The sequence below is a fragment of the Rhizobium sp. No.120 genome, assembly GCF_054558365.1.
In genome coordinates, this window is sequence record NZ_BAAJNQ010000001.1 from 1003517 (window position 1) to 1115625 (window position 112109).

Below are 112109 nucleotides of genomic sequence, written 5' to 3' on the forward strand. Positions count from 1 at the left end.
CGGTCGTCTTGCCAACAATAGCGAAATCCAAGCCCCATTTGACGAAGATCGCCTTTGCGATGGCTTCCTTTTCCGGCTGCAGCACCATGAGCATGCGCTCCTGGCTTTCCGACAGCATCATTTCATAGGCCGTCATTCGCTCTTCGCGCACAGGCACCTTGTCGAGATCGAGCTCGATGCCGAGGTCGCCCTTGGCGCCCATTTCGACGGCGGAGCAGGTGAGGCCGGCCGCACCCATATCCTGAATGGCGATGACGGCGCCCGTTTGCATCAGCTCCAGGCAGGCTTCGAGCAGGCACTTTTCGGTGAAGGGGTCGCCGACCTGAACGGTCGGACGCTTTTCCTCGATCGATTCATCGAATTCGGCCGACGCCATGGTTGCGCCGCCGACACCGTCACGGCCGGTCTTAGCGCCGAGATAGACGACCGGAAGGCCGACGCCCTTGGCTTCCGAGAGGAAGATCGCATTGGACTTGGCAAGGCCGGCAGCAAAGGCGTTGACCAAAATATTGCCGTTATAACGCGCATCGAATTCGACTTCGCCGCCGACCGTGGGAACACCGAAGGAATTGCCATAACCGCCCACACCGGCAACGACGCCGGAGACGAGATGGCGGGTCTTCGGATGATCCGGCTCACCGAAGCGCAGGGCGTTCATGGCAGCGATCGGGCGGGCACCCATGGTGAAGACATCGCGCAGGATGCCGCCGACGCCGGTCGCAGCGCCTTGATAGGGTTCGATATAGGAGGGGTGATTGTGGCTTTCCATCTTGAAGACGACACAGTCGCCATCGTCGATATCGACGACGCCGGCATTCTCGCCCGGGCCCTGGATAACGCGCGGTCCCTTGGTCGGCAGAGTGCGGAGCCACTTCTTGGAGGATTTGTAGGAGCAGTGCTCGTTCCACATGGCCGAAAATATGCCGAGTTCGGTGAACGTAGGCTCGCGGCCGATCAGATCCAGAATGCGCTGATATTCATCCGGCTTGAGGCCGTGGGCGGCAATCAGTTCGGGGGTGATCTGGATCGTATTGGAAATGGTCATGGGCGCTCGAGTGTCCTTGCCTGTAAAGGATTTGAAGACCGGTCAGGGATCGGGGTCTCTTTAGCGCAACTCTCCCTGTCGTGCGACAGGAAAATCACCGGCGTTCACAACACGCCGGTATGGATATAGCGAAAATCAAGCGCGCGGCCATTGGCGGCCGCTCAGCAAGGTCAGAATTTATAGCCGACCATTATGCCGGCGCGCGTCATGCCGCCGTTAGGCCCGTCACAAAGATTGGCATGCGACGAATGCGCGATCTGCGCCATCACGTTCCAGTGGTTGTCGAAATTGTAGCCGAGGCCGGCATATTCATGGAAGAGCAAGCGACAGCCGAGCATCGGGCCGTGCTCTCGCCAGTCGTCGAGGTTGCCCGTGTGCACCGTGCCGCCGAAGCCGAGTTCGGTGAAGATGCCGTTGCTATGCGTAAGCGTCCAGGAAAGGCCGCCATAGACCTGCGTTGCAGAGCCTGACGTGCCGATCGATGTGCCGACGTGAATACGCGGATGGGTCAACTGATCCTTCCAGTCGGCGGTTGGATTGTAGCCGAACGGATTGAAGAGGACCTGAACATCCGGGAAGACACCGCTTTCATGCTCATTGCCGCTCTGGATGGAGCCGCTGGCACCGAAACGAAGTTCGTCGAAGATCTTGACTTGAGGGGCGGGAGCCGCCGTCACCGTATCGGCGGCGATTGCGATCGATTGACCTGCGATGAATACCGAACCGACTGTCAGAAAACTCAAAACTAAACGCTTGCTCAAAAAGCTTGTAATAGCCATGCGCTCCCCCTGGTGTAGCGGGCGAATCCTCACTTTATATTGATAGAATGGTAGCGTGCTAAGTGTCGAGGCGACAAAAGCGCATTTACCCAATATGTCTGCCGATAAATTGATAAGGCTTGCTTAAATGTGACTATCGTAACCGGATGAGCCGTTTTCCAACAACCTGCGTAATGTCATGAACCCTGCCGCAACATCTTTTCGCTGTGGGGGCGACGAAAAGGCGATGCGAACACGGTGATAGACCCTGTCGATTCGGGCGGCCTTGAATTCATCCTCATCATCAATGAGCACTCCTTCGGAGAGCGCTGCATTCTTGAAGGTACCCGAAAGCCAGGGTTCCGGCAGCTTCAGCCATAGAAACGGCAGATGCGGATGCGAATGGAACTCGAAGCCCGATAATGCCTCGCGCGCCAATTGCTCACGGGCCTTGATCTCTTCGACGGATTTGCGGCGAAGTTCCAGGGCATGACCGCCCAATACGAGTCGGGCACAGGTTTCGGCCAATATGAAAGGCAGGCCGCCGGTCGTCATCTTGTGCGTGACTTTGATGCGCTGGGCGAAATGCGGCGGGCAGGCGACCCAGCCGCCGCGCACGCCGGCTGTCACCGATTTCGACAGGCTGCTGACCACGAAGGTGCGCTCCGGCGCGATGGCGGCCATCAGCGGGTTCTGATCGCCGGTCATGCCGCCGTAGAGGTCGTCTTCAATCAGCCATACGCTGTGGCGGCGGGCGATGGCTGCAATCGCCCGGCGTCTTGCCTCCGGCATTGTCACCAGCGTGGGATTATGAGCCGTGGGCATCAGGAAGGCGAGGCGCGGATGCTGCTGCTGGCAGAGACGTTCGAAATCCTCCGGGATCATCCCATGCTCGTCCGAATCCACCAAAATCGAGCGGCGTCCGAGTAGGCGGGCGGCGCGGCTTATCTGCGTATAGGTGAGGTTCTCGAAGACGATCTTGTCGCCCGGCGAGGTGACGGCCGAAATGACTGCTATGGCGGCGGCATGGGCGCCGAGCGTCGGCACGACCGTCTCGATTGCTGGCTGCCAGCCGTTGCGGGCGAGCCAGATCTGCCCGGCCTCAAACCAGTTTGCCGGGAAGTTCCTTGAATAGGAAGAGATCTCGGATTGATGCTCGCTGCTGATGTCGGCGAAAAGCTTGCCGATGATCGTGCCCTGGCCGATATCGGGAGCGGCTGTCGTGTCGAAGCGGATCTTGGCATCGGGCGTATTCAGGCCGCGCGTGCCGGCAAGTGCCTGGGTGATCGGATCGACGGGTTCGATCTGTTTGCCATTCGAGCGCTCCAGAACATAGGTGCCGCGGCCGACTTCGCCGGCCACGAGGCCGCGTTCATGCACAAGGGCATAGGCCCTGCTCACCGTGCCGATAGTCACGCCGATATCATAGGCAAGGTTGCGCTGCGGCGGCAGCTTCGTGCCTGGCGGCAAGACGCCATGCGTGATCGCATTCTCGATGCTGTCAGCGACGCGGATGTAAACCGGGCCGGTTCCGCTGGAAATGTCAGGAAGCCAATTTGTCATAATGACAATTTCCTAGATTGTCCCTGTCATCGAGTCAAGAGTATGAGTCAATTTGCATCGTTTGGCTCGATGCATCGAAATTGTCACCATCATGTGGAAATGAAGATGAGTACAATGGCTACAATCTGTTCGACCGAAGCGGGAGACCCCTGCGCGGCGCGCGTGGGAACTAGAGCGGCGCAGCCAAGGCCGCATATGTTGCGCCGGCTCTGGACGTCCTATTGGGATTGGCTGGAGAAGCGCGAGGGACGGCGTGTTTTAAGAGATCTGACCGATGATCAGTTACACGACATCGGCCTGACGCGTCGCGAGGCGGCAAAGGAAGTCAGTAAGTCATTCTTCTGGGATTGAGTGGGCTGAGCCGCATATCAGGCCAATGTGCCTCTTATCCGGCCCATTTCAAATCCTTGACATTGCCTAGCTTGTGAACGAGTTTGCAGTGGCTGCGCGACTGGCGGATTGTGATGGAGAACCATCGTGGAACGCAGCCCTGAATGCCGACCGCCTGGGCCTCACTGAGAAATGCGATGGAGGCTCATATGCGCTTGGATATCGATCGGATCGAAGCCGCTGCCACGACCATACACAAGGTCTTTCGCCATACACCACAATATGTCTGTGAAAGTTTGAGCCGGGCGCTGGGTTGCCGGGTCGTTCTGAAGATCGAAACGATGAATCCTGTGCGCTGCTTCAAGGGGCGTGGCACTGAGATGGTTTTGGCGAGACTCCAGTCACAGGGTGACAAGAAATCGGTTGTCTGTGCCAGCGCGGGCAATCTGGGCCAGGCACTTGCCTATGGCGGCCGGCTGAGAAACTTTGATGTCATGGTTACGGCGTCCGTCGCTGCCAATGCCATCAAAGTCGAAAAGATGCGGCTATTCGGAGCAAGAGTGGTGTTGGTCGAAGGGGAAATCGAAGCCGCGCTGCAGGCAGCCTCCGATCTCGCCGAGGAAACGGGTGCCTTCCTCGTGGAGGACAGCAAGAATCTCGATACTTGTGAAGGTGCCGCGACAATCGGGCTCGAGCTTTCCGAATTTCCCCAAGCGCTGGACACCGTCTTGGTTTCTCTAGGGGCCGGGGCAATGGCGACGGGTATCGGCTATGCTCTGAAGTGCCGGCGGCCGAATGTGGAGATCATCACAGTCCAGCCCCGAAATGCACCGGCTATGACTCTTTCCTTCAAGGCCGGGCGGATCGTGGAAGCGGGCACGCCGAACACCATTGCCGACGGTGTGGCCGGGCGCTATGTGATCCCGGAAGTTCTTGATGATCTATTGGTCGTCGCCGACGACGCTCTTTTGGTCGGTGAGGATACCATCAAGGAGGGAATGCGACTCCTATATCTGCATTCCGGACTTATCGTGGAGCCTGCCGCCGCCCTTGGCGTTGCCGCCATTCTTGAGAATCCACAGCGTTTCGCCGGCAAGACCGTGGCAACCGTTCTCTGCGGCGGCAATGTCGAACCGAAAGCGTTCGAAGCGTGGATTAGGAAACCCTAAAGGCGGGCTTCTTTTAAGTTGCGCGAGCCTGTTCGCTGGCAACAGAACCGCGACGGAGAAACGGTTATTGGCAACCCTTGGTGCCACCAGCCCAGCGATTGACGTCGCCCGTAATGCGGCCGCCGGAAGCGCCTGACATCATCGGACCGAAGGCCTGTAACTGCGCAGGATTGCCTTCCGCCTGCACAACGAGCGACGGCCGGCCGGTGGGATGTTTCTTGTCGACCACGAGGATGCGCGGGCGACCGGTGTAGGAATTGAGCTCCGGAGAGAGTTGATAACCGGCAAAGGCCGGGTCCGAGGATTTGAACCAGCAGGCGCTGGCATTGAGCATGACGCGCTCCATCGTCGACAAGGCGCTGTGATCGGTCGCCGTGATGGCCGGCGGGCGCGGGCCGCAAGAGGTAACCAACAGCCCAAGCATCGCGATGGCGGCAGCGGAATAAAGTCCTGTCAGGAGGCGAGGGCGCATCAATTTCTTTCCAATGAGGCGATTTAGGGCTGGTCTGCAGGGTCGCATTCCAGTGCTCTGCTGTTCGATCCTAAAACGCCGATTTTATGGTTCTAATAGCGGACTGGTCTATCAGGCCGCGATCACGCCGAGTGCGGATGCGAACAGACCGCGCCCATCGCTGCCGCCATGGGCCGCCTCAATCAGGTTTTCCGGATGCGGCATCATGCCCAGCACATTGCCCTTGGTATTGATCACGCCGGCAATGTCGTTGACGGAACCGTTCGGGTTGGTACCTTCGGCATAGCGGAAGACCACCTGGCCATTGCCTTCGATCGCCTTCAGCGTCTCGGCATCGGCAAAATAGTTGCCGTCGTGATGGGCGACCGGGCTGCGGATGATTTGGCCCTTGGCATAGGCAGTCGTGAAGTCCGTCTCGGCATTGACGACTTCCAATTTCACTTCACGGCAGACGAATTTCAGCGAGGCGTTGCGCATCAATGCGCCCGGCAGCATGCCGGCTTCGAGCAAGATTTGGAAACCGTTGCAAACGCCCAAGACCTTCACGCCCTGGTCGGCCTTGTCCTTGATTGCTTGCATGATCGGCATGCGGGCAGCGATCGCGCCGCAGCGCAGATAATCGCCATAAGAGAAGCCGCCGGGAATGACGATCAGGTCGACATCCGGGATCTCGGTCTCCGTCTGCCAGACCGTTACGGGCGCGTGGCCGGAAATCTTGGTCAGCGCCGCGATCATGTCGCGATCGCGATTGAGGCCGGGGAGTTGGACGACTGCTGATTTCATGGTGCTGGTCCCGCAAGAGGCTAGGGATGATCGCTGAAAGCGCTTTCAGAGCCATACTCTATTGCCTGAGACAAAGGAAGGAGGGCTCGCGAAAGAGGACAATCAGTCGATCGAAATGCTGAAGTTCTCGATGACCGTATTGGCGAGAAGCTTTTCGCACATGGCCTTGAGATCGGCTTCTGCCTTGTTCTTGTCGGTGCCTTCAAGCTCGAGATCGAAGACCTTGCCCTGGCGGACCTGATGGACGCCGTCAAAGCCGAGTGCGCCGAGCGCGCCTTCGATTGCCTTGCCTTGCGGATCGAGAACGCCGTTCTTCAGCGTGACGGTTACACGAGCCTTGATCACGATTGTCCTTTCTGAACTTACTTGACGAGAACCGGGCCCGTGCCGCGCACGGGTTCGTTTTCATTGATGATGCCGAGGCGGCGAGCCACTTCGGAATAGGCTTCGAGCAGGCCACCCATGTCGCGACGGAAGCGGTCCTTGTCCATCTTTTCCCGGGTTTCGATATCCCAGAGACGGCAAGAGTCCGGCGAGATTTCGTCGGCGAGGATGATGCGCATCATGTCGCCTTCGAACAGGCGGCCGCATTCGATCTTGAAATCGACGAGTTGGATGCCGACGCCGAGGAAGAGGCCAGTCATGAAGTCGTTGACTCGGATGGCGAGCGCCATGATGTCGTCCAGCTCGGCCGGATTGGCCCAGCCGAAGGCGGTGATATGCTCTTCGGAAACCATAGGGTCTTCGAGCGCGTCGGACTTGTAATAAAACTCGATGATCGAACGCGGCAGAACCACGCCTTCCTCGATGCCGAGGCGCTTGGCGAGCGAGCCGGCGGCAACGTTGCGCACGACGATCTCAAGCGGAATCATCTCCACTTCCTTGATCAGCTGCTCGCGCATGTTGAGGCGGCGGATGAAATGGGTGGGAATGCCGATCTTGTTCAGATGGCTGAAGATATACTCGCAGATGCGATTGTTCAGAACGCCCTTGCCATCGATGACTTCGTGCTTCTTCTTGTTGAAGGCGGTGGCGTCGTCCTTGAAGAACTGGATCAGCGTGCCCGGCTCAGGTCCCTCGTATAGGATCTTGGCCTTGCCCTCGTAAATACGGCGGCGACGGTTCATTGGTATTGTTCTCTGTCTTTGGCGCTCATGGGACAGCGCAAGTGGATCGTATGTGGGCGTCCCCATAACGGATAAGAAGCGAATTCACAATCCGCCTGCGCCTCCTTCCTCGGAATTCCGGCCTTGGCGGGGTGCCAATGCCAGATTCGGGTCCAGTCATGACCTGTTTTACAGGCTTTTATCTGTCGATGGAATGAAGGTGCCAGGTACTTCACAGGCTGGTGAGGCGAGGCATACCTCCATCCATCATCGTTTATGAATAATACTACGGCTTCAGCTGGCTGAGAAACTTCGAAAAGACCATAGTGCCCTCCGGCCAGGGACCATGACCGGATTCGGTATTGATATGGCCCGATTCGCCGGCATCGATCAGCAGCGAGCCCCAGCTGTTGGCAATATCATCGGCATGCTCATAGGTGCCGAAAGGATCGTTGCGGCTGGCGATAGTGATGGACGGGAACGGCAGGGGATCGCGCGGGTAGGGACCGAAGGTCATCAGATGCTTTGGCCGAATGCCGGGGTTGGCGACATCCGGAGGCGCGACCAGAAAGGCGCCGGCGACCTTGTTGCGGAAATGCGGTATCGCATGGATCACCGAGGGAACGCCGAGCGAATGCGCGACCAGGACCACGGGCTTGTCCGAGGCATTCACTTCTTCAGCAATGCGGGCCACCCAATCGTCGCGCACAGGCTTCGACCATTCCGCCTGTTCCACGCGCCGTGCGGTCGAGAGCTTCTGCTCCCAGCGCGTCTGCCAGTGGTCGGGGCCGGAATTCGTATAGCCGGGGATGATGAGAATGTTTGCGTCGGAGGCTTTCATGATTTCGCCGATTTGGAAAAGGGGAGCCCAACTGTCAAGGGAAAAGGCGACAATTGCGGCAAAATTTGATAGGATTGCTGCTGCCGGTAGCGAATGACGATGTCGGCGCCCCGTTTGCCGCCATCTCGTACCGCCAGCCGAGCACCACGGTTGAGGAGGAGAAGCATTATGACGGCCTTTCACGTCATGGCTGGAGCAGACCACACTTTCACGCGCCCCGCCATCCGTAAGATCGCTATCGCCGACCTCGTCGATGCCCTGAAGATGGGGCTGGACGATTTCAGCGAAAAGCCATCGCATTATGTCTTCCTGTGCCTGCTGTATCCGATTGCAGGCATCGCGCTGGCGATCTGGAGCACCGACCAGAATCTACTGCCATTGCTGTTTCCGCTGATGTCCGGCTTCGCTCTGCTGGGGCCTTTGGCTGCAATCGGTCTCTACGAGATCAGTAGGCGGCGGGAAAAGGGGCTGGATACGTCATGGAGCCATGCGTTCGACGTGCGCTTCTCGTCGGCCTTGCCGTCGATCATCGTTGCCGGCCTCATGCTGTTCGGCCTGTTCATTGTCTGGCTCTTCGTGGCGCGGAATATCTATTTCATCTACTTTGGCGATGGTGTCCCTCCGACGCTTTTATCTTTCGTCTCGAGCGTGCTGACGACCCGGGAAGGCATGGCGATGATGCTTTGGGGCGATTTGATCGGCTTCGTCTTTGCGCTCGTGGCCCTGGCGACGACCGTCGTTACGTTCCAGCTGCTGCTGGATCGTGACGTCGGTGTCGTCGCCGCGATCGACGCGAGTATCCGGGCGACGCTGACCAATCCGGTGCCGATCGCGGTCTGGGGGCTGATCGTCGCGGCGCTGCTCGTTGTCGGCACCATCCCGATCTTTGCCGGGCTGGCAGTCGTCATGCCGATCCTAGGCCATGCCTCCTGGCATCTCTACCGCAAGCTGATCGTAGCTGAAGGTTAGGACGACAGGCTCAGGCGGCAGGCCGCTATTGTTGGAACCGCGGCGCGGTTTTTGACGTTGATCCGCGTCACAAGGAGATGCGGATCATGGCGTGGCTTACCCATATTTTCACCCGTTTCGCAGTCGTGGTTTCGGAATGGACTGGCAAGCCGGTCATTTTCGTGCTGGCGCTGCTTTCGGTGGTTGTTTGGGGAGCCACCGGGCCGATCTTCGGTTATTCCGACACGTGGCAACTGGTCATCAACACCAGCACGACGATCGTCACCTTCCTGATGGTTTTTCTGCTTCAGAACGCGCAGACGCGCGATACGCGTGCCATTCAGGCCAAGCTCAACGAACTGATCCTGACGAGCGCGGCCGAGAACCGCTTTATCGGAATCGAGAATCTTGATGAAGAGGATCTGAAACACCTCGACCGGCTGGTCGAAAAGGCGGCAAAGCGCGACCATGGACAGCATCAAGGCACGGCTGGCGAGAGTGTCGAGGATGATCGCGTTATCGCCACCGAATCCACCAATAAAAGAAAGAGGCGGCGCGTTAACCGCACCGCCCCAAGTAAAGCAAAATCAGAGACGGGAAACCCTAGCCGAAAACCCGCTTGAAGATCGTGTCGACATGCTTGGTATGATAGCCAAGGTCGAATTTTTCGCGGATATCTGCTTCCGAAAGGGCGGCGCGCACTTCCTGATCGGCCAGCAGCTCCTCAAGGAAGTCCTTGCCTTCTTCCCAAACCTTCATGGCGTTGCGCTGGACGAGGCGATAGGAATCCTCGCGGGAGACGCCGGCCTGGGTCAGTGCCAGCAGCACGCGCTGTGAATGAACAAGCCCGCGGAACTTGTTCAAATTCTTCATCATATTGTCCGGGTAGACGAGAAGCTTGTCGATGACGCTGGTGATGCGGGCCAGCGCGAAATCGAGCGTGACGGTCGCGTCAGGGCCGATCATGCGTTCGACGGAGGAGTGCGAGATATCGCGCTCGTGCCAAAGGGCGACGTTCTCCATCGCCGGAATGGAATATGAGCGGACCATACGGGCGAGGCCCGTCAGGTTTTCCGTCAGCACCGGATTGCGCTTATGCGGCATGGCCGACGAACCCTTCTGGCCCGGCGAGAAATATTCTTCTGCTTCCAGAACTTCGGTGCGCTGCAGATGGCGGATTTCGGTGGCGAGACGCTCGATCGAGGAAGCGACGACACCAAGCGTGGCGAAGAACATCGCATGGCGATCGCGCGGGATGACCTGGGTGGAGACCGGTTCCGGCTTCAGGCCGAGGGCGGCTGCGACATGCTCCTCGACGCGGGGATCGATGTTGGCGAAGGTGCCGACGGCGCCGGAGATGGCGCAGGTGGCGACTTCCTCGCGAGCCGCGATCAGGCGCTGCTTGCAACGCTCGAATTCGGCATAGGCAAGGGCCAGCTTGACGCCGAACGTGGTGGGCTCGGCGTGGATGCCATGCGAACGGCCGATGGTGACGGTGTCCTTATGCTCGAAGGCGCGGCGCTTCAGGGCTTCGAGCAACTTGTCGATATCGGCGATGAGCAGGTCGCTGGCGCGCACGAGTTGAACATTGAAGCAGGTATCGAGCACGTCCGAGGAGGTCATGCCCTGATGCACGAAGCGAGCGTCCGGTCCGACGATTTCGGCCAGATGCGTCAGGAAGGCGATGACATCGTGCTTGGTGACGGCCTCGATCTCGTCGATGCGTGCGACGTCGAAAGTGGCCTTGCCACCCTTTTCCCAGATCGTATCCGCTGCAGACTTCGGAATGACGCCGAGCGCGGCCAGCGCGTCACAGGCATGGGCCTCGATCTCGAACCAGATACGGAACTTGGTTTCGGGAGACCAGATGGCGACCATTTCCGGTCGGGAGTAGCGCGGGATCATAGGCTCAAGGCTTTCTTGGCTGACGGAAAAGGAAAACTCGGCGCCCCCATAACAAAGACGGGCGGCAATCACAATGTTTCATGGGCACAATGTTTCAGCGCCTCAATCTCCCTGGCGCGCAAGATATGCCGAAACAACGATCAGGCATAGCAGGCCGAACGGCAAAAACAGGGTAAGGCCGAGGACGGCGAACTGGTAGACGGCGCTGGCGCTGGTGAACAGGAACTGGAATATCCAGATAAGCGAACCGAATGGCGCATGCCAGCGCGAATAGAACCAGCGATAGTCCATGGCGAAGAGGAAGGCCGTCATGGCCACAGTGCCGATGGAGAGGGCCAGAAAGAAGGCGGCAAAGCGCGCGCCGGTGGGCCGCCGGCGCGTAAAGCGTCGGATAAGCGGTATGAGAGCTGGCCAGGAGAGGGCAGCGCCGAAGAAATAGATGAACGTCAGGGCGGAGAAATGGTTGGTCAGGAGGCCGTTGCGCAAATATAGAGCGGCAAGTACCGAGACGACCATGGCCGCGCCCCAGCCGATTGCGCCGGCGAAAATTTCCAGGCAATGCGAGGCGACGGTCCGTGTTCGGCCCGTCGCGATAATGACATCGGTCGGATTAGTTTGATCCAACGCGGCCTCGTTCGGCGGCGGCCCGGAGATCGCCGACCGTCTGACGATAGGCGTCGACCGATTCACCCTTGAAGATCGCCGAACCGGCAACGAGGACATTGGCGCCGGACGCCGCGATGAGCGGAGCAGTCTCGACGGAGACGCCGCCATCGACTTCCAGTTCGATCGAGCGGTCACCGATCAGGGACTTGGCATTGCGGATTTTATCAGCCATGGCCGGAATGAACTTCTGGCCACCGAAGCCCGGATTGACCGACATGATCAAAATCAGGTCGATATCATCGAGCACGTTTTCCAGCACGGAAAGTGGCGTTGCCGGGTTGAGGGTGACGCCGACCTTCTTGCCGAGATGGCGGATCGTCTGCAGCGAACGATGCAGATGCACGCCGGCTTCGGCATGAACGGTGATGCGGTCGCAGCCGGCCTTGGCGAAGGCTTCCAGATAGGGATCGGCCGGCGAAATCATCAGGTGGCAGTCGAAGGTCGCGGTCGTATAGGGGCGCAGTGCCTTGATGACATCGGCGCCAAAGGAGATGTTCGGCACAAAATGGCCGTCCATGACGTCGAGATGGATCCAGTCGGCACCGGCTTCGGTCACATCCTTGACTTCCTGCCCGAGCTTGGCGAAGTCGGCGGCGAGAATGGAAGGGGCAATACGGATCGGCAAGGTCATGGGTAGCTGAGCTCCAACTGGTTATTTCGCGCCTGGATTACCACCGCTATCGCGGGCAAACAACCGCCAGAACGGCTTGTCTCAGTTCAAGGGCATCACCGGCACGAAGGCATTGCCGCGCCATTCCAGCAGGCGATAGGGATTTTCGGTCAATTCGTGCTTCTGTCCGAACGAGATCGGGCCGATCGTTGTTTGGAAAACCGTTCCGACGAGCTTTTCGGCGATGGGCTTATTCTCCGCCTTGGCGCTGTCGGCTGCCTGGCTGGCGATCTGAGCCGCCGCTGCGGCCGGCAGGGTATATCCGTCAGGTTCGATACCGCCCGCGCGCATCGCCTGTACAGTGGGCTGGGCTACCGGCAGACTGGCATAGTCGGGTAGCGCGATTGTCTGTACACCTTCGAGCAAGGGAATGGGCTGATCTGCGGCGCGCATGGCATCACCGCCCATCAGGACCAGCGGGATGTTCTCGCTCTTGGCGTCGCGGGCAATCACGGCGACATCGCCGCGGTCGCCGCCGACGAAGACGCGTGTTGCGCCTGCCTTCTTCAGTCGTCGCACGAGGGCGATCTGTTGATCCTGGCCGGGACGGTACGTATCGGTGAAAACAGGCTTCAGCCCCTTTTCCTCCAGTGCGTTGCGGATAGCGCCGACCAGTTCGCGGCCGTGTATCGTGCCGTCATCGATCAGCGCCATCGGTTCTGCGGCCCAGTTTTTCAAGATGGTATCGATCGCTACGGCCGCCTCGGCGCTATCGACCGGCGCGAGGCGAAAGAGCGGCCAGCTATTCTTCAGCGCGTCTTCCATGAGGATGCGGGAGCGCACCGAAACGGTGATGACGGGAATGCCGGCATCCTTGAGGCGCGGCAGCGCGCCCTCGAGGGTCTCCGTGCAGAGAAAGCCGATTGCGACCTGTGCTTTGGCGGCCACCAGCGCTTCAGCGGCAGCTCGGCCGCCATCCTCCGTGCAGGGCTCGTTGACGACAGTCGCCGCATCCTTTTGGGTTTGGATCTGGAAATTGGCGCCGGCGATGATTTGTGCGCCTAGCGTGGCGAAATTACCGTCCTGCGGGGCCACTACGCCAATGTGAATCCCTGCGGCATAGCTGCTGCCGGCTGCCGAAAGCAGCGCAAGCAGGAGCGGAAGGCAACGCAGAACGTTCATCGATGGAGTATCCCAGACAATTTTCCTGCCCTATTTATCCGTCTGCAGGGCATCGTCAAAGAAAAAGCAGCAAAATCGCTCTGTTTTCACTAATCCTCTTGTAGAAAAGCTAACACCTGACCGTCATATTCAATGATAAGCAAGCACGACTCAATAAAGGAGACGGTGGTGCTAGACAGGCAACGTATGGACCCGGCGCTTTATCGCGATGCCATGAGCCGCTATGCGGGGCATGTGCAGCTGGTGACGACGGCGCTCGGCGCGGAGCGGCGCGGCGTGACGATCACAGCCGCGTGTTCGGTCTCGGATAGCCCGGCGACGGTTCTGATCTGCCTCAACAACAGCAACGCCAAGAACGAAATCTTTTTTAAAAGCGGCATCTTCGCCCTGAATTCGCTCGGCGCGGATCACCAAGCCTTGGCCGATGCCTTTTCCGGCAAGACACAGCTGACCGTCGACGAACGCTTCGCTACCGGCAAGTTCGAGACGCTGGCGACGGGGGCGCCCGTGCTTGCCGATGCTCTTGCCGCCTTCGATTGCCGCGTGATCGAGATCAAGGAGGCCTCGACGCACAACGTCATCTTTGGCGAAGTGATGGCCATACGCTACAGCGAACCAAAGCCGGCATTGCTCTATATGAACCGGGGCTATCACGCGCTATAACCCCTGCAAGGGAGTTATCATGGCGGATCAGATTTTACCTTCGTTGCCGGGTTCGATCGATGAGACGATGGCGTTGCTCGGTGCCCATGACTATCTGGCCGGACGCGCGCTCGGCACCGTTCTGTTTCTTGCATTGAAAATGAAGCGGCCGCTCTTTCTCGAGGGCGAGGCTGGTGTCGGCAAGACAGAGATCGCCAAAGTCTTGGCGAAGGCGCTCGACCGGCCGCTGATCCGCCTCCAATGCTATGAAGGTCTGGATGTTTCCTCGGCCGTCTACGAATGGAACTATCCGGCACAGATGCTGGAAATCCGCCTCGCGGAAGCATCCGGCCTCACCGACCGCGACCGTATCGAGGCCGATATCTTTTCCGAACGCTATCTGATCCGCCGGCCTGTGCTGCAGGCCCTGTCCGGTGTCGGCGGGCGTGCACCTGTCTTCCTGATCGACGAACTGGATCGCACCGACGAGGCTTTCGAAGCATTCCTGCTGGAAGTGCTGTCCGATTTTCAGGTGACGGTGCCGGAGCTTGGCACGATCCGCGCGGCGGAGCCTCCGATCGTCATCATCACCACCAACCGCACGCGCGAAGTTCATGACGCTCTAAAGCGGCGCTGTCTCTATCATTGGGTCGATTATCCTGAGGCTGAGCAGGAGCTTGAAATCATCCGCCGCAAGGTGCCGGGCTGCAACGAAGCGCTGTCGCGCCAAATTGTCGCCTACGTCCAGAAGCTGCGTACGCTCGACCTCTTCAAGAATCCAGGCGTTGCTGAGACGATCGACTGGGCGACCGCTTTAACGGAACTCGATCGGCTGGCTCTCGATCCGGAGACGGTTTCGGATACGCTCGGCACCATGCTGAAATATCAGGATGATATCGCCCGTATTCAGGGCGCCGAAGGCAAGCGTGTGTTGGACGAAGTCAAATCCGAACTGCTGGCGGCAGGATGAGCCATGGAGCCGGGTGCGCAGGATGGCATCGTCGTTGCGCCGTCACCGCCCGGTGATGGGCGCCTCGCTGACAATATCGTGCTATTCGGTCGGGTGCTCCGCAAGGCCGGCCTGAAGATCGGTCCTGGGGCGATTGCTGACGCCATAGAAGCGGTCGAGGCCATCGGGATCGGTTCGCGCGAGGAATTTCATGCTGCCCTCTGTTCCGTCTTCGTCAAGCGGCATGAGGATCTTGCCGTCTTCGGCGAGGCGTTCCGGCTGTTCTGGCGCTCGCGCGATCTCGTTGCGAAAATGATCGCGATGATGTCGCCGGTCGCGCCTGACAATCGAGAGAAGGAAAAGCCGAAGCCGGGCGAGAGCAGGGTAAGCGATGCGTTATTGAGCGATCGGACTGACCGGAGCCCGCAGCGCGAGACTCCCGATATCGAGATAGATTCGCGATTTACCAGCTCCGGCAGCGAGGTTCTGCGCCATCTGGATTTCGCGCAGATGTCGGCCGCGGAGATTACCGTTGCCAAGAAGGAGCTGGGGAAGCTGCAATTGCCGCTGGACCGCGTGCGCACACGCCGTTTCGCATCGTCACGCACGGCGGCTAAGGTCGATCCGCGCGCAACAATGCGCGCGGCTCTGCGGACAGGTGGAGCGTTGATCCTGCCGCGATTTCGACGGCCTAGGGAAATTCAGCCGCCGCTGGTCGTGCTCGCCGATATCTCCGGTTCGATGAGTCAGTACACGCGTATCTTCCTGCATTTCCTGCATGTGCTGACCGAACGGCGGCGACGCGTGCATACGTTTCTGTTCGGAACGCGCCTGACCAATGTCACCAGAGCGATGCGCCACAAGGACCCGGATCAGGCGCTGGACGAATGCGCGGTGGCGGTGCGCGACTGGTCGGGTGGAACGCGGATCGGCGAGACGCTGAAAGAGTTCAATAGACTATGGGCGCGCCGGGTGTTGGGACAGGGCGCGATCGTACTCTTGATCACCGACGGGCTGGAGCGCGAAGGCGTGGAATTGCTAAGCGAAGAGATGGATCGCCTGCACCGCTCCTGCCGGCGGTTGATTTGGCTCAATCCACTGTTGCGCTTCGAAGGGTTTGAGGCGCGCGCCCGCGGCGTAAAAGCAATGCTCCCCCATGTTGACGAATTCCGTCCCGTTCACAATCTATTATCTCTAGCCGATCTCGTATCGGCTCTCACCGCCGGCCGCGCGGATAATTATGATCCCAGGCGGTTTCTCGGCAAGCAATGAGGCTCAGATGTCAGATATATCCGAAAGTCTGGATCCGCTTGTGATTGCGGAGGAATGGGTGTCGGCAGGCCGCAATGTGGCCATGGCGACCGTTGTCGATACCTGGGGTTCGGCGCCACGCCCGTCCGGTAGTCATCTGGTTATCGACGGTGAAGGCAATTTTCATGGGTCGGTTTCCGGCGGCTGCGTCGAAGGCGCTGTCATCACCGAGGCGCTTGATGTCATCGAGACCGGCAAGTCGCGTATGCTGGAATTCGGCGTCGCCGATGAGACCGCGTGGCGGGTCGGCCTCTCCTGCGGCGGCCGCATCCGCGTCTATGTCGAAAGGCTCGCCTGATGGACCGGCAGATACTGGCGCGGCTGAACGAAATGCGGCGCAGGCGGCATGCGGCGATCCTTGTCACCGATCTCTCCGGAGGCCCGGATCGGCTCATCGTTGAAGGTGATGTGCTGGAAGGCGCTCTCGCCGATGCCGCGGCATCGGCATTCCGTTCGGGCAAGTCAACAGCTCTCGAGGTGGACGGACAGAGCCTGTTCTTCAACGTGCATCTGCCGCCGCCGCGCATCGTCATCATCGGTGCCGTGCATATCAGCCAGGTTCTGGCGCGAATGGCGGCCCTCGCGGATTTCGACGTGACGATCATCGATCCCCGCACTGCCTTCGCAACGCCAGAGCGCTTCGAAGGCATCGACCTGATCGCCGACTGGCCAGTCGATGCGCTAAAAGAGCGACCGCTCGACAGCTATATGGCGCTGGTCGCCGTGACCCATGATCCCAAGATCGATGACGAGCCGATTATTCAGGCGCTGAAAACCGGCTGTTTTTATGTGGGCGCGCTCGGCAGCCGCAAGACGCATACCAGCCGCCTGGAACGTCTGAAGCGCGAGGGTGTGGATGAGGCGGAGCTTGCCCGGATCCACGCGCCGATCGGGCTTCCCATTGGTGCCGCAAGCCCAGCCGAGATCGCAGTCGCCATTCTGGCCGAGATCATCGGCTCCCTTCGCGGTCGAGATGTCTCATCGCCAAAGGGTGTCGCGCCATGATCTTCGGTGAGTTCCCGACGGCGGAGGCGGAGGGCGCGGTTCTCGCGCATTCCGTTCGACTGTCTGACGGCAGCTTTTCCAAGGGGCATAAGCTCACCGGCGAAGACATCGAGCGACTGGCTGCGGCCGGGATCGAGCACATTATTGCCGCGCGCATCGAACCGGGCGACCTTTTGGAAAACGAAGCGGCCGAGCAGCTGGCGCGGGCCATCGCCCCAGATCATCTGACTTTCTCAAAGGCAGCAACAGGACGGGTGAATGTTTACAGTGCTGTCGACGGTCTGTTCGTTGCGGATCGCATGGCAGTCGATCGGATCAACGGTCTCGACCCGGCGATCACCCTTGCCTGTCTTGCAGACCATGTACCTGTGCGAGCAGGCGACATGGTCGCGACTATTAAGATCATTCCGCTCGCCGTTTCCGGAGCCAAAATCGCCACAGGTGTCGAAATTCTGCGGCGGATGCCGGTTTTCGAAGTCAAGCCCTTCATGCCGCATGCCGTTTCGCTTGTTGCTACGGAGCTGCCGTCGCTGAAAGCCTCGGTCATGGATAAGACGACACGAATACTGTCGCAGCGGCTGCAGCCTTCGGGCAGCGTGCTGCAACGGGAAGAGCGGGTTGCCCATAGAGCAGCCGATGTCGCCGATGCGATCCGTCGCGGCCTTGCTGCGTCGGACCCACTGCCGAAGCTTATGATCGTATTCGGCGCTTCGGCCGTCATCGATGCCGACGACGTGATACCAGAGGCGATCCGGCTTGCCGGCGGCGAGGTCATTCAGGTCGGGATGCCTGTCGACCCGGGGAATTTGCTGGTGCTTGGAAGGGTGGGCGATGTTCATGTCGTGGGGGCGCCGGGATGCGCGCGCAGCCCGAAAGAGAATGGATTCGACTGGGTGCTGGATCGCATATTAGCCGGCGAACGGCCGACGCCGCAGGATATCACCGGCATGGGCGTTGGCGGATTGCTCATGGAAATACAATCGCGACCGCGACCGCGCGACATCGCCGCCAAGCCGGCGTCGGAGATATCGGTCGCCATCGTCCTGTTGGCTGCGGGAAAGGCGAGCCGCATGGGCGAGGGCGGTGCGCACAAGCTTCTAGCGGAATTCGATGGCATACCGCTGGTGCGTCGTTCGGCTTTAACGGCCCTTGCCAGTGGCGCATCCGACGTCGTCGCGGTCACCGGGCATCGTCGGGATGACATTGAAGCAGCATTGCATGGGCTTGCGGTCGAGCCTGTCTTCAATCCGGATTATGCCTCCGGTATGGCCAGCTCGCTGGTCGCGGGCGTCGGCACGCGCGCGGTTCAAAAGGCCGATGGCGTAGTTGTTATGCTGGCCGATATGCCCGGACTCACCGGCAACGATCTGAGAACTTTGATATCAGCCTTCCTTGGAGCGAACGGCCAGGCGATCGTGCGGGCGGTATCGGGCGGCAAGCGTGGCAATCCGGTTATCCTACCACGATCGGTGTTGAACGCGGTAATGCGACTTGAAGGCGATGTGGGGGCGAGGCATATCATCGAGACATCGGGCCTCCCGGTCATTGATGTCGAGATCGGCGAGGCGGCACATCTCGATGTCGATACGCCCGAGGCCGTTGTCGCGGCCGGTGGGATTTTGAAGGGGTAGGGAATGGACAATATCGATATCGAGGAGATGTTTCAGTCGCTTGGGCCGATCACCATCAAACGGATGTTCGGCGGCAAGGGCATCTACCATATGGGGCGGATATTGGCGCTGGAAGTGGGCGACGAAATCCTTCTGAAGGCGGATGATACCAGTGCTTCCGAATTCGAAGCGGCAGGCGCTCGGCGCTGGGCTTACGAGGGCAAGAAAGGCAAGGCCGTCAACATGCCCTATTGGTCGATACCCGACGATGCGTTCGACGATCCGGATGAAATGGCGCGTTGGGTGCGGCTTGCCTATGAGGCCGCGCTTCGCTCGGAGAAGTAGGTCTCAGCGAAAGTTTTCTTTGCTCAAATGGGCAATGGTTGCCTTGGCGAACTCGGAAAGCGGAGCCGGCAATTCGTTTCGGCCAAACCAGCCGAAATCGGAGAGCTTATCCGGTTCCATCAGCCGTGGTTCGCCGGAAAAGTCGCTGCAGATATAGATGAGGGAGATCCAGTGCTGCCGATCGGCCGCGACAATGACTTCCTCAGTGCAGAGATAATCGATTTCACCGATGGAGAGGCCGCTTTCCTCTTCGGCTTCGCGAACGGCGGCGCTGGCCGCCGGCTCCATATGATCCACCTTGCCGCCGACGATACTCCAGCATCCGGCTTCCGGCGCCTTGAGGCGTCGGTAGAGCAATAGCTTGCCGTCCCGCAAGATTGCGAGACCGGTTCCCAGTCCTGGGAAATCGATGCCGGGCTTGCCCAATATTTCAGATCCCGAAGTTGGACGCAGCATCTGGCTGGCCGATTCGCTGCGTATCTGAACTGGATATATCAGGCCTTGGCGTTCGCCACGATGAGCATGAAAGCGGGAATATCGTCGCCAAAGCCAACCGGAGTCGGGCCATCATCCTGATCGCGATAACGGTTGCGGCGCTCGCGATGATCGTCATTGGCAGCGGGGAAGGGCCGGTGGCTGTTGCGAGAACCGTTATGGGACCTGTTATTGTTGTTCTCAGACTTGCGCTCGTTCTTCACGCTTTCGGCCTTTGCTGGTGCTGCTTCGATCGCTACGACGTCATTATCCTCGACGTCGATATCAGATTTATGACTCGGGGCGTTGCGGCCTCCACGGCTGCGATCCCGATCGCGGCCCTTGCCCTTCTGGTCACGACGGCGGGACGGGCGATTGTCGTCACCGCTCTCGTCAGCGGGCGGCAGAGCCGAAAGATCGCCGTTCAGCCACTGGACATCTTCGCCGATCAGCTTCTCGATGGCGTCGACATGCTTGGTGTCGCGCTTCGTCACGATAGTGAATGCAGCGCCGGAACGACCGGCGCGACCGGTGCGGCCGATACGATGGACATAGTCTTCCGAATGGATCGGAACATCGAAATTGAAGACGTGACCGACATCGGGAAGATCGAGACCCCGAGCTGCGACGTCGGAGGCGACGAGAAGCTGGATCTGTCCGTCACGGAAGTTCTGCAACATCGTCGTGCGCGAGCGTTGGTCCATGTCGCCATGCAACGCACCGACAGAAAAGCCATGGCGTTCGAGCGAGCGGAAGAGATCGGCCACATCCTTCTTGCGATTGCAGAAGATGATCGCGTTCTTCAGATCCGTCTGGGCGCGGATAAGATCGCGCAGCGTGGCGCGCTTCTCGTAATCCTTGCCATGCGAGGCAACGAAGCGCTGCGTCACGGTCTTGGCCGTCGATGCCGGCTTGGCGACTTCGACACGTTCCGGGTTCTGCAGGAAGCGGTCGGCCAGCTTCTGGATTTCCGGCGGCATGGTTGCCGAGAAGAACAGCGTCTGGCGCGTAAACGGGATCAGCTTGGCGATGCGCTCGATATCCGGGATGAAGCCCATGTCGAGCATGCGATCGGCTTCGTCGATCACGAAGATCTCGACGGCGCTCATCAGCAGCTTGCCTCGTTCGAAATGATCCAGCAGGCGGCCGGGCGTGCAGATCAGCACATCGGCGCCACGCTCGAGCTTACGGTCCTGCTCTTCGAAGGAAACGCCGCCGATCAGAAGGGCAATGTTCAGGCGGTGGTTCTTGCCGTATTTTTCGAAGTTTTCGGCGACCTGCGCTGCGAGTTCCCGCGTCGGCTCCAGAATGAGCGTGCGCGGCATACGAGCGCGAGCGCGTCCCTTTTCGAGCAGCGTCAGCATCGGCAGCACGAAGGATGCGGTCTTGCCGGTCCCTGTCTGGGCAATGCCGCAGATGTCGCGGCGCTGAAGCGCAAAGGGAATTGCACCGGCCTGGATAGGAGTCGGTGTGGTGTAGCCCGCGTCAGTCACCGCGGAAAGGACTTTTTGGCTCAGGCCAAGGTCAGCAAATGTTGTCAAAGGGAAATCTAATTCCGTCTTGGTTCAGTCGAACACCATGAGTCGACACACAGGAGCGTGCCGCAATGCAGCGCGACATAGAACCAAATACCCGTGAAGTCAAGGAAAGCAGGCGCTTCAACAGCCTCGAAGTTCATTCATAACGCAATTTTTGGATTAGTGCCATCTTTGTTGCGCGTTTGTCACAATTCCGGCAGCTAAATTGCGCCCAATCCGCTGATGTAACTTGCGAGTTTCGCGCCGGCACCGATGAAATACATCGGGTCTATGGCGCGTCCGTTTTCGCGCACTTCATAATGTAGATGTGTTCCTGTGGAGCGCCCAGTACTGCCGGCAAGACCGATCGCATCGCCGGCGCCGACCTTGTCGCCGACTTTGACGAGCACCTGTTCCATATGCCCGTAGCGGGTGGAGATGCCGTCGCCGTGGTCGATCTCCACCATGTTGCCGTAGCCACCGGTCCATCCAGCCGAAACCACTTTGCCGGGAGCGGTCGCCTTGATCTTCTCACCGGGACTGAAATGGAAATCCGTGCCAGTGTGAAGTGCCAGCGTGCCGAAGAAGGGATCCTTGCGATTGCCAAAAGGACTGGTGACGAGCTTGCCCGGCGCCGGGTTACGGAAGGGTAGGCTTTCGGCCGCCCCCCGAACGGTTTCCAGATATGTCAGGGCGGTGTCGAGTTCCGCCATAGATCGTTCGAACTGGTCGACATTTTCCGGAGGTGCGTAGGGACCGCCCACACCGTCATCCGCATCGTCACGCGCAATGCCGGCGACCTCGTTCGGCACTTTGATGCCGACATTCTGCATGATCGATTGGATTGAGGTGGCAGTTTCCGACGCATCGGCGGTGAGATTGTGGATGCGGGACAACTGATCCTGTTCGATATGCTTCAGCGACAGCGTCACCTTTGAGAAGACCCGATCGGCACGGTCGGCAACGGTTTCGGGGGCAGGGACGTAGGCAAGCGTTGAGTTGTCGGGTGTCGCATCAGCCGGCTTGCCGCTCATGAGAAGCTTTTCGATTGCCTTGGGTGACGTCAGCTGGGCATGTTCATTCTTTGGCGCGGCAGCGTCGGCGTCGGAATGCGCGCCCTTTCCGGCCAGCCCGGAGTTCTCTGCTCTATCGAGCAGGGTGCTCAGCTTGCCGTTGCGTGAGGAGAGTTGCTGTTGCTGTTCGATCAACTTGTCGACCTTCTCCTCCACGACCTGCTGATCCAGGAGCTGACGGGAGGTGACGCGATCGACCTGAGCCCGCAGCGCGGCGATACGGTCCTCGTAGTCATATTGCATGCGCGCCTGGCGGGCCATCGTCGCGCCGATCAGATCGTCGCGCAGGACGAGGTAGGACGTGGCAAGGAGATAGCCGATCGAAAAAAATCCGACCATGCAGACGGCAATTGCCGCCATCCATGGACGTACCGTCATATGGCGCACCGTATCGCCGCTGGCGAGTATGATGGTGTGATGTCGCCGCTGTTTGCCGAAAACCCGGTTGTGAGGCTTTGCTGTCACCGAGAATCTCCCAATCGGTGCGTATTCGCACCCAGAGGAAGTACACGGCATTATGGTTAATGAATGCTTTCTATTGCAGTATTAGATGCCGGAAAAACCGCTTATTATTAGTATATCAGGCGCTGCTTGTAGATGTCAGGGAACGGTAGAAGGATGGCGTCAGCCCGGCTTCCGCCCGCGCGATGTCATTGAACGGCGCCTTCAGCGAACCCCGGAAATTGGCGCGCACCAGCTCCTGAAACGTGCGGGCCGGATCGCGCTGTTCCCGCGCGCACAGGAAGCGGAACCATTTGGCGCCGACAGCGACGTGGCCTTTCTCGTCATTATAGATGACATCTAGGATAGCGGCGCTTTCCAGGTCGCCCGTTTCGCGCATTTTGGCCTGCAGCGCCGGCGTGACGTCAAGGCCCCTGGCTTCGAGAATCAGTGGTACCACGGCCAAGCGGGCTGTGAGATCGGTGCGAGTGGCGTGGGCAGCCTGCCACAGGCCGTCATGGGCGGGCAGGTCACCATAATCTGCGCCAAGTTCGCGCAGGCGCGCGCGCACCATGCGAAAATGCTTGGCCTCTTCGAAGGCCACTTGCATCCAACCGTCGAAGAAGGAATTGGGGACCGGTCCCGTCGCAAACCGCGCGACAATATCGAGCGCCAGATCGACGGCATTCAGTTCGATATGGGCAATGGCATGAAGGAGCGCGATGCGGCCTTTCAGCGTATGCAGCGAGCGCTTCTCCATGTTTTTTGGCGGCACCAGCTCCGGCTTTTCCGGCCGGCCTGGCCGATCGGCGAGCGGCGGGTCGAGCGGCGAACGCAGCGACAGGGTACGGGCGAACCAACGTGTCGCCGATTCCTGGGCAAGCTCCGTCTTACGATCGAGATCGGCCGAACGGATCGCGGCGATGGCACCACCGCGCAGCGACGTGATGGTTTCGGGACTGGCGGACATGCCGTCAGAGTTCCCTGGCTGCGGCCAGGACGGCTTCAGCGTGTCCGGCGACCTTGACCTTGTCCCATATTGCAGCGATGCGCCCATCGGTACCGATCAAGAACGTCGAGCGCACCACGCCCATATAGGTCCGGCCATACATGCTTTTTTCCCGCCAGACGCCGTAGGCCATCGCCATGGTCTTTTCCTCGTCGGAGGCGAGTGGAACGGAAAGCGAATGCTTCTTGACGAATTTGTCATGGCTTTTCACGCAATCCGGAGAGACGCCGAGTAGGGCGACGCCGAGCTTTGCGAAATCGGCTGACAGTGCCGTGAAGGTAATCGATTCCGTCGTGCAGGCGGTCGTATCATCCTTGGGATAGAAGTAGATCACCAACGGCTTGCCGCCAAAATCGGCAAGGCGAACGCGGTCGCCGCCATCGCGCGGAAGATCGAAATCCGGTGCCTTATCGCCAATGCTCAGTTGAATCGGTAAAACTTCCGCCACGGGAAAACCTTTCTTTTGCCGGTTTTTTAGATGACACTTGAGGGAAGGCATATATACTGCTCGCGTGTGCCGTCCAATGGGACGCAGCGTCACCAACAAAATTGTATAAGCGAAAGGCACGCGCAGGAGTGATCCGAGGCGAAAAGGTAACATTCCGCAAAAAGGATCTCGTGTCGCTCGACCATCTGCCGTCTGCTCAGGTCGAAGATCCGTTGATTGTGCACGTGCCTGAGCGCCGTCGCCGTAACCGTTCGCATGTTTGGCATGTCTGCCGCATGACGTTGGTTTTCTTTGCCTTTCTCGCGATCATTCTCGGTGCGGTCATAGCGACCATCGAAAGCGGCATCTTCGATGCGCCGCTGTCTCAGAAGGCGCAAACCGCCCTCGATCAAGCCATCGGCCCGCGTTACAAAGCAGAAGTGGGCTCGACCGTGGTCCGGTTTACCTCCGACCTGCGGCTGGCGCTCGAGGCACGCGACGTCAATGTCGTTGACCAGGAGAGCGGCAAGCATCTGTCGACGATGTCGGCCGTCAACATGGAGCTGGATCCCTTGGCCCTCATCGAAGGTCGAGTGGAAGTGGCAAGTGTGGCGGCTGAGGGGATCGCGCTCGATGCTTCGCTGCTGCCGCAAGGCGACCCGGTGGATTTGACCACCTTGCGCGTCGATGCCTTGCCCAAGGCCTTGAATGCGGCTTTCGACAATCTCGATTTCCTCGAACGTTTCGTCCAGCGCGGCGGAACGAATTCCGTGCGCATTTCCGGCTTCTCCATGAAGCTGGCGCGGCAGGAAGGCGAGCCGATCTCTCTTGTCGTCGACAATCTGACCTTTGAGCGCACTGCGCCGAATTCTTTGCATCTCTATGGCCAGGTGGCGCTCAATGGTTCGGTGGCACTTCTTGATGTGCGGGCGGATCAAAAGGAAGCCGGTCGCAGCTCTTCGCTCGCAGCCAGGATATCCAATCTGGACCTCAAGCCGCTCACCATGGCCTATGACCCGAATGGTACGCCGCGACAGGGTTTCACGACCTTTGGAGATGTGACGCTTTCGGCCGTCAAAGGGGAGGCTGGTGTAGATCCGAAGCTGAGTGCCACCATCAACGTCCAGCCCGGCGTCCTCTATATGGATCATGATCCGCAGGAGCTGACGGGCGCCAATATCAACCTGGCCTACAACTTCGATCACCAGACCCTGGAAATTGCTCCGTCCAACGCTCAGTTCCTTAGGACGATCGTGCCGTTCTCCGGCGCGCTGATCGATCTCGACCGCGTCGACGCCAATGCAGGCAGTGGATTTGGCATCGATTTCGTGATCAAGGATGGGGTCGCCGCCTCGTCTCTGTCAGGGGAGAAGCCCATCAGCTTCGATGGTCGCGCTACCGGCCGGTTCTTTTCCGCCACCAAGGAATTCCAGTTCGACAATCTCGGCATATCGACGCCGCAGGGCGCGCTTTTCGGCTCACTGCATATGAAGCTCGGCGATAGTTCGCCGGAGATCAGTTTCGGCGGCCGTGCGGATAAGCTCGACACGTCTGTTGTCAAGCAGTTATGGCCCTTCTGGATGGCTTCCAAACCTCGAACCTGGGTCGAGGGCAATCTCTTCGGGGGATCAGTCACCAACGCCGTCATATCCGTTTTCATTCCGGCTGGCCGGCTTCGGGAAGCGTCACAGACCGGCAGGCTGCAGCTTGGCAAGAACGAGCTGCATATCGCCTTCGACATCGATGGCGCGCGAATGAATGTTCCGGGCGAAATCCCGCCATTGCGCGATACCAAAGCCCATTTCGATCTGACAGGTCCGAATATGCTCGTCGATATAGCCTCGGCGACGTCCTACTTCTCGACCGGGCGCACGATCACACTGAGCGACAGCAGCTTCTCGATCCCTGCGACCTACGACAAGCCGCTGATGGCCGATCTCGATTTGACGATTTCAGGCTCCGGCGACGCTATCGGTGAACTTCTGACCTACAAGCCTCTGGAGGTCCTGCAGCGGACCGAATTCAAGCCGGAGGATTTCAACGGCAAGATCGTCGCCAAGGTCGATGCCAGGATCGGGCTGATCAGGGATCAGCAGCCGCCTCCGCCGGAGTGGCAGGCGACGCTCAATCTCGATAATGTCGATCTGTTGAAGCCTATGAACAATCGCAAGATCGACAATCTGACCGGCGTGATTTCGGCCGATCCGCAATCCGTGCATCTGCAGGCCCAGGCCCAGATCGACAGCATTCCTGCCCAGATCGACATGGTCGAGCCGACAGACAGCAAATCGACCGTCAAGCGCGCCCGCGTGATCACGGCAACGCTGACCGATGCGCAACGCAACACCGTTCTGCCTGGACTTCGCGATATGATCGACGGGCCGGTCAAAGTGGAGTTGACGCGCATTGATGACGATCGCCAGGGCGTAAAGGTCGATCTCGGCAAGGCTGCTCTGACCGTTCCTTGGATCGGTTGGTCGAAGGGCAGCGGCATAGCAGCGACTGCGCAGTTCGAAGCGTCCGGTCCGGACAACCAGACGGCGCTCAAGAATTTCACACTGAAAGGCGATGGCTTCGGCGCCAGCGGCGATCTTCTGATCAGCAAAGGGAGCCTTACCTCGGCCAGCTTTACCAGCGTGAAGCTTTCGGCGCTCGATGATTTCGCGCTCTCGCTGAAGCGGAGCAAAAGCGGCGGCTATGACGTCGCCGTGTCAGGGAGTTCCGCTGACATAAGACCGATCCTCGCGCGCCTAAAAGCATCTACTTCGGGCGGACAGCAGAGTTCAAACGGGGATGGCTCGGCGAGCGCCACCGTTCGCGCCAATCTCGACAAGGTCATCGGCTTCAATGACGAGACGATCGGCAATGTCAAAGGCGTTTATTCGATCTCCGGCGGCAAGACGACAGCTGCGGATTTTTCAGGATTGACGCGTAGCGGTGAAGCGCTCGTCACCCAGATGAGCAAAGGAGCCAACGGCGTCATCCGTATCACGAGCGGCGACGCGGGGGCCGTTGCGCGCTTCACCGACCTTTACAAGCATTTGCAGGGCGGGCTGCTCAATCTGTCGCTGCGTTCTATCGGCCAGGATGACTGGGACGGCTCGCTCGATATCCGCAACTTCTCCATCATCGACGACAAGAAACTCTCGACCATCGTCTCGACCCCAAGCGGAAAGAACGGCAAGAGCCTGAATTCGGCTGTGAAACAGAATATCGATACGCGTTCGCAGAGCTTCGAGCGGGGCTTTGCGCGGCTGGTGATGCGCGATGGTGTGCTCTCCGTCGAAAACGGTGTGGTGCGCGGCGTTCAGGTCGGGGCGACGTTCCAGGGCGTGCTGAAGGATGCCGACGGCAAGATGGATATGACGGGAACCTTCATGCCTGCCTACGGCCTGAACCGGCTGTTTGCGGAAGTTCCGATCGTCGGTTTCATCCTTGGCAATGGCAGCGACCGCGGCCTGATCGGCATTACCTTCAGGCTGACGGGTACGCTGGAGAAATCGAACCTACAGATCAATCCCCTCTCGATTATCGCGCCGGGTGTTTTCAGGCAGATATTTGAATTTTGAATATCGAGGCGACGTATACCGAGGTATCGCTTTTTCGGTAGCGGGGCCGCGGGAAGGGCTATTTCTCTTCCATCAATCGCTCTCGTATGCGTTCCGGCCCACCGCTCATGCGTCGGGCGAATGGTCGAGCCGGATCCACAACACGCCAGAACGGTGCGCTGCCGTTCTGGCTGATCTGCACCAGATGTCGCTGGACGGTGACGGGGCAGCAGGCGTCCGCGCCATATTGCCTGGCAAGCGCCTTTCTCATCTCCGCAATATCAGACAATCGACCCGGTGGCGCTGCCCGGAGCGCGCGGACGATCATGTCCTCGCTGGGAATCAACATGCTTTGCGTGAGGCTTCTGCCTTTGCGCCTCGTTTTGATCATCGGCAATTCATCCATAACTCACCTCCGCACGTGCGATCTGAACTGAGGACGAATGAGTAGGCTGCGATCCGACATGGGATATAAAGATTCATCCAGTCAGCATTGATAATGCTCCGCATGCGCGCTGACTCGAAATGATAAAGCCGGCGAGGGGACGCCGGCTTTGTTCGTTGTCCGTGGGTTGGCTCTTCAGGCGGCCGGGCGGATCAGGATATGCTTCTTCTTGCCGAGCGACAGCTTGATGACGCCATCGGCGGTGACTTCACCGCCGCCAATGATCTTGCGCTCGTCGCTGATGGGCTGGTCGTTGATGCGTACAGCACCGCCCTGAACGTGACGGCGGGCTTCGCCATTTGAACCGGCAAGGCCGGCACGCACGATCAGAGCCAGAAGGCCGATGCCAGCTTCCAGTTCGGATGCCGGAACATCGATCGACGGCAGGTTTTCGGAAAGGCCACCTTCCTCGAAGGTCTTGCGTGCGGTTTCGGCGGCCTGCTCGGCTGCCGCGCGGCCGTGAAGGATCGCGGTGACTTCGGTCGCGAGGATCTTCTTGACTTCGTTGATCTCTGAACCGGCAAGCGCGGAGAGGCGAGCGATCTCATCCATCGGCAGCGTCGTGTAGAGCTTGAGGAAGCGGGAAACGTCTGCATCCTCGGTATTGCGCCAGTACTGCCAAAAATCATAGACCGGCAGCAAGTCGGCATTCAGCCAGACAGCGCCGGAAGCCGATTTGCCCATCTTGGCGCCCGAAGAAGTGGTCAGCAGCGGCGAGGTCAAGGCAAAGAGCTGCTTCGTCCCCATGCGGTGACCGAGGTCGATGCCGTTGACGATATTGCCCCACTGATCCGAGCCGCCCATCTGCAGGCGGCAATCGTAACGCTTGGCCAGTTCGACGAAATCGTAGGCCTGCAGAATCATATAGTTGAATTCGAGGAACGACAGCGACTGTTCGCGGTCAAGTCTCGTCTTCACGCTGTCGAAGGACAGCATCCGGTTGACCGAGAAATGGCGGCCGACATCGCGCAGGAATTCCAGATAGTTCAGCGAGCGCAGCCACTCGGCGTTGTTGATCATCAACGCGTCCTTTGGGCCTTCACCATAGGTGAGATAATTGGAGAAACAGCGCTTGATCGAGGCGATATTGTCCTCGATCGTTTCAATCGTCATGAGTTGGCGGGCTTCGTCCTTGAACGAGGGGTCGCCGACCATACCGGTACCTCCGCCCATAAGCGAAATAGGTCGATGGCCGGTTGCCTGCATCCAGTGCAGCATCATGATCTGGATCAGCGAACCAGCATGAAGACTCGATGCCGTCGGATCGAAGCCGATATAGGCCGTCACGGTTTCCTTGGCGAAGAGGTCGTCGAGGCCGGCTTCATCGGAAATCTGATGAATGAAGCCGCGCTCTTGCAGGGTGTGCAGGAAATCGGATTTGAACTCTGCCATGATCTTTGGTCTCTCGAGGCCGCTAGAAAGCGCGGCGAAGTCACTATTGTTTGATGTCGCGGGGCGCGTTTAGCACCGATTTGGCGACGCGTCATCATTTTGGTGGAGCTGGCATCAAGTTTCGGCGGCGGCGCCAATCGGATGGGTTTGTAACATAACGCCTTATAATGTGAACGGATCGCGGTGTGTCTTCGGAAGCCGTCCGAAATGTGCCGCGTATTCGCCCGAATTGCAGCCTAGTTTTTTGCCACCAGTACTCGCGTACACCACATGTTTCGTGAAAGAAACCAGTATGTTTGTTTTGTTTTCGATGATGGGATTGTTCTTCAAACGGACGATCTGCGCATTCTTCGCCTTAGTGTTGGTTTTAGGCGGCATTGCTGCTGTGAACCCAGCCCAGGCGCAAGGTTCCCCTGAAAAGAGAATAGCATTTGTCGTTGGCAACGCCGCCTACAATGCGGGCGCCTTGGCGACGCCGGCCAATGATGCCGGTCTGATCGCACAAACGTTGCAGGCTGCGGGTTTCGATGTGATTGGCGCGCGCGACCTCGACCAGAACGGGTTGCGTGACGCGATGCGTGACTTTCTGACGAAAGCCAATGCCTCAGGCCCCAATACTGTCGTCTTCGTCTATCTGGCGGGTTATGGCGTGCAATATCAGGGGGATAATTATTTCGTGCCTGTGGACGCGCAAATCGCCAACGCGACGGATGTGCCGCTCCAGGCGCTACGCGTGAGCGATTTCACCAAATCGCTGGCAGCCCTCAACAATCGCGGCAACATCGTCGTACTGGATGCAGCGAGGGCCAATCCATTCGTGCAGTCCAGCCAGCCGCTGGCCGGCGGTCTTGCGCTGGTCGATCCTGACGCCAACCAGCTGATCGCCTTCAATGCGGCGCCGGGCACGGTCGCGCCGCAGGAGGCTGGTCCTTATGGATCCTATGCACATGCGCTGGCGGAGATGATTCGCGTCGGCGGTCTGTCGCTGGACGATGTGTTCGATCGCACGCGCCTGCGGGTCAGCGATCTGACCAAGGGCGCGCAGATTTCATGGGACGCCTCCAAATTCAAGAATGCCTTCACCTTCTTCGATCGCGGTCCCGATGCGCCGCCCGCCCAGGTGTCCAGCTACAACAATGCCGCAATTCGCACAAAGGCGATCCGCGATTTCGACGAACGCGATGCCTATTTCGCAGCGCTCGATCGCGATACGCTTCAGGGCTATGAGGATTTCCTGGCCGCCTATCCAAACGACTCCATGGCAAGGCGGGTGCGCGCCATCATCGCTGCTCGCAGAGAGGCGATAACCTGGCGCGAGACATGGCGTGCCGACACGCCGGAGGCCTATTGGTCGTATCTCAGGCGTTATCCGCGCGGTCCTCACGTGTGGGATGCCCGCCGTCGTCTTGAACATTTCGAGGCAGCGCTCGAACCGCCGCCGTCATTCGCCGTCATCGAGTATGACGTACCGCCACCGCCGCCGCCGGAAATCGTCTATGTCGAGCGGCCCGTGCTTTATTTTGACGATGCCGACTTCGGCTATGCACCGCCGCCGCCCGTCGTCTTCCTGGCGCCACCGCCGCCGGATTTCGTCGTGCTTGCGCCGCCACCGCCTCCCGTCGATCTCTACGTGCTGCCGGAGCCGACCTACGTTCCGGTCCCTGATTGGGTGGAGCCGCCGCGTGATGTCGCGCCGCCGGAAAACAACGTCATCTTCAACAACATCCACAATACGGTCGTGAACAACACGACGGTCATCAACAACAACACGACCACTACCACGACCAATGAAAATGGAGCTGCACCGGCAACTCCGGGATTGACGACAGGGCAGAAGATTGCCGGAGCCGCTGTCCTTGCCGGTGCGGGTGCCGCGGCACTGCATGTTGCGTTGCCGCCTTCCGTGCAGAAGAAGGCTGTCGTTCAACAACAGCAGAATCCGGCCGCTGTGATCAAAACCCCTCCTGGAGCCGCGCCGACGGCTGCACCTACGGCCCAACCGCAGACGGGAAACGCCGCACATGCGCTTCCGGGTGCTAATGGGCAGTCGCTGCCGGCAACCGGCAAAACACCGGGCGCGATTCCGACGAAACAGGCTCAGCAGCCACAGGCGGCGCCGAATGCCACGCATAATCCGGCCGTCGCCACCCAACCTGCCGAGCCGGGCACGAATACCAATGCTCACGCACTTCCCGGCGCAAACGGCCAGCCCTTGCCCGCAACCGGCAATCTGCCAAAGGCTCCGGGCGCGGCACAAACGAAACAGACCCAACAGCCTCAAACGGCGCCGAATGCTACGCATAACCCGGCCATCGCCACTCAACCTGCCCAGCCGGGTACAAATGCCGGCACGCATACACTTCCCGGTGCCAAGGGGCAGCCCTTGCCGCCGTCCGGCAATACGCCTGCTGTGAAGGGGCAAAATCAAATTGCCAAAACCCCGCAGCCTCAGGCGGCTCCGGGTGCGAAGCCGAATGCTGTTGTCGCCGCGCCGAAACCCAATGCGCATGTTCAGGCAATGAAGCCAGCGGCGCCCGCCTTTGCCGCGAAGCCGCCCGTGAAGCCCAACGTGGTTAACAATGCGCGGCCGCCGGCCAACAACCAGCCTCGCATTGCGCCCGCACCGCCGCGCCAGGTCAATCAGGCAGCTTCTCAGCCAAGGCCGGTGCCGCACGAGGCTGCTCAGGCAAGGCCACCCGCTCCGAAGGTGCAGGCTCAGCCCCAGCCTCAGCCTCAGCCGAAGGCTATGCAGCCGCAGGTGAAGGCTCCGCCACCGCAGAAGCCTCCGGCAAAGAAGACGTGCGGTGCTCCGGGTCTACCGGCATGTCACTGAGCAATGATATCGAACGATGTTCTGGGGCATGTTTCGGCGGGCCTTCGCGTTCAGTATTGTTGCTTTACCTTGTTGAAATCGGACCTAGCGTTTAGCACTGACTGGCCGGTTGCAAATCAGTGCCTTCATACGCGTTGTGACTGGCTCATATTCGCCACGAAAACAGGCAGTCAGATGAGTGACACCATCATACTCGAAACCCCGCGCCTCGTTCTGACGATGTGGGACAAGGGCGATGCCGAAGTGATTCGGCAATTGCATTCGACAATCGAAACGACGCGCTATCTCTCAGGTGCGGCGCCATGGACGTTGGAGAAGGCCGAGGAGCGGTTGAAAAGCTGGTTCGATGAACATGCGCGAGATGGTGTAACCAAATATAAGATGCTGCGGCGCGACGATGGGCGCTTCATAGGCCGAGCCGGCTTTTCGCGCTTCCAGGAAAGAGGGCGGGGCGAGTTCGAACTTGGCTATTCGCTTCGGCAAGACGCCTGGGGCAACGGTTACGCCACGGAGATCGCCGGCGCACTCGCGCAGTGGTTTTTCCGTCGAGGCTTTGCGGATCGGTTCATCGCATTCACGCATCCGGAAAATACTGCTTCGCAGCGGGTGCTTCAAAAAGTCGGGATGCAGTACGAAGCACCGATCGTTGTCAGCGGTACTCCGGGCCTTTGCTTCAGGATGTCGCGCTAGGAGAAGTTCCGGGAAAAGTTCGCAAATGATTTTCGACCGGAATGTGTAAAACAGCAAGATTTAGCGTTTCCGCGTTTAAAAGAACGGCGGAAACGCTCTGAGAGGGGCGCCGCTTCTTAGCGAATGCGCTTGGCAGCCGGTTCCGGCACCAGTTCGCCGTTCAGGCGACGATCGAGATAATCCTCACATTCACCGAGCAGCGTTTCGACCTGACCGTTGAAGAAGTGGTTGGCGCCCGGCACGACCTTGTGCGTGATCAGGATGCCCTTCTGTGTCTTCAATTTCTCGACGAGGCCGTTGACGTCCTTTTCCGGGGCAACCTTATCGGCATCGCCGTTGATGATCAGGCCGGACGAGGGGCAGGGTGCGAGGAAGGAGAAATCGTAGATATTCGGCTGCGGCGCGATCGACATGAAGCCTTCGATTTCCGGACGGCGCATCAGGAGCTGCATGCCGATCCAGGCGCCGAAGGAATAGCCAGCAACCCAGCAGCTCTTCGAATCGGGATGGAGGCTCTGCACCCAGTCGAGTGCCGATGCGGCATCGGAAAGCTCGCCGGCGCCGTGGTCGAATTCGCCCTGGCTGCGGCCGATGCCGCGGAAATTGAAGCGGAGGGTGGTGAAGCCGCGCTTCTGGAACATATAGAAGAGCTGATAGACCACCTGATTGTTCATCGTACCGCCGAACTGCGGATGGGGATGAAGGATAATCGCGATCGGGGCGCTCTTTTCCTTGGAGGGCTGATAGCGGCCTTCAAGGCGACCCGCGGGGCCGTTGAAAATTACTTCGGGCATCGATACTCCGGCTCTTCTTTTTCTGCGTTCAAACCTTACGGCACGCAGCAAGTTGACTTGACGAATGCGCTCATCTTTTCTAGAACGCAGTTTAGAACAATTCGAAACTTGATGCGGTGGTCCGCGCGTTGTCTGTGCAACGGTTTGTGGAACGTGTCATAAGGCATGCCCGGCTGAAATTTCAAGGAAAATGAGCCGGTCGCAGCAAAGCAAAGTCGCGCAGGAAGAAGATTATGGCGGCAACGCGCCTCTATCTCGACTGGAATGCTACCGCACCGCTTCATCCGGCGGCGCGCGATGCGATGCTGCGTGCGATGGATATTCAAGGCAACCCCAATTCCGTTCACGGCGAAGGTAGGGCAGCGCGCGCAGCTGTCGAGACTGCACGCCGGCAGGTTGCGGCTCTTACGGGCGCGGAAGCTGCCCATGTGGTTTTCACCAGCGGCGCCACTGAGGCCGCCAACATGGTGCTGACGCCGGATTTCCGCATGGGGCGTACGCCGCTTATCGTCAGCCACCTTTATATATCGGCTGTCGAGCATCCGGCCGTGCGCGAAGGCGGGCGATTTGCCAGGGAGAATGTCAGCGAAATACCGGTGACATCGGACGGTACGGTCGATCTTGCCGCGCTGGAAGCGTTGTTGTCGGCGCACGACAAAACGGCCGGCTTGCCGATGGTCGCCATCATGCTTGCCAATAACGAGACCGGTATTCTCCAGCCTCTATTTGAAGCGGCCAAGCTTGTTCAGGCCGCGGGTGGTCTTTTCGTGGTGGATGCCGTCCAGGCAGCCGGCCGCGTTCCGCTCGATATCAATGCGATCGGCGCGGATTTCCTGATCGTCTCCTCGCACAAGATCGGCGGTCCCAAGGGTGCCGGTGCACTCATCTCTCGGGGCGAGGTGCTGATGCCGAAACCATTGATCCATGGCGGTGGCCAGGAAAAAGGCCATCGTTCGGGCACGGAAAACACGCTTGCCATCATCGGATTCGGTGCGGCTGCCGAGGCTGCCGCCGCAGACTTCGAGGTTCGCAATGCCGCGATCGCCTCACTGCGCGACCGGCTGGAGGCGGGCATGGAACTGGCGGCGTCGGATGTCATCATTCATGGAAAGAATGGCCCACGTATACCAAACACCAGCTTTTTCACGCTGCCGGGACTGAAATCCGAAACCGGACAGATCGCCTTCGACCTTGAAGGGGTTGCCATATCGGCCGGCTCCGCCTGCTCGTCGGGCAAGGTCGGGGAGAGCCATGTGCTCGTGGCGATGGGATGCGACCCGAAACTCGGGGCGCTCCGCATTTCGCTCGGACCGACCACAACCGAAGCGGATATCGATCGCGCAATCGCTGCTTTCGCCCGCATCGCGGGAAGGCGCAAGCTGGCAGGTGCGGCGGCCTGACGGCCACAATTTTGCGGAAACCGAAATTTCCGCTTGCCAATCGGGGTGAAAAGTCCCTTTTGGCCGACTACATAGAGGGCAGACATAAGTCTGCCGCAACGTTGACAAGCTGCCGGACCTTGTATCCGGCGAGATTGGAGAACGAAATGCCTGCAGTCCAGGAAACGGTCGATCAGGTTCGCCAGATCGACGTGGACCAGTATAAGTATGGTTTCGAGACTACGATCGAGGTGGAAAAGGCTCCCAAGGGTCTTTCCGAAGACATCATCCGCTTCATCTCCGCCAAGAAGCAGGAACCGGATTGGATGCTCGAATGGCGCCTCGAGGCTTACCGTCGCTGGCTGACGCTTGAAGAGCCCACATGGGCGCGCGTCGACTACCCGAAGATCGACTTCAATGACATTCACTATTATGCCGCGCCGAAGAAATTCGCCGGTCCGAAGTCGCTCGACGAAGTCGACCCGGAGCTACTGAAGACCTACGAGAAGCTCGGCATTCCGTTGCGCGAGCAGGAAATTCTTGCCGGCGTCGAAAAGCCGAAGATCGCCGTCGATGCGGTGTTCGATTCCGTCTCGGTCGTCACCACCTTCAAGGAAGAGCTGAAGAAGGCCGGCGTGATCTTCATGTCGATTTCGGAAGCCATCCGCGAGCATCCGGATCTGGTGCGCAAGTATCTCGGTTCCGTCGTGCCGACGTCCGACAATTTCTATGCGACGCTGAACTCGGCCGTCTTCACCGACGGTTCGTTCGTCTTCGTGCCGAAGGGCGTTCGTTGCCCGATGGAACTGTCGACCTACTTCCGCATCAACGAGAAGAACACCGGCCAGTTCGAGCGCACGCTGATCATCGCCGAGGAAGGCGCCTACGTCTCCTATCTCGAAGGCTGCACCGCGCCGCAGCGCGACGAAAACCAGCTGCATGCCGCCGTCGTCGAGCTCGTTGCGCTCGATGATGCCGAGATCAAATATTCGACCGTTCAGAACTGGTATCCGGGCGACAAGCAGGGCAAGGGCGGCATCTACAACTTCGTCACCAAGCGTGGCGATTGCCGCGGCCATCGCTCCAAGATCTCCTGGACGCAGGTTGAGACCGGCTCCGCGATCACCTGGAAATATCCGTCCTGCATCCTGCGCGGCGACGACAGCCGCGGCGAATTCTACTCGATCGCCGTTTCCAACGGCCATCAGCAGGTCGACAGCGGCACCAAGATGATCCATCTCGGCAAGAACACGTCGAGCCGCATCATCTCGAAGGGTATTGCCGCCGGCGTCTCACAGAATACCTATCGCGGCCAGGTTTCGGCGCATCGCCGCGCGACCAATGCCCGCAACTTCACGCAGTGCGACTCGTTGCTGATCGGTGACAAGTGCGGCGCGCATACTGTGCCCTACATCGAGGCGAAGAACTCGTCTGCGCAGTTCGAGCACGAAGCCACTACCTCGAAGATTTCTGAAGACCAGTTGTTCTACTGCCTGCAGCGCGGCATTCCGGAGGAAGCGGCGATTGCGCTGATCGTCAACGGCTTCGTCAAGGAAGTGCTGCAGGAGCTGCCGATGGAATTCGCCGTTGAAGCGCAGAAGCTGATCGGTATCTCGCTTGAAGGCAGCGTCGGCTGACGCACACGAACCAGTATTAGCTTTGGCGCGCGCTGCGCGCCGCACACTCATTCCTGCGATAGGATACTAAAATGCTTGAAATCAAGAATCTGCACGCTCGTATCGCCGAAGACGGCACAGAGATCATCCGTGGCCTGAACCTGACCGTGAAGGCAGGTGAAGTCGCCGCCATCATGGGCCCGAACGGCTCCGGCAAGTCGACGCTCTCCTACATTCTCGCCGGCCGTGAGGACTATGAAGTCACCGAGGGTGACATTCTCTACAACGGCGAAAGCATCCTTGAGCTCGATGCCGCCGAGCGGGCCGCCAAGGGCATCTTCCTGGCCTTCCAGTATCCGGTCGAAATCCCCGGCGTTGCCACCATGCAGTTCCTGAAGGTAGCGCTGAACGAGCAGCGCAAGGCACGCGGCGAAGACGAGCTGACGACGCCGGATTTCCTGCGTCGCGTCAAGGATGCTGCCGCCAAGCTGCAGATCAACATGGACATGCTGAAGCGCCCCCTTAACGTCGGCTTCTCCGGCGGTGAAAAGAAGCGCGCCGAAATCCTGCAGATGGCGCTTTTGGAGCCGCAGCTTTGCGTGCTCGACGAAACCGACTCCGGCCTCGACATCGATGCGCTGAAGATCGTTGCCGATGGCGTCAACGCGCTGCGTTCGCCTGATCGCGCCGTGATCGTCATCACCCACTACCAGCGCCTGCTCGACTACATCGTTCCGGACACCGTCCACGTCCTCTACAAGGGCCAGGTGATCAAGTCCGGCGACAAGACGCTGGCGCATGAACTCGAAGCCAACGGCTATGCCGACATCATCGGAGCTGCAGCCTGATCGAGGCGGAAAGGACACGTCGATGAACATTCAGACGACGAACCGCCTGACATCAGCCGAGACGGCGCTGATCGAGGCGTATAACGACCAGATGGGCGATCTGCCCGGCGATGGCGAAGTTTTCGCCGTCCGCGATCGCCTTCTGGACGAGCTGAAGACGGCCGGCCTGCCGACGCGTAGGATCGAGGCATGGCACTATACCGATTTCAAGAACCTGCTGCGTCTGGTTCCGAGCGATATCGGCAAGGGCCTTGCCGAAGCGTTGCCGGCGACGGTCGAAGGATCGCCTGTCATTGCGGTTCTGCAGGGCAAGGCGAGTGATAAGGCTTCGGTGAAGAATTTGACCGTTGCGCGCTACGCCGACAGCCTGATCAACGGCACGGCTGCCGCCGGTCTCGAAGCGCTTGGCAAGGATGACGCTATCGGGCGCATCAATGCGAGCTTCGTGCGCGATGGTTATGTCATCGATTTTCCTGATAACACCGAACTCGAAGCACCTCTGGAAGTGCAGTTCATCCATGCCGGTGGTCAGATCCACAGCCGTCTGCCGGTTACTTTCGGTGCCGACGTCAAGGCGACCTTTATCGAGCGTCATCAGGCGGTTGAAGGCGCTGCCGCCCTGGTTTCCTCGGTCAGCGAAGTCAAGATCGGCAAAGGGTCTGAAATCACCTGGATCATCCTGCAGGAGCAGGGCAGCGAAGATACCCATCTCGGCCAGCTCCGCATCGATCTCGGAGAAGATGCCAAGCTGAAGCTGTTCGTCATCAACGCCGGCGGCAAGTTGGTGCGTCAGGAACTGTATATCAAGGTATCGGGCGAGGGCGCCGATCTGACGCTGCGTGGCATCAACCTGCTTGGCGGCGATACCCATACCGATGTGACGATGGTGCTTGGCCATGACGTTCCGAACACAGGTTCCACGGAAGTTATCCGCAACGTCGTGTTCGACCGCGCACGCGGCGTCTTCCAGGGCATGATCCGGGTCGCGCCGGATGCGCAGAAGACCGACGCCAAGATGGCCTGCAACACGCTGCTGATGTCCGACGATGCCGAGTTCTCGGTAAAGCCGGAGCTCGAAATCTTCGCCGACGACGTTCAGTGCGGCCATGGCGCCACTGTCGCTGATATCGACGGCAACCATCTCTACTATCTGATGGCGCGCGGCATTCCGGAGAAGAAGGCGCGGGCCATGCTTGTCAATGCCTTCGTGGCCGAGATCGTCGAGGAACTGGAAGACGAAGCCCTGGTCGAGGCGCTGGAAGGCGTTATCTCGGCCTGGCTGGAAAAGCACGCCTGATTGGAGGCAAAGCTCGTGGACAAGATCGTGCCGGCAACGGCCTATGACGTCGAAGCCATTCGCAGGGATTTTCCGATCCTGGCGAAGACGGTGCATGGCAAGCCGCTGGTCTATCTGGACAACGGCGCTTCCGCGCAGAAGCCGCAGGTCGTCATCGATGCCATCTCTCATGCCTATTCCAATGAATATGCGAATGTGCATCGCGGCCTGCACTTCCTGTCCAATGCCGCAACGGAAGCCTATGAAGCGGCTCGCGAAAAGGTGCGCCGCTTCCTGAATGCGCCGTCGGTCGACGATATCGTCTTCACCAAGAACTCGACGGAAGCGATCAACACGGTCGCTTACGGTTGGGGCATGCCTGAGATCGGCGGGGGCGACGAGATCGTCGTCTCCATCATGGAGCATCACTCCAACATCGTTCCCTGGCATTTCATTCGCGAGCGGCAGGGTGCCAAACTCGTGTGGGTGCCAGTCGACGACGAGGGCGCATTCCATATCGAGGATTTCGAGAAGAGCCTGACGGAGCGTACGAAGCTTGTCGCCATCACTCATATGTCGAATGCGCTCGGAACCGTCGTGCCGGTCAAGGAAGTGTGCCGCATCGCTCATGAGCGCGGCATTCCGGTTCTGATCGACGGCTCGCAGGGTGCCGTGCACATGCCTGTCGACGTGCAGGATATCGATTGCGATTGGTACGTCATGACCGGTCACAAGCTCTATGGCCCCTCGGGTATTGGCGTTCTCTACGGCAAAAAGGAGAGGCTCGCCGAGATGCGTCCGTTCCAGGGCGGTGGCGAGATGATTTTCGATGTCACCGAGGAAAACGTCACCTACAATGATCCGCCGCATCGCTTCGAAGCGGGAACGCCCCCGATCGTGCAGGCGATCGGCCTTGGCTATGCGCTCGACTATATGGACAGTATCGGCCGGGAAGCGATTGCGCGCCACGAAGCCGATCTGGCCGCCTATGCGGCGGAACGGCTCCGGGATATCAATTCGCTGCGTGTCATCGGTACGGCGCCAGGCAAGGGCGGCATCTTCTCCTTCGAGCTGGCGGGTATCCATTCCCACGACGTCTCGATGGTGATCGACCGCCAGGGTGTCGCTGTTCGTGCAGGTACCCATTGCGCCCAGCCGCTCTTGAAACGCTTCGGCGTCACCTCCACATGCCGTGCATCGTTCGGCATGTACAATACGCGCGCCGAGGTGGATGCCCTGGCCGATGCTCTGGAATATGCACGGAAATTCTTTGCCTGAGGAGGCAAGCGATGTCACTCGACGAAAGCGAACAGAAGATCGACGCACGCGAAGGGATCGTGCATTCCAGCATTCCCGCAGATGAGCTGGCGCGCCTCAGCGACGACATCATCTCCGCGCTGAAGACGGTCTATGATCCTGAAATTCCCGCCGATATCTTCGAGCTGGGTCTGGTCTACAAGATCGACATCGAAGACGATCGCATGGTGAAGATCGTCATGACGCTGACCGCGCCAGGTTGCCCGGTTGCCGGCGAAATGCCAGGTTGGGTCGAAAATGCCGTCGGCGCCGTGGAAGGCGTTTCCGGCGTCGACGTCAGCATGACCTTCGACCCGCCATGGACACCGGATCGTATGTCGGAAGAGGCACAGGTGGCCGTCGGTTGGTATTGAAGCTTTAAGCCGCCGGCTTTACATTAAGACTCGAAGCGCCGGATCTTGACCCCGGTTGCATTTTAGTAGGCATCGGCTGATCCGAAAACCGGATCCACTTTTCGGGCCGATGCCAGAGGAGAATGAGCCCATGGGCTTTGCAGTCATGAGCATGACGGATGCGGCAGCAGCCCGCGTCAAGGTGATCGTCGGTAATTCAGGCCCCGATGCCAAAGGTGTTCGCGTCGGCATCAAGAAGGGCGGCTGCGCCGGCATGGAATATACCATCGACCTGGTGACCGAGCCGAACCCCAAAGACGACCTGATCGAGCGCGATGGCGCAAAGGTCTGGGTCGAGCCGTCGGCGGTGCTTTATCTGCTCGGTACGGAAATGGGCTTCGAGACTACGACGTTGCGCTCGGGCTTCATCTTCACCAATCCCAATCAGACATCGGCTTGCGGCTGTGGTGAGTCCGTCGAGCTGAAGCCTGCCGATCTGGCTGCTCTGGCGGCGCAACGTCAGGCCGCGCAACCCGCTTAAAGCGCATCTCGCCACATTTCGCTTCGCTGCGTTTCATGCTTTGATCGACGAACGCCGAGGGTCTTTCCGTTGCCCCTTGGCTGACCGGTTGGGCCGGATAAGGTCGACATGGCGCGCGAGGGTGAATATATGGCGGCTGCGGCATGGGTTTACACATTGATCCCGGCAGGCGCTGTGATCGCGGGCGCCGCGGTTGCCGTGAATACGCGGCCAGGCCCCAATCTTGTCAGCGCAATCCAGCATTTTGCCGCCGGCGTCGTGTTTGCGGCTGCCGCCGGAGAAATTCTGCCTGATGTCATGCATCGCGGCTACCCCCTGGCAACGGTGATCGGCGGCGCTATTGGTGTCGGCGTGATGCTGCTGGTCAAGCAATTGGAAAACTGGGCCAAAGGATCGGTCGGCCTTCTGGCCGCCATCGGCATCGACATCCTGATCGACGGCCTGGTGCTCGGCATCGGCTTTGCGGCTGGCCCCAAAGTTGGTTTGCTGCTGACGATTGCGCTGACGCTAGAGGTGCTGTTTCTCGGCTTGACAGTAGCGAATGAGCTTGGTGAGAATGTTCGCTCTCGAGCCAAGATTGTAGCAATCACCGCAGCGCTTGCGTTATTGCTGCCGATCGGCGCCTTGTTCGGAACGCCGGTCGCTTCATTGCCTGGCCCTATTCTGACCGGCTTCTTCGCGTTCGGGCTGATTGCGCTTCTCTATCTCGTCACCGAGGAACTGCTGGTCGAAGCCCATGAAACTCGCGATCGCCCTTGGGTGACGGCGATGTTCTTTGCGGGCTTTCTCGTTTTGCTTTTGCTTGAAGAGGCGATCGGTTAGCGACACTCGGGATTGGGGAAACGAATTTTTAGTTTGCTGCCGGCACCGGCGTTAATTTAAGGCCGAGCGCCCTGACCACCTTCAGGATCGTTGCGAATTCCGGATTTCCGTCACCACTGAGCGCGCGATACAGCGCCGAGCGGTTCATGCCGACATCCTTGGCGAGCTTGCTCATGTTGCGCGTACGTGCCACTTCCCCCAGCGCCTTGGCAATCGAGGCCGGATCGTCGGTTTCGAAGGCGGCGGCGATGTAGCTGTCGGGATTGTCCACGTCGAATCGTTCCGGCATAAATCTGAATTCCAAGGCCCCATTGTGGCGTCATCAAAAACGCCGCGCATCCTTTCGGACACGCGGCGTTTTCATAGACAAGTTTCACGATAGATTTATGTCTGTTTCCTGCGAAGCGACTGAACCGCTTCGCTTTTTTTGCAAGAATCCTATTCTGCTGCTTCCGCGTAGGATTCCAACGGCGGGCAGGTGCAGATCAGGTTGCGGTCGCCATAGACATTGTCGATGCGATTGACCGGCGACCAGTATTTGTCGACGCGGAATGCACCGGGCGGGAAGCAGGCCTGTTCGCGCGAATAGGGACGATCCCATTCGCCGACGAGGTCTTCCACCGTGTGCGGAGCGTTCTTCAGCGGATTGTTGTTCTTGTCCATCCGGCCGTCTTCGATGGCGCGAGCTTCCTCGCGGATGGCCAGCATCGCCTCGCAGAAGCGATCGAGCTCCGCCTTCGTTTCCGATTCGGTCGGCTCGATCATCAGCGTGCCGGCAACCGGCCAGCTCATGGTCGGGGCGTGGAAGCCGCAATCAATGAGACGCTTGGCGACATCGTCGACCGTCACGCCGGCGCTTGAGGCCAGCGGGCGGGTATCGATGATGCATTCATGCGCGACGCGTCCGTCCTTGGACTTGTAAAGCACGTCATAGGCGCCCTTGAGCCGCGCAGCGATGTAGTTGGCATTGAGGATCGCCACCTTCGTTGCCTGCGTCAGGCCTTCGCCGCCCATCATCAGGCAATAGCTCCAGGAGATCGGCAGGATGGAGGCCGAACCAAAGGCTGCTGCCGATACCGCACCGCTGCGGCCGTCCGTTTCCGGGTGGCCGGGCAGGTGAGGTGCCAGATGCGCCTTGACGCCGATCGGGCCCATGCCGGGGCCGCCGCCGCCATGCGGGATGCAGAAGGTCTTGTGCAGGTTCAGGTGGCTGACATCGGAGCCGATATCGCCGGGACGCGAGAGGCCGACCATGGCGTTCATGTTGGCGCCATCGAGATAGACCTGACCGCCATGCTTGTGCACGAGATCGCAGATCTCCTTCACCGTCTCTTCGAAAACGCCATGGGTCGAAGGATAAGTGATCATGCAGCAGGAGAGGTTGTCGGCATATTGCTCGGTCTTGGCGCGGAAGTCGGCCATGTCGATATCGCCATCGTCGCTGACCTTGACGACCACCACCTTCATGCCGGCCATCTGTGCCGAGGCGGGGTTGGTGCCGTGGGCGGACGTCGGGATAAGGCAGATGTCGCGATGACCCTGGCCATTGGCAATGTGGTAGTTGCGAATGGTCAAGAGGCCGGCATATTCGCCCTGCGCGCCGGAATTCGGCTGCATGGAGAAGGCGTCATAGCCTGTTACGGCGCAGAGCTTTTCCGTCAGGTCGTCGATCATTTCGCGGTAGCCGAGCGCTTGATCGGCCGGGACGAACGGATGGATATCCGAAAATTCCGGCCAAGTGATCGGCAGCATTTCCGCAGTCGCGTTCAACTTCATGGTGCAGGAGCCGAGCGGGATCATCGAACGGTCGAGCGCCAGATCGCGGTCAGAGAGACGACGGATGTAGCGCGTCATCTCGCTTTCAGCGCGGTTCATGTGGAAGATTGGATGCGAGAGGTATTCGCTCGTGCGCAGCAGGCTCTTCGGCAGGCGGTAGGAGGGCTCGAAATCGGCAATGCGGAAATCGCCGCCGAATGCGCGCCAGACGGCTTCGACGGTTGCCGGGCGCGTACGCTCGTCAAGGCTGATTCCGATCTTGGTTTCACCGACCTTGCGCAGGTTGACGCCTTCGGCAACGGCGGCGCGCAGGATAAGGCCTTGCATATGGCCGACTTCGACAGTGATCGTATCGAAGAAGGTCTCCGGCTCGACTGAGTAGCCTAGCTTTTCCAGGCCCTTGGCCATCAGCACGGCCTTCTGGTGGACCTGTTGGGCGATCGCCTTCAGGCCCTGCGGACCGTGGAAGACCGCATACATGGAGGCCATGACGGCGAGCAGCACCTGCGCGGTGCAGATATTCGACGTCGCCTTTTCGCGGCGGATATGCTGTTCACGGGTCTGCAGCGACAGGCGATAGGCGCGATTGCCGCGCGCATCGACCGAGACGCCGACGAGACGACCGGGCATGGAGCGCTTGTAGTCGTCCTTGACTGCCATAAACGCGGCGTGCGGCCCGCCATAGCCAACCGGAACGCCGAAGCGCTGCGAGGAGCCGATAGCGATATCCGCGCCCATTTCCCCCGGAGATTTCAGCAGGGTCAATGCCAGAAGATCGGTCGCCATAATGGCGATGGCGCCGGTCTGATGCAGGCGAGCAATCAGGCCGGAGAAGTCGTTGATGTGACCATGCGTGCCCGGATACTGGAAGATCGCGCCAAAGACGTCGACCGGATCGAGATCCGTGAAGGGATTGCCGACGATGACGGTCCAACCGAGCGGTTCGGCGCGGGTCCTGATCAGCGCGATGGTCTGCGGATGGCATTCGGCGTCGACGAAGAAGGCTTTTGCCTTCGATTTTGCGACGCGTTCGGCCATTGCCATGCCTTCGGCTGCAGCCGTTGCTTCATCGAGCAGCGAGGCGTTGGCGACATCGAGACCGGTGAGGTCGCTGATCATCGTCTGGTAGTTCAGCAGTGCCTCAAGGCGGCCTTGGCTGATCTCGGGCTGGTAGGGGGTATAGGCCGTGTACCAGGCCGGGTTTTCCAGAATGTTACGCTGGATGACCGGCGGCGTGATCGTGCCGTAATAGCCCTGGCCGATGAGCGAAACGAGAACCTTGTTCTTGTTGGCGGTCTCGCGCAGACGGTCGAGCGCCTCGCGCTCCGTCATCGCTGCGCCCCAGGCGAGCGGCGCCTTCTGGCGGATCGCCGGCGGCAACGTCGCATCGATCAGGCCGTCAAGGCTCTTATAGCCGATCACCCTGAGCATATCGGTCATCTCCGACGGAGATGGGCCGATATGACGGCGGTTGGCGAAGTCGTATGGCTGGTAATCGGTGAAGGTGAATTCTGTCGGCGTCGTCATTATCCGATCAGCTCCTTGTAACCGGATTCATCAAGAAGACCATCGAGATCGCCGACATTCTTCAGCTTCAGCTTGAAGAACCAACCAGCACCCATGGGGTCGGAGTTGACGAGGGCCGGATCGGCGGTGATGGTTTCGTTGATTTCCGTGATTTCTCCGTCGAGCGGACAATAGACTTCGGAGGCCGCCTTGACGGATTCGACGGTTGCCGCGTCGTCACCCTTGGAGAAGCTGGCGCCGACTTCGGGCAATTCCACGAAAACGAGGTCGCCGAGCTGTTCGGCTGCATGGGCCGTAATGCCTACGATTGCGACATCGCCTTCGACCTTCAGCCACTCGTGTTCTTCGGTGAATTTCAGCATGGATAATCCTCTCTGGAAAGACGTTCAACGTTTGTAGGTTGGTTTGATGAAAGGCAGGCTGCTGACGACGACAGGCAGATATTTGCCGCGCACTTCAGCGTAGATGATGGTGCCGGGGGCGGTGAATTTGCTCGGTACGTAGCCCATGGCAACCGGAGATTCGACGCTCGGACCAAAGCCGCCCGAAGTGACTTCGCCGATCTCGGTCTTGCCTTCGGCGTCGGCATAAAGTTTGGAGTGGCCGCGCACCGGCGCCTTGCCCTCCGGCTTCAGGCCGACGCGGCGGCGGGAGGTGCCGCTATCGAGTTCGCCAAGGATGCGGGTTGCACCAGGAAAGCCGCCGGCGCGGGCGCCACCGGTCTTACGGGCCTTCTGGATGGCCCATTCGAGCGCAGCTTCGATCGGCGTCGTCGTCTGGTCGATATCGTTGCCGTAGAGACAGAGGCCGGCCTCAAGGCGCAGTGAATCACGGGCGCCAAGGCCGATCGGCTGGACGTCCGGGTGCTCCAGCAGGCGCTTGGCGATATCTTCGGCCTTGTCCGCCGGAACGGAGATTTCAAAACCGTCTTCGCCGCTGTAGCCGGAGCGCGAGACAAGGCAGGAGACATCGTGGAGACGACAATGGCGCACATCCATGAATTTCATATGGGCGATATCGGCCCAGAGCTCGGCAAGCACGTCGACCGCGCGCGGTCCCTGCAGGGCAATGAGGGCGCGATCGAGTAATGCAACTTCGCAGCTATCGCCGATATGATCTTGAAGATGCTTGAAATCCTGCTCTTTGCAGGCAGCGTTGACGACGACGAAAAGATAGTCGTCCATATGGGTGATCATCAGATCGTCGAGGATGCCGCCCTTGTCGTCGGTGAAGAAGCCATAGCGCTGGCGATTTTCGGCGAGGCCGAGAATGTCGATCGGCACCAGGCTTTCCAGCGCAAGCGCCGCATCCTCGTATTTGCCGGAGCGGGCGCGGATCGTCACCTGACCCATATGCGACACGTCGAACAGGCCGGCGGACGATCGAGTCCAGAGATGTTCCTTCAGCACGCCGGGCGCATATTGCACGGGCATGTCGTAGCCTGCAAACGGCACCATACGGGCGCCGAGGGACACATGCAGGGCATGAAGTTGGGTGGTCTTGAGGGCAGCGGTCTCGTCCAAATGACGCCTCCGGGTTTTGCGCTCGTTTCGAAGCGCAGAGCTCACACTTTCGGCGCGGCAGCGCCTCACGATGAGCCCCCTCTGTCTGTTTGCCTGAGATTGTTATCCCTTCGGCGAACGCTTGCGCGCTTCTCTCCAGAGTTCCGTCTGCCCCTTGCTGGTCCTTTGGCCTGAGAGTTTCCGGGGCGGTTGCTCCTTCGGCACCGGCTTGCGCCGGATTCTCCCAACAGGGTGAGTGCCATTATCCGGTCCCGGATAGAGATGGCAAGGGGCAAATGTCGCCGCTGAACAAATTTTTGTCGCGGCGATCAATCCTGCGTTTCCTAATGAATACGGCCTTTGCAACAGGGATGGGAGAGGCTATCCCTTCTGATCGATTGAGGAGCCGGGCAGGAGATGAACATGAACCGTAACTATGCCGTCGCATTGCTGATTTCGATTGGCGCATTTTCGCTTCCCTTCGGTGGAGCAATGGCTGAGGACAGCGGCGCGATGAAATCCATGCCCGGTATGCACATGGATGCGGGTGCGGCACCTTCGGGATCGGCCGCTGCCAAGCTCGGCGATCTCGATATCAGCGGCGGATATGTTCGCGCTATGCTTCCCGGCCAGCCTGTCGGCGGTGGCTACATTACCATTCACAATACCGGCAAGACCGACGACAAGCTCACTTCCGTCACCTCATCATCCGCCGGCAAGGTGGAACTTCACGAGATGAAGATGGAAGGCGAGATCATGAAGATGCGCGAGGTGAAAGGCGGTATCGCCATCCCCGCCGGCGCGACCGTGACGCTCGCGCCGAATACGATGCACATGATGTTCAAACAGGTGAAGACGCCTTTCAAGCAGGGCGGCACGGTGCCCGTGATGCTGATGTTCGACAAGGCGGGCATGGTCGACGTCAATCTGCCTGTCGTCTCGGCCAAGGGAAATTGAGCCAGAAAATTATCCTGCCGTACAATTCCGGTTTCCACTTTTCCTCGAAATGCTCTAAAGCCACGTCAAAAGGCCGGGAAATCTCCGGCCGCGGGGCTGATGCCCTGTCGTTTGAATTTGCATGATCCGCCGAACGCAGGTTTGGCAACGCTTGGGACATGCCGCGGTATTTGAAAGAAGAAGAATGGCCGGGATTGAGCATATTAAGGTCGAGCCTGACGAGGCCGGCATGCGCCTGGACCGCTGGTTCAAGGTGCACTTTCCAGGGCTCGGCTTCGGTCAATTACAGAAGCTTTTGCGCTCTGGTCAGGTGCGCGTCGATGGCGGTCGCGTCAAGACGGATGCGCGCGTGCAGCCGGGGCAGATGGTGCGGGTGCCGCCGCTCGATGTCGATGCCAAAGGGCCGAAAGGTGGCCCCATTGCCAGTAATGACCTGAAACACTCCGGCGATGCCGAGCTTCTTGCGCGCATGCTGTTGCATGAAGACGATAAGGTCTACGTGCTGAACAAGCCGGCAGGCCTTGCTGTACAGGGCGGTTCCGGCCTGACCCGTCACATCGACAAGATGCTGGAGGCGTGGACGAACAAGAAGGGCGAGAAGCCGCGGCTGGTGCACCGTCTTGACCGTGACACATCGGGCGTGCTCGTCGTTGCCCGCACCCGCGGTGCCGCGCAGAAGTTGACAGCAGCCTTTCGCGAGCGCGACACCAAGAAGACCTATTGGTCGCTGGTCAAGGGCGTGCCGCGCAAGCACGAGGACAAGATCTCCACCTGGCTGGTGAAGGAAGCGACGCCGGATGGCGACCGCATGCGCATCGCCAAACATGGAGAGGAGGGCGCCGATCACGCCATCTCCTACTATCGCGTGCTCGAAACCGCAGCGCAGAGCCTCGCCTGGCTGGAAATGGAGCCCTATACCGGCCGTACTCACCAGTTGCGTGTTCACGCACTGCATATGGGCCATCCGATCATCGGCGACCCCAAATATTTCGATGACGATCCGAACTGGGATTTTCCCGGTGGTGTGCAGAAGCGCCTGCATCTGCACGCGCGCCATATCGATATTCCGCATCCGAGCGGCGGACGCCTGCGCGTCACCGCGCCTTTGCCGCCGCACATGGTGCAGACTTGGAACCTTCTCGGTTTCGATATGGAATCGGCAGGGGAGCCGGACGACGAATGAAGCTGGTCCTATTCGATTGTGACGGCACGCTGGTCGACAGCGCGCGGCTGATCCATGAGGTCATGGCGCGCACCTTCGTGGCCTTCGGCTACAAGCGCCCCGATGTTTCGGCGACCAAATCGATCATCGGCCTGACGCTTGATATCGCCATCGCCCGCCTGCAGGGCAAGCCGCATGTCGACGACGAAGCGATTGCCATGACGGCGCATTACAAGTCGATCTTTCCGGAAGTGCGGGACGAGGCGGACATGCAGACGCCGCTCTTCGACGGCATCAAGCCGCTCATCGAGACGCTTGCGGCCCGCGATGAACTGCTGATTGGCGCGGTGACGGGTAAATCCCGCCGCGGGTTGACCCATATCCTTGAGGTCAACGAGTTCACGCCCTACTTCATTGTCTCGCGCACCGCCGACGACTGCCCATCGAAGCCACATCCGGCGATGGTGACGGAATGCTGCGATGAGACTGGCATGGATCCGCACGACACGATCGTGATCGGCGATGCTATATACGACATGCAGATGGCAAAAGCGGCTGGTGCGACTGCTATTGGTGTGGCCTGGGGCTATGCTTCGGTCGAGGAGTTGCTGGCAGCAGGCGCCGATGCCATCGCCCACCATCCGAACGACTTGTTGAGCCATATTCTCTGAGGTGACGCCATGCGCGACCTGTTGAACGATCTTTCAGAAGGTCTCAGCCATCCCGATCCGATCCGCCGCGCGCAGATCCAGATGAAGAAGCCGTTGCCAAAACGCTTCTACAAGGATGTGACAATCAGTAAGGATGAGGGCGGTCATGCCATTGCTCTTGACGGCAGGATAGTGAAGACGCCGGCGCGGCACTCCTTGGCCCTGCCGACGGAAGCGCTTGCCAGACTGGTGGCCGCCGAATGGGCGCGACAGGTCGACGTGATCGATCCTGCGACCATGCCGGTAACGCGTCTCGTCAACACAGCCATCGATGGCGTTGCAACGGAGAGCCAGGCCGTATTCGACGAAATTGTCCGTTTTTCGGGCAGCGATCTGCTCTGCTATCGCGCCGACGGTCCTGAGCGCCTTGTCGAGCGGCAGTCGGAGCGCTGGGACCCGGTGATCGAATGGGCAGCGCGCAATCTCAGCGCCCGCTTCATTCTGGCGGAAGGCGTCATGCATCAGGAGCAGCCTGTCGAAGCCATTGCTGCCTTCGCCGCTGCTTTGCGCGAGTTTGACACACCGATGGAGCTTGCGAGCTTGCACACGATCACGACACTGACCGGTTCGGCGATCCTGGCGCTGGCCTTTGCAAAAGGTTTCCTGCCACTTGCCGACGTCTGGTCGCTCGCACATCTCGACGAGGATTGGACGATCGAGCATTGGGGTAGCGACGAAGAAGCCGAGCAGCGTCGTGCACAACGTTTTGAAGAGTTTCAGGCCGCGACAGACGTTTTTTCCGCGCTTCGCAGTTGAATATTGTTGATTTCCAGTCCTTTATATCGATCTGCATATCTAGCAAATTCGAAAGTCGGGGCAGGGATTATGTTGTTGTGGAGGCCGAGAGCCATATCGGCGCTCGTGGGAATTCTGGCATTGGCCGCTTGCTCAAGCTGGTCCGTGGATCCTCCGCCTCCAACCTATGCCGTGCGCAGCGCAACCGTCATAGCCGATCAGGCTTTGCCACCGGTATCGCCGGCGCTGGTTTCAGCCGTCAGTGATCGGGTCAACGCCGCGATCGCTGCGACAAGCTTCAGTCCGCAATTGCCACAGGTTGCCATCACCGTCCGACTAAGCGACGTTCGGAAGGCGCGGGGCTTCAATCGCGACCGCAATAGCGCCAAGATCAATATCGATGCTGCGGCGCCCGACGGCGGCTCCGTGATTGCCATGGCGTCGTTCGAGATTAGAACGGTCGCTCCTGATCCTGCCACCGCAGATGAGCTGATGGCGGAAGATATCGCCGCGCGGGTCCGCTCCATCTTTTCGCTGAACACGCCTCGGCTGGCGAATTGAGGGCAACGCTTCAAACTGAATCCGCGCCATGCTAAGCCAAGGCGACGAGGGAGAGAGGACCGCATGAAGGAAATCCTGCAGGAACTGGAACGTCGTCGCGGGATCGCAAGGCTAGGCGGCGGGCAGGCCCGCATAGATGCGCAGCATGCACGCGGCAAGCTGACAGCCCGGGAGCGCATCGATATCTTCCTCGACGAAGGTTCTTTCGAAGAGTTCGATATGTTCGTCGAGCATCGCTCGACCGATTTCGGCATGGACAAAAGCAAGATTGCCGGCGATGGCGTCGTGACCGGTTGGGGCACGGTCAACGGACGCACGGTTTTCATTTTTGCCAAGGATTTCACAGTCTTCGGTGGATCTCTTTCGGAAGCACATGCGGAAAAGATCACCAAGGTGCAGGATATGGCGCTGAAGAACCGTGCGCCGATCGTCGGTATCTATGATGCCGGTGGCGCCCGCATTCAGGAAGGCGTAGCCGCGCTTGGCGGCTATGCCGAGGTTTTCCAGCGCAACGTGCTAGCCTCCGGCGTCATTCCGCAGATCTCGATCATCATGGGACCTTGTGCCGGTGGCGATGTCTATTCTCCGGCCATGACGGATTTCATCTTCATGGTGCGCGACACCTCCTACATGTTCGTCACCGGGCCGGATGTGGTGAAGACCGTCACCAACGAGACGGTGACGTCCGAGCAACTCGGCGGCGCCTCGGTGCACACGACGAAATCCTCGATTGCGGACGCAGCCTATGACAATGATGTCGATACGCTCTTGCAGGTGCGCCGCCTCATCGATTTCCTACCGCAATCGAACACGGCAGCGGTGCCGGAAATTGAGTGCTATCAATCGGTGACGGAACCGGACAATTCGCTCGATACGCTGATCCCGGTCAATGCCAACAAGCCTTACGACATCAAGGAACTGATCCTGAAGGTGGCGGACGAGGGCGATTTCTTCGAGATTCAGGAAAGCTTCGCCAAGAACATCGTCTGCGGTTTCGGCCGCATCGAAGGCGCCACGGTGGGCTTCGTCGCCAATCAGCCGATGGTGCTGGCTGGTGTTCTCGACAGCGACGCGTCACGAAAGGCGGCGCGTTTCGTGCGTTTCTGCGATTGCTTCAATATCCCGATCGTCACCTTCGTCGACGTGCCGGGTTTTCTGCCGGGAACGGCACAGGAATATGGCGGCCTGATCAAGCACGGCGCCAAGCTGCTCTTCGCTTATGCAGAAGCGACTGTGCCAAAGCTCACGGTTATCACTCGCAAGGCATTCGGCGGCGCTTATGACGTCATGGCCTCGAAACATCTGCGCGGTGACCTAAACTACGCCTGGCCGACAGCACAGATCGCCGTCATGGGTGCCAAAGGCGCCGTCGAGATCATATTCCGCAAGGATATCGCCGATCCGGAGAAGATCGCGGCCCACACCAAGATGTACGAAGACCGTTTCCTGTCGCCCTTCGTTGCCGCGGAGCGCGGTTACATCGACGAGGTGATCATGCCGCGATCGACCCGGCGGCGGCTGGCACAGGGGCTCAGAATGTTGCGCAACAAGGATCTGACCAATCCCTGGAAGAAGCACGACAACATCCCGCTTTGAGTCTGTGACAACGCGTCACGGATATCACACGGAAAATTGATCCGGTGTCAGAAGGCGTGTTTTCACGTTCCCGGCCGTGCGCTCTATTGCTTCCCCGTGGGGGAGTTAAAACTGGAGTTTAACATGGCGCTTTCCGATCGGCTGAACCAATATCAGCCCTATGCTCTTACTGTCTTGCGCGTCGTCACCGGCGTATTGTTCATCGAACACGGCTTGCAGAAGCTGTTTGGCTTTCCGCTCGGCGGTCAGTTCCCAAGCCCGCTGCCGACTCTGCTTCTCGTTCAGGGTATCCTTGAAGTTGTCGGTGGATTGGCGACGATCGTTGGCTTCTTTACCCGTCCGGTCGCGTTCATTCTTTGCGGTAACATGGCGGTCGCCTATTTTATGGCGCATTATCCGAAGAATTTCTTCCCGGCCAACAATGGCGGTGACGCGGCGATCCTCTACTGCTTCGTCTTCCTGTTCCTGATCTTCGCAGGCCCGGGCCTGCTGGCGATCGACAACAACAAGAAGTAACCAGCCTCTCCGTCGGGCTCGGTTGAATTGCCGGGTCCGGCGAATAAATTCGTCTCTCGCGTGTTTACTCCGTAATCAGCGAAACGAGAGCACTTCTGACAGGATCTCCTTCGCATCCTCTATCGAACGGAGATCCTCATGTCCCTTTCCGAGCGCCTGTCGCCTTATCAGCCCGCTGCCCTTGCCATCTTGCGGGTCGTGACAGCGTTGCTGTTCATCGAGCACGGTACGCAAAAGGTCTTCGGCTTTCCGCCGGCGCCTTTCGAAATCACGACGCTGTTCTTCGTGGCCGGGATCATCGAGCTCATAGGCAGTGTCCTGATCCTGCTCGGGCTTTTCACCCGAACGATCGCCTTTCTCCTGAGCGGTGAAATGGCGATCGCCTACTTCATGGTGCATATGCAGATCGACTTCTTCCCGGCCAATAATCAGGGAGATGGAGCCATCCTGTTCTGCTTCATTTTCCTGTTTCTGGTGTTTGCCGGGCCAGGAAGCTGGGCGCTGGACAATCGCCAGCGCCGATGACCGCCGCCGACTCAAGCAGCAAGCTTCAGGCCGGCTATACCGGCCACGATGAGCCCAATGCAGAGCAGCCGCACAGGGGTCGCGGGATCACCAAGCAGCCATATTCCAAACAAAACCGTACCGACGGTGCCGATCCCGGTCCAGACCGCATAAGCCGTGCCCATCGGCAGGGTCTTTACGGCCAAGCCAAGCAGTACGATGCTGATGATCATGGAAATGACGGTGAGGACTGTTGGTACGAGGCGCGTGAACCCATCAGTATATTTCAGGCCGACGGCCCAGCCAATTTCGAACAAACCTGCGAGGAAAAGCAGGAACCAAGCCATTTTACGCTCCTTTGTTAAGAGCGAGGCCGTCCCCGCGGTGTCTACGGCAGGTTCGATTGCCGACCGTCGCAGTCGTCTGCGTCCTTCCTATATGCCTTCCTCGACTGCCCATTTCAAGGCGATCGGGCTGCCTTTACTTTCCCAGCCGCTCGGCATGCCACTTCAGGTGATCATCCATGAAAGTGGAGATGAAATAGTAGGAATGGTCGTAACGCTCGTGCATGCGCAGCGTCAAACTGATATCCGTGCCCTTAATTGCGTCTTCGAACAGCCAGGGACGCAGCCCGTTTTCGAGGAAGCTGTCAGCCTTTCCTTGATCGATGAGGAATTCGCGGAAGCGGGCGCCGTCTTCGACGAGCGCGCAGGCGTCATAACGGCGCCATGCAGCCTTGTCGCTCCCCAAATATTTCTCCAACGCGGGTGCGGACCAATCGGCGGTCGACGGCTGCACGATGGGCGCGAAGGCCGAGCAGCTCTTGAAGCGCTCCGGATTCCTCAATGCGATCGTCATGGCGCCGTGGCCGCCCATGGAATGGCCGAAGATCCCCTGGCGGCTCATATCGGCCCGGAATTGCCTGGCGATGAGGGCAGGCAGCTCTTCGGTGATGTAGGTGTACATCTGATAGTTTTCGGCCCAGGGCGTCTCGGTGGCATCGAGATAGAAGCCTGCGCCTTTGCCCATCTGCCAGTTGGTCAGCTCATCCGGCACGTCATTGCCGCGCGGGCTGGTGTCCGGGCAGACGATGATCAGGCCGAGTTCGGCGGCCATGCGGCGATATTCGCCCTTTTCCATGACGTTGGCATGAGTGCAGGTGAGGCCGGAAAGATACCAGAGGACCGGGCAGGGCTCTTTGATCGCCTGAGGTGGTACGAAAACGGCAAAGGTCATCTCGCATTTGCAGGCTTCAGACTCGTGAGAAAAGACGCCCTGCATGCCGCCGAAGGCTGTGTTCTGGGAAATGATGTTCAAGACTGGTCTCCGGGCGATGATTGATGTGCTTTGGCACGCCGGCAGAGCCGGTCGAAGGTTTCGAGGAAGGCGGAGCGGTCGCGCGGCGAGAAGGCGGCATTATAGCCTTTGCTTTCTCCGGTTTCGCGAAGATGCGCGCCGAGATCGCGCATGGCCGTTGCCATGCCGATGTTGGTCTTGTCGAAGATACGACCGGTCGGTCCCGTCACCAGCGCTCCGGTCGCAACACAGCGGCCGGCAAGCGGTACATCCGCAGTGACGACGATATCGCTAGCACCGGCATGCTCCGCGATCCAGTTGTCGGCGGCATCGAAGGCATTGGAGACGATGACGTTGTGCACCATCGGGTCCCGCGATGGCCGCAATCCCGAATTCGCGACAAAGGTCACCTCCATGCCGTGGCGTTCGGCAACCTTCAGGATCTCCGGCTTGACCGGACAAGCGTCGGCATCGACATAAATCATGATATCAAATCTTTTCAGCTATATGCGGCGCTTTTTTCATGCGCCGCATACGTTCAGCCGAGTGGCTTTCTACTCAGTAGAGCACGACGCTGCGGATGCTTTCACCCGAATGCATGAGCTCGAAGCCCTTGTTGATGTCGTCGAGCGGCATGGTGTGGGTGATCATCGGATCGATCTCGATCTTGCCCTCCATGTACCAGTCGACGATCTTCGGAACATCGGTGCGGCCACGCGCGCCGCCGAAGGCCGTGCCCATCCAGGAGCGACCGGTGACGAGTTGGAACGGACGCGTCGAGATCTCCTGGCCGGCGCCGGCAACGCCGATGACCACGGACTTGCCCCAGCCGCGATGGCTGGCTTCGAGAGCCTGGCGCATCACCTTGGTATTGCCGGTGCAGTCGAAGGTATAGTCGGCCCCACCGATCTGATCGGCCCCGCGCTTCGTCATGTTGACGAGATAAGGCACAATGTCGTCGCCGACCTCCTTCGGATTGACGAAATGCGTCATGCCGAAGCGCTCGCCCCAGGCCTTCTTGTCATTGTTGAGATCGACGCCGATGATCATGTCGGCGCCGGCAAGCCGCAAGCCCTGGATGACATTGAGGCCGATGCCGCCGAGACCGAAGACGATCGCGGTTGCGCCCATCTCCACCTTGGCGGTGTTGATGACGGCGCCGATGCCCGTGGTCACACCGCAGCCGATATAGCAGATCTTGTCGAAGGGAGCGTCGGGATTGACCTTGGCGACGGCAATCTCCGGCAGCACGGTGTAATTGGCGAAGGTCGAGCAGCCCATGTAATGATGGATCTTGTCCTTGCCGATCGAGAAGCGCGATGTGCCGTCCGGCATCAGGCCCTGGCCCTGGGTCGAGCGGATCGCCGTGCAGAGGTTGGTCTTGCGCGAAAGACAGGACGGGCATTCGCGGCATTCAGGCGTGTAGAGCGGAATGACGTGGTCGCCCTTTCTGACAGAAGTCACTCCCGGACCGACATCGACGACGATGCCGGCACCCTCATGGCCGAGGATGGCCGGGAACAGGCCTTCCGGATCGGCACCCGAGAGCGTGAAATCATCGGTATGGCAGATGCCGGTCGCCTTGACCTCGATCAGCACTTCGCCGGCCTTTGGCCCCTCCAGCTGAACCGTCATCACCTCAAGCGGCTTGCCTGCCGCAACCGCGACCGCTGCTCTTACGTCCATGATCTCATCCCTTCCTGCAATGATTTGGTCCGCGCGACATTGGCATGGGCGCACGGGGCGGCTCAAGCCAAAATCAGACACTTAGCGTCGCAATTATCATGTTTTAGCCGAGCAATCGCCACGCAGCTTTTCTGATATGGCCGCCGTGGCGAAGCTTCTCGATCAGGCAAATTCCATGATCACGGCGTCAACGGCGAGACTTTCGCCCGGCTTGGCGTTGATCTTGCCGATGACCAGATCGCGTTCGGCGCGCAGGACATTTTCCATCTTCATTGCTTCGACGATGGCCAGCGTTTCGCCCGCCTTGACGTCCTGTCCCTCGGCGACAGCGATGGCGACGACCAGGCCCGGCATGGGGCAGAGCAGGAGCTTCGACGTATCGGGCGGCAATTTGACCGGCATGAGCTTGTCGAGTTCAGCCTGACGAGACGTAAACACCTTGGCCCGGACAGAAATGCCCTGCCAATCAATGCGCAGACCATTGAGCACGGTGCGGATTTGGGCCGTCAGCTTGCGGCCGCCGACGGTGCCGGCCCATACTGAATCGCCAGGACGCCAGTCGGTCGCGACAGTTACGGTTTGGGCGCCGATCTGCATGTCCATCTCGAAGGGAATGGTCGCTAGACCTTCAAGCAGTCTCACAGGCAGATAGTCGGCGCCGAGCTTCACGACCCAGCTCTCCCGAAGCGGCGCGGCGGCTGGACGCAGCCGGTCGCCATAGCGTTCACGGCGATTGGATTCGATCAGGCTGCAGGAAAGGGCGATTGCCGACAGCAAAGCGGTTTGCCCCTCATCCGCCGTCACCGGCGCGAAGCCATCGGGATATTCCTCGGCAATGAAGCCCGTGGAGAGGCGGCCTTCGCGCCAGCGCGGATGTTTCATCAATGCGGATAGGAACGGCATATTGTGCTCGATGCCATCGACGACAAAGCCATCCAGGGCTTCCCCCATCGCTTCGATCGCCTCCAGCCTCGTCGGAGCCCAGGTGCAGAGCTTGGCGATCATCGGATCGTAATACATGGAGATTTCGGCGCCTTCGAAGACGCCGGTATCGTTGCGCACGACCGATTTCTCCGTTTTACCCTCGCGCGGTGGACGATAGCGTGTCAGTCGGCCGATCGAGGGCAGGAAGTTGCGGTAGGGATCTTCCGCATACAAGCGGCTTTCGATCGCCCAGCCATTGAGCTTGATATCCGCCTGCTTGAACGGCAGCTTTTCGCCGGCGGCGATGCGGATCATCTGCTCGACGAGATCGATGCCGGTTATGAGTTCTGTCACTGGATGCTCGACCTGCAGGCGCGTATTCATTTCGAGGAAATAGAAGTTCCTGTCGCGATCGACGATAAATTCGACCGTGCCGGCGCTCTGATAATCGACGGCCTTGGCAAGCGCCACGGACTGCTCGCCCATAGCCTTGCGCGTCGCTTCATCCAGGAAAGGCGAGGGCGCTTCTTCGACGACCTTCTGGTTTCGGCGCTGGATGGAGCATTCGCGCTCGCCGAGATAGACGACATTTCCGTGAGCATCGGCCAACACCTGGATCTCGATGTGCCTGGGATCGACGACGAATTTCTCGATGAAGACGCGGTCGTCGCCGAAGGAGCTTTTCGCTTCCGAACGAGCGCGCTCGAAACCGTCGCGCACCTGGTCCTTGCTCCAGGCGATGCGCATGCCCTTGCCGCCGCCGCCGGCGGACGCCTTGATCATGACGGGATAGCCGATCTCGGCGGCGATCCTTTCGGCATGATCGGCATCATCGATGATGCCGAGATGGCCCGGAACGGTGGAGACCTTGGCGGCATTGGCGAATTTCTTCGATTCGATCTTGTCGCCCATGGCTTCGATCGCCTTCGGCTTTGGACCGATGAAGACGATGCCTTCCTTCTCCAGCGCCGCACAGAAGGAGGCGCGTTCGGAGAGAAAACCGTAACCTGGATGAACCGCTTCCGCGCCTGTCTGCTTGCAGGCAGCGATGATCTTGTCGGCGACGAGATAGCTTTCGGCAGCAGGAGCGGGGCCTATATTGACTGATTCATCGGCCATTTCGACATGGAGAGCATCCCGATCGGCATCGGAATAGACGGCGACCGTCAGGATACCCATACGGCGCGCGGTCTTGATCACGCGGCAGGCGATCTCGCCGCGATTGGCGATGAGGATTTTTTTGAACATGCAATCTCCGCCCAAATACCCTATTCAGTCAGTGTTTTAGCCACAAATTGCACCGCGGGTCCATGTGCAAGATATCCGCATTCATGCGGTTTTTTGCAATCTCGACTGAACGCGCTCCCGCCAAATGATGAAGAGGCCGGAGCCGACGATAATGGCAATGCCGATCCATTTGGAAAGATTGGGGAAATCACCGAAGATCGCGTAACCGAGAACAGTGGCGGAAATGATCTCGAAATATTGGAATGGTGCAAGCAGAGACAAGGGCGCCAGCCGGAAGGCCCTGACTACGAGCATATGGGCATAGCCTGATATCGAACCGAGAATCAGCAGAAGCACCAGTCCAAGCGCCGAGGCGGGCAGGGACGGCTCGAAATCCGCAATGCCGGCTGAGGAGCCGGCAAACAGAGCCACGGCCATGAACGCCGTGCCGCCGAGACCCGACATGATCTGCATCGTCAGCGGCGAATCTGCCTCGCCGACAGCGCGGTTCATGAAGAGATAGAGCGCATAGAGAAATGCACAGGCGACCGGCAGCAGCGCCTTCAATCCGAAGATCGCAAAACTCGGCTGAATCACGATCATTGCGCCGCCGAAGCCGATAACGATCGCCAGCCACCGCCGCCAGCCAACCTTATCGCCAAGAAACAAGGCGGAAAGCGCCGTGAGCATAAAGGGCTCGACGAAATAAATGGCGAAGACATCGGCAAGCGGCATGTATTTGACCGCGGCGAAGAAGAGCAGGCTCGCAGCGCCATGCAGCGCGCCGCGCAACAGATTCAACCAAGGACGCTTTGCAGAAAAAGCCGACCGCCCGGTAGCGGTCGCAAGCAACGGCAGCATGCACACAAGCTGAAAGAAGAAGCGATAGAATGTCACTTGGCCTGGCGACATATTTTCGAAGCTGGCCATATATTTGGCGATCGCATCCATCGTCGGCAGGAGGATCATGGCGCTTGCCATGATCGTCATGCCTCTAAGCGGATTTTGCTGCGTGGAAACGGCGGAAGAGACGGGCATGCGTCAACTTCAAACACAGGACAAACATGCAATCAAGACGCGCTCGAAAGCAGGTTGCAAGATGCGGTGGCAGCCATCCGCAAATGCCATACTTTTCCAAATGGGACAGATCTCCCTGGCGAGATGACGCCCTTAGACCTATCTGGAGCTTTGGAAACAGCTAAAACATGAATGCGCGGCACAAAATTGCCGGCGCAACCAGGAAAGGGATCGCACCGATGTTCAAACCAGAACAAGAGACGACCGTTTTTTCGGATGAAGGCGGTGATACGCTTGGAGGGCGCTTGTCCATGGCGCGCGATGCCGCAGGAATCAGTCTCGAAACGCTGGCCGGACAGCTTGGCGTCAGCGAGGCGACCATGCTCGCATGGGAATCCGATCGCGCCGAACCCAATCCCTCCGCGCTGGCGAAGATGTCGGCTCTTTTCGATGTTTCTCCGGCATGGTTGATGACGGGATCGGGTGATGGACCCGGCGAAGACAGCGATGAGCGCGCACTAGCAGCCGTCAGGAACGAGCTTTCACGGCTGCGGACGGCCTATCAGGAGATCGGCCGGCTGATCGAGACCACGACAAGCCAACTGGAGCGTCTTGATCACCAGATCCGGCTGCGCAATCTCAGCAAGGATGTGGCGCATTGAGGGCGGTTTCCCTCGTGGCGCGGACTTGGGTGTTTCTAGCTTAATCGGGCAATCGTATCGTCGAGGGTGTCGATCGCGAGTTGTTCACGAGCGATCATGTCGTCAAGGTCGATGACCTCTCCGATCTCTTTCGCGTTTATGCGCTGTGTCTTCATCGCCAGCAGTTCATTGCGATGGGCGATCTTCTCGCCTCTCATTTTGATAAGCTTCAAGCGAAAATCATCATTCATCTCCAATCCCTCCGTTGGAATGAGTTATCCGCTGTTTCAAGCCGTCATTCGTTCTCCGGGCTCGCATCTCTCAATCTCAGTCGTGTCCGCGGCCACGATAGGTGGTTGGAACGCCGGCTTTCTCATGGCATTGCGCTAGGGTTTCCAGCCATTCCGCCAACCCTGCCGGGACTTTAGCATTTCCAGCTTCCAGCGCCTCCACCCATGACAGGTCGCATTGCAGAGCGCTCGCCAGATTGATGGGCGTCCAGCGTATATGCAAAAGGCATTCTGAAAAACGTTCTGGCGTCATCCATCTTCCCCATATCTGCAGAGTTTCACGGTGCCAGAGAGGGGCGCGAAGTCAAGTGACCATGGGAATAGGATGGCCGCTCCTGCCAATCGGGGCAGAAAAGCTGCATGTCGACATGAATTTCTTGAGCAACTTATTTGGACAATGGGAGGATCGCCGCAATATCTACGATGCTTCGATCGGCTTGCACGCCGGCGGCGAGTCGGAGAATGGCAGGCAAATTTAATGTTGTGCGGAAGCAAGCGTTAGCGACGCATTGTTTAAAAACAAAAAACCCGGCCTAAGCCGGGTTCTTTTGGTGCGGTCGAGAAGACTCGAACTTCCACGGGTTGCCCCACAGCGACCTCAACGCTGCGCGTCTACCAATTCCGCCACGACCGCATCGTGGTAGGCCAGATTGCTCCGGCGCGGCTGCATGTAGCAAAAGCATTCGGGGGGCACAAGAGCGATATGTCAGTTTTTTTAAATTCCTTCACAGCTCGTCCGATTTGACCTGTGCGAATGCTGCAGAAACGCCTTACATGTTTGAATTCCCGCCAGAATGGCGCCATATGTGGACAACCCGTCGGCACGCTGGTTTTCCACATATGCGGCCGGCGCGGCGCGCAAAGGACTGCCATATGCTTCGCACCGAACTTTCTCACCAGATGTTTCCCGTTCAAGGCACGCCGCCTGTCCGCTGGCGGATCAGCGATGGCCTCGTGCCTTATGAGGAAGCCGTAGCCACCATGGAGGCGGAAGTAGCTGCGATAGCGGAGGGGCGGGCGCCGGAGCTCGTCTGGCTAGTCGAACATCCTCCGCTCTATACGGCGGGCACCAGCGCTGATGCCGCCGATCTGATAGAGCCGGATCGATTTCCGGTCTTTAAGACCGGACGCGGCGGCGAATATACCTATCATGGGCCTGGTCAGCGCGTCGCCTATGTCATGCTGGATCTAAAGTGTCGTCGGCAGGATATCCGCGCCTTTGTCGGCGCGCTCGAGGAGGTCATCATCCGCACGCTCGATTCGATGAATGTGCGCGGCGAGAGACGCGAAGATAGAGTTGGCGTTTGGGTCAGGCGCCCGGAGAAACCCACTCTGGCTGACGGCACCGTGTCTGAGGACAAGATTGCGGCGCTCGGCATCCGCGTGCGCAAATGGGTGACGTTTCATGGCTTGTCGTTGAACGTCGACCCCGATCTCGGGCATTTCACCGGCATCATTCCTTGCGGAATTTCGGCCTATGGTGTGACCAGCCTCGTCGATCTCGGTCTGCCGGTCATGATGGCGGATGTTGATATCCGCCTGCGTGATGCGTTCGAACAAGTCTTCGGCGAAACCGTCAATGACGCGTGAAGGTGATCTGCGATCGTCCGAAGACGATGCCGGATGTTGCGATGAATTTTAGTGCTGAGCGGGACAGGTCAAACGACCTGTCCGATTTGATGGCGAACACTGCTATAGCTCGCAGGAGCGCTCTTCGGCGTCCTCTACCATCGGCACTTCCGAGTCATTCGGAACGAAGCGTTTCGATTTCTCCAAAAGATCAATCCTGTCTTCTGCCTTGAGAAGATCGTGCAGTTTCTGATCGCTCAGGATGTTGTCGCTATCATGCGAGGTCATGCGGGTAACTCCTTGACCTCTGCAGGCGAGAGTAATCATCTCTCTCAGCCGCTAGCGCCTACGGGTTCGGTAGCCAACGGTAGGACGAGCCTATACCTATTTGAGCGCTGTGGCGACTCTTTTGGTGCGTTGTCTCTCGACAACCTTATCTGCCAGAAAAATATCTGAAAGAAAAATGCCCTGGAAGGGAGAGCATCCAGGGCATAGAGAGGGGAACTGCATAACCAAAGCTAGGGCGAGGCGCCTGCACTTCAAGACCAAAGCTCACGATAGGTTGTATTTGGTCTGCAGCCGCCCTCATGCCTCGCGACCTCTTCGGTGCCTGGTTTCGATTCCACCGCACTCAATCGCATCGCTGACCTGCGAATGGCGAAGCAAGATTGCAATGTGAATCGGCACCATCGATCCTTCCATCTCTGGATGAGGTCAGCGCGCCTATGAGCCGCCATCCAGGATTGCCGCTATAGTCAAGCCACTCTTTTCGATGGTTATTTTTGTACAGATTGCGTTCATGTTCGTCCGCATATGGTGTCTTTCGTCGCCCCCAGATCGCGCGTCGATTGACAATCGACGGGGACGATACGATTAATAGTTTCGACATTCGTCATAGAGCGGAGGAAATGCCAATGACAAGTCGTGCCATTCTGTTGATGTCTCTTGCGTCTCTCACAGTTGTAGGCTCGATGGGCCTCGCTTCTTCGGCTTCTGCGCTAACCATGAAAGAGTGCAGCGCTAAATATCAGGCCGCTAAAACCGCTGGCACCTTGAACGGCCAGAAGTGGAATGACTTCCGCGCAACTCAGTGCAGTGCGGACGCTAGCGCCACGACAACCACCGCTCCTGCAACCACCGCACCGGCGGCTACGACGCCTGCGAAGCCGGCGAAGACTACTGCGGCAGCCAAGGTCGACGCCAATGAGCCCGACGCTACAAAGCCGCCGGCAGCAGAACCGGCAAAGCCGACCACGGCTGCTCCGGCCGGTGTAACCTTCCCGGCAAAGGTCGATCCCAAATATGCGACCGAGACCCCCGGCAAGGGCCGCTTCCACACCTGCGTTGACGCTTACAACGCCGCCAAGGCCAGCAATTCGCTCGGCGGCCTGAAGTGGATCCAGAAGGGCGGCGGCTACTACAGCCTCTGCAATTCCAAGCTCAAGGGCTGATTGTCGAATTTTACCGACGACAAAACGGGCGCTTTCGGGCGCCCGTTTTGCTTTGACTATATCAGCCCCGCATCTTTTCCCATTTCTTCACCAGTCGGTCGCGCTTGAGCTTGGACAGCCGCTGCAGCCAGAAAATGCCGTCCAGCTGGTCGATCTCATGCTGAATGCAGATCGCCAGAAAATCATGCGCCTCCGCTTCTTGAACCCCTCCAGTGATGCTCTGATAGCGAAACCGGATGGATTTTGGCCTGACGATTTCCTCCGTCGCTCCGGGCATGGAAACGCTACCCTCCGTATGCCGCATAGTTTCCGCTGACGACCATAGGACTTCCGGATTGATATAGGTGCGCACGCCATCCCCGCGGCTGAGTTCAATCACTACGACCCGCTTGAGGACACCGATATGCGGGCCGGTGATGCCGACGCCGGGCGCGGCCCGCATCGTATCCAGCAGGTCGTTGACGAGCACTCGCAGATCGTCATCGAAGGCTGTCACGGCACTGGAGGGGGTTCGCAATAGCGGATCGGGAAAGCGGATGATGGGGCGAACAGACAAGGCACTCTCTATCGGGAATGGAAGAATATTTGGCGGGGGCCAGGATAGGAGGGAGATAATGGCAGCACCAGCTCCCGACGATCACGCCTTCTCCAAAAGCTTTTTAATATCCGGTTGTCTTATATCAATTTCAAAAAGGCGCAGAAGGAGAGGTGAGCGCGTACCATTCTGACGAGGAGTTGTTTATGCGCTGTGGGCAATCGCTGCGTCTCCGCATCTCGCATTTTTGCTGCATTGATTCGAGTCTGGACCTCCGAGGCGCTACCTATCCCGGTGACGGCTGCAAACCGATCTCAGGAGGAATTTCGATCTTTAGCGTATGTAAGCCGGTAGTTTGCGCGGCATCGCTGGTTCGGGAACCGAACGCTAATAAGTCAAAATTGACTATTACGTAAAAGTCAATATTATTACGGGCAGCAGATTAGGGGCGGATTCTTGGTAGACGGATATTATAGCATAACGGAGCTCACTCGGGAATTCGGGGTTTCGACCCGGACGTTGAGGTTCTATGAGGATGAGGGCCTCATCCATCCTGAGCGCAGGGGCCGCACGCGCCTATTTCGCCCGGCCGACCGTCGTCTGATCATGGAAATCCTGCGCGGCCGCCGCATCGGCTTCACCATCGCCGAAATTCGCGAGATCATTCAGGTCTACAAGGAACCTCCAGGCGAGATCGGCCAGCTGAAGCTGCTGATGAAACGCGTTGATGAGAAGCGCGACGAGCTGCGTCAAAAGCGCAAGGATATCGATGATACGCTGAGCGAACTCGATAATGTCGAGGAAGCCTGCCTCGGACGCCTGGCCGAAATCGGCGTTGGGACTTGATTCGCTTTAATCCTTCAACTTGTCAAAGCCAGCGGCGCGTGTGCTTGCAGTAAAATTCGAATTCGCAGCCGAATCGCGAGAGGAGATGCATCTCTTCGCAGCGGATGACGAGCAGTGTCGTCAAGGCGGCTGCCGCTGCTGCCATGGGCAAGAACCAGAGATTGCCGATCAGCAGGCCGAGGCCTGCGGTCAGCAAGGTATAGCCGAGATAGGTTGGATTGCGGGTGAAGCGAAAAGGGCCTGACGTCACTAGATACGCGCTGCAGCGCTGTGTCAGAACGGTCGTGCGGCGCTCCATCAGCGTCTTGACCGCCCAGACGTTCAATGTCACCGCGGAGGCGGTCAGGAGCGCGCCAAGCACCCAGGAAACAAGCGCCCAAATGAAGGGCAAAGGCTGTGGATACAAACGCTGCAGAGACAGCGCCGCTATGACGGCGAGGCTATAGAGCAGCGGCGGCCACGGAAAACTCAGCGACTTCGAACGATAGGCATTCATAGAATAACCCTGTCATTGCGCTTCATCCGTGCATTGTATCGCGATTCGGCTTACGCGTTCATCGCTATCTGCTTTAATCGCCCCGGATTCCAGCGGTTTGAAGAGATTCTGAGCCTGCAACTTGTCGAGCGTGCATTGGCAGAAGCTACGGCACATGGCTTCGCTGCCCGATCGCGTGCATGAAGCCACGCATTGCCTGATATAGCCGACCGTCTGGTCTTGCGGCGGTGCGGGAGCGACAAGCGACAGCAGATAGACCAGACCGAACAGCACCGGCTGATGAACCAGATAAAAGATCAGGCTGTGACGGCCGGCGCGCGCGATAAGATTGTGGCCGGGGCCGAATGTTGCAAGCTGCTTAAGCCAGCCTAGGGAGGTCGCCAATTGCGCGATGCCGAGGCCGAACAGAAATGGCGTCAGCCATGGAAAAAGTGGCACATAGTCGTTCGAGCGCTGGATGTTTTCCGAAAGCCCGACCCACCATAGCCACGGCGCGTCGAAGAACGTCGAATGCAGCGACAGCGGCGCGACGACGTTGTCGATCACAATGCCCACGGTGAGCAATGCTGCGACCAGAAGCGTCACGAATGCCGGCAAGCGCAGGAACAGGAGGCCAATAAGGCTCGCCGCTGCTATGCTGTGCAGGATGCCGAAGAAGATCCATTCGTCGCTCATGCCGATGAAGGTGACGAGTGAGATCGCGGCAGCAGCAGCGACGATCATTCCCAGCCGTCGCCAGTAAGAGCGCCAGCGGATTTCGGGCGTATTGGCAAGCACGAGGCTGAAGCCCGCTAGGAACAGGAAGGTGCTGGCGATGGCGCGGGCATAAAGCTTCAGCCAGCCAGTTTCCGCCGTTCCCGAATCGAGATAGCCGAAGAATTCGAAATCCCAGGTGCCATGATAGCTCGCCATGGCGAGCAGGGCAGCTCCGCGCGCTGTGTCCAGAATGCCGATGCGAGGCGTCTTTTGCGGAGCATCGGCGCTCGCGGCGATGGCGGCCATTACGGGGTCCTTCCAGGCATGAATTCAAGTATTTGCAGCGGCATGGGCCGATGCGGCCTTGTCATGGCATATCGCCATCCATGATGGCCAGACGGGCGTCGGAAAAAAACTGACGGCGAATCAGCACGACGATGATGAAAATCGTCGTCGCCATGAAGACATAGGGGCTGAGGAACCAGCCGAGATAGCCGATAGATAGAAAGATCGCCCGCAGACCGGCATTAAAGTTGCGCGCCGCGATGATGTTCATGCGCACCACGCGCTCGGCGGCTCTTTCCGCGGCCAGCGGATCAAGGATGGCATCCTCGCGCATCGGCAGGGAGCCGAAGAGAATCGTGCAATAGTTGAACAGACGATAGGCCCAGCCGAATTTGAAGAAGGCATAGCCGAAGAGGCAGCCAAGCCCGGCTACCTTGATTTCAAAGGCTGCCCGACCGCCATTGAGTATAAACGGCATATCCGAAAAGAACGCATTGATCTTGTCGGTGGCGCCGAGGAGCGCAAAGCAGCTGCCGATGGCGAAAATCGATGTGGAGGCAAAGAAGCCTGTACCGTTCTGCAGGCCGGAGAGGATCTGCGTGTCGATCATCTTCAGGTCGCGGCGCAGCGAGTTGTATATCCATTCGCGACGACGCTCGTTCATTGCCCGCGTCAAGCTGATGCGATTGAAGAAGCTGGCGCTGCTGGTGATCCAGTTCAGTGCGATCCAGAGAAAGATGAAAAGGGCGAGGGCGACATAGTCGGCAGTCGTCATAAGGGAGATTCTCCAGATCAATCCGATGTAGACTGTAGCTCAGCGCGTGGTGGGTGCAATGGCCTTCAGTTTGCTTCCCCGGATGCCTATATGTAATGTCGCTGCCATGAAATCCGATGTCGGCCAATCGCCGTGCAAGCTTGCCCCGATAGCGTAGCCTTGCCGGAAAACGATTTGCCTGGAGGCACCAAAGGTCCATGTTTCTCTCAGTTTTTGATGTGTTCAAGATCGGTGTGGGACCGTCCAGCTCGCACACGATGGGGCCGATGTCGGCCGCGAATCGCTTCCTCGATCTCGTTCTTTCGAACGAATGGCCGCGTCCATCTTCGAATGTGCATGTCGAGTCGATCAAGGTCAGCCTGCATGGTTCGCTGGCGCATACGGGTATCGGCCATGGCACCGGAAGGGCTGTCATCCTTGGTCTCATGGGCGAAAAGCCTGATAGTGTCGATCCCGACCATATGGATGCCATTATCGACGAGGTCGAACGCAGCGGACGCATTACACCACCAGGTCATCCGGCCTATCAATTCCAGCCAAAGACAGATCTGATCTTCGACAAGAAGGTGCCTCTCCCAGGCCATGCCAACGGCATGAGCTTCTCCGCCTTCGACAGGGATGAGCGCTTGCTGGTCAAACGCATCTATTATTCCGTCGGCGGCGGATTCGTCGTCACCGATACCGAATTGGAGCAGATGAAGGCCGATCGGAAGAAACCGGCTGCAGCGGGCGAACGCGTTCCTTTCCCATTTGCCACCGCCAAGCAGATGCTCGAAATGTCCGAGCGCTCCGGCCTTTCCATCGCGCAGATGAAGCGCGCCAACGAAGAGACACGTATGAGCGCCGAAGAGCTGGATGCCGGCCTCGACCGCATCTGGGCGGCCATGAGCAGCTGCATCGATCGTGGCCTCAAGGTAGATGGCATCATGCCGGGCGGCTTGAAGGTGCGCCGGCGTGCCCGCGCCATTCACGACAAGCTGCAGCAGGAGTGGCGCAGCAACCGTATCAATCCGCTCCTCGCCAACGACTGGCTCAGTGTCTACGCCATGGCCGTCAATGAAGAGAATGCTGCCGGCGGCCGCGTCGTCACCGCGCCGACCAATGGCGCGGCGGGCGTCATCCCGGCAACGATCCGCTACTATCAGCACTTCCATGAGGATTGGGATCAGGACGGCATTCGCAATTATCTCCTGACGGCAGCCGCCGTCGGCGGCATCATCAAGCACAACGCCTCAATTTCCGGCGCCGAAGTCGGCTGTCAGGGCGAGGTGGGCTCGGCGGCCGCGATGGCGGCGGCAGGGCTTGCCGCCGTGATGGGAGCAACGCCGGAACAGATCGAAAATGCCGCAGAAATCGCGCTGGAGCATCATCTTGGCATGACCTGCGATCCGGTCGCTGGACTGGTGCAGGTGCCGTGCATAGAGCGAAACGCTCTCGGCGCCGTCAAGGCAGTCACGGCCGCCTCGCTCGCGATCAAGGGTGACGGCCAGCATTTCGTACCGCTCGACGCCTGCATCGAAACTATGCGTCAGACGGGTCACGACATGAGCGAGAAGTACAAGGAAACTTCCACCGGCGGCCTGGCCGTCAATGTCGTAGAGTGCTGAGTGTGGACGCCTGATCTAAAAGCTTGACGCTGCCGGTCAAAAGGACTTCAACGGCACTATGGCTTTGCATCTCATCAAATTATGCGTCGGCGCGGATTCGCTTGATGATCTGCGCGAGTGGGTGTCCGAGCGGGCGATGAACGCCATCGCCGCCGGACTCGAGCCGCACACGACCCATACGACGCGCATGGTGCCGAAACGGATAGATGAGCTGTTGGATGGCGGCTCGCTCTATTGGGTGATCAAGGGACAGGTGCAGGCACGACAAAAACTGCTTGGCATCGAGACCTTCACCGATGCTGACGGTATTCAACGCTGCCGGCTTATTCTCGACCCCAGCGTCGTCGAAACGACGGGACAGCCTCGGCGTCCTTTCCAGGGCTGGCGTTATCTGCCGCAGGATGACGTGCCGCGCGATCTCGACAGTCTCGGCGCGGCAGCCGAACTGCCCGCCGATCTGCGGCGGGAGCTTTCCGAACTTGGGTTGCTTTAGGGTGGCGACTTAAATCAGCTCAGCTTTTTGCGAGCTCTCCGAAAAGCTTATTCCATCGTTTTCATGCAGTCCTAGAGGAAAAACTGCTGTGCAGTTTTTCCCGAGATTGCCTCAACGCAGCCGCATCATGATGGGCGCGCGGCCGGTCGGGGCGGTGATGTGCAGATGAATATGCGCTTCCGGCTGCGAATAACGCCAGGCGCGAGCGCCGTGGCAGAGCAGAATGCCGATCAGGTCTTTCGTCTTGCTGCGCGAGCGCGAACGGCTGAGACCCAGGTCCGCCAGCCGCATTGCCGCCTCATGCAGCGGATGAAGAGCAAAGCCCTTCTGTTTCATCTTGCCCCCGCCATCGAGCGAGAAACCGGGAAAGTTCTCGTTCACTGCCATTTCAAAACCCCGTACACGTTACAAACTCAGGGCCGGTCCGTTTGACATTCGGAACCGGAAGATCGGAGCAATAAAGGCCCTGACCAATTTTCACATCATGCGGCGCGTAACCACCGACCGCATTTCTATTCCATGCTTGCCCAGCACCTTACGCCGGCACGCTTGAGCGCCTTGCAGGCATTCACTGCTTCGCTCTGATCTTCAAAGCGGCCAAAACGGGCGCGGTAACCGCCATCGAAGGCGACCGCATAAGGCTTGGCCGAACGCAATGCCTTGCCGGCTTTGCTCTTAGCCGTATTAAGCAGATCGGTGGCGCCATCCTTGCTGGAAGAAACGCCGATCTGAACGATCCAACCGGTCGGCCCGCGTTCAGGTTTGGCTGCCGTTGCAACCTTCTCGGTCTTTTCGGCGTGCTGCAGCTTTACCGGCTTCGTATCACTCTTGGCGGTCGATGCAGTCGTTACGGCATCGATTTCATCCTCATCGGCGTCGTCCGAAGATCCGGCAGAGGCTGTTTCGTCATAGGCAGGCCGTTTTACGGGCTCCGGCTTTGCCGAAAGCAACGGATTGGAGGAAGAAGATTGCGGTGCTACCGCTGCGAAGGCCGCAGCACTGGAAGAGTTGGAATCGGCGACCTCCGTCACCCCGTTATTCTTGATCTTTGCGCGACTGATATCCGCCATGCGTGCACTGGCTGCCTGCACATTAGGCGCGGCGGTCGGCGCCTGGGCAATCACATTGGAATCAATATGCTTAGTTGACGCTTTGGGCAGATAGTCAGCGATCAGCTTGCGCATCTGATTGTCGCGAGCTGGCGTCGAAGCCCCGCCAAGGACCACACCGACGATAGAGCGCCCATCGACTTTCACGGAGGTCGCCAGATTATAGCCGGCGGCACGCGTGTAACCGGTCTTGATGCCGTCGACACCCCGCACGGAGCCGATCAAACGGTTGTGCCCGTTAATGACGCGATTGCCGAGCCGGAAGCTCGTTTCGGAGAAGAATCCGTAATATTCCGGGAAGTGTTCACGCAAGGCGATACCGAGGCGAGCCTGATCACGAGCCGTTGTCATCTGAGCTGTATTCGGTAGACCGTTCGGGTTGCGATAGGTCGTGCGCGTCATGCCGAGCGCCCGCGCCTTATCATTCATCATGCGGGCAAAGCCCTCCTCGGAACCGCCGAGCATCTCGCCAAGCGCCATTGCAGCGTCGTTGGCAGACTTGGTGACGATGCCGAGGATCGCTTCGCGCACGGTTACGGAGCGGCCGGCGCCGATGCCGAGCTTGGTCGGAGCCTGTGCTGCAGCGTTCTTTGAAAACACGACGGGGGTATCCAGGGTAATGCGGCCGGCTTCGAGCGCTTCGAATGTCAGATAGACGGTCATCATCTTGGTCAGGGAGGCTGGATAGTGCAGCGTGTCTGCATTCTCGCTATAAAGAACATTGCCCGTATTGGCGTCGATGACGATCCCGGCATATTTCGGACCGGCTGCACTTGCATCAATCACGGTCACGGTGATCGTCGCCGTCGCAATCGAAAAACCAAGAAGCGCTCTCGCCAGAATCTTACCGGTTTGAGACGACGAAACGGGTAGAATGGATCTGGACACTAAATCACTCTCTGCTTGCATTTACATTCTCGATTATCCAGCCGCCGCCTCCATGAACGGCCGTTCCGTTCGACATTAGAGGCTTAGCGTTACCAATCGGTTTATGATGAATAGTTGGTTTCAGGTTTCTGTGCCATTTTAGCGGCCGCCCACAGCTGTCGCCGCAGGCAGGGAATTATCCACAAGGCGCGTCTTGACGAAGCTCTGGACAGCGGCATCCATCGTGCGCCAATCCCCAAGCTGATTGCTGGAAAAGCGGTAGAGAACGCTCAGATCCTTGCCGACCTTCACGTCCCTCTGGCAATCGCCGCTCGTCGCCAATGCTTGCGAAGAGGGCAGGAGGCAGCGCACGACATAGTCCGTTTCACCGGATCGTGCGGCGGTCAAAAGGACTTCATCGTTATATCCGGCATCGGCGCGAAGCCGATGAGCCGTCAGGCCAAAGGGGCCAGCGTAGGGAGCGCCGTCCATCAATTGCGAATAGATCGGACCAAGCCGGCCGGACATATCCCGAGACATGGTGCTCTGGCTGATCTGGAGAAAGAGTAGCGAGGACGATTTCGAGATATCGTCGAAGCGCAACCGATTGGCTTCGCTATATCCCTGCAGCTGCGGCCAGGTCAGATAGAGATCGACACGCTCGGCCGGGCCATCGGTGCGCTCGCTTGGAAAGCGAATGGTGTTTGCAGCGAGCCGTATCGTGTCTTCGCCGATCGTGATGGAGATAGGTTTGGTGTCTGTCGTATGGCCCCCGAGCGAAATTCTCTCACCAATCCAGCTTCCACCCACGGATATGGCAACGGTGAGCGCCGCCAGGGCGGCAAAGCCCGCCATAAGCCGATAGACAAAGCCGCTCGATATTAGCGGTCTTTCTTCGATCATTGCGACGGATGATAGAGGAGGAACCATGTTGTTGCCTTCGTCTCCTTGCGCTCGCCATCATCAATGACGAGTACTGAGGGGTCAGACTTTCGAGTCTCATTGAAGGTATGATTGGTGTTGCGATGGTTAATCAACGGTTAAATATAGGCCGCAACGCGTGCTAATAGCACAGTTAATTCGCTGGAATGTTCAGCGCTTAGGTTTCTAAAGGTCGTGAAATGAAAAGAGCCGTTCCCGGGGACAGCGGGAACGGCTCAGAGACACCGGCCTGGACAGAAATCAGGGGACGAGACCGGGCCTCTGACTTTACCACCGACGCTAGGTCGCCGGTGATCTGGTATGAGGAGGCTTATTTCAAGCTGCCGACTGCGACCGCGCGGCCATCCTGGATCTTGACCCAGCGAGCCGGATGGTCGGCGGATTGGCGCTTCAGGAAAGTATACTCGGTCTCCGACCAGAGCTTTACCTTGTTGCGCATGTTATCGAGAATGAAATCGCCGCGATCGGTGCGGACGGTCAAAACGGCATGGCCTTCGCCGTTCGGCTGCAGCACGACGGTCATGAGCAGATCGGAAGGCGAGAAGCCAGCATCGATGAGCTGCTTGCGTTTCAGGAGTGCAAAATCTTCGCAGTCGCCGGCAGTGGTCGGGATCGCCCACTTTTCCTCGACGCCGTAAAGTTCCATATCGGTCATCGGCTTGATAGTGGTATTGACCGTGTAGTTGACCTTAAGGATCATCTTCCAGCTATCCTCATTGAGGATCATCGGCCCTGCATCGCCACCGGAATAGGCGCATTCCCGCGGATTTTCCTTGCAGAATTCGTAGTGGCCGATCGGAGGAGCAGCGTCACCCGTTATCGTCATGTTGGCGGGGGCTGCTTGAGCAGCACCGAAGAAGCCAAGAGTGGAAAGCGCCAAAGCGGCAAGGCCGCGAAGTACGATTTGAAAATTCATGTCCCTGTCCCTGTTTTATTGGGGTCAGAATGACACGCGTGATTTTATCTGACGCAAAATTGCGCAGTTAAATTAATGGCTTAGTTGAATCAAATCTGCCGAAAATTCTCATAAAACACGCAGAAAACTTGATTCAATTTCGCGGTAAATTCGATTAAAATTTGAGGGATTTCGGTATGGATTGCAGCGACGCAAAAATCTGAATTCGCTGTCTCCGAATAGTTTTCAGCAATGGGATCGTTAACGCCGCGCGCCAATCTAGGCGGTAGACGTATTGTATTGATACAGCGCGCGTGTAGCGACTGGTCGGACTTGGTGCCGCAAAAGGCTGCAAGAGCCTGCACCTGTCCCATTTTGAGAAAGCCGGCTCAAAAAATATTTTTGCTTTTTATTGCCGAGTGTGCCGACGAAGCCCGTCGGTCGCTTGGATGATCGCAGTCGCCATCTCGGTGACCGCAAGCGAGTGGGCTGCGTTCGCCACGATTACCAGTTCCGCCTCCCGCCATGCCTGTGACAATTCCCAGGCGGTGACTAGCGGCGCCTCGAGATCCATGCGGCCATGGATCATCGTGCAAGGAATGTCGGCGAGCCGGCGGATGTCGCGCAGGATCTGGCGCTCCTCAAGCCAAGCCAGATGATGGAAGTAGTGAGTGATGATCCGGGCGCGCGCCGTCAAATAACGTGGATCGGACCATCGCGGTGATAGGGTCGCGCGCGGATCGATCAAGATCGAGGCGGCTTCCCATTCGTGCCAATCCCTGGCCGCCTTCACATGGATTGCCGGATCGGGATCCCGCAGAAGGCGATAATAGGCAGCGACCAGATCATCATCGCGATCGGTCTCGGGCACCGCAGTGCGAAAGCGCGCCCATTCCGCAGGAAAGAAACGGCCGAGACCTTGATAGAGCCAATCGATTTCAGATTGTCTCGTCATGGTGACCCCGACAAGGAGCAAACTTTCCACCTGCTGCGAATGAGTTTCGGCATAGGCGAGTGCAAGCGTGCAGCCCCAGGAGTTGCCGAATATCATCCAACGTTCGATTCCAAGGCTCAACCGCAATCGCTCGATATCGGCAATCGTGTGCCATGTCGTATTGGCCGAGAGATCTATCCCCGGTTCCGAGGCATGCGGGAGGCTGCCGCCGCAGCCGCGCTGATCGAATTGAATGATTCGATAATATTCCGGATCGAAATAGCGACGCGTTCCAGCTGAGCTGCCCGATCCGGGGCCGCCGTGCAGGATGAGGACGGGGGCGCCCTCGGGATTGCCCGATTGCATCCAATAGATCCGTTGGCTGTCGCCGACTTCGAGGAGGCCGTCGTCATAAGGCGTTATGTCAGGGTAGGGCATGTCGCGGTCACGCATCAACAGGAAGACTAGAGCCGCTATTTCGCGGCGCTGCGTGACGGAGAGATGACAGTATCAGAGAAATTCGCGCAAGGTTTCGCGAGACTGTAGCGAAAGGAATTCGATCGCGACGCCTTCCATGAAATGACGTACCACGCGACCACGCATATTGCCCAGACGCACCGGTGTCCCGATGGTGGGGCGTATTTCGACGTCGACCGCGGCGCCTGAGAGCGAGAGGTCCATGATGCGGCAGACATATTGCGTACCGTCGTCGAGCGTGAGTTCGCTGCGGGTATTGCGCGGCGTCAGACGATCATGGCGGCGATCTTCTGGCAGGCCGAGTTCGTGTTTGTTGGCAAGCCAGGTCAGTTGCGCCGCAAGCTTTTCACGTTTCCGCTCGGTCGCGTTGATCGACATGGTGAAGCCGCGGCTATCGACGGCAACGACATAGCCCTCGACTCGGCCAAGGTGGTCGATGTAGGCCACGACCCGCTCATCCGCGCGCGGCCGCCCCAAACAGGTCACATGAAGGTCGCCCGGCGACATTTCCGTGACAACACATTCGAATTCCTCATAATTCGCCAGCATCAGACGACCCTGCATATTGATCGGGACTCGCTGAAAAGTCCGCTGATCATTACGAGCAGCATTGCCTGTCATTTGATTGGGCCGCGTCGCCTGAGCCGGCTGAAATGAGTGCATGGAGCCGTCTTAAATCCTATTGCGTCTCATCCAACTATTAGCCGCAACTCCTTAAAGTAAGGTTGTCTTTCCCGAGACATAAAACAGAGATGATCGCTGATCTTGTTCCGCGCTGGGTCAATTCTCATTCTATCGCGCGCCATTTTTTGCTTGAATCAACTTTCGCCGCACCCATTCCCCGAGGCTCGTGCTTGCCTGATGCGGCAGAAGATTCGCCGGATCTGGATGGGGAGGAGCATCGACCAGCTGCACGCGTCGCTCGCGAAGAAGTCGGCTGCGATCCAATGCCAAAAACTCCAGTCGTTCGTTGCCGAGCCAAGGCGCGTAGGCGGTGGGTATCAGGCAACCAAGCAGTCTGTCGCAGGTGTCGCTCGAGGTGCGAACCGGTAGCAATATCATCTCGAAGGGCATGCTACGGCCGCTGATACAATACCCCGTCGCGTGGACCAATGCGGGAACCACGTGTTTCATCACGCCGGCGGCAATGCGCACCGGATCATCCTGCTGACTGCCAGCCCAGAGTGCCGCGAAATTCTCGCCGCGGAGTTCGCGCCCCATGAGGTTGCAGATCGCCGTACCGGCCAGCCGGAAGCGGGGATTATCATCCACCGAATTTTCCAGGATAAACAGCTCGGGAAGAATATGGCCGATTGCCGATGGCTGTATCAAGTTGCGCAGGGGGGCGTCCGCATTTCCGCGGATACGCTCCCAATAGGTAAATACATCTCTGCTTGTCTTGTGGCGCATGATGCGTCCGTGTCCCATTTCACTTCAACTACAAGGGCATTCATTGCCCTCGACGGTCGCGTTGCGAATTCCATGCCAGAACCGGACCGTTAGGGTTAACAAGGAGTTTCGGTTGCCTTGTCGGATGGTCGGTGTAAGTCTTTGTTCATCACTTCACCAAGTGACCTTCAGCACGAATTTCCCGGGCGCCGGACGAACCATTGAGGTCAGATCCGGAGAGGAGCGCCCCGGCATGCCGCCCGATACAACGGGCGGCTTTTTTTTTGATTTTTGCTGCGTTATGTGTCGAGGACTTTTATCGACACGCAGAGCAAGACATGGATGACGAACAGCTGCCGCGCCCAGAGCCGGAAAATCCACGGCCGCAGCAGCGAGCTCCAGCCTTCAACTTGCCTCCAGCCATTCTGGCGAGCCTTGCCGTCCTGATCGTCATTTTCGCGGTCATGAACCTTCCTTGGTGGTCCGACGATACGCTGAACTGGATTTATTTCGCCTTCAGCTTCATCCCAGCCCGCTATGCTTTTCCCTTGTCGCAACAGGGGCTGGAATGGCTTTGGACGCCTGTCACTTATTCGCTGCTGCATGGCGGGATCGAGCATATCGTGTTCAACAGCCTTTGGCTGATGGTCTTTGCTGCACCTGTGGCGCGACGCATCGGCGCTGTGCGCTATTTGATTTTCTGGATTTTCTCGTCAGCCGCCTCCGCCTTCCTGCATGCGGTGCTCTATTGGGGGGACCAAACGCTGTTGATCGGTGCATCCGGTGTCGTCTCGGCGCTGATGGGGGCGGCTTGCCGCTTTGCCTTTCCGGCCATGGACGGTCGCAGAGTGTCCATGCGGCAGGCGCATCTCAATCCGCGCCTCGGCATTTTAGAGTCGCTTCGTAGCCGGACGGTCGTCGCCTATATTGTCATGTGGGTTGCCGGCAACGCGCTCGTTGCTTTCGGCATCAACCTTGCCGGGGATAGTTCACAGCCGGTAGCGTGGGATGCCCATATCGGCGGCTTCCTGTTTGGATTCCTGCTTTTCGCCCCCTTCGACCGGCAGCCGCCCGTGGAAACTCGGGAAGCTTTACCACTCGATGAATGAGCTGTTGCTTTCTGACTGACACAGGAGCACCATTGGTATCCGTCGATCGCGGGATGAGGAGATCGACCGACCGACGGGCGAGGCGCCGGTTTGAGCTCCGGGGGTAATTTCGGAACATATCGGACGCTTCAGGTGTTCATCATGCTTTCGAGATGGGAGGATCGAATGTCAGTTTCCGTAAAGGCCATACTTGAAGCCAAGGGCCGCGACGTCGTGACGACGGGCGGCAATACGACCGTTGCAGAAGCCGCGAAAATTCTGAACGAGAATCGTATCGGCGCTGTCGTCGTTGTCGGACCGGGCGGCAAGATTTCCGGCATCTTCACAGAGCGGGATGTGGTCAATGCCGTTGCCAAACAGGGGCAGGAATGCCTCGACAAGCCGATTGCATCGATGATGACGGCCAAGGTGCACCGCTGTAAGGAAGACACTACCACCGACGAATTGATGGAGCTGATGACGATGCGCCGCTTCCGCCATGTTCCCGTAGAGGAGAAAGGCAAGCTTTCCGGCATCATCTCCATCGGTGACGTCGTTAAATGGCGTATCCGCGAGATCGAACTCGAGGCCGAGCAGATCAAGGCCTATATTGCCGGGTGAGGAAAAGTTCGGTGTTCTCGAAGCAATCGACCCGGCGGGTCGATTGCGATGACACCCTAGCGCGCGTATGTTTCCTGCATGCGGCGGATTTCCGGCAATCTCGTCAAAGCCTCCTCATAGCCGCGTTCGATTGCTTCGCCGGCGCGATGGAATTCTGACAGGCCGATATCGCTAAGGCGGGGATGCATTGCAAGATCCGGTGGATCTCCGGCCAAACGGGCGCGAGCAATCCTATCCTGGATGATGTTGAAAGCCTGTACCATGACGCCGGTCATGCCGAGTTTCATGGGCGGCGCTTCTTCACGCCGCAATAAATCTCCATTAGGCGGCCCCACATTGTGTTTAACGACAGCCGAGCGACCGAAAAGGTCATAATTCAGATTGACCGCCGCTACGAGCGGTTGTTCATACGAACGGCATACAGAAACCGGAACGGGATTGACGAGAGCGCCATCGACCAAAGTACGGCCATTGCTTCTCACCGGCTCGAAAATGCCGGGCAAGGCATAAGAAGCCCGCAGCGCCGTGATGAGAGAGCCGTTGGCAATCCAGACCTCATGCCCGGTATTCAATTCCGATGCGACAGCGACAAACGGGCGGTCCAGATCCTCGATGGAAAAGCCTTCCAGGTGCTCCTGCATTCGCTTGGTCAACCGCATACCGCCGAACAGGCCGCTACCGCCTATGGTCAGATCGAGAAGACTGGCGATGCGTCGCATCGTCAGCGAACGGGCAAAGGCTTCGAGTTCATCGAGCTTTCCGGCGAGATAGCAGCCGCCCACCAGGGCGCCGATCGATGTGCCGGCGATCATGCCAACTTCAATGCCTGCCTCGTCGAGCGCGCGCAAAACGCCGATATGGGCCCAGCCGCGCGCAGCACCACCGCCGAGCGCCAAAGCAATCTTGACTTTCCTGGGGGGAGCCGGAGGGAGAAGCGGATTGGAGGTATCCTGTGAAGGGCTTGAACCGGTCAAGTTCTGTCCGCCGTTAAGACGATTCAAGCCCCAATTCAGCATTTAACGCCTCCTCCGAGGCTCCGTGCGCCTCGGCTAAAATACTGTCCCTTTTTCGTTTCCAAATCGTATACTGGTTGTGGCTGATTGAAACACCATCCCCGATAGGTCTACTGCTTGTAAACTTCTTTCGGATTGAAATGCAGGTGATCGTCGACCACGCTCAGTACGGGCTTACCATCTTCAAGTGCAACCGTTCGGTAGAAGCAGGAACGACGGCCAGTATGGCATGTCGCGTCATGTCCGGCCACCTCCACTTTCAGCCAGATTGCGTCCTGATCGCAATCCGTGCGGATCTCCTTCACCGATTGCAGATTTCCGGAGGTTTCTCCCTTTTTCCAGATCTTTCCGCGCGAGCGGCTGAAATAATGCGCCGTGCCCGTCTTGATCGTCAGGGCGAGCGCCTCGGCATTCATATGCGCGACCATCAGCAACTCGCCATCATGCGCATCGGTCACGATCGCCGTGATCAGACCGCGATCGTCGAAACGAGGGGTGAAATCGCCGGCATCCTCGAGTTCGGATTTATCTTCGGAAGGCGCGTTGAAAATCAGATTCATTTCCGGCTCTTTCGTTGAAGCCCGGTCAGCGACCCCGGACCAAAGACATAAAGCGGGCCTGCTCCGCCGGATCGGCCTTGAAAGCACCCGTGAAGGTCATCGTCAGCGTCGAGGAACCCTGCTTTTGCACGCCACGCATGGCCATGCACATATGCTCGGCGTCGATCATGACCGCGACGCCGCGCGGACGCAGCGTATCATCGATCGCATTGGCGATCTGCGCCGTCATGGCTTCCTGCGTCTGCAGGCGACGACCGAAGATTTCAACGACGCGGGCGATCTTTGAGAGGCCAAGCACGCGGCCGTTCGGCAGATAGGCGACATGCGCCTTGCCGATGATCGGCACCATATGGTGTTCGCAATGGGAGAAAAACGGAATATCGCGCACGAGGACGATGTCGTCGTAGCCCGAAACCTCTTCAAAGGTCCGGCCGAGCACGTCTTCGGGATTCATGTCGTATCCGGCGAAAAGCTCGCGGTACGCCTTGGCAACACGCGCAGGCGTGTCTAGCAGGCCCTCGCGCTGCGGGTCATCACCGGCCCAGCGAAGCAGAACGCGAACTGCGTCCTCGGCTTCCTTCTGCGATGGACGTTCGGAATCAACGGATTGCGGAAAGTTCTTTACAATGGCGTCCATTACCTGTGGTTCTCCTGATCCGCCAAGCGGATATCATCTTGTCGGACTCGCCACTGGCATTCCCCGAGGTACGGAGATTGTGTACCTTTGGCGGGCTCCGGGGCGTTCTGGCTGGCGGACAAGCCTGCCGTCCTGCACGGTTTCCCATCAAACTTACAGAAGACCATTGCATTTCGATGGTCTTCGAACGACATACATATAGTATGGCATTGTCCCTGTGAAAGTGTCCTAAACGGACACGCTGTGTTTTTTGTTACGAAACGCAAAACAGGTGCATCGGAGCGAATTCTGTGATGGACGACATCTACAACAGCAAAATCCTGGAGTTTGCCGGTAATATCGGCCGCATCGGCAGCCTTCCCGACGCCGATGCCAGTGCCCAGGCCCATTCCAGACTGTGCGGTTCTCGCGTCAAAATCTGGCTGAAAATGGACGGCGATGTGGTGACCGATTTTGCCCATGACGTCAAGGCCTGTGCGCTCGGTCAGGCATCGTCGTCGATCATGGCCCGCCATGTTGTCGGTGCTACCGCCGATGAGGTGCGCAAGGCTCGTGAAGACATGCTTGCCATGCTCAAGGCAGACGGGGAGGGACCGGACGGCCGTTTCGAGGACATGCGTTATCTGAAGCCGGTCAGGGACTACAAGGCTCGTCATGCTTCGACCATGCTGACATTCGATGCCGTCGTGGATGCGATCGGCCAGATCGAAACGGCGCGGGCGGGCGGTATCGCCAAGGCTGCAGAAGCTGTTTGATAGGGGCTTCGTGCGATGTGCCAATTCTGTCTCATGCAGGATGACGATGAAGGTGAGGGCGGCGCCGCTCCTTCAAGGTCTGCGCGACCTCACGTATCACCGTCCGGCGACAAGCCGGTCAAGTCGCGCAATTATTCCGGCCCCTTTCGCAAAACTCCGGATCGGCTTTTCGGAATGGGCTTCATTCGCCTCTATCAACTGACGCTTTCGGGATTCATCGGCAATTCCTGCCGCCATATCCCGACATGCTCGGAATATGGCTATGAGGCAGTCGCCCGCCACGGACTTTGGGCTGGCGGCTGGATGACGCTGTTTCGGGTGGGGCGTTGCGGGCCGGGAGGCACAAGCGGGCTCGATCCAGTGCCCGACGAGCTGGAGCGCCGTTATCATTGGTGGACGCCCTGGCGCTACTTCCGCCTTGGGCAAAAGGCTGCCTGACCCGCATGGTGGTCTATGTCGCACTGCTCTACAGCATTGGCCTCGACGCGGGCCGTAGAGTTGTTATGGCCGATCTCAAGGCCATGGCGCAGAGTTTGGGCTTTCGCAATGCCCGAACGCTTGTCTCGACCGGCAATCTCGTTTTCGAAGCCGAGACGCAACCGATTGCGTCGATCGAGGCACGACTCGAAGCGGGTTTTGCCGCGGCTTTCGGCAAGCATGTCGACGTCATCGCGCGTGATGCCGACGGATGGCTGAAACTTGCCGAGGGCAATCCTTTCCTCGACGGGATCCCCAGCGAGGTCATCGTCCGGGTGATGCGCCAGCCGCTCGAACCGGACGTTCTTGATATGCTCGCGAGATACAGGCGAGATGAGCGTATGGCCGTTGTCAACGGCGATCTCTGGATCGATTTTGGCCTCAAAGCCAGCGAGACGAAAATGCTCCCGGCTTTGACGACAAAGCGGCTCGGCATCGGAACGATGCGAAACTGGAACACCGTGCGCGGTTTGGCCGAGATGATCCGCGGCTAGCGCCGCTTTTCCTTTACTAGAATGCGAAATACCGCTATCAGGCGCGCGGACATAAGTAAGTATTTATTTAGTCCGTATCTTTCGAAACCACCCGCATTCGTTGGCGGGACTGGACAAGGAGAATATCGATGTCCCAATCCGTTTCCCTGACATTTCCCGATGGTTCCGTGCGCAGCTTCGCTGCGGGCACGACCGGTCGCGATGTCGCTGAATCCATTTCCAAGTCGCTTGCCAAGAAGGCTGTCGCCATTGCGCTCGACGGCACGGTCCGCGACCTTTCCGATCCGATCGTCGATGGCAAGATCGAGATCATTACCCGTAGCGACGACCGTGCGCTGGAACTGATCCGCCACGACACCGCACACGTTCTCGCCGAAGCCGTTCAGGAGCTTTGGCCGGGAACCCAGGTGACGATCGGTCCGGTCATCGAAAACGGCTTTTACTACGATTTCGCCAAGAACGAGCCTTTCACGCCCGATGACCTCCCGGTCATCGAGAAGCGGATGCGCGAGATCATCCAGCGCAACAAGCCGTTCACCAAAGAGATCTGGTCGCGCGAGAAGGCGAGGGAAGTCTTTGCCGCGAAGGGCGAAAACTACAAGGTGGAACTGGTCGACGCGATCCCCGAAGGTCAGGATCTGAAGATCTATTACCAGGGCGACTGGTTCGATCTCTGCCGCGGCCCGCACATGGCCTCGACTGGCCAAATCGGCAGCGCCTTCAAGCTGATGAAGGTTGCCGGCGCGTATTGGCGTGGGGACAGCAACAACCCGATGCTGACCCGCATCTACGGCACGGCGTTTGCCGAACAGGCGGATCTCGACAACTATCTGCACATTCTCGCCGAAGCCGAAAAGCGCGACCATCGCCGTCTTGGCCGCGAAATGGACCTGTTCCATTTCCAGGAAGAAGGCCCCGGCGTCGTCTTCTGGCATGGCAAGGGCTGGCGCATGTTCCAGACACTCGTGTCCTATATGCGCCGACGGCTGCAGGGCGACTATCAGGAAGTCAACGCGCCGCAGGTGCTCGACAAGTCGCTTTGGGAGACCTCGGGTCACTGGGGCTGGTACCGCGACAACATGTTCAAGGTGACCGTCGCAGGCGACGATACCGACGACGATCGCGTCTTCGCGCTGAAGCCCATGAACTGCCCAGGCCATATCCAGATCTTCAAGCATGGCTTGAAATCTTACCGCGAACTGCCGATACGCCTTGCGGAATTCGGCGCAGTCCATCGCTACGAGCCCTCGGGCGCGTTGCATGGTCTGATGCGCGTGCGCGGCTTTACGCAGGACGATGCGCACATCTTCTGCACTGACGAGCAGATGGCTGCCGAGTGCCTGAAGATCAATGATCTCATTCTCTCGGTTTATGAGGACTTCGGCTTCAAGGAGATCGTCGTCAAGCTCTCGACCCGCCCGGAAAAGCGCGTCGGTTCGGACGAACTCTGGGATCGCGCCGAAAGCGTGATGATGGATGTGCTGAAGACGATCGAGGCGCAGTCTGAAGGGCGCATCAAGACCGGCATTCTGCCGGGTGAAGGCGCTTTCTATGGTCCGAAGTTCGAATATACGCTCAAGGACGCCATCGGCCGTGAATGGCAGTGCGGTACGACGCAAGTCGATTTCAACCTGCCTGAGCGTTTCGGTGCGTTTTACATCGACCAGCACTCCGAAAAGACACAGCCGGTCATGATCCATCGTGCCATCTGTGGCTCGATGGAGCGCTTCCTCGGCATTCTGATCGAGAACTTTGCCGGCCATATGCCGCTCTGGGTCTCGCCGCTGCAGGTCGTCGTCGCGACGATCACGTCCGAAGCCGATGCGTATGGCGAAGAGGTGGCGGAAGCGTTGCGCGATGCCGGCCTCGACGTCGAGACCGACTTCCGCAACGAGAAGATCAACTACAAGATCCGCGAGCATTCGGTGACAAAGGTTCCTGTCATTATCGTCTGCGGCAAGAAGGAAGCCGAGGAACGCTCGGTCAATATCCGTCGCCTCGGCAGCCAATCGCAGACGTCCATGTCGCTCGACGATGCCATCGCATCGCTTGCTCTCGAAGCAACGCCGCCGGACATTCTGCGCAAGCGCGAAGCACGACGCGTCAAGGCCGCTTGACGCTCCTACATCTGACGGCACCTTCAGGGTGCCGTCAGAGAACTGACATACGGCTTTCATATAGTTATTGAATCAACGCGTTGCTGCGGCCGCAGCATGTGACGCAACTGAGAACCATAGGAGCGGGGCAGCCCCGTCGCGCACTTGGAATTCAAAGAATTATCCTACGCCAACGAACGGGACACGCGGATCAAGCGCTGGTTCATCCGCTCCATCGAAGGTCTTTCCGGCCGGGACCGTTACGCCCGGCTCTACGATATCTGGCGCACCGATATCGTTGGCAAGAGCGAGCGGGTCTTCGGCAAGATGCTCGATCTTATCGACGTGCGGCTGCTCATCAAGGGAGAGTGGCCGCCGAACCAGATTCCGGAGGCGCCGATCGTCATCGTCGCCAACCATCCCTATGGCATCGGCGACGGGATCGCGGTGCTGGCGCTTGCCGAGCAACTCGGGCGCCCTTTCAAAGTCCTGATCAACAACGAATTGTTGAAAGTGCCTGAGATGCACGACTACTCGCTACCGGTTTCGTTCGAGGAAACCAAGGAAGCGATGGCGATCAACATGAAGACTCGGCACGAGGCCGTTCGCCTGCTCAAGGAAGGCACGACCATAATCGTTTTTCCCGCCGGCGGCGTCGCAACCGCGAAGAAGGGTTTCGGCCGGGCAGAAGATCTTCCCTGGAAAATATTCCCGGCAAAACTCATTCAGGCGGCGCGCGCCAGCGTCATTCCGATCTATTTCGAGGGGCAGAACGGTCGGCTATTCCATTTAGCAAGCCGCATCTCGATGACCCTGCGCATCTCGCTGCTGATCCGCGAATTCCGGCGTCTCTCCGGCAGCACTATAACGGCACATATCGGTGCTCCGAGGAGCTGGGAGGCGTTGAGCGAAGGCAGCGACCGCAAGGATCTGCTGACGAAGCTTTACGGCGCGGTCTTTTCGATGGCGCCGCCCAGAAAGGTGCTGCGGCGCAAGGCTGGATGAATATCGAGATTTTGTCGCCGAGTGGTGACTGTCTGCATAGTTCGAGTTAGCGACCAAACGCGGGTCTCCGCTGTCAATCCATGCTATCGCCGTCATCGCCGCCGGCGGCAGGCGCCAATTGCTCATAGGTGGGCAGCGGCTGTTGGTTGGTCGTGGCCGGCGGCGTCTGGCTCTGGCGCATTGGCGGCATCTGGATCGGCAGCTGTCGGGCCGACCGTTCAGTATCGGCATCCTGCGGCTGCTGCTGCTTCATCAGCACTTCCACATCCGTATTCATGCCGGCGGCGACGGAAAAGTCGCGCTGATAGATCTTATCCTTATTGCGGGCAACGGCCGTGTAGCGGCCTTCCGCAAGCACCATGGTCGGGAACGCACTGACGCTTTCGCCAACAATATCGCCCGCTGCTGTCAGGATCGACCAGGCGGTATCGGCGATAGCCTCACCGCCGGCATCCGAAACCAGCTTGAAGGTGATCTTTGCCGCCCTGTGCTGAATGGTCGCTTCCGTAACTTTGCCGGCTTCCACCTGGATATCCGCGCGAATGACGGCATTCACCTCGCCATATTCGGAGACGACGTGATAGGTGCCGGCGCTGAGGCCGACCAGCGTGTTCGGCTTGACGTCGTCCATGACGAGGCCGCGTTCGCCATCTTCCTTGGTCTCGCTCGAATAGATCGAGAAGCTCAGCTCATTCGGAGGGATACGGACATCAGGCCCGGATACGGCATTTAGGACCATGCCGCCTGCATCGAGAACCATCGTCTGCTTCTGGGTGTCGCCGTTTTCAGGCACGCTCAGCCGCTTGGTGACGCCGGCGCGGCCGAAGGAGACGTTGACGAAGTAATCGCCGGGCAAAAGGTGAAAAGAGGCAGAGCCTCCACGCGAACTGGCGACCAGCGGCAGCTTGCCGTCGGCTCCCGCTATCGGACTGAAGACGTACCAGGCGAGGCCTTGCTGCTGCGGAGCGCTTTGGGGCGTGAGCTTGGCTTCAAGGGAAACGTCGCGCAATGTCCGCGCGGCTGAATTCTCACCATTCGGTGCCACGAAGGCATTGAGCTTCGGCATCTTGACGCTACCGTCGAGCTGCTTGAATTCCTTGAAGGCATCCTGCGCCGAGACGGTGGTGCTCAGGCTGGCAAGCATTGCCAAAGTCGCGCTCAATCGGCGAGCGGATGAAATGCTTGACATGGATACCCAACCGATTGACTTCCGATAAAACACACGCCACTTCAAAACCAATGCGGTGGCAAATTCAAGACCTCATCATACCCCAAGCCAAAATGAAGGCAGTTCCTTAATGAAAACCGATATCAAGCTGGTCGATTATCTAGCGATGCGCCGATCTATCCCTGCGTTTCAAATGTCGGAACCGGGGCCGGACAAGGCTGAAATCGAGGAGATTCTCCGGTTGGCCTCGCGTGTGCCGGATCACGGCAAGCTCGCACCCTGGCGCTTCATTGTCTATCGCGGTGGGGAACGTGCCCGTATCGGTGAGGAGTTGCTGAAACTTGCGCTGGAAGCCAAGCCTGACCTTTCGGACGAAATGATCCAGGTGGAGCGCACCCGCTTCACCCGTGCCCCGGTCGTCATCGCAGTTGTCAGCAAAGCGGCGCCGCATTTCAAGATCCCGGAATGGGAGCAATTGATGTCGGCAGGTGCGCTTTGCATGAACCTGCTGATCGCGGCCAACGCGCATGGCTGGGTTTCCAATTGGCTGACCGAGTGGTTCGCCTTCGACGAGCGCGCCTATCCGCTGCTTGGCGTGAAGCCGGGCGAGAAGGTGGCCGGCTTCATCCATATCGGTTCGACAAGCTTCCCGCCGGTCGAACGCCCGCGTCCGGAGCTATCGGAAACCGTAACTTGGATCGGCGGCGAGGACGCGTGATGTTCTATACGACAGACACCAATCGCCACGGTCTAGCGCATGATCCTTTCAAGGCGATCGTCGCGCCGCGGCCAATCGGCTGGATCGGCAGCAAGGGAAGGGACGGTTCACTGAACCTCTCTCCCTATTCCTTTTTCAATGCCGTCAGCGATCGGCCGAAGCTGGTGATGTTTTCTTCCGCCGGTCGAAAGGACAGCGTGCGCAATGTAGAGGAGACTGGTGCCTTTACCGCCAATCTCGTCAGTCGCCATATCGTGGAGAAGATGAACCATTCTTCCGTTGCCGTTCCCTATGGCGTCAACGAATTCGAACTTGCAGGACTGACCGCAAAGCCTGGTGAGCTGATCGATGCGCCCTATGTTGCAGAGGCCTTTGCCGTGCTCGAATGCCGGGTAACCGAAATCCTTCAGCCCAAAGGTCTCAATGGCGACGTGTCGGAAAATATCATGGTCATCGGCCAGGTCGTCGGTATCCATATCGATGAGACCATTATTCGTGATGGCCGGCTCGACATGGCGTTGGCGCGTCCAGTCGCCCGCATGGGCTACATGGATTATAGCGAGGGCAGTGACGTGTTCGAGATGATGAGGCCAAAGGCGCCCTGAGCGGCGCTACTCATGCCGATCGCAAAAAGGTTAACAAGCAAGGTAAACGTCCCGTAAACCTTTGCCAGATAAGGTGAAGCCCAGGAATATGCGGGGCAAGAATCGCCTCGTTGATATCGGGGCGCTACGTGATTATAGAAGCATTCCTTCGTTGGGCTGAAACCGCCAAGGCTGAAAGCAGAACCCGGGCGGCCAATGCGCTCGGCAGGGCCTATCTGCAATCGGAGATGCCGAAGGAAGAGCGCGCAGCCGCCGAGATGGCGATGACCTATCTGCTCGACGATCCATCTCCCCGCGTGCGGCTGGCACTTGCAGAGGCGGTCGCGCATTCGGCCGGTGCCCCGCGGAACGTCATTCTGTGTTTAGCCGAGGATCAGCCTGAAATCGCCGGGCAGATCATCCTGTTTTCGCCCGTGTTCACCGATGCCGACCTCGTCGATCTCGTATTGCGGGGCAGCGACGTGACGCGGGTGCTGATCGCGTCGCGGGGCGAGGTGCCACGTGCGGTCTGCGCTGCACTTGCCGAGATCGGCGGCGAGGTCGAAATTCTTTGTCTGCTCGAAAATGACGGTGCCTTGCTTTCGCAGGCCTCGCTCAAGCGCATCGCCGAGCGCATGGGTGACTGTGCCGACATACGCGGGCTGCTTCTTTCACGAGACATTTTGTCCTCGGATATCAGGCACCTGCTGATGCGCCACGTCAGCAACGCGCTTTCGGAATCACCTCTCGTCCAGGGTTTTATCGACTTTGCCAGGCTGCAGCAGGTTACGCGTGAAGCGTCTGAATCCGCAACTGTCACGATCGCAGGAACGGCTCAGCACGAGCAATTGCCTGATCTGGTCGAGCATCTGAGGCGGAGCGGCTGGCTGACGCCGGCGTTCCTGATGCATGCGCTTTGTTCCGGCAAGGTCGATTTCTTTGCCTGCGCAATCACCAATCTTTCGGGATGCGACGAACGGCGCGTGCGCTCGATCGTTTCCAGAGGACGCGTTCTTGCCTTACGAGCGCTTTATGAAAGCGCCGGACTGCCTCGGGATATCAGCACGATCTTCGTCGAGGCAACGATGATCTGGCGCGAATCCTCCCGCAAGAACGGCAGCGCGATGCTGGAAGACGTTTCTTCGCGATTGATACGCAAGTTTCGGTTTGCAGAGCCAGCCGCCGCCGCTGCAACGCAGTTGCTCGACATGGTCGAGAAGCTTGCCAATGCCGAGAAGCGGCAGACTGCCCGCAGCTTTGCCGCACTGGCGACGCTCGCCGCCGCGTGATATCCAGCGAACGTTCTAAAGCGCGTCGCGATCTCTCAGATTCGCTTTCCATGCTTTAGGTCTTTGATTCTGCGCATGTCGTTGTCGCAACACCGCTGCACACCTTTGCGCAACATGCTCTAAGTTCCGAGGTTCATCTTGTCGCTGACGATTGCTATCGAATCCCCCCGTCAGGAGGGTATTGTTCGCCTCCTAGACATGTCGAATGCCTATGCGGAATCGCTCTATCCGGCGGAGAGCAATCACATGCTCGATCTGTCTTCGCTGGAGAAGGTCGAGGTGACCTTCTGGGTTGCCAGGGTAGAGAGCGCGATCGTCGGATGTTGCGCGCTGGTTGAAGCCGGTGACGGCACGGCGGAGATCAAGCGCATGTTCGTCGATCCTGCCGCCAGGGGGCAAAGGGTCGCACGCGGGCTCATGGAAACGCTCGAAGCGGCAGCGCTCGAAAAAGGTCTTTCTGCGGTGCGGCTGGAAACCGGCATATATCAGCCGGAAGCAATCGGTCTCTACCGGAAATTCGGCTATGTCGAAATTCCGGCTTTCGGCAGCTATCAGCCGGATCCGTTGAGCCTGTTCATGGAAAAACGCCTGAAATAAACCAGCGGAGCAATCAGCCCTCGGTAACGTCCCTAACATGCAATTGCAGTTCTGGCTCCTGCGCTTGCTGCTCCTCGGTCAATTCGGCTTCGCGAATCCATTCGCGCCAGATGGCAACGATGATGGCCATTAGCACCGGGCCGATGAAGAGCCCTAGGAAGCCCATGGTCTTCACGCCGCCCACTAAGCCGAAAAACGTTGGAAGGAAGGGCAGCTTGATCGGGCCGCCGACAAGCTTGGGACGAAGCGTCTTGTCGACAATGAAAAGCTCGATCGTACCCCAGAGGAAGAGGCCAACACCGGCCCAAAGCGAGCCGCTGGCCACGAGATAGATCGAGACGAGCGACATCGAGAGCGGCGCGCCGCCGGGGACAAGCGCCATGACACCTGTCAGAACGCCGAGCGTGATGGCCGAAGGAGCGCCGGCAATCCAATAGGCCACGCCGAGAACGATGCCTTCACCGATGGCGATCAGCGTCATGCCCATGACCGTAGAACTAATCGTCGCCGGTACGACGCGAGAAATCCGTTCCCAGCGATTGGGAAGGATACGTTCGCCGAGCAGATCGACCTGACGAACGAAGGTCGAGCCATCGCGATAGATGAAGAACAGCGCGATCAGCATGAAGAGCAAGGTCAGTACAACGTGAAAAGCGCCGCCGCCGGCTGCGAGCACAGCTCTGTAGATATTACCGATATGGGCGCCGCTTACGAGTTGCGCCAGTTCACCGAGCGAGCCGGGGCTGCCGACATATTGCGTCCATTGCTCTCCGAGCCAGGAACCGACCACCGGCAACGCCAAAATCCATTGCGGCGGTGGCGCGCCCTCGCGATTTACATGGATTGCCCAGCCGAACCAATCGCGCACTTCTCCGGCCATATAAAGAGCGGAAAGGACGATCGGCAGAACCAGAAAGGTCACGATGAATGCGATGGCGATGGTGGCGGCAACTGTCGTATTCCCGCCGGTTCGCCGCACGATATCGCTGTAGAGCGGCCAAGTGGCAAAACCAATTACCGCGGCGGCCAGAACAGGAACAAGAAAGCCGTAAAAGAAATAGATGCCGGCAATGGCAATCAGAATCAGCAACCAGCGGGCCGCAGAAATAGAAGGGATCAAAGGCATGCGCGCATGCGCGCTTGGTCCCAGCCACCGATGCTCCCTCGGCTTATGACGTTCAAATACACCCACCGGTCTTACTTCGCCCCAATTTACTAGATCATCCGGTTATGGGGTATGATCTAGGCCGTTTCAAGAGCAACGGATTTCGGCTTCTTATTCAGCCGTCATGACAATAGCACGACTACCCGCACGCCGTAATTAAGGCCACAAGCCATCTTGAACGCAAAAGACTGAGTTTACCTTGGATTGAAACCGTTATTGGTGAGCAGGATCAGCAAATCCGTTCGCAGTCGGCTTGCCGTCAAATATCGAGATCCTCGGCAAAGGCAGCGCGCTCCTGAATGAAGCGGAAACGGGCGTCGGCCTTGGTGCCCATAAGATTGTCGACGGCGTCGCGGGTGCCTTCGAAATCCACTTCGTCTATCTCGACCCGCAGCAGTGTGCGCTTGGCCGGGTCCATCGTCGTTTCCTTGAGCTGAGCCGGCAGCATTTCGCCCAGACCTTTGAAGCGGCTGATCTCGACCTTGCCTTTGCCCTTGAATTCCGTTGCCATCAGCTCCTGCCGGTGGGCGTCGTCGCGGGCATAGATGGATTTCGAGCCCTGCGTGATCTTGTAGAGCGGCGGGACGGCCAGGAAGAGATGGCCTTGGCGGATCAGCTCAGGCATCTCCTGATAGAAGAAGGTGATCAGCAGCGAAGCAATGTGAGCGCCGTCAACGTCGGCATCGGTCATGACGACGATGCGCTGATAGCGAAGATCTTCCTCGCGATATTTGGTGCGCGTGCCGCAACCGAGCGCCTGCACGAGGTCGGCAATCTGCTGGTTTGCTGAAAGCTTTTCGCGGCCGGCGCTTGCGACGTTGAGAATCTTGCCGCGCAGCGGCAAGATCGCCTGGTTGGTGCGGTTTCGTGCCTGCTTGGCCGAACCGCCTGCCGAATCGCCCTCCACGAGGAAGAGTTCGGCGCCTTCGGCAGCACTCTGCGAGCAATCCGCCAACTTGCCCGGCAGGCGCAGCTTGCGCACGGCCGTCTTGCGGTTGACTTCCTTTTCCTTGCGGCGACGCAAGCGCTCCTCGGAGCGCTCGATCACCCATTCCAGCAGCTTTTCGGCTTCGGCAGGATTGTCAGCAAGATAGTGGTCGAAGGGATCGCGCAGTGCGTTTTCGACGATGCGCTGGGCTTCGACCGTTGCGAGCTTGTCCTTAGTCTGGCCGACGAATTCGGGCTCGCGGATGAAGATCGACAACATGCCGACGCCCGAAATCATCACGTCGTCCGTCGTGATATTGGCCGCACGCTTGTTTTGGGTGAGATCGGCGTAGCTCTTCAGGCCCTTCGTCAACGCGATGCGGAGGCCCGCCTCATGCGTGCCGCCTTCCGGGGTCGGAATCGTATTGCAATAGGAATGGATCTGCGGGTCGCCGCCATACCAGGTTATCGCCCATTCGAGCGAGCCGTGGCCGCTTTCCTTCTCCGACTTGCCGGCAAAGATTTCGCGGGTAACCGTGAACTCATTGCCCATCGTCGCCTTGAGGTAATCCTTCAAGCCGCCGGGAAAATGAAAGACCGCTTTTTCCGGAACATCGCCCCCCTCGGGCGCCAGCTCTGGATCGCAGCTCCAGCGGATTTCGACGCCGCCGAACAGATAAGCCTTGGAACGAGCCATGCGGAAGACGCGGGCCGGATCGAAGCGGGCATGATCGCCGAAAATCTGCGGATCGGGGTGGAAGCGGACGCGGGTGCCGCGCCGGTTATGCACATCGCCCAGTTCTTCCAGGCCGCCGACCGGCAGGCCGCGCGAGAAGCGCTGGCGATAGAGTTTGCGGTTGCGGGCAACTTCGACTTCCAGGTCATCCGACAGCGCGTTGACGACCGACACACCGACGCCGTGCAGACCGCCCGAGGTCTCGTAGGCCTTGCCGTCGAATTTGCCGCCGGCATGCAGCTTTGTCATGATGACTTCGAGCGTCGATTTACCGGGCACCTGCGGATGGTTTTCCACGGGAATGCCGCGGCCGTTATCGGTGACGGTCAGATACCCCTCGCGATCGAGATAGACTTCGATGAAATTGGCGTGGCCGGCCACAGCCTCGTCCATCGAGTTGTCGATCACTTCGGCGAAAAGGTGGTGCAGCGCTTTCTCGTCCGTGCCGCCGATATACATGCCGGGACGCATGCGGACGGGCTCGAGCCCCTCGAGAACTCGGATGGAACTCGCGCCATATTCCTCCGACGACTGGGTCGTCGGCGCCGCGCGCTGTGCGGGCGCAGGAGCCGGCTTTTCTGTCTTTACGGCCGGCTTTTCCGCTGCCTCCGGCTTCGGGGAACGGGGGAGTCCGGAGAAGAGATCGTTGCTATTGTCCATAGAATTTCAAGCTGCTCAGATTTGTTCTGGTGGGGCCAGACCCCTTTATTATCGCATTTGTCGCCGGTATTCGCGAATCACCGTGATTCTGCCAGAAACGGCGCACAAGAGCGATGGCGCCCCGTAACGGAGCCGCTTTATAAAGAGATTTGCGTTGCCGGGTGAAGAATGGCAAGCCCGATGGCCGATCGGAGGAAGTATCCGCATGCCAATGTCCACAGCTCATTTGCCCGTTCTGTCCGCAATCGCGGGCATTTTGCTTCTGAAGAGCGTCAGTGGAGCCTCGGCCGAGATGCTCAAGCCGTTCAAGGACGAGCTGTTTTCCAACCAGACGGTCATCGAAAGCCACGACAACGGTGCGTTCCAGACAATCGATTATCAGGAAATGCGGGATATCAACGGCCGCGACCAGATTCCGGAAAAGCGCGTCAAGCCTGCCTATGTCGATACCGGCGTCCGATGGAAGGCGCAGGAGGACGAAACGCTTGATATCGGCAACCGTAAGGTCGATGTTACCCGTATAGGTCCTGCATCGAAACAGGCCTTTACCGTCATCTTCATTCACGGCCGCGGCGGCGACCGTCGGCTTGGTTCCAACGACTATACGTTCGGCGGCAATTTCAATCGGCTGAAGAACCTAGCCTACAAAAACGGCGGTACCTATTATGCCCCGAGCGTCAAAGGTTTCGACAGCAACGGCGTCGCCGATATCGCGGCGCTCATCCGCTATTCCTACCAGCAATCCGCCGGCAAGCCCGTCATCCTCACCTGCGCTTCCATGGGTAGCTTCATCTGCTGGGGCATTACGCGCGATACCGAAAGCGTCAAGCGACTGAAGGGCATGGCGATCCTGAGCGGGGTCACCGACCCGGATTTCACGAAGAGCGCTTTTTACAAGGCAAAGCTGCCGCTCTGGTTCACGCATGGCAGCAAGGACCCGGTCTATGCTGCGATAGATCAGCAGGCGCTGTTCGAAAAACTCTACAAAGCGCATTATCCGACACGCTTCACGCTTTTCGAAACCGGCAATCACGGAACGCCGGTACGCATGACCGATTGGCGAAAGGTGCTAAACTGGCTCGTCGACCCCCAGGCGTCGTGAAACACATCCCACAATTCGATTTATTTTCCGGATAAGCATTTTTTCAAACGATTTGAACGGTTTCGGCCGCGTTCTCTAACTTTCCTTTGCTCCGCCTTTTTGTTAGGCCGGTGAATGAAATAGGGGGAGAAATCGGAATGACGAAGACGATACGGCCGCTTTTGGCCGGAAACTGGAAGATGAACGGCACGCGTGCGAGCCTGGATCAGATCAAGGCAATCGCGGATGGCGTCAAGACGCCGCTGTCTGAGAAGATCGACACGCTACTCTGCCCCCCAGCGACGTTGCTCTATGTGGCGACGGCGCTTTGCGATGACAGCCCGCTCGCCATCGGCGCTCAGGATTGCCATCAGCAGGTCAGCGGCGCCCATACGGGCGATATTTCGGCCGAAATGATTGCCGACTGCTTCGGTACCCATGTCATCGTCGGCCATTCCGAGCGCCGTAGAAATCACGCCGAAAGCGATATGCTGGTGCGTGCTAAGGCACAGGCCGCCCACGATGCCGGGCTGATCGCCATCATTTGCATCGGCGAGACCGCTTATGAGCGCAATAGCGGCCAGACGCTCGACGTTTTGAAGCGGGAGTTGATCGGCTCTGTTCCCGACGGTTCGACCGCGGCAACCACCGTGATTGCCTATGAGCCTGTCTGGGCAATTGGCACCGGCGTGGTTCCCACAAGCGAAGACGTCGAGGAAGCCCATGCCTTCATGCGCGCAGAGCTAATCGAACGATTTGGCAAGGAAGGCGCGAACATGCGAATTCTTTACGGCGGATCCGTCAGCGGCGCGAACGCGCGCAGCCTTCTGGATATCCCGCATGTCAATGGCGTGCTTGTCGGCGGGCAGAGCTTGAAAGCGGTCGACTTCCTTGCCATTTATGCCGCATTCGAACGGCAGTTCGCCTGAAGCAACCACTTGCCCGGAGTTCCAGCCTTAAAAGGGCTTGGAATAGGCGAGAGCCTCATGTAAAGAGCCGCGAGCTTTTATTTTTGATGCCCGCACCGGGCAGGACTGGATCTATGCAAACCGTACTGCTTGTCATCTATCTCATGGTTGTCGTCGCCCTTATCGGCGTGGTGCTGATTCAGCGCTCCGAAGGTGGCGGCCTTGGCATCGGCGGCGGCTCGGGCTTCATGTCTGCGCGCGGTACGGCCAATGCGCTGACGCGGACCACGGCCATTCTGGCCACGCTGTTTTTCGCACTTGCGCTCGGCATGAACGTGCTGTCCCGCTTCGAGGCTCGCCCGACCGACATTCTCAACCGCATTCCGAGCACGGCCGGCCAGGGTAACGGTATCCTCGATTCGCTCGGCGGCCAGAAGGGTGCTGCTCCGGCAACCACCCAGCCGAAGCCCGCCGACAATAGCGGTGTTCCGAACAGCGGTGCTGTCGCTCCGCAGTCGCAGGCTACCACACCTGCCACGACGAATCAGGCAGCTCCTGCCCAGCAGGCTCCGGCCGCTACGGGTCAGCAGACTGCGCCGGCGACGACCACTCCCGCGCCAGCCGATAACGGCGGCGTCCCGACCGGTAAGTAAGTCCGGTCTTCGAAGATCATCCCCGGCAGGTCCTCGGATCTGCCGGTTTTGTTTTGTCCATATTCCGCGTTCTGTAGCCAAAATTCCGGAAACGAATTTTAGGGCTAGCGGAATCATTTGTGAAAAGGTATCCGGTGACTCCCATGGCGCGATATGTATTCATCACTGGCGGCGTGGTTTCTTCCCTCGGAAAAGGAATTGCGGCTGCGGCTCTCGGAGCGTTGTTGCAGGCTCGTGGTTATCGAGTCCGCCTGCGCAAACTCGACCCCTATCTGAACGTGGATCCGGGCACTATGAGCCCGACCCAGCACGGCGAGGTCTTCGTCACCGACGACGGTGCGGAAACCGACCTCGATCTCGGCCACTACGAGCGCTTCACCGGCCGCTCGGCCACCAAGACCGACAACATCACCACCGGTCGCATCTACAAGAACATCATCGACAAGGAACGCCGCGGTGACTATCTCGGCGCGACCGTTCAGGTCATTCCGCACGTTACCAACGAGATCAAGGATTTCGTGACCGAAGGCAATGACGACTATGATTTCGTCATCTGCGAGATCGGCGGCACGGTCGGCGATATCGAAGCCATGCCCTTCATGGAAGCGATCCGCCAGCTCGGCAACGATCTGCCGCGCGGTACGGCTGTTTACGTTCATCTGACGCTGATGCCCTATATCCCCGCTGCCGGCGAGCTGAAGACCAAGCCGACGCAGCATTCGGTCAAGGAACTGCAGGCGCTCGGCATTCATCCTGACATTCTGCTGGTTCGTGCTGATCGTGAAATTCCCGAAGCCGAACGTCGTAAGCTTTCGCTGTTCTGCAACGTGCGGGAATCTGCCGTCATTCAGGCGCTCGATGTCGCGAATATCTACGACGTGCCGATGGCCTACCATAAGGAAGGCCTCGACAATGAAGTGCTGGCCGCCTTCGGTATCGAGCCGGCCCCGAAGCCGCGTCTCGAACAGTGGGAAGAGGTCTGCAATCGCATCCGCACGCCGGAAGGCGAGGTGACGATTGCCATCGTCGGCAAATATACCGGCCTGAAGGATGCGTATAAGTCGCTTATCGAGGCACTGCATCACGGCGGCATCGCCAATCGGGTTAAGGTCAAGCTGGAATGGATCGAGTCCGAGGTCTTCGAAAAGGAAGATCCGGCGCCGTATCTCGAAAAGGTTCATGGCATTCTCGTGCCTGGCGGTTTTGGCGAGCGCGGTTCGGAGGGCAAGATCCTGGCAGCCCGTTTCGCGCGTGAACGCAAGGTGCCTTATTTCGGCATCTGCTTCGGCATGCAGATGGCCGTCATCGAAGCGGCCCGCAATCTGGCCGGTGTCGAGCATGCCTCGTCGACCGAGTTCGGCCCGACCAAAGAGCCTGTCGTTGGCCTGATGACCGAATGGCTCAAGGGCAACGAGCTGCAGAAGCGCACCGCATCCGGCGATCTCGGCGGCACGATGCGTCTCGGCGCCTACAAGGCGGCGCTGAAAAAGGGCACGAAGATTTCCGAGATCTACGGCTCTACCGATATTTCGGAGCGCCATCGCCACCGCTATGAGGTCAATGTCGACTACAAGGACAGGCTGGAAGAATGCGGCTTGACCTTCTCCGGGATGTCACCGGACGGTGTTCTGCCTGAGACGATCGAATATGCGGATCATCCGTGGTTCATCGGCGTCCAGTATCATCCGGAACTGAAGTCCCGTCCGCTGGAACCGCATCCACTGTTCTCGAGCTTCATCGAAGCGGCGACGGAACAGAGCCGGCTGGTTTAGGAATAGCAAATCGCTTGCGGTAGTCGCTCGGGCTGACCGCAAGCCTCTCCCGAAAATGATGGCGCATGGTGGCGAGCGATCCAAATCCGCTCGCCACGGCCACATCGTCCAATGAAATGACGGTTTGCTTTTCAAGCAGATCGCGGGCGCGCCGCAGCCGCTCGTTGAGCAGCCATTCTCCTGGCGCCATGCCGGTGGTCGCCTCGAAACGACGTTGAAAAGTCCGTACACTCATACCCGCCCGCGCGGCAAGTGCTGAGATGGACTGCTCTTCCTGCAAACGCTCGCGCATCCATTCAAGCAGCGGGCCTAAACGCGCTCCCTCGCGCTGCCTTAGAACTGGCGTTTCGATATATTGGGCCTGGCCTCCTTCGCGATGGGGCGGAACCACCAGGCGACGAGCGACACTGTTGGCGATATCCGGTCCGAAGTCCCGGCGCACGACATACAGGCACAGATCGATGGCGGCGGCACTGCCGGCGGCGGTCAGCACCTTGTCTTCATCGACATAAAGAACATCTGCGTCGATTGTTATATCCGGATAGCGCGCGGCAATGGAATCGACATAGCGCCAATGTGTGGTCGCCTTGCGGCCGGCGAGCAATCCCGCGGCGGCGAGGACCGCGACGCCGGAGCACAGCGACATGATGCGAACGCCGCGGCGGCTCGCCGCCTGCAGTTCGGCAATCAGCGGGGCAGGGACAGCCGTTCCTATGCCGCGCCAACCGGGTACGACGATCAGATCGGCATCGGCAATAACCTCGAGGCCATGATCGACCTGCACCGTGAGGCCGCCTGCCGCCCGCAGCGGGCCATCCTCGATCGCGCAGGCGGAAAAGCGATACCAATCCTCGCCCATTTCCGGGCGCGACAGGCCGAAGATTTCATAGGCGACGCCGAATTCGAACGTGCACAGCCCATCATAGACGAGGGTGACGACATGGGGGCCGCGGAGATTGGGGTGATCTGAGTTTGGCATGATTTCGACGCTATATGGCATTTCGGCCAATTTCAACCATGGGATCGCTCAGGCATGAATGCACCGAAGCAAAGAAGGAGCGCTCCATGTCGCTAGTCAGTGAAATCCCCACCGCAGACCCTAGTCTCGTCGCTGAGCACTATGCCAGGAGACTTGGCTTCGAAACCGATTGCTCCGACGTCCACCAATCCATGAAGTCGGGCAATGTCGACTTCGTCCTGCTCGATGTGCGCGGCCCGGCCCTGTTCCAGGAGAAGCATATCCCGGGTGCGATCAACCTGCCGCATGGCAAAATGACCGCGAGGAAGATGGCGGAATGGCCTGAGGGTACGCTATTCGTCGTCTATTGCGCCGGGCCGCATTGCAACGGCACCGACAAGGCGGCCTGGCGCCTGGGCACGCTCGGCAAGCGGGTAAAGGTCATGATCGGTGGCATCACCGGCTGGGCCGATGAGGGGTATCCGTTCCAGAAGGACTGAGCGCAAGGGGCAGAGCCGCTATACGGGCTTGCCCATTTTTGCGACACTGCGAAAAACTTCGGCATTTACGTCATTTGACTGTCGCGCTGCTTTCGTTTCCGTGACATTGTGCGAGTAAGCATAATGGGAACAAAAGTATGATTCTCAATCCATTTGATGATCGCGCTGAGAAGCCGAGGGCGAAGATCGCCATTACCTTCCTACTGCTGATCGCCTTCAATATTGTCGCGTGGGCTTGGGCCTGGGTGGCCTTTGCAGACCGCCCGTCTTTGCTTGGCATTGCGCTTCTTGCCTATATGTTTGGCCTACGCCACGCCTTCGATGCCGATCACATCGCCGCCATCGACAACGTCGTGCGCAAGCTCATTCAGGAAAAGAAACAGCCCTATGCCGTCGGCTTTTTCTTCTCGCTCGGTCATTCCTCGATCGTTGTGATCGCCTCGATCCTGATTGCCGCAACGGCTGCCGCCATGCAGAGCCAGCTCGGTTCCTTCCACGATATCGGCGGCGCCATCGGTACGACGGTTTCGGCGGTCTTTCTGCTGCTGATCGGCATTGCCAATCTCTTCGTCCTCAGAGGTGTCTGGTCCGCCTTCAGAAGGGCGCAGAGGGGTGAGCGGATCGCGGAAGAAGATCTCGACACGCTGCTCGCCGGCGGCGGCTTTCTGGCGCGCATCTTCCGTCCCATGTTCAAGGTCGTGACCCGTTCCTGGCATATGTATCCGATCGGCTTCCTTTTCGGCCTCGGCTTCGATACCGCAACGGAGATCGGGCTTCTCGGCATTTCGGCTGCTCAAGCCGCGCAGGGCATGTCCTTCTGGACCATCCTCGTCTTCCCGGCGCTGTTCACAGCCGGCATGTCGCTAATGGATACGCTGGACAGTACGCTGATGACGGGCGCCTATGGCTGGGCATTCGTGAAACCCGTGCGCAAGCTCTGGTACAACCTAACCATCACCGCGGCTTCGGTCGTCGTCGCCGTCTTCATCGGCGGTATTGAGGCGCTGGGGCTCATCGCCGACAAACTCGGCCTCGAAGGCAGCTTCTGGAGCTTTGTCGGCGAACTCAACGACAACCTTGCCAATTTCGGCTTTGCCGTCGTCGGCATCTTCCTGCTGAGCTGGCTGGTTTCGACCGTGCTCTACAAAGCCAGAGGCTACGACAACTTGCAGATCAATCGCTCATGACGCATCATTACGCCCAGGGATCGAGCATGCTGTGACTGGACATCGCCGTCCGCGGCTCCAGTTATACGCGATGAGGGGCCACCACTATGATCCATGCAAGCAGTATTCGCGGCCTGGTGCTGACGGCAGGCATCCTGTTCGGCGCCGGCATAGCTTTCGCGCAAACTGTCACGAATTGCCCGCTGCGGCCGACCGTCAGCACCGAACGTCAGACTTTGAATTGCCAACCTGGGCTTAGCATCACCGTCGAGCGTGGCGCGCATTTCCACCTTGCTGACCGAAATCGGGATGGGCGGGTGGATGCTATCGTGCTCGATAGCAAGGCGGCTTTGATAGATGTGGACAGTAGCCGTCACCAGGGCGGGTTCGAAGTGGTTACGCCACAGGCGATCGCTGCCGTGCGCGGCACGCGGTGGGCTGTTGACGCGCAACGTGGCAAGACATCCGTGCTCGTGTTGCGCGGCCGTGTTGCGGTTAACAAGGTATCGACCGGGCAGGGGGTGACGCTCGGGCAGGGGCAAGGGGTCGATGTGGATCGCACCCGCTCTGCCTTGCGTGTCAATCCATGGGCACAGTCACGCATAAACGCCTTGATGGCACGCCTCGGCCAGTGAGAATCCCGACGGCTATGCGCAGACCATCGCTGCAAACGCTGACTGCGCTTCTCTTGACTGCCGCCTGGAGCCTGGGTCTTGGCATTGCGCATCTGCGCGGTGACATTCCCTTCATCGACGGTGCAGAGGCAACGTTTACAAATCTGCGCAATACGCTCGGCGGTCATAGCCAACCGCCCGATCTCGTCACGATCGTCGCCATCGACGATGAGACGTCTCGAATGGCGGGACATTATCCCTTGCCGCGAGCTGCGCTCGCCAGGATCGTCGATGCCGTCGCCGCCCTGGGCCCCAAAGCCATCGCCCTCGACGTGCTCCTGGTCGATCCCGGTGACGAAGCCGGTGATGCGGCATTGGAGCAATCACTCAAGCGGGCCAAGGTCGTGCTGGCCGCAGCCGGCATCTTTCCCGAAAGCCGCCAGCGCGTTGTCGACAACAGCAACGAGCCTCTCGCCCGCATGCCAAGCGCGCTGCAATTCCTCGAACCGCATCAGCGGTTCGCCGATGCCGCAAGCTTTGGCATCGTCAATCTGCAGACCGACAAGGCGGGCACGCCGCGTTTCGTTCCAATGCTGTTTCGCAGCGGCGAGCGGATCGAGCCATCCTTTTCGCTGCGCGTTGTTTCCGCCGCAATCGGGGAGCAGACGACTGTTATTTCCGACCATATCAAGATCGGCGACCGCTCCATCCATACCGACACCGGCTATCTCATGCCGCTTACGTTTTACGGTCCACGCGGTACTATACGCACCGTCAGCGCCAGTGCGGCGCTAAGCGGCCAGTTACAGGAAGCCGCGATCAGTGACCACATTGTCGTGATTGGCGCGACCGTAACGGGGGGAGGCGATGTCTTTCCGACGCCGTTCGACCCTGTTCTGCCCGGCGTCGAGGTGATCGCCACCTCCATTACGCATCTGCTCTCAGGGGACGGCCTGGTACGCGATCGCAATATCCGTTTTATCGATCTTTATTTCGCGGTCGGGCTATCGGTTGCCGTTGTCGGCCTCCTTTCATGGCGACGCAGCACTATAGGCCTCATCACGGTGCTGGGCGTCGTCCTCCTTTGGTTTGCCGTCAACGTCAGCGCCTTCAAGCACGGAATTTGGCTAAGCGCCGCCCTTCCGATTGCGGCAACTGTCCCGCCGGCGCTTCTGTTTGGCGTGATCCAGCTTTGGCTAGACCGCAGACGTGCCGCCCGCTTCGCGGAACAAAGCCAGCTGCTGCAGCGTATCCAGGCGCCTGGTTTGGCGGAGCATCTCGCGCGCGATCCCGGCCTTCTCGCGGAGCCGGTACACCAGAAGGCGGCCGTCGTCTTTATCGATATCAATGGCTTCACCGGCCTTAGCGAATCGATTGGCCCAACCGCCGTGCGTGAACTGCTGAATGATTTCTACAATCTCGTCGACGAAGAAGTGACTGCATCCGGCGGTGCCATTACCAGCTTCATGGGTGATGGCGCCATGATCCTTTTCGGCCTGCCGCATCCAAAGCCTGCCGATCCCGCCAATGCAGCGCATTGTTGCATTCGCCTGGCTCACAGGATGAGAGACTGGCTCTCGGCGTTGCCGGAGGGAATAACCTCGCGCATCGGTTTCAAGATCGGCGCTCATTTCGGTGCCATCGTCGCCTCCAGGCTCGGCGGCGGCGATCGTCAACAGATCACTGCGACGGGTGACACGGTCAACGTTGCCAGTCGCTTGATGGAGGTTGCCGCGGCTAACCATGCGGAGGTTGCCATCAGCGCAGACCTCTTGCTTGCGGCGGGTCGCGACAGCGCTCCTTTTAAAGAAGGGCACCTCCAGGGCCCAATCGAAACGAGCCTCCGCGGCCGCGCCGGCTCTCTGACCATATGGCTCTGGCGCGGTCGGCCGTGATCCGAGAGATCTCAGCATCGGATCTTATTCGTACCACATGGGAACGATTGAAATTACGAGGAGGCAAGCGAGAGAGATGTTGACTGCTCGCCATTGCCAAGCTGTTTTCAAGAGATGTCCGAGCATTTGCCCTAGAGCACACCAAACCGCCAAAGAGAAAGCGGCGATGAGGCAGAAAGTCACGCCAAGCAAGAATGCAAGTCTGGCCGGGCTATCCGCCAGCGCGGCAAAGGAGGCGGCCGCCCCCATCGTCATCGCCCAGCCCTTAGGATTATGCCAGAGCATCCAGACGCCGGCAAAAAAGCCCGTCGGCTTTGCCATTTGTCTCGTCTCATCCGGCCGGCCGCTTCTGCCGATTCGAATAGCGAGCCAGATCAAATAGAGCGAGCCCAGTGTCTTCATGGCGACCTGCAGCATTGGCAGGGCCATCACAACGCCGCCCAGCCCGGCTGCCGCCGCTCCGGCCATGGAGCCCAGGCCGAAGGCAAAGCCGCCCATGACCGGTATGGACCGGCGGAAGCCGAAATGCGCGCCGGACGCGGTCGCGAGCGTGGTCGCACCGCCCGGGGTTATGGTGGAAACCAATGCGAAGAGCATCAGCGGCAGCAGAGATTCGATCGTCATATCCAGCCTTTCTCTAATCGAAAAAGGCATAGGCGCCGTTCCGGCATCATAAAATCGAATATTGAAGGATCTCGTCATTAGCAATTATAATACCTGAATGATCCGAAACTTCGATATTGCGCTCATCAGAACCTTCGTCACCGTTGCCGACCAGGGCAGCATGACGATATCAGCCAATATGCTGCACATGACCCAGGGCGCCATCAGCCAGCAAATCAAGCGGTTGGAGGACATGCTCGGCTGCGCCCTGTTCGAGCGTGACAGGCGCGGATTGCGAATGACGGAAGCAGGCGAACGGCTGCGCGGCAATGCCCGCCGCCTGCTTGTCTTGAATGACGAGATCTGGGACGACATGACGGAAAGCACGGTTCGCGGCGGCGTCCGGCTCGGCGTTCCCTACGATCTCGTTGGAGCGACATTGGCGCCTGTGCTGAAATCCTATGCCGAGCGCCATCCGCAGGTGGAGATTTCGCTGGTTTGCGCTTCATCGCCGGAACTGCTGGAAGAGCTGGGGAAGGGAGCTATCGACCTCTGCGTGGCGGAGGAGCCTTACGGCACCTCGCAGGGCGAATGTCTTGCTGTGGAACGGCTCGTCTGGGTCGGAGCGAAGGCCGGCAACGCCCATCGCAAGGTGCCGCTGCCGATTTCGATGGTTGCCGATACCTGTGCCTTCCGGTCGTCCGTCTTTGCCGCACTTAGCACGGATGGGTTGCGCTGGCGGACGGTCTTTGAGAACGGTAATATCGAAGCGACCACGGCGACGGTGCGCACGGATCTGGCTATCACCGCCTGGCTGGCTTCGACCGTTCCCACCGATCTCGATATTCTCACCGTCGAACAGGGCCTGCCTGAACTGCCGGTCTTTTCGATCAATCTGCATTTGCCGAAAAGTGGCGCGACGCCGCAGACATTGGAGCTGGCCCGCCATATCCGCGAAGGCATGATGCGGCCGCGCCAATCCGCGGCCGCCTAAGTCCCGCCTCCCTGACAGAACCGCCTATGCCGCCTTCGGCAGCGGACCGACATAGCGCGACTGCGGCCGGATCAGGCGTCCTTCGAGCGTCTGCTCGCGGGCATGGGCGATCCAGCCGACCGTGCGGCCGATCGCGAAGACGCCGGTGAACGCACTGCGCGGAAAGCCGAGGGCGTCGAGCAGCAAGGCGGTGTAATATTCGACGTTGACGTCCAGGGGCCGATCCGGCTTGCGCTCCTTCAGCAGTGCCAGTGCCGCCGCCTCAATCGCTTCGGCCAGGGCGATACGTCCAGCATCCGCCTGTCCGCTGGCAAAGATCGGCTTCAATGCGGTCTTCAGCGCATCGGCGCGGGGATCGCGGACGCGATAGACGCGGTGTCCGAAACCCATCAGCCGCTCACCGCGATCAAGCGCGTCGGACAGCCATGCGCGGGCATTTTCCGGTTTGCCGACGCCGTCAAACATATCGAGGACAGGGCCGGGGGCGCCGCCGTGCAGCGGGCCTTTGAGGGCGCTGATTGCGGCAAGCACAGAGGAGGTCAAGCCGGCATGCGTCGAGGCGATGACGCGGGACGCGAAGGTCGATGCATTCAGGCCGTGATCAGAAATCGTCACCAGATAGGCATCGAGGCCAGCCGTCTGCTCCGCCGTCGGCACCCGGCCCGTCAGCATGCGCAAGATATCACCGGATTGGGACAAGGTTGCATCCGGCGCGATCGGTGCATCGCCCTTCTGCAATCGCAAAACGGCTGGCAGGAAAACGGCGGGCGCCGCCATGAGGCGGATCGCGGTGGTGAAATCCTCACCGTCAGCAACGCGCGCCAGCAAGGCCCGCACGGCATCCACGGGTGTAAGCGCGAGCAGAGCGGCATCGGCGGCCTTCACATGCGAGAAAAGCGCAACGCGAGCTGCGCCGAGCTGAGTACGGATGGAAGCTGCGTCGATGTGCTCGTCAAACAGGCCATCCAGCAGCAGCGCCGCGACATCCTCGAAGCGGCTGGTCGCCACCAGATCATCGAGCGACACGCCGCGTATGATCAGGCGACCGGCAGCGCCGTCGACGTCGGACAGCTTGGTTTCTGCAGCAATGACATCTTCAAGACCACTTTTCATTACGGTTCTCCTTTGACTATCCGATTAGATCGGATCTATTCCTATTGACGTCAATCTTGATGCAATTGATCAATATGAGGACCGATGAGCTGGCTGACGGCAGCGCAGGCGTTGAACCTGCTGGGAACGAAATCACAGACGCTTTACGCCAATGTCAGCCGCGGGCGCATTCGTGCGAAAGCCGATCCCACGGATACGCGGCGCAGCCTCTATTTTGCCGACGACGTCAAGCGACTGGCCACCCGTCATGCCGGACGGCGCAAGACCGAGACGGTGGCCGCCGAGGCCATTCAATGGGGCGATCCGGTATTGCCATCCGCGCTGTCGACGGTTTCGAACGGCAGGCTTTTCTATCGCGGCAAGGACGCGGCGATGCTTGCTGAAAGCGCAAGCCTCGAAGATATCGCGCGGCTGCTTTGGGACATGAAGCGGCCGTTGCGATTCGAGCAAAATACGGCTCAGCAAAAACTTCCTTCTCTGAATGCTGCGTTTTCGGCATTGGCAGAGCGCATAACAAGCGATCTGCCATCACTCGGGCGTTCGCTTCCGGCCCTGCAGAACGAAGCTGAAAGCGTGCTCGGTACGGTGGCTGAAGCCTTGGCCCCGGGCGCGTCGGATCAACCGCTGCATCGGCGCCTGGCGGCTGCCTGGGACCGTCCCGATGCCGCCGATATGATCCGCCGCAGTTTCGTCTTGCTCGCTGATCACGAGCTGAACGCTTCGACCTTCACCGCGAGAATCACGGCATCCGCAGGCGCCACGCTATCCGCCGCCACTCTATCCGGCCTCTCCACACTGACAGGTCCGCTGCATGGCGGTGCATGGCAGAGCGTGCGTACGCTGATCGCGCGGGCAGCCACGACGGGGGTTGATGAGGCGGTCCGCAGCTATTTGACGGAAGGACGGCCATTGCCGGCTTTCGGGCATCAGCTTTATCCTGATGTCGATATCCGCGGAGAGGCTTTGCTTGGCTGCTTCACGCTGCCGCCGCTCTTCGCCAGGGTTCGCGATGTCGGCGAGCAGCTAGTCGGAGAACGCGTCAATGTTGACTTCGCTTTGACAGCGATGACCCACACCTATCATCTCTCGGAAGATGCACCGCTGATCATCTTTGCGCTGGCACGGACGGTCGGCTGGCTTGCGCATGCCATGGAGCAAGCCACCAGCGGCAGGCTCATTCGCCCGCGTGCGCGTTATGTCGGCCCGCCGGTACAATGATCTCATTCTTACCGGACTTCGGGCGCTTTTGCTTAACTCACCGGTAGGTGACAAACAGCTTCGATATTGTGGCCATCAGGATCGAGAATGAAAGCGCCATAGTAGTTCCGATGATAATGAGGGCGCAGACCCGGGGCACCGTTATCGGTGCCGCCAGCGATGATGCCGGCCCGATGGAACTCATCGACGAGCTCCCTGTTTGAGGCGGCAAAGGCGATATGGGTGCCTGTTTGCAAAGCATCGCGCTGACCAATCCAGAAGAAAGCCTTGTGGCCGATACCGTAACCCGCAAATCTTTCGCCTTCGGCATAAAGACGCTCTATGCCGATAGAGCGCAGTATCGTGTCGTAGAAGATCTTCGATCGCTCGAGATCGCGAACCCCGATCGTCACATGATCAAGCACATCATCCTCCTGAGGACGATATTGAATTCCATTACCGCTGGCCAACGGCGCCAGCGTCACGGTCGGCAAGCTCGACCCAGCCAATGACGAGTTTGCGATTGGCAATTAGCCAGATCGTCGCCAGCGCGATCAAACCCACAACGATATTGGCGGTGACGAAGAGAATGGGAGCAAGTTGCGTCATTGGGCCGACATCGCCGCGTTCGACAAGGCGCATCGGGGCCGTTGCCAGTGCGGTCGCACCGAAGGTGAAGGCCCAATAAGCGGGGCTGAAGCCTTCCTTCATGATCCAGGGCAGGAGGCGCAACATGATCAGGGCCTGTAGCAAGCCATAGCCGATCATTGCATGGACGAGCATGTCAGGAGAGCCTTGCGTGACGCTGATATAGGCAAGCGCACCAACGACCGGGGGAGCCAGCTGAATTCCAAGGGTCGGCCTTAGTGGCGGTGCCAGTGCGGGCCCCGTCAGCAGGCGATGCAGCAGGGCGGATTCGATGGCAAGCCAGGCGAAGAAGCCTGCGCCGAAGAAAAGCTGCGCCCATTGCGGGAAGCCGAGGGCGGCGCCGACGATGGCGGTCACGAAGCTGCCGGCGACGCTTGGCAGATAGAGCACGGCTGTCGTCGCGGCGATATCGCGCTCGCCCTGCCAGAGCCCTCCGGTGCGCCAGACGGAGAATGCCAGAGTGTAGACGGCACCGATCAGGAATATGGTTTCGGTACCGATACGCGAATAAGGCAGCAGGCCACCGGCCACCAGCATGGTTGCGACACCGATGAGGCCGATGAAGCAGCACTGGACTGGGTGCGCCGCCTCCTTCAAGGACTCCTCGCGCGCCACCATCCATTTCAAAGCGTAGAGCACGATCAGCACCAGCCAGACGGCCAGTGTAATAAAGGTAAGAACTTCACCGACGAGTATCGGCAGATGCCAGATGCGTGCACCCACGCGCCAGGCGTTGGCGAGACCGGAAAGCCCCAGAACCACCCCGAAAAAAGAAGCTGGAACCAGTGGCAGTTTCAGAGACGCAGCCATATGCCCCCTTTGGCGCTCTGTATGAGCGCCGCTTAAAGTGAATGATGCAAGGAATCCGAGACCGATGCTAAATCTATCAATGCGAAAAGAAGATCAAAATACAGCTTTCCTCGAAGCCGGCAAAGCGCGATCATGGAGAAAAGCGGGAGGTTTCGGCAAGCGATATCACGGATGCGTGAACGCGCGCATTTTTCTCCGCTCCATGGCTCCTGCATAGCTCTTCCGTCATTTGTTCATTGGAAAATATTGCGAAATATCTCTATGCAGTATTCAAACGATTGAAACCGTCCTAGGAGACTGAAACATGCAAATCGGAATGATTGGCCTCGGCCGTATGGGCAACAACATGGTGCAGCGCCTGATGCGAGGCGGTCACAGCGCCGTTGTTTTCGATGCGCGCCCGGAAAGCATCGCCGGCCTTGAACAGCTCGGCGCCACCGGCAGCAAGTCTCTCGCGGATTTCGTATCGAAGCTTGCAAAGCCACGCGTTGTCTGGCTTATGTTGCCGGCGGCAATCGTCGATCAGGAATTGGCTGCCATCGTTCCGCTGCTGGAAGAGGGCGACATCGTCATCGATGGCGGCAATTCCTATTATCACGACGATATCCGCCGTGCCGAAGAGCTGAAGCCGAAGGGTATCCACTATGTCGACGTCGGCACCAGCGGCGGCGTTTTCGGTCTGGAGCGCGGCTATTGCCTGATGATCGGCGGCGAGAAGGAAACAGTCCAGCATCTATCGCCGATCTTCGCGACGCTTGCCCCCGGCGTCGGTGACGTCGCTCCGTCGGCAATGCGCTCGGAAGAGGCTGCCAAAAACAGCACGGCAGAGCAGGGCTATCTGCATTGCGGCCCATCCGGCGCCGGCCATTTCGTCAAGATGGTCCATAACGGCATCGAATATGGCCTGATGGCCGCCTATGCCGAGGGCTTCAACGTTCTGCGCCATGCCAATATCGGCAAGCAAGACGCCGAGAAGGACGCCGAAACCGCGCCGCTCTCGCATCCGCAATATTATCAGTATGATCTCGACATCGCTGAAATCTCGGAAGTTTGGCGCCGCGGTAGCGTGATCACCTCCTGGCTGCTCGACCTCACGGCCGACGCGCTGCATGGCGACGCAGCCCTTTCGCAATATGCCGGCCGCGTTTCCGACTCGGGCGAAGGCCGCTGGACGATTTCGGCCGCGATCGACGAAGGCGTTCCGACGCCAGTGCTGAGCGCCGCGCTTTACGGCCGTTTCGCTTCGCGCGGCAATGACGATTACGCCAACAAAGTTCTCTCCGCCATGCGCGCCGGCTTCGGCGGCCACCATGAGAAGCCGGTAAAGTAATTGATTTTGCAGAAGTCATTCGCGAAGCTGTCTTTGCGAATGACTTCTGTAACAAGCGCTTTACGAAACCTTCCGTGCTTCGGACAACATCGCGGTGCCTATTGCGACGTCACCCGGGTCGTGGCGCTGCACCACTCCTCCAAGGAGCGGCGTATCGCTATGTCGAATGGTTCCGTGCGAGCGAATGACCACCAGATGCGCGCGCCCATCCAGACCTTAGCCATCTGCCATCCGAATGACGTTGCCTTGACGGTATCGCTGGTCAATCTCCGGCCCAAGGCGGCAGCAAGGGTCGCTCCCCAAGCTGCGCCTCGCGCGCGAAGGATCGGGTTGCGAATGTCCTCGCGCAGTATGAGCAGCCCATCTGTCTCATTTTGTTCGGGATTTTCCCTAGTGAGCAACCGCAACAACACGCGGATTGCGCCTTCTGGCGTCAAAGGCTCCTCCAAATCCGCACGTGCCGTCGCCTGATCCAACAAATCCCACGCATGGAGAAGAGCCATCTCGATGAGGGTGTCCTTATCACCGTAACGCTGCACGAGCGTCGCTGGTGAGAGCCCGGCGGCCTTACCCGCTTGACCGAGAGTTAAGTTCGACGGGCCGACCGCTAGCATTTGATCCAGCACAGCATCGAGGATGGCCTCGTCAGATATAGTTTTGTGTCTTGCCATAGTCAATTAATAAACATACGTTCATTTATAAATCAACAGGAGATGGAAAACGAATGGCGAGGATTCTCGGCTACATCGCCTCAAGCCTCGACGGCTTCATTGCCGACGAGAACGACAACCTTGATTGGCTTTTCAAATACAACGATATGAATTTGGGGGAACATGGCTACGATTTGTTTATCAAACGTATTCGCACGGTCGTCATGGGGCGTGGCACCTATGACTTCATAGCCAACGAGCCGACCCCATGGAGCTATGGAGAACAACGGGTCGTGGTAGTTACTTCAAGCCCCATCGCTCGCCCGAAAGGAAAACTTGAGGTGCGCAGTGACGTTGACGCCCTCATAGCCGAGTTGCGAACATTGGAAGATGGCGACGTATGGATGCTCGGCGGCGGGCAACTGCAAATGAGCTTCCTGCAAAAAGGCGCCATTGATGAGCTCGCAATCTACCTCATGCCGGAACTGCTGGGCGGCGGGCGCCCGCTGTTTCCCGCTACAGGCTATCGCGCTAGTCCCAAGCTGATCAGCGCGCAAGCGCTGGATAGAGGATGCGTCCGTCTTCACTATCGCCTTGATCATTCCGATTGACATGAAGTCCGTCACAAATCTCCCGAACGGAAAAACGCCTTACCCCAGCAATTCGGGTCGCAGGACTATGACGGGAGTGGGTGAACCGACTTCCAGCTGCGAGGCATGCGGCGGGCGGACGACGAGGCAGTCGGCGCGCGAAAAGACTTTCATCATCGACGAATCCTGCTTCGAGAAGGGCTCGGCGAGCCAACCGCCGTCCGCAGCTTTCGTCAGCGTTGCGCGCACATAATCCTGTCGCTGATCGTTGGCGGCAAAGGACACGGCAGCGCGCGCAGTGCCTTCGCGCTTAACCGGGGGCAGGGATGCGAGCTTTCTTATCAATGGCTCGAGAAAGAGCAGGCCGCAGACGAGGCTGGAGACGGGATTACCGGGGAGGCCTAGGACATGCATGTCGCCGAGGCTTCCAACCATCAGCGGCTTGCCGGGGCGCATGGCGATTCGCCAGAAATCCAGCTTCATGCCTGCAGCGACCATTGTCGCCTGCACAAGATCATGATCACCGACAGAGGCGCCGCCGAGCGTGACGATGATGTCGGCCTTGGCCACCTGCGCACGGCCGATGGCGGCGGTGATCTCGTCGCTGTCGTCGGCGACGATGCCCAGATCAAGCACATGCGCGCCGGCGTTGCGCGCAAGTGCAGCAATGCCGAACGTATTCGAGGCGATGATTTGTGATGGGCCTGGTTTATTGCCGGGTGCGACGAGCTCGTCGCCGGTCGCGAGAATCGCCACCAGCGGCCGCCGGTAGACATCCAATGCCGGATAGTTCATGGCAGCGGCGACAGTGAGCCGCGAAAAATCCATAACTGCGCCGGCGGGAAGCACAGCTTCGCCTTCCAGGAAATCCTGTCCGCGCGGGCGAATATGCTGCCCCTTGCGCAGCGGATAGGTCGTATGGATGCGATCACCCTCCAAGCGCTCGGCATCCTCCTGCAAAAGCACCGAATCGGCGCCTGTGGGAACGGGAGCACCGGTGAAAATGCGAACCGCTTCGCCTCTGCCGACGCTACCATCGAAGGCGTGACCAGCGGCAGAGACACCGATGACCTGCAGCTCCGAACCAGGCGCCGACGCATCCTCGAAGCGCAGCGCGTAACCATCCATTGCCGACGCGTCGAAAGGCGGCTGTGTGAGGCGGGCCGTCAGATCTTTGGCCAGAACCCGACTCTCGGCCATATCGAGCGGAACGCTCTCAACACGATGGATCGGCGTTGCACTGTCCAATAGGCGCGCCTGCGCTTCAGCAACTGGCAATAGGCTCATGTCAGGCCCTCGGATGGCGGAAATCCCCCGATTTGCCGCCGGATTTCTCCAATAGAGTGATGCCGCCGATTTCCATGCCGCGATCGGCCGCCTTGGCCATGTCGTAGATCGTCAGGCAGGCGACGGAAACCGCCATCAGCGCTTCCATCTCGACGCCGGTGCGGCCGGTCAGCTTCGCCGTCGCGGTGACCCGGAGGCCGGGTAGGGCGGCATCTTCTGCGATATCAACGGCAACCTTCGTCAACATGAGGGGATGGCAAAGCGGGATGAGATTGCTGGTCTGCTTGGCTGCCATGATGCCGGCAAGCCGCGCCGCGCCGATCACATCACCCTTTTTGGCGTTGCCATCGCGAATCAGCGCCAAAGTCTCGGGTTTCATCTTGACGTAACCGGTCGCGGTGGCGCTGCGAGCCGTCTCGGCCTTATCGCCGACGTCGACCATATGAGCTTCGCCCGAAGCGTCGATATGCGTAAGACCGGCCTTCTCGGTGCTCATCTCACTCGGCCGCCAGAATGCCGGTTTCGCCGTTCAGCAGCAGTTTGGTTGCCGCCGTCACATCGTCCTTGCGCATGAGGCTTTCGCCGACGAGGAAGGTGCTGATGCCGACGGCCTTAAGACGCTGGCAGTCGGCATGGGTGAAGACGCCGCTTTCGCCAACCAGCAACCGGTCTTCCGGCACCATGGGCGCCAGCTTCTCGCTGACCGTCAAGCTTACTTCGAAGGTGCGCAGATTGCGGTTGTT

At 59.0% G+C, this 112109-nt stretch carries 118 protein-coding genes, 1 tRNA gene and 2 riboswitches (2 of these 121 running past the window's edge); of the genes, 59 read left to right on the forward strand and 60 right to left on the reverse strand.

Translation table 11 applies throughout. The annotated features are described in order from the left end of the window. The 3 genes from purL to ACYJRZ_RS04985 all read right to left on the reverse strand — a co-directional run. Positions 1 to 1045, reverse strand: partial view of a phosphoribosylformylglycinamidine synthase subunit PurL gene (gene purL / locus ACYJRZ_RS04975; protein WP_459456639.1) — the 5' end (the start) only. It extends 1187 nt beyond the left edge of the window; the window shows 1045 of its 2232 coding nt (coding positions 1-1045); it begins with the start codon at positions 1043 to 1045; its stop codon lies beyond the left edge, outside the window. Between the two features lie 170 nt (positions 1046 to 1215). Then, positions 1216 to 1824: an acyloxyacyl hydrolase gene (locus tag ACYJRZ_RS04980; protein WP_459456641.1), complete on the reverse strand. Its 609-nt coding sequence runs from the start codon at positions 1822 to 1824 to the stop codon at positions 1216 to 1218. A 123-nt stretch (positions 1825 to 1947) separates the two neighbouring features. Continuing rightward, entirely contained in the window at positions 1948 to 3366 is a 1419-nt protein-coding gene (locus ACYJRZ_RS04985; RefSeq protein ID WP_459456643.1) for an aminotransferase-like domain-containing protein, read from the reverse strand. 105 nt (positions 3367 to 3471) lie between these two features. On the opposite strand from ACYJRZ_RS04985, the gene ACYJRZ_RS04990 reads away from it, so the two are divergent. Both ACYJRZ_RS04990 and ACYJRZ_RS04995 read left to right on the forward strand, forming a co-directional pair. Continuing rightward, entirely contained in the window at positions 3472 to 3717 is a 246-nt protein-coding gene (locus tag ACYJRZ_RS04990) for a DUF1127 domain-containing protein (protein WP_459456645.1), read from the forward strand. An 86-nt stretch (positions 3718 to 3803) separates the two neighbouring features. Then, positions 3804 to 3884: riboswitch (ZMP/ZTP riboswitch) on the forward strand. Positions 3885 to 3905: 21 nt separating this feature from the next. Then, positions 3906 to 4865, forward strand: a complete 960-nt coding sequence (locus ACYJRZ_RS04995) for a threonine ammonia-lyase (protein WP_459456647.1) — start codon at positions 3906 to 3908, stop codon at positions 4863 to 4865. Positions 4866 to 4929: 64 nt separating this feature from the next. On the opposite strand, the gene ACYJRZ_RS05000 is transcribed toward ACYJRZ_RS04995, so the two are convergent. The 5 genes from ACYJRZ_RS05000 to ACYJRZ_RS05020 form a co-directional block, all read right to left on the reverse strand. Further along, positions 4930 to 5337 carry a hypothetical protein gene (locus ACYJRZ_RS05000; protein ID WP_459456649.1) on the reverse strand — a complete coding sequence of 136 codons (408 nt, stop codon included), beginning with the start codon at positions 5335 to 5337 and terminating at the stop codon, positions 4930 to 4932. A 111-nt stretch (positions 5338 to 5448) separates the two neighbouring features. Then, on the reverse strand, positions 5449 to 6120 hold the full coding sequence (gene purQ, locus ACYJRZ_RS05005) for a phosphoribosylformylglycinamidine synthase subunit PurQ (RefSeq protein ID WP_459456651.1): 672 nt from the start codon (positions 6118 to 6120) through the stop codon (positions 5449 to 5451). A gap of 102 nt (positions 6121 to 6222) precedes the next feature. Next, the gene (gene purS / locus ACYJRZ_RS05010) at positions 6223 to 6465 is read right to left on the reverse strand and encodes a phosphoribosylformylglycinamidine synthase subunit PurS (RefSeq protein ID WP_069613006.1); all 243 of its coding nucleotides are present in this window, start codon (positions 6463 to 6465) and stop codon (positions 6223 to 6225) included. Positions 6466 to 6482: 17 nt separating this feature from the next. Beyond that, positions 6483 to 7247 carry a phosphoribosylaminoimidazolesuccinocarboxamide synthase gene (gene purC, locus ACYJRZ_RS05015; RefSeq protein WP_069613005.1) on the reverse strand — a complete coding sequence of 255 codons (765 nt, stop codon included), beginning with the start codon at positions 7245 to 7247 and terminating at the stop codon, positions 6483 to 6485. A 265-nt stretch (positions 7248 to 7512) separates the two neighbouring features. Then, positions 7513 to 8067 carry an RBBP9/YdeN family alpha/beta hydrolase gene (locus ACYJRZ_RS05020; RefSeq protein WP_092716524.1) on the reverse strand — a complete coding sequence of 185 codons (555 nt, stop codon included), beginning with the start codon at positions 8065 to 8067 and terminating at the stop codon, positions 7513 to 7515. 168 nt (positions 8068 to 8235) lie between these two features. Between ACYJRZ_RS05020 and ACYJRZ_RS05025 the strand changes: the two genes are divergently transcribed. Then, entirely contained in the window at positions 8236 to 9036 is an 801-nt protein-coding gene (locus ACYJRZ_RS05025; RefSeq protein ID WP_459456655.1) for a DUF2189 domain-containing protein, read from the forward strand. An 86-nt stretch (positions 9037 to 9122) separates the two neighbouring features. Continuing rightward, positions 9123 to 9638 carry a low affinity iron permease family protein gene (locus tag ACYJRZ_RS05030; protein ID WP_459456957.1) on the forward strand — a complete coding sequence of 172 codons (516 nt, stop codon included), beginning with the start codon at positions 9123 to 9125 and terminating at the stop codon, positions 9636 to 9638. On the opposite strand, the gene purB is transcribed toward ACYJRZ_RS05030, so the two are convergent. From purB to ACYJRZ_RS05050, 4 genes are all read right to left on the reverse strand, one after another. Next, entirely contained in the window at positions 9619 to 10920 is a 1302-nt protein-coding gene (purB, locus tag ACYJRZ_RS05035; protein WP_092716414.1) for an adenylosuccinate lyase, read from the reverse strand. The two genes, ACYJRZ_RS05030 and purB, sit on opposite strands and share 20 nt — an antisense overlap. Before the next feature lie 102 nt (positions 10921 to 11022). Then, the gene (locus ACYJRZ_RS05040; protein WP_459456959.1) at positions 11023 to 11514 is read right to left on the reverse strand and encodes a hypothetical protein; all 492 of its coding nucleotides are present in this window, start codon (positions 11512 to 11514) and stop codon (positions 11023 to 11025) included. A 16-nt stretch (positions 11515 to 11530) separates the two neighbouring features. Beyond that, positions 11531 to 12217 (reverse strand): ribulose-phosphate 3-epimerase, encoded by a 687-nt coding sequence (gene rpe / locus ACYJRZ_RS05045; RefSeq protein WP_459456657.1) that lies wholly within the window; start codon positions 12215 to 12217, stop codon positions 11531 to 11533. An 81-nt stretch (positions 12218 to 12298) separates the two neighbouring features. After that, positions 12299 to 13378: an ABC transporter substrate-binding protein gene (locus ACYJRZ_RS05050; protein ID WP_459456659.1), complete on the reverse strand. Its 1080-nt coding sequence runs from the start codon at positions 13376 to 13378 to the stop codon at positions 12299 to 12301. A 168-nt stretch (positions 13379 to 13546) separates the two neighbouring features. Here ACYJRZ_RS05050 and ACYJRZ_RS05055 point away from each other — a divergent pair, with 168 nt between their 5' ends. From ACYJRZ_RS05055 to ACYJRZ_RS05085, 7 genes are read left to right on the forward strand one after another with little or no spacing between them, the layout of a single operon-like run. Then, a complete protein-coding gene (locus tag ACYJRZ_RS05055; protein WP_459456661.1) occupies positions 13547 to 14041 on the forward strand; it encodes a flavin reductase family protein in 495 nt (164 codons plus the stop codon). Between the two features lie 19 nt (positions 14042 to 14060). After that, on the forward strand, positions 14061 to 14990 hold the full coding sequence (locus ACYJRZ_RS05060; RefSeq protein ID WP_459456663.1) for an AAA family ATPase: 930 nt from the start codon (positions 14061 to 14063) through the stop codon (positions 14988 to 14990). Between the two features lie 3 nt (positions 14991 to 14993). Next, positions 14994 to 16241, forward strand: coding sequence for a vWA domain-containing protein (locus tag ACYJRZ_RS05065; RefSeq protein WP_459456665.1), 1248 nt, complete (start codon positions 14994 to 14996; stop codon positions 16239 to 16241). 7 nt (positions 16242 to 16248) lie between these two features. Next, positions 16249 to 16578 carry an XdhC family protein gene (locus tag ACYJRZ_RS05070; protein WP_047633158.1) on the forward strand — a complete coding sequence of 110 codons (330 nt, stop codon included), beginning with the start codon at positions 16249 to 16251 and terminating at the stop codon, positions 16576 to 16578. Continuing rightward, a complete protein-coding gene (locus tag ACYJRZ_RS05075; RefSeq protein WP_459456667.1) occupies positions 16578 to 17285 on the forward strand; it encodes an XdhC family protein in 708 nt (235 codons plus the stop codon). The genes ACYJRZ_RS05070 and ACYJRZ_RS05075 overlap by 1 nt, the downstream gene beginning before the upstream one ends. Continuing rightward, positions 17282 to 18916 carry an NTP transferase domain-containing protein gene (locus ACYJRZ_RS05080; RefSeq protein ID WP_459456669.1) on the forward strand — a complete coding sequence of 545 codons (1635 nt, stop codon included), beginning with the start codon at positions 17282 to 17284 and terminating at the stop codon, positions 18914 to 18916. Before ACYJRZ_RS05075 ends, ACYJRZ_RS05080 begins: the two co-directional genes overlap by 4 nt. Before the next feature lie 3 nt (positions 18917 to 18919). Beyond that, complete coding sequence (locus ACYJRZ_RS05085; protein WP_112334760.1) at positions 18920 to 19240, forward strand: TfoX/Sxy family protein; 321 nt, start codon at positions 18920 to 18922, stop codon at positions 19238 to 19240. Between the two features lie 3 nt (positions 19241 to 19243). Here the strand turns inward: ACYJRZ_RS05085 and ACYJRZ_RS05090 are convergent, their stop codons facing one another. From ACYJRZ_RS05090 to ACYJRZ_RS05110, 5 genes are all read right to left on the reverse strand, one after another. Beyond that, positions 19244 to 19666: an NUDIX domain-containing protein gene (locus ACYJRZ_RS05090; protein WP_459456961.1), complete on the reverse strand. Its 423-nt coding sequence runs from the start codon at positions 19664 to 19666 to the stop codon at positions 19244 to 19246. 68 nt (positions 19667 to 19734) lie between these two features. Next, positions 19735 to 21255, reverse strand: coding sequence for a DEAD/DEAH box helicase (locus tag ACYJRZ_RS05095; RefSeq protein ID WP_459456672.1), 1521 nt, complete (start codon positions 21253 to 21255; stop codon positions 19735 to 19737). Positions 21256 to 21452: 197 nt separating this feature from the next. Then, positions 21453 to 22769, reverse strand: coding sequence for a M23 family metallopeptidase (locus ACYJRZ_RS05100; RefSeq protein WP_459456674.1), 1317 nt, complete (start codon positions 22767 to 22769; stop codon positions 21453 to 21455). A 115-nt stretch (positions 22770 to 22884) separates the two neighbouring features. After that, positions 22885 to 23715: a ferritin-like domain-containing protein gene (locus ACYJRZ_RS05105; RefSeq protein ID WP_459456675.1), complete on the reverse strand. Its 831-nt coding sequence runs from the start codon at positions 23713 to 23715 to the stop codon at positions 22885 to 22887. A 4-nt stretch (positions 23716 to 23719) separates the two neighbouring features. After that, the gene (locus tag ACYJRZ_RS05110) at positions 23720 to 24202 is read right to left on the reverse strand and encodes a peroxiredoxin (RefSeq protein ID WP_459456677.1); all 483 of its coding nucleotides are present in this window, start codon (positions 24200 to 24202) and stop codon (positions 23720 to 23722) included. 128 nt (positions 24203 to 24330) lie between these two features. On the opposite strand from ACYJRZ_RS05110, the gene ACYJRZ_RS05115 reads away from it, so the two are divergent. Further along, the gene (locus ACYJRZ_RS05115) at positions 24331 to 27750 is read left to right on the forward strand and encodes a YhdP family protein (protein ID WP_459456679.1); all 3420 of its coding nucleotides are present in this window, start codon (positions 24331 to 24333) and stop codon (positions 27748 to 27750) included. Between the two features lie 58 nt (positions 27751 to 27808). On the opposite strand, the gene ACYJRZ_RS05120 is transcribed toward ACYJRZ_RS05115, so the two are convergent. Beyond that, positions 27809 to 28135 (reverse strand): hypothetical protein, encoded by a 327-nt coding sequence (locus tag ACYJRZ_RS05120; RefSeq protein WP_459456681.1) that lies wholly within the window; start codon positions 28133 to 28135, stop codon positions 27809 to 27811. A gap of 174 nt (positions 28136 to 28309) precedes the next feature. Beyond that, positions 28310 to 29566 (reverse strand): tyrosine--tRNA ligase, encoded by a 1257-nt coding sequence (gene tyrS, locus ACYJRZ_RS05125; RefSeq protein WP_459456683.1) that lies wholly within the window; start codon positions 29564 to 29566, stop codon positions 28310 to 28312. Between the two features lie 292 nt (positions 29567 to 29858). On the opposite strand from tyrS, the gene ACYJRZ_RS05130 reads away from it, so the two are divergent. Further along, complete coding sequence (locus ACYJRZ_RS05130) at positions 29859 to 32399, forward strand: caspase family protein (RefSeq protein ID WP_459456685.1); 2541 nt, start codon at positions 29859 to 29861, stop codon at positions 32397 to 32399. A 174-nt stretch (positions 32400 to 32573) separates the two neighbouring features. Next, positions 32574 to 33089, forward strand: coding sequence for a GNAT family N-acetyltransferase (locus ACYJRZ_RS05135; RefSeq protein WP_459456687.1), 516 nt, complete (start codon positions 32574 to 32576; stop codon positions 33087 to 33089). Between the two features lie 116 nt (positions 33090 to 33205). Here the strand turns inward: ACYJRZ_RS05135 and ACYJRZ_RS05140 are convergent, their stop codons facing one another. Then, complete coding sequence (locus ACYJRZ_RS05140) at positions 33206 to 33883, reverse strand: alpha/beta hydrolase (RefSeq protein WP_004108794.1); 678 nt, start codon at positions 33881 to 33883, stop codon at positions 33206 to 33208. A gap of 233 nt (positions 33884 to 34116) precedes the next feature. Between ACYJRZ_RS05140 and ACYJRZ_RS05145 the strand changes: the two genes are divergently transcribed. The 8 genes from ACYJRZ_RS05145 to ACYJRZ_RS05180 all read left to right on the forward strand — a co-directional run bounded on the left by ACYJRZ_RS05145 (position 34117) and on the right by ACYJRZ_RS05180 (position 42014). Next, entirely contained in the window at positions 34117 to 35283 is a 1167-nt protein-coding gene (locus ACYJRZ_RS05145) for a cysteine desulfurase family protein (protein ID WP_459456690.1), read from the forward strand. A gap of 146 nt (positions 35284 to 35429) precedes the next feature. Then, positions 35430 to 36899, forward strand: a complete 1470-nt coding sequence (gene sufB, locus ACYJRZ_RS05150) for a Fe-S cluster assembly protein SufB (RefSeq protein WP_113346975.1) — start codon at positions 35430 to 35432, stop codon at positions 36897 to 36899. A gap of 71 nt (positions 36900 to 36970) precedes the next feature. Next, on the forward strand, positions 36971 to 37726 hold the full coding sequence (gene sufC, locus ACYJRZ_RS05155) for a Fe-S cluster assembly ATPase SufC (RefSeq protein WP_092716448.1): 756 nt from the start codon (positions 36971 to 36973) through the stop codon (positions 37724 to 37726). 22 nt (positions 37727 to 37748) lie between these two features. After that, positions 37749 to 39023: a Fe-S cluster assembly protein SufD gene (sufD, locus tag ACYJRZ_RS05160; protein ID WP_459456693.1), complete on the forward strand. Its 1275-nt coding sequence runs from the start codon at positions 37749 to 37751 to the stop codon at positions 39021 to 39023. 15 nt (positions 39024 to 39038) lie between these two features. Beyond that, positions 39039 to 40280 carry a cysteine desulfurase gene (locus tag ACYJRZ_RS05165; protein ID WP_459456695.1) on the forward strand — a complete coding sequence of 414 codons (1242 nt, stop codon included), beginning with the start codon at positions 39039 to 39041 and terminating at the stop codon, positions 40278 to 40280. Between the two features lie 11 nt (positions 40281 to 40291). Continuing rightward, the gene (locus ACYJRZ_RS05170) at positions 40292 to 40672 is read left to right on the forward strand and encodes an SUF system Fe-S cluster assembly protein (protein WP_069612273.1); all 381 of its coding nucleotides are present in this window, start codon (positions 40292 to 40294) and stop codon (positions 40670 to 40672) included. A 130-nt stretch (positions 40673 to 40802) separates the two neighbouring features. After that, on the forward strand, positions 40803 to 41192 hold the full coding sequence (sufA, locus tag ACYJRZ_RS05175) for a Fe-S cluster assembly scaffold SufA (protein ID WP_459456697.1): 390 nt from the start codon (positions 40803 to 40805) through the stop codon (positions 41190 to 41192). 129 nt (positions 41193 to 41321) lie between these two features. After that, complete coding sequence (locus tag ACYJRZ_RS05180) at positions 41322 to 42014, forward strand: ZIP family metal transporter (protein ID WP_459456963.1); 693 nt, start codon at positions 41322 to 41324, stop codon at positions 42012 to 42014. Positions 42015 to 42042: 28 nt separating this feature from the next. On the opposite strand, the gene ACYJRZ_RS05185 is transcribed toward ACYJRZ_RS05180, so the two are convergent. The 4 genes from ACYJRZ_RS05185 to gcvT form a co-directional block, all read right to left on the reverse strand. Next, positions 42043 to 42303: an addiction module antidote protein gene (locus tag ACYJRZ_RS05185; protein WP_112420483.1), complete on the reverse strand. Its 261-nt coding sequence runs from the start codon at positions 42301 to 42303 to the stop codon at positions 42043 to 42045. Between the two features lie 149 nt (positions 42304 to 42452). Beyond that, entirely contained in the window at positions 42453 to 45317 is a 2865-nt protein-coding gene (gcvP, locus tag ACYJRZ_RS05190) for an aminomethyl-transferring glycine dehydrogenase (protein WP_459456699.1), read from the reverse strand. Continuing rightward, entirely contained in the window at positions 45317 to 45679 is a 363-nt protein-coding gene (gene gcvH, locus ACYJRZ_RS05195) for a glycine cleavage system protein GcvH (RefSeq protein WP_459456701.1), read from the reverse strand. The genes gcvP and gcvH overlap by 1 nt, the downstream gene beginning before the upstream one ends. 24 nt (positions 45680 to 45703) lie before the next feature. After that, complete coding sequence (gene gcvT / locus ACYJRZ_RS05200) at positions 45704 to 46840, reverse strand: glycine cleavage system aminomethyltransferase GcvT (RefSeq protein ID WP_459456703.1); 1137 nt, start codon at positions 46838 to 46840, stop codon at positions 45704 to 45706. Positions 46841 to 46988: 148 nt separating this feature from the next. Further along, positions 46989 to 47076: riboswitch (glycine riboswitch) on the reverse strand. A 166-nt stretch (positions 47077 to 47242) separates the two neighbouring features. Between gcvT and ACYJRZ_RS05205 the strand changes: the two genes are divergently transcribed. From ACYJRZ_RS05205 to ACYJRZ_RS05240, 8 genes are all read left to right on the forward strand, one after another. Then, complete coding sequence (locus ACYJRZ_RS05205) at positions 47243 to 47776, forward strand: copper chaperone PCu(A)C (protein WP_459456705.1); 534 nt, start codon at positions 47243 to 47245, stop codon at positions 47774 to 47776. 184 nt (positions 47777 to 47960) lie between these two features. After that, positions 47961 to 48959, forward strand: a complete 999-nt coding sequence (locus tag ACYJRZ_RS05210) for an RluA family pseudouridine synthase (protein ID WP_459456707.1) — start codon at positions 47961 to 47963, stop codon at positions 48957 to 48959. Further along, the gene (locus tag ACYJRZ_RS05215) at positions 48956 to 49609 is read left to right on the forward strand and encodes an HAD-IA family hydrolase (protein ID WP_095434971.1); all 654 of its coding nucleotides are present in this window, start codon (positions 48956 to 48958) and stop codon (positions 49607 to 49609) included. The genes ACYJRZ_RS05210 and ACYJRZ_RS05215 overlap by 4 nt, the downstream gene beginning before the upstream one ends. A gap of 9 nt (positions 49610 to 49618) precedes the next feature. Then, a complete protein-coding gene (locus ACYJRZ_RS05220; RefSeq protein ID WP_459456710.1) occupies positions 49619 to 50404 on the forward strand; it encodes an ATP12 family chaperone protein in 786 nt (261 codons plus the stop codon). 144 nt (positions 50405 to 50548) lie between these two features. Beyond that, positions 50549 to 50944 carry a hypothetical protein gene (locus ACYJRZ_RS05225; protein ID WP_459456712.1) on the forward strand — a complete coding sequence of 132 codons (396 nt, stop codon included), beginning with the start codon at positions 50549 to 50551 and terminating at the stop codon, positions 50942 to 50944. A 63-nt stretch (positions 50945 to 51007) separates the two neighbouring features. Further along, on the forward strand, positions 51008 to 52540 hold the full coding sequence (locus tag ACYJRZ_RS05230) for an acyl-CoA carboxylase subunit beta (RefSeq protein ID WP_459456714.1): 1533 nt from the start codon (positions 51008 to 51010) through the stop codon (positions 52538 to 52540). 123 nt (positions 52541 to 52663) lie between these two features. Then, the gene (locus tag ACYJRZ_RS05235; protein ID WP_112334783.1) at positions 52664 to 53056 is read left to right on the forward strand and encodes a DoxX family protein; all 393 of its coding nucleotides are present in this window, start codon (positions 52664 to 52666) and stop codon (positions 53054 to 53056) included. A gap of 138 nt (positions 53057 to 53194) precedes the next feature. Then, positions 53195 to 53581, forward strand: coding sequence for a DoxX family protein (locus tag ACYJRZ_RS05240; protein WP_459456717.1), 387 nt, complete (start codon positions 53195 to 53197; stop codon positions 53579 to 53581). Between the two features lie 11 nt (positions 53582 to 53592). On the opposite strand, the gene sugE is transcribed toward ACYJRZ_RS05240, so the two are convergent. From sugE to ACYJRZ_RS05270, 6 genes are all read right to left on the reverse strand, one after another. Next, entirely contained in the window at positions 53593 to 53907 is a 315-nt protein-coding gene (gene sugE / locus ACYJRZ_RS05245; protein ID WP_459456719.1) for a quaternary ammonium compound efflux SMR transporter SugE, read from the reverse strand. A 133-nt stretch (positions 53908 to 54040) separates the two neighbouring features. Further along, positions 54041 to 54877, reverse strand: coding sequence for an S-formylglutathione hydrolase (gene fghA / locus ACYJRZ_RS05250; RefSeq protein WP_459456721.1), 837 nt, complete (start codon positions 54875 to 54877; stop codon positions 54041 to 54043). Then, entirely contained in the window at positions 54874 to 55341 is a 468-nt protein-coding gene (locus ACYJRZ_RS05255; RefSeq protein WP_459456723.1) for a YaiI/YqxD family protein, read from the reverse strand. Before ACYJRZ_RS05255 ends, fghA begins: the two co-directional genes overlap by 4 nt. Positions 55342 to 55414: 73 nt before the next feature. Then, on the reverse strand, positions 55415 to 56542 hold the full coding sequence (locus ACYJRZ_RS05260; RefSeq protein WP_459456725.1) for an S-(hydroxymethyl)glutathione dehydrogenase/class III alcohol dehydrogenase: 1128 nt from the start codon (positions 56540 to 56542) through the stop codon (positions 55415 to 55417). A gap of 162 nt (positions 56543 to 56704) precedes the next feature. Beyond that, complete coding sequence (locus ACYJRZ_RS05265) at positions 56705 to 58714, reverse strand: acetyl-CoA carboxylase biotin carboxylase subunit (protein ID WP_459456727.1); 2010 nt, start codon at positions 58712 to 58714, stop codon at positions 56705 to 56707. 81 nt (positions 58715 to 58795) lie between these two features. Beyond that, positions 58796 to 59731, reverse strand: a complete 936-nt coding sequence (locus ACYJRZ_RS05270) for a DMT family transporter (protein ID WP_459456729.1) — start codon at positions 59729 to 59731, stop codon at positions 58796 to 58798. A 218-nt stretch (positions 59732 to 59949) separates the two neighbouring features. On the opposite strand from ACYJRZ_RS05270, the gene ACYJRZ_RS05275 reads away from it, so the two are divergent. After that, the gene (locus tag ACYJRZ_RS05275) at positions 59950 to 60372 is read left to right on the forward strand and encodes a helix-turn-helix domain-containing protein (RefSeq protein WP_459456731.1); all 423 of its coding nucleotides are present in this window, start codon (positions 59950 to 59952) and stop codon (positions 60370 to 60372) included. Positions 60373 to 60407: 35 nt separating this feature from the next. Here ACYJRZ_RS05275 and ACYJRZ_RS05280 read toward each other — a convergent pair whose 3' ends face one another. The 3 genes from ACYJRZ_RS05280 to ACYJRZ_RS05290 form a co-directional block, all read right to left on the reverse strand. Then, positions 60408 to 60602, reverse strand: coding sequence for a hypothetical protein (locus tag ACYJRZ_RS05280; RefSeq protein ID WP_459456733.1), 195 nt, complete (start codon positions 60600 to 60602; stop codon positions 60408 to 60410). A gap of 76 nt (positions 60603 to 60678) precedes the next feature. Further along, entirely contained in the window at positions 60679 to 60894 is a 216-nt protein-coding gene (locus tag ACYJRZ_RS05285; RefSeq protein ID WP_459456735.1) for a hypothetical protein, read from the reverse strand. A 296-nt stretch (positions 60895 to 61190) separates the two neighbouring features. After that, positions 61191 to 61275 (reverse strand) — tRNA-Leu (locus tag ACYJRZ_RS05290). Between the two features lie 239 nt (positions 61276 to 61514). On the opposite strand from ACYJRZ_RS05290, the gene lipB reads away from it, so the two are divergent. Further along, positions 61515 to 62231 (forward strand): lipoyl(octanoyl) transferase LipB, encoded by a 717-nt coding sequence (lipB, locus tag ACYJRZ_RS05295; protein WP_459456737.1) that lies wholly within the window; start codon positions 61515 to 61517, stop codon positions 62229 to 62231. Positions 62232 to 62333: 102 nt separating this feature from the next. Here lipB and ACYJRZ_RS05300 read toward each other — a convergent pair whose 3' ends face one another. Beyond that, positions 62334 to 62498 carry a hypothetical protein gene (locus ACYJRZ_RS05300; RefSeq protein WP_459456739.1) on the reverse strand — a complete coding sequence of 55 codons (165 nt, stop codon included), beginning with the start codon at positions 62496 to 62498 and terminating at the stop codon, positions 62334 to 62336. A 626-nt stretch (positions 62499 to 63124) separates the two neighbouring features. Here ACYJRZ_RS05300 and ACYJRZ_RS05305 point away from each other — a divergent pair. Continuing rightward, positions 63125 to 63661, forward strand: a complete 537-nt coding sequence (locus ACYJRZ_RS05305) for a hypothetical protein (RefSeq protein ID WP_459456741.1) — start codon at positions 63125 to 63127, stop codon at positions 63659 to 63661. Between the two features lie 61 nt (positions 63662 to 63722). Here ACYJRZ_RS05305 and ACYJRZ_RS05310 read toward each other — a convergent pair whose 3' ends face one another. Beyond that, positions 63723 to 64217 (reverse strand): peptide deformylase, encoded by a 495-nt coding sequence (locus ACYJRZ_RS05310; protein ID WP_459456743.1) that lies wholly within the window; start codon positions 64215 to 64217, stop codon positions 63723 to 63725. Between the two features lie 435 nt (positions 64218 to 64652). Between ACYJRZ_RS05310 and ACYJRZ_RS05315 the strand changes: the two genes are divergently transcribed. After that, the gene (locus ACYJRZ_RS05315; RefSeq protein WP_069612249.1) at positions 64653 to 65042 is read left to right on the forward strand and encodes a MerR family transcriptional regulator; all 390 of its coding nucleotides are present in this window, start codon (positions 64653 to 64655) and stop codon (positions 65040 to 65042) included. A gap of 22 nt (positions 65043 to 65064) precedes the next feature. On the opposite strand, the gene ACYJRZ_RS05320 is transcribed toward ACYJRZ_RS05315, so the two are convergent. From ACYJRZ_RS05320 to ACYJRZ_RS05330, 3 genes are all read right to left on the reverse strand, one after another. After that, entirely contained in the window at positions 65065 to 65538 is a 474-nt protein-coding gene (locus ACYJRZ_RS05320) for a methyltransferase family protein (protein WP_459456746.1), read from the reverse strand. Positions 65539 to 65550: 12 nt separating this feature from the next. After that, positions 65551 to 66540 carry a heparan-alpha-glucosaminide N-acetyltransferase gene (locus ACYJRZ_RS05325; RefSeq protein WP_459456748.1) on the reverse strand — a complete coding sequence of 330 codons (990 nt, stop codon included), beginning with the start codon at positions 66538 to 66540 and terminating at the stop codon, positions 65551 to 65553. A gap of 61 nt (positions 66541 to 66601) precedes the next feature. Next, a complete protein-coding gene (locus ACYJRZ_RS05330) occupies positions 66602 to 67294 on the reverse strand; it encodes a DUF599 domain-containing protein (protein ID WP_459456750.1) in 693 nt (230 codons plus the stop codon). Positions 67295 to 67491: 197 nt separating this feature from the next. Here ACYJRZ_RS05330 and ACYJRZ_RS05335 point away from each other — a divergent pair, with 197 nt between their 5' ends. Continuing rightward, entirely contained in the window at positions 67492 to 68901 is a 1410-nt protein-coding gene (locus tag ACYJRZ_RS05335; protein WP_459456752.1) for an L-serine ammonia-lyase, read from the forward strand. Between the two features lie 58 nt (positions 68902 to 68959). Further along, positions 68960 to 69394 (forward strand): DUF1489 family protein, encoded by a 435-nt coding sequence (locus tag ACYJRZ_RS05340; RefSeq protein WP_459456754.1) that lies wholly within the window; start codon positions 68960 to 68962, stop codon positions 69392 to 69394. A gap of 111 nt (positions 69395 to 69505) precedes the next feature. Here the strand turns inward: ACYJRZ_RS05340 and ACYJRZ_RS05345 are convergent, their stop codons facing one another. The 7 genes from ACYJRZ_RS05345 to ACYJRZ_RS05375 form a co-directional block, all read right to left on the reverse strand. Then, positions 69506 to 69781: a hypothetical protein gene (locus ACYJRZ_RS05345; RefSeq protein WP_459456756.1), complete on the reverse strand. Its 276-nt coding sequence runs from the start codon at positions 69779 to 69781 to the stop codon at positions 69506 to 69508. A 125-nt stretch (positions 69782 to 69906) separates the two neighbouring features. Continuing rightward, positions 69907 to 71412, reverse strand: a complete 1506-nt coding sequence (locus ACYJRZ_RS05350; protein WP_459456758.1) for a serine hydrolase — start codon at positions 71410 to 71412, stop codon at positions 69907 to 69909. A 117-nt stretch (positions 71413 to 71529) separates the two neighbouring features. Continuing rightward, complete coding sequence (locus tag ACYJRZ_RS05355; protein ID WP_459456760.1) at positions 71530 to 72300, reverse strand: hypothetical protein; 771 nt, start codon at positions 72298 to 72300, stop codon at positions 71530 to 71532. 322 nt (positions 72301 to 72622) lie between these two features. Then, the gene (locus ACYJRZ_RS05360) at positions 72623 to 73228 is read right to left on the reverse strand and encodes a transglutaminase-like cysteine peptidase (protein ID WP_459456762.1); all 606 of its coding nucleotides are present in this window, start codon (positions 73226 to 73228) and stop codon (positions 72623 to 72625) included. Between the two features lie 388 nt (positions 73229 to 73616). Continuing rightward, on the reverse strand, positions 73617 to 74579 hold the full coding sequence (gene pip, locus ACYJRZ_RS05365; RefSeq protein WP_459456764.1) for a prolyl aminopeptidase: 963 nt from the start codon (positions 74577 to 74579) through the stop codon (positions 73617 to 73619). Positions 74580 to 74651: 72 nt separating this feature from the next. Next, positions 74652 to 75281: a PilZ domain-containing protein gene (locus ACYJRZ_RS05370; protein WP_459456766.1), complete on the reverse strand. Its 630-nt coding sequence runs from the start codon at positions 75279 to 75281 to the stop codon at positions 74652 to 74654. A gap of 129 nt (positions 75282 to 75410) precedes the next feature. Beyond that, entirely contained in the window at positions 75411 to 76028 is a 618-nt protein-coding gene (locus ACYJRZ_RS05375) for a PAS domain-containing protein (RefSeq protein WP_459456768.1), read from the reverse strand. A 317-nt stretch (positions 76029 to 76345) separates the two neighbouring features. On the opposite strand from ACYJRZ_RS05375, the gene ACYJRZ_RS05380 reads away from it, so the two are divergent. Both ACYJRZ_RS05380 and ACYJRZ_RS05385 read left to right on the forward strand, forming a co-directional pair. Continuing rightward, positions 76346 to 77116, forward strand: a complete 771-nt coding sequence (locus ACYJRZ_RS05380) for a rhomboid family intramembrane serine protease (RefSeq protein WP_459456770.1) — start codon at positions 76346 to 76348, stop codon at positions 77114 to 77116. 165 nt (positions 77117 to 77281) lie between these two features. Beyond that, on the forward strand, positions 77282 to 77716 hold the full coding sequence (locus tag ACYJRZ_RS05385) for a CBS domain-containing protein (RefSeq protein ID WP_459456772.1): 435 nt from the start codon (positions 77282 to 77284) through the stop codon (positions 77714 to 77716). 56 nt (positions 77717 to 77772) lie between these two features. Here ACYJRZ_RS05385 and ACYJRZ_RS05390 read toward each other — a convergent pair whose 3' ends face one another. From ACYJRZ_RS05390 to folE, 3 genes are all read right to left on the reverse strand, one after another. Beyond that, complete coding sequence (locus tag ACYJRZ_RS05390) at positions 77773 to 78732, reverse strand: patatin-like phospholipase family protein (protein WP_459456774.1); 960 nt, start codon at positions 78730 to 78732, stop codon at positions 77773 to 77775. 107 nt (positions 78733 to 78839) lie between these two features. Beyond that, complete coding sequence (gene hisI, locus ACYJRZ_RS05395) at positions 78840 to 79289, reverse strand: phosphoribosyl-AMP cyclohydrolase (protein WP_459456776.1); 450 nt, start codon at positions 79287 to 79289, stop codon at positions 78840 to 78842. Between the two features lie 25 nt (positions 79290 to 79314). After that, positions 79315 to 79926: a GTP cyclohydrolase I FolE gene (gene folE, locus ACYJRZ_RS05400; protein ID WP_112338981.1), complete on the reverse strand. Its 612-nt coding sequence runs from the start codon at positions 79924 to 79926 to the stop codon at positions 79315 to 79317. A 293-nt stretch (positions 79927 to 80219) separates the two neighbouring features. Between folE and ACYJRZ_RS05405 the strand changes: the two genes are divergently transcribed. The 5 genes from ACYJRZ_RS05405 (at position 80220) to ACYJRZ_RS05425 (ending at position 84753) form a co-directional block, all read left to right on the forward strand. Next, positions 80220 to 80681 carry an iron-sulfur cluster assembly scaffold protein gene (locus ACYJRZ_RS05405; RefSeq protein WP_459456779.1) on the forward strand — a complete coding sequence of 154 codons (462 nt, stop codon included), beginning with the start codon at positions 80220 to 80222 and terminating at the stop codon, positions 80679 to 80681. 15 nt (positions 80682 to 80696) lie between these two features. Beyond that, positions 80697 to 81119, forward strand: a complete 423-nt coding sequence (yidD, locus tag ACYJRZ_RS05410) for a membrane protein insertion efficiency factor YidD (protein WP_459456781.1) — start codon at positions 80697 to 80699, stop codon at positions 81117 to 81119. A 5-nt stretch (positions 81120 to 81124) separates the two neighbouring features. Continuing rightward, entirely contained in the window at positions 81125 to 81652 is a 528-nt protein-coding gene (locus tag ACYJRZ_RS05415; protein WP_459456965.1) for a DUF1697 domain-containing protein, read from the forward strand. Between the two features lie 128 nt (positions 81653 to 81780). Next, the gene (gene thrS / locus ACYJRZ_RS05420; protein ID WP_459456783.1) at positions 81781 to 83769 is read left to right on the forward strand and encodes a threonine--tRNA ligase; all 1989 of its coding nucleotides are present in this window, start codon (positions 81781 to 81783) and stop codon (positions 83767 to 83769) included. A 144-nt stretch (positions 83770 to 83913) separates the two neighbouring features. Continuing rightward, positions 83914 to 84753 (forward strand): lysophospholipid acyltransferase family protein, encoded by an 840-nt coding sequence (locus ACYJRZ_RS05425; RefSeq protein WP_459456785.1) that lies wholly within the window; start codon positions 83914 to 83916, stop codon positions 84751 to 84753. Between the two features lie 73 nt (positions 84754 to 84826). On the opposite strand, the gene ACYJRZ_RS05430 is transcribed toward ACYJRZ_RS05425, so the two are convergent. Further along, positions 84827 to 85897 carry a hypothetical protein gene (locus tag ACYJRZ_RS05430; RefSeq protein WP_459456967.1) on the reverse strand — a complete coding sequence of 357 codons (1071 nt, stop codon included), beginning with the start codon at positions 85895 to 85897 and terminating at the stop codon, positions 84827 to 84829. A 154-nt stretch (positions 85898 to 86051) separates the two neighbouring features. Here ACYJRZ_RS05430 and ACYJRZ_RS05435 point away from each other — a divergent pair, with 154 nt between their 5' ends. The 4 genes from ACYJRZ_RS05435 (at position 86052) to ACYJRZ_RS05450 (ending at position 89109) form a co-directional block, all read left to right on the forward strand. Next, on the forward strand, positions 86052 to 86639 hold the full coding sequence (locus ACYJRZ_RS05435) for a nitroreductase family protein (protein WP_459456787.1): 588 nt from the start codon (positions 86052 to 86054) through the stop codon (positions 86637 to 86639). Next, entirely contained in the window at positions 86639 to 87244 is a 606-nt protein-coding gene (locus ACYJRZ_RS05440) for a flavin reductase family protein (protein WP_459456789.1), read from the forward strand. The genes ACYJRZ_RS05435 and ACYJRZ_RS05440 overlap by 1 nt, the downstream gene beginning before the upstream one ends. A 113-nt stretch (positions 87245 to 87357) precedes the next feature. Continuing rightward, complete coding sequence (locus tag ACYJRZ_RS05445) at positions 87358 to 88512, forward strand: DUF2336 domain-containing protein (protein WP_459456969.1); 1155 nt, start codon at positions 87358 to 87360, stop codon at positions 88510 to 88512. 138 nt (positions 88513 to 88650) lie between these two features. Continuing rightward, positions 88651 to 89109, forward strand: a complete 459-nt coding sequence (locus ACYJRZ_RS05450; protein WP_459456791.1) for a GNAT family N-acetyltransferase — start codon at positions 88651 to 88653, stop codon at positions 89107 to 89109. Between the two features lie 13 nt (positions 89110 to 89122). Here ACYJRZ_RS05450 and ACYJRZ_RS05455 read toward each other — a convergent pair whose 3' ends face one another. Together ACYJRZ_RS05455 and parE are read right to left on the reverse strand one after the other, a co-directional pair. Continuing rightward, on the reverse strand, positions 89123 to 90301 hold the full coding sequence (locus ACYJRZ_RS05455) for an AI-2E family transporter (protein WP_459456793.1): 1179 nt from the start codon (positions 90299 to 90301) through the stop codon (positions 89123 to 89125). Between the two features lie 232 nt (positions 90302 to 90533). Beyond that, the gene (parE, locus tag ACYJRZ_RS05460; RefSeq protein WP_459456795.1) at positions 90534 to 92597 is read right to left on the reverse strand and encodes a DNA topoisomerase IV subunit B; all 2064 of its coding nucleotides are present in this window, start codon (positions 92595 to 92597) and stop codon (positions 90534 to 90536) included. Between the two features lie 205 nt (positions 92598 to 92802). Between parE and ACYJRZ_RS05465 the strand changes: the two genes are divergently transcribed. The 4 genes from ACYJRZ_RS05465 to ACYJRZ_RS05480 all read left to right on the forward strand — a co-directional run bounded on the left by ACYJRZ_RS05465 (position 92803) and on the right by ACYJRZ_RS05480 (position 97011). After that, complete coding sequence (locus ACYJRZ_RS05465; RefSeq protein WP_459456797.1) at positions 92803 to 93699, forward strand: alpha/beta hydrolase; 897 nt, start codon at positions 92803 to 92805, stop codon at positions 93697 to 93699. 137 nt (positions 93700 to 93836) lie between these two features. Continuing rightward, positions 93837 to 94607: a triose-phosphate isomerase gene (gene tpiA, locus ACYJRZ_RS05470; protein ID WP_459456799.1), complete on the forward strand. Its 771-nt coding sequence runs from the start codon at positions 93837 to 93839 to the stop codon at positions 94605 to 94607. A gap of 113 nt (positions 94608 to 94720) precedes the next feature. Beyond that, positions 94721 to 95239, forward strand: coding sequence for a preprotein translocase subunit SecG (gene secG, locus ACYJRZ_RS05475; RefSeq protein WP_459456801.1), 519 nt, complete (start codon positions 94721 to 94723; stop codon positions 95237 to 95239). 143 nt (positions 95240 to 95382) lie between these two features. Then, entirely contained in the window at positions 95383 to 97011 is a 1629-nt protein-coding gene (locus tag ACYJRZ_RS05480; protein WP_162746325.1) for a CTP synthase, read from the forward strand. Here the strand turns inward: ACYJRZ_RS05480 and ftrA are convergent. Further along, positions 96974 to 98011, reverse strand: a complete 1038-nt coding sequence (gene ftrA / locus ACYJRZ_RS05485) for a transcriptional regulator FtrA (protein WP_459456804.1) — start codon at positions 98009 to 98011, stop codon at positions 96974 to 96976. The two genes, ACYJRZ_RS05480 and ftrA, sit on opposite strands and share 38 nt — an antisense overlap. A gap of 65 nt (positions 98012 to 98076) precedes the next feature. Here ftrA and ACYJRZ_RS05490 point away from each other — a divergent pair, with 65 nt between their 5' ends. The 4 genes from ACYJRZ_RS05490 (at position 98077) to ACYJRZ_RS05505 (ending at position 102144) form a co-directional block, all read left to right on the forward strand. After that, positions 98077 to 98469, forward strand: a complete 393-nt coding sequence (locus ACYJRZ_RS05490) for a rhodanese-like domain-containing protein (RefSeq protein ID WP_459456806.1) — start codon at positions 98077 to 98079, stop codon at positions 98467 to 98469. Positions 98470 to 98606: 137 nt separating this feature from the next. Beyond that, positions 98607 to 99656, forward strand: a complete 1050-nt coding sequence (locus ACYJRZ_RS05495; protein ID WP_459456808.1) for a HoxN/HupN/NixA family nickel/cobalt transporter — start codon at positions 98607 to 98609, stop codon at positions 99654 to 99656. 86 nt (positions 99657 to 99742) lie between these two features. After that, positions 99743 to 100270 carry a FecR domain-containing protein gene (locus ACYJRZ_RS05500; protein ID WP_459456810.1) on the forward strand — a complete coding sequence of 176 codons (528 nt, stop codon included), beginning with the start codon at positions 99743 to 99745 and terminating at the stop codon, positions 100268 to 100270. A gap of 14 nt (positions 100271 to 100284) precedes the next feature. Beyond that, positions 100285 to 102144 carry a CHASE2 domain-containing protein gene (locus ACYJRZ_RS05505; protein WP_459456812.1) on the forward strand — a complete coding sequence of 620 codons (1860 nt, stop codon included), beginning with the start codon at positions 100285 to 100287 and terminating at the stop codon, positions 102142 to 102144. 24 nt (positions 102145 to 102168) lie between these two features. On the opposite strand, the gene ACYJRZ_RS05510 is transcribed toward ACYJRZ_RS05505, so the two are convergent. Beyond that, the gene (locus ACYJRZ_RS05510; protein ID WP_459456814.1) at positions 102169 to 102768 is read right to left on the reverse strand and encodes a LysE family translocator; all 600 of its coding nucleotides are present in this window, start codon (positions 102766 to 102768) and stop codon (positions 102169 to 102171) included. Between the two features lie 97 nt (positions 102769 to 102865). Here ACYJRZ_RS05510 and ACYJRZ_RS05515 point away from each other — a divergent pair, with 97 nt between their 5' ends. Further along, on the forward strand, positions 102866 to 103741 hold the full coding sequence (locus ACYJRZ_RS05515) for a LysR family transcriptional regulator (protein ID WP_459456816.1): 876 nt from the start codon (positions 102866 to 102868) through the stop codon (positions 103739 to 103741). Positions 103742 to 103765: 24 nt separating this feature from the next. Here ACYJRZ_RS05515 and ACYJRZ_RS05520 read toward each other — a convergent pair whose 3' ends face one another. After that, positions 103766 to 104854, reverse strand: coding sequence for a citrate synthase/methylcitrate synthase (locus ACYJRZ_RS05520; RefSeq protein ID WP_459456818.1), 1089 nt, complete (start codon positions 104852 to 104854; stop codon positions 103766 to 103768). 84 nt (positions 104855 to 104938) lie between these two features. On the opposite strand from ACYJRZ_RS05520, the gene ACYJRZ_RS05525 reads away from it, so the two are divergent. After that, positions 104939 to 106072: a citrate synthase gene (locus ACYJRZ_RS05525; RefSeq protein ID WP_459456820.1), complete on the forward strand. Its 1134-nt coding sequence runs from the start codon at positions 104939 to 104941 to the stop codon at positions 106070 to 106072. 32 nt (positions 106073 to 106104) lie between these two features. Here ACYJRZ_RS05525 and ACYJRZ_RS05530 read toward each other — a convergent pair whose 3' ends face one another. After that, positions 106105 to 106476, reverse strand: coding sequence for a VOC family protein (locus tag ACYJRZ_RS05530; protein WP_459456971.1), 372 nt, complete (start codon positions 106474 to 106476; stop codon positions 106105 to 106107). 31 nt (positions 106477 to 106507) lie between these two features. Then, on the reverse strand, positions 106508 to 107509 hold the full coding sequence (gene tehA, locus ACYJRZ_RS05535; protein ID WP_459456822.1) for a dicarboxylate transporter/tellurite-resistance protein TehA: 1002 nt from the start codon (positions 107507 to 107509) through the stop codon (positions 106508 to 106510). A 304-nt stretch (positions 107510 to 107813) separates the two neighbouring features. Here tehA and gnd point away from each other — a divergent pair, with 304 nt between their 5' ends. Continuing rightward, positions 107814 to 108839 carry a phosphogluconate dehydrogenase (NAD(+)-dependent, decarboxylating) gene (gnd, locus tag ACYJRZ_RS05540; RefSeq protein WP_459456824.1) on the forward strand — a complete coding sequence of 342 codons (1026 nt, stop codon included), beginning with the start codon at positions 107814 to 107816 and terminating at the stop codon, positions 108837 to 108839. Positions 108840 to 108937: 98 nt separating this feature from the next. Here the strand turns inward: gnd and ACYJRZ_RS05545 are convergent, their stop codons facing one another. Further along, complete coding sequence (locus tag ACYJRZ_RS05545) at positions 108938 to 109510, reverse strand: TetR/AcrR family transcriptional regulator (RefSeq protein WP_459456826.1); 573 nt, start codon at positions 109508 to 109510, stop codon at positions 108938 to 108940. 53 nt (positions 109511 to 109563) lie between these two features. Between ACYJRZ_RS05545 and ACYJRZ_RS05550 the strand changes: the two genes are divergently transcribed. Then, positions 109564 to 110100, forward strand: a complete 537-nt coding sequence (locus tag ACYJRZ_RS05550; RefSeq protein WP_459456828.1) for a dihydrofolate reductase family protein — start codon at positions 109564 to 109566, stop codon at positions 110098 to 110100. Positions 110101 to 110139: 39 nt separating this feature from the next. Here the strand turns inward: ACYJRZ_RS05550 and ACYJRZ_RS05555 are convergent, their stop codons facing one another. The 3 genes in view from ACYJRZ_RS05555 to trpC are tightly spaced (at most 1 nt apart) and all read right to left on the reverse strand, a layout consistent with a single transcriptional unit that may run on beyond the window. Beyond that, positions 110140 to 111366 carry a molybdopterin molybdotransferase MoeA gene (locus ACYJRZ_RS05555; protein ID WP_459456830.1) on the reverse strand — a complete coding sequence of 409 codons (1227 nt, stop codon included), beginning with the start codon at positions 111364 to 111366 and terminating at the stop codon, positions 110140 to 110142. A gap of 1 nt (position 111367) precedes the next feature. After that, positions 111368 to 111862, reverse strand: coding sequence for a cyclic pyranopterin monophosphate synthase MoaC (gene moaC / locus ACYJRZ_RS05560; RefSeq protein WP_459456832.1), 495 nt, complete (start codon positions 111860 to 111862; stop codon positions 111368 to 111370). Position 111863: 1 nt separating this feature from the next. Further along, positions 111864 to 112109: the 3' end of an indole-3-glycerol phosphate synthase TrpC gene (trpC, locus tag ACYJRZ_RS05565; RefSeq protein WP_459456834.1), read on the reverse strand. Its footprint extends 570 nt past the window's final position; 246 of the gene's 816 nt are visible here — the last part of the coding sequence; the start codon falls outside the window, past its right edge; the stop codon is at positions 111864 to 111866.

Coding starts and splice junctions, on each gene's coding strand:
- ACYJRZ_RS04980 (WP_459456641.1), bottom strand. CDS start 1,824: ATGGCTATTACAAGCTTTTTGAGCAAGCGTTTAGTTTTGAGTTTTCTG.
- ACYJRZ_RS04985 (WP_459456643.1), bottom strand. CDS start 3,366: ATGACAAATTGGCTTCCTGACATTTCCAGCGGAACCGGCCCGGTTTAC.
- ACYJRZ_RS04990 (WP_459456645.1), top strand. CDS start 3,472: ATGAGTACAATGGCTACAATCTGTTCGACCGAAGCGGGAGACCCCTGC.
- ACYJRZ_RS04995 (WP_459456647.1), top strand. CDS start 3,906: ATGCGCTTGGATATCGATCGGATCGAAGCCGCTGCCACGACCATACAC.
- ACYJRZ_RS05000 (WP_459456649.1), bottom strand. CDS start 5,337: ATGCGCCCTCGCCTCCTGACAGGACTTTATTCCGCTGCCGCCATCGCG.
- purQ (WP_459456651.1), bottom strand. CDS start 6,120: ATGAAATCAGCAGTCGTCCAACTCCCCGGCCTCAATCGCGATCGCGAC.
- purC (WP_069613005.1), bottom strand. CDS start 7,247: ATGAACCGTCGCCGCCGTATTTACGAGGGCAAGGCCAAGATCCTATAC.
- ACYJRZ_RS05020 (WP_092716524.1), bottom strand. CDS start 8,067: ATGAAAGCCTCCGACGCAAACATTCTCATCATCCCCGGCTATACGAAT.
- ACYJRZ_RS05025 (WP_459456655.1), top strand. CDS start 8,236: ATGACGGCCTTTCACGTCATGGCTGGAGCAGACCACACTTTCACGCGC.
- ACYJRZ_RS05030 (WP_459456957.1), top strand. CDS start 9,123: ATGGCGTGGCTTACCCATATTTTCACCCGTTTCGCAGTCGTGGTTTCG.
- purB (WP_092716414.1), bottom strand. CDS start 10,920: ATGATCCCGCGCTACTCCCGACCGGAAATGGTCGCCATCTGGTCTCCC.
- rpe (WP_459456657.1), bottom strand. CDS start 12,217: ATGACCTTGCCGATCCGTATTGCCCCTTCCATTCTCGCCGCCGACTTC.
- ACYJRZ_RS05050 (WP_459456659.1), bottom strand. CDS start 13,378: ATGAACGTTCTGCGTTGCCTTCCGCTCCTGCTTGCGCTGCTTTCGGCA.
- ACYJRZ_RS05060 (WP_459456663.1), top strand. CDS start 14,061: ATGGCGGATCAGATTTTACCTTCGTTGCCGGGTTCGATCGATGAGACG.
- ACYJRZ_RS05065 (WP_459456665.1), top strand. CDS start 14,994: ATGGAGCCGGGTGCGCAGGATGGCATCGTCGTTGCGCCGTCACCGCCC.
- ACYJRZ_RS05070 (WP_047633158.1), top strand. CDS start 16,249: ATGTCAGATATATCCGAAAGTCTGGATCCGCTTGTGATTGCGGAGGAA.
- ACYJRZ_RS05075 (WP_459456667.1), top strand. CDS start 16,578: ATGGACCGGCAGATACTGGCGCGGCTGAACGAAATGCGGCGCAGGCGG.
- ACYJRZ_RS05080 (WP_459456669.1), top strand. CDS start 17,282: ATGATCTTCGGTGAGTTCCCGACGGCGGAGGCGGAGGGCGCGGTTCTC.
- ACYJRZ_RS05085 (WP_112334760.1), top strand. CDS start 18,920: ATGGACAATATCGATATCGAGGAGATGTTTCAGTCGCTTGGGCCGATC.
- ACYJRZ_RS05105 (WP_459456675.1), bottom strand. CDS start 23,715: ATGTCCGCCAGTCCCGAAACCATCACGTCGCTGCGCGGTGGTGCCATC.
- ACYJRZ_RS05120 (WP_459456681.1), bottom strand. CDS start 28,135: ATGGATGAATTGCCGATGATCAAAACGAGGCGCAAAGGCAGAAGCCTC.
- tyrS (WP_459456683.1), bottom strand. CDS start 29,566: ATGGCAGAGTTCAAATCCGATTTCCTGCACACCCTGCAAGAGCGCGGC.
- ACYJRZ_RS05130 (WP_459456685.1), top strand. CDS start 29,859: ATGTTTGTTTTGTTTTCGATGATGGGATTGTTCTTCAAACGGACGATC.
- ACYJRZ_RS05135 (WP_459456687.1), top strand. CDS start 32,574: ATGAGTGACACCATCATACTCGAAACCCCGCGCCTCGTTCTGACGATG.
- ACYJRZ_RS05140 (WP_004108794.1), bottom strand. CDS start 33,883: ATGCCCGAAGTAATTTTCAACGGCCCCGCGGGTCGCCTTGAAGGCCGC.
- ACYJRZ_RS05145 (WP_459456690.1), top strand. CDS start 34,117: ATGGCGGCAACGCGCCTCTATCTCGACTGGAATGCTACCGCACCGCTT.
- sufB (WP_113346975.1), top strand. CDS start 35,430: ATGCCTGCAGTCCAGGAAACGGTCGATCAGGTTCGCCAGATCGACGTG.
- sufC (WP_092716448.1), top strand. CDS start 36,971: ATGCTTGAAATCAAGAATCTGCACGCTCGTATCGCCGAAGACGGCACA.
- sufD (WP_459456693.1), top strand. CDS start 37,749: ATGAACATTCAGACGACGAACCGCCTGACATCAGCCGAGACGGCGCTG.
- ACYJRZ_RS05170 (WP_069612273.1), top strand. CDS start 40,292: ATGTCACTCGACGAAAGCGAACAGAAGATCGACGCACGCGAAGGGATC.
- sufA (WP_459456697.1), top strand. CDS start 40,803: ATGGGCTTTGCAGTCATGAGCATGACGGATGCGGCAGCAGCCCGCGTC.
- ACYJRZ_RS05180 (WP_459456963.1), top strand. CDS start 41,322: ATGGCGGCTGCGGCATGGGTTTACACATTGATCCCGGCAGGCGCTGTG.
- ACYJRZ_RS05185 (WP_112420483.1), bottom strand. CDS start 42,303: ATGCCGGAACGATTCGACGTGGACAATCCCGACAGCTACATCGCCGCC.
- gcvP (WP_459456699.1), bottom strand. CDS start 45,317: ATGACGACGCCGACAGAATTCACCTTCACCGATTACCAGCCATACGAC.
- gcvH (WP_459456701.1), bottom strand. CDS start 45,679: ATGCTGAAATTCACCGAAGAACACGAGTGGCTGAAGGTCGAAGGCGAT.
- ACYJRZ_RS05205 (WP_459456705.1), top strand. CDS start 47,243: ATGAACCGTAACTATGCCGTCGCATTGCTGATTTCGATTGGCGCATTT.
- ACYJRZ_RS05210 (WP_459456707.1), top strand. CDS start 47,961: ATGGCCGGGATTGAGCATATTAAGGTCGAGCCTGACGAGGCCGGCATG.
- ACYJRZ_RS05215 (WP_095434971.1), top strand. CDS start 48,956: ATGAAGCTGGTCCTATTCGATTGTGACGGCACGCTGGTCGACAGCGCG.
- ACYJRZ_RS05220 (WP_459456710.1), top strand. CDS start 49,619: ATGCGCGACCTGTTGAACGATCTTTCAGAAGGTCTCAGCCATCCCGAT.
- ACYJRZ_RS05230 (WP_459456714.1), top strand. CDS start 51,008: ATGAAGGAAATCCTGCAGGAACTGGAACGTCGTCGCGGGATCGCAAGG.
- ACYJRZ_RS05235 (WP_112334783.1), top strand. CDS start 52,664: ATGGCGCTTTCCGATCGGCTGAACCAATATCAGCCCTATGCTCTTACT.
- ACYJRZ_RS05240 (WP_459456717.1), top strand. CDS start 53,195: ATGTCCCTTTCCGAGCGCCTGTCGCCTTATCAGCCCGCTGCCCTTGCC.
- sugE (WP_459456719.1), bottom strand. CDS start 53,907: ATGGCTTGGTTCCTGCTTTTCCTCGCAGGTTTGTTCGAAATTGGCTGG.
- ACYJRZ_RS05255 (WP_459456723.1), bottom strand. CDS start 55,341: ATGATTTATGTCGATGCCGACGCTTGTCCGGTCAAGCCGGAGATCCTG.
- ACYJRZ_RS05260 (WP_459456725.1), bottom strand. CDS start 56,542: ATGGACGTAAGAGCAGCGGTCGCGGTTGCGGCAGGCAAGCCGCTTGAG.
- ACYJRZ_RS05265 (WP_459456727.1), bottom strand. CDS start 58,714: ATGTTCAAAAAAATCCTCATCGCCAATCGCGGCGAGATCGCCTGCCGC.
- ACYJRZ_RS05270 (WP_459456729.1), bottom strand. CDS start 59,731: ATGCCCGTCTCTTCCGCCGTTTCCACGCAGCAAAATCCGCTTAGAGGC.
- ACYJRZ_RS05275 (WP_459456731.1), top strand. CDS start 59,950: ATGTTCAAACCAGAACAAGAGACGACCGTTTTTTCGGATGAAGGCGGT.
- ACYJRZ_RS05280 (WP_459456733.1), bottom strand. CDS start 60,602: ATGAATGATGATTTTCGCTTGAAGCTTATCAAAATGAGAGGCGAGAAG.
- ACYJRZ_RS05285 (WP_459456735.1), bottom strand. CDS start 60,894: ATGACGCCAGAACGTTTTTCAGAATGCCTTTTGCATATACGCTGGACG.
- lipB (WP_459456737.1), top strand. CDS start 61,515: ATGCTTCGCACCGAACTTTCTCACCAGATGTTTCCCGTTCAAGGCACG.
- ACYJRZ_RS05300 (WP_459456739.1), bottom strand. CDS start 62,498: ATGACCTCGCATGATAGCGACAACATCCTGAGCGATCAGAAACTGCAC.
- ACYJRZ_RS05305 (WP_459456741.1), top strand. CDS start 63,125: ATGACAAGTCGTGCCATTCTGTTGATGTCTCTTGCGTCTCTCACAGTT.
- ACYJRZ_RS05320 (WP_459456746.1), bottom strand. CDS start 65,538: ATGAATGCCTATCGTTCGAAGTCGCTGAGTTTTCCGTGGCCGCCGCTG.
- ACYJRZ_RS05325 (WP_459456748.1), bottom strand. CDS start 66,540: ATGGCCGCCATCGCCGCGAGCGCCGATGCTCCGCAAAAGACGCCTCGC.
- ACYJRZ_RS05330 (WP_459456750.1), bottom strand. CDS start 67,294: ATGACGACTGCCGACTATGTCGCCCTCGCCCTTTTCATCTTTCTCTGG.
- ACYJRZ_RS05335 (WP_459456752.1), top strand. CDS start 67,492: ATGTTTCTCTCAGTTTTTGATGTGTTCAAGATCGGTGTGGGACCGTCC.
- ACYJRZ_RS05340 (WP_459456754.1), top strand. CDS start 68,960: ATGGCTTTGCATCTCATCAAATTATGCGTCGGCGCGGATTCGCTTGAT.
- ACYJRZ_RS05345 (WP_459456756.1), bottom strand. CDS start 69,781: ATGGCAGTGAACGAGAACTTTCCCGGTTTCTCGCTCGATGGCGGGGGC.
- ACYJRZ_RS05350 (WP_459456758.1), bottom strand. CDS start 71,412: ATGCAAGCAGAGAGTGATTTAGTGTCCAGATCCATTCTACCCGTTTCG.
- ACYJRZ_RS05355 (WP_459456760.1), bottom strand. CDS start 72,300: ATGGTTCCTCCTCTATCATCCGTCGCAATGATCGAAGAAAGACCGCTA.
- ACYJRZ_RS05360 (WP_459456762.1), bottom strand. CDS start 73,228: ATGAATTTTCAAATCGTACTTCGCGGCCTTGCCGCTTTGGCGCTTTCC.
- pip (WP_459456764.1), bottom strand. CDS start 74,579: ATGCCCTACCCTGACATAACGCCTTATGACGACGGCCTCCTCGAAGTC.
- ACYJRZ_RS05370 (WP_459456766.1), bottom strand. CDS start 75,281: ATGCACTCATTTCAGCCGGCTCAGGCGACGCGGCCCAATCAAATGACA.
- ACYJRZ_RS05375 (WP_459456768.1), bottom strand. CDS start 76,028: ATGCGCCACAAGACAAGCAGAGATGTATTTACCTATTGGGAGCGTATC.
- ACYJRZ_RS05380 (WP_459456770.1), top strand. CDS start 76,346: ATGGATGACGAACAGCTGCCGCGCCCAGAGCCGGAAAATCCACGGCCG.
- ACYJRZ_RS05385 (WP_459456772.1), top strand. CDS start 77,282: ATGTCAGTTTCCGTAAAGGCCATACTTGAAGCCAAGGGCCGCGACGTC.
- ACYJRZ_RS05390 (WP_459456774.1), bottom strand. CDS start 78,732: ATGCTGAATTGGGGCTTGAATCGTCTTAACGGCGGACAGAACTTGACC.
- hisI (WP_459456776.1), bottom strand. CDS start 79,289: ATGAATCTGATTTTCAACGCGCCTTCCGAAGATAAATCCGAACTCGAG.
- folE (WP_112338981.1), bottom strand. CDS start 79,926: ATGGACGCCATTGTAAAGAACTTTCCGCAATCCGTTGATTCCGAACGT.
- ACYJRZ_RS05405 (WP_459456779.1), top strand. CDS start 80,220: ATGGACGACATCTACAACAGCAAAATCCTGGAGTTTGCCGGTAATATC.
- yidD (WP_459456781.1), top strand. CDS start 80,697: ATGTGCCAATTCTGTCTCATGCAGGATGACGATGAAGGTGAGGGCGGC.
- ACYJRZ_RS05415 (WP_459456965.1), top strand. CDS start 81,125: ATGGTGGTCTATGTCGCACTGCTCTACAGCATTGGCCTCGACGCGGGC.
- thrS (WP_459456783.1), top strand. CDS start 81,781: ATGTCCCAATCCGTTTCCCTGACATTTCCCGATGGTTCCGTGCGCAGC.
- ACYJRZ_RS05430 (WP_459456967.1), bottom strand. CDS start 85,897: ATGCTTGCCAGCCTGAGCACCACCGTCTCGGCGCAGGATGCCTTCAAG.
- ACYJRZ_RS05435 (WP_459456787.1), top strand. CDS start 86,052: ATGAAAACCGATATCAAGCTGGTCGATTATCTAGCGATGCGCCGATCT.
- ACYJRZ_RS05440 (WP_459456789.1), top strand. CDS start 86,639: ATGTTCTATACGACAGACACCAATCGCCACGGTCTAGCGCATGATCCT.
- parE (WP_459456795.1), bottom strand. CDS start 92,597: ATGGACAATAGCAACGATCTCTTCTCCGGACTCCCCCGTTCCCCGAAG.
- ACYJRZ_RS05465 (WP_459456797.1), top strand. CDS start 92,803: ATGCCAATGTCCACAGCTCATTTGCCCGTTCTGTCCGCAATCGCGGGC.
- tpiA (WP_459456799.1), top strand. CDS start 93,837: ATGACGAAGACGATACGGCCGCTTTTGGCCGGAAACTGGAAGATGAAC.
- secG (WP_459456801.1), top strand. CDS start 94,721: ATGCAAACCGTACTGCTTGTCATCTATCTCATGGTTGTCGTCGCCCTT.
- ACYJRZ_RS05480 (WP_162746325.1), top strand. CDS start 95,383: ATGGCGCGATATGTATTCATCACTGGCGGCGTGGTTTCTTCCCTCGGA.
- ftrA (WP_459456804.1), bottom strand. CDS start 98,011: ATGCCATATAGCGTCGAAATCATGCCAAACTCAGATCACCCCAATCTC.
- ACYJRZ_RS05490 (WP_459456806.1), top strand. CDS start 98,077: ATGTCGCTAGTCAGTGAAATCCCCACCGCAGACCCTAGTCTCGTCGCT.
- ACYJRZ_RS05495 (WP_459456808.1), top strand. CDS start 98,607: ATGATTCTCAATCCATTTGATGATCGCGCTGAGAAGCCGAGGGCGAAG.
- ACYJRZ_RS05500 (WP_459456810.1), top strand. CDS start 99,743: ATGATCCATGCAAGCAGTATTCGCGGCCTGGTGCTGACGGCAGGCATC.
- ACYJRZ_RS05505 (WP_459456812.1), top strand. CDS start 100,285: ATGCGCAGACCATCGCTGCAAACGCTGACTGCGCTTCTCTTGACTGCC.
- ACYJRZ_RS05510 (WP_459456814.1), bottom strand. CDS start 102,768: ATGACGATCGAATCTCTGCTGCCGCTGATGCTCTTCGCATTGGTTTCC.
- ACYJRZ_RS05515 (WP_459456816.1), top strand. CDS start 102,866: ATGATCCGAAACTTCGATATTGCGCTCATCAGAACCTTCGTCACCGTT.
- ACYJRZ_RS05520 (WP_459456818.1), bottom strand. CDS start 104,854: ATGAAAAGTGGTCTTGAAGATGTCATTGCTGCAGAAACCAAGCTGTCC.
- ACYJRZ_RS05525 (WP_459456820.1), top strand. CDS start 104,939: ATGAGCTGGCTGACGGCAGCGCAGGCGTTGAACCTGCTGGGAACGAAA.
- tehA (WP_459456822.1), bottom strand. CDS start 107,509: ATGGCTGCGTCTCTGAAACTGCCACTGGTTCCAGCTTCTTTTTTCGGG.
- gnd (WP_459456824.1), top strand. CDS start 107,814: ATGCAAATCGGAATGATTGGCCTCGGCCGTATGGGCAACAACATGGTG.
- ACYJRZ_RS05545 (WP_459456826.1), bottom strand. CDS start 109,510: ATGGCAAGACACAAAACTATATCTGACGAGGCCATCCTCGATGCTGTG.
- ACYJRZ_RS05550 (WP_459456828.1), top strand. CDS start 109,564: ATGGCGAGGATTCTCGGCTACATCGCCTCAAGCCTCGACGGCTTCATT.
- ACYJRZ_RS05555 (WP_459456830.1), bottom strand. CDS start 111,366: ATGAGCCTATTGCCAGTTGCTGAAGCGCAGGCGCGCCTATTGGACAGT.
- moaC (WP_459456832.1), bottom strand. CDS start 111,862: ATGAGCACCGAGAAGGCCGGTCTTACGCATATCGACGCTTCGGGCGAA.